At 59.5% G+C, this 115,343-nt stretch carries 102 protein-coding genes and 1 pseudogene (1 of these 103 only partly in view); 44 read left to right on the top strand and 59 right to left on the bottom strand.

Going from position 1 to position 115,343, the window contains the following annotated elements:
- Positions 1–77: 77 nt before the first annotated feature.
- From ACGJAX_RS18845 to ACGJAX_RS18835, 3 genes are all read right to left on the bottom strand, one after another.
- The gene (locus tag ACGJAX_RS18845) at positions 78–1,085 is read right to left on the bottom strand and encodes an Ldh family oxidoreductase (protein ID WP_390955697.1); all 1,008 of its coding nucleotides are present in this window, start codon (positions 1,083–1,085) and stop codon (positions 78–80) included.
- Between the two features lie 165 nt (positions 1,086–1,250).
- On the bottom strand, positions 1,251–2,231 hold the full coding sequence (locus tag ACGJAX_RS18840; RefSeq protein WP_090327378.1) for a GlxA family transcriptional regulator: 981 nt from the start codon (positions 2,229–2,231) through the stop codon (positions 1,251–1,253).
- Positions 2,232–2,314: 83 nt separating this feature from the next.
- Positions 2,315–2,641, bottom strand: coding sequence for a carboxymuconolactone decarboxylase family protein (locus ACGJAX_RS18835; RefSeq protein ID WP_390955696.1), 327 nt, complete (start codon positions 2,639–2,641; stop codon positions 2,315–2,317).
- A gap of 234 nt (positions 2,642–2,875) precedes the next feature.
- Here ACGJAX_RS18835 and ACGJAX_RS18830 point away from each other — a divergent pair, with 234 nt between their 5' ends.
- The 7 genes from ACGJAX_RS18830 (at position 2,876) to phnE (ending at position 10,368) form a co-directional block, all read left to right on the top strand.
- The gene (locus ACGJAX_RS18830) at positions 2,876–4,249 is read left to right on the top strand and encodes a glutamine synthetase family protein (RefSeq protein WP_390955695.1); all 1,374 of its coding nucleotides are present in this window, start codon (positions 2,876–2,878) and stop codon (positions 4,247–4,249) included.
- Positions 4,250–4,256: 7 nt separating this feature from the next.
- Positions 4,257–5,648 carry an aldehyde dehydrogenase family protein gene (locus ACGJAX_RS18825; RefSeq protein WP_390955694.1) on the top strand — a complete coding sequence of 464 codons (1,392 nt, stop codon included), beginning with the start codon at positions 4,257–4,259 and terminating at the stop codon, positions 5,646–5,648.
- A gap of 3 nt (positions 5,649–5,651) precedes the next feature.
- The gene (locus ACGJAX_RS18820; RefSeq protein WP_390955693.1) at positions 5,652–6,815 is read left to right on the top strand and encodes an iron-containing alcohol dehydrogenase; all 1,164 of its coding nucleotides are present in this window, start codon (positions 5,652–5,654) and stop codon (positions 6,813–6,815) included.
- Positions 6,816–7,137: 322 nt separating this feature from the next.
- On the top strand, positions 7,138–7,989 hold the full coding sequence (locus ACGJAX_RS18815) for a putative selenate ABC transporter substrate-binding protein (RefSeq protein ID WP_248915041.1): 852 nt from the start codon (positions 7,138–7,140) through the stop codon (positions 7,987–7,989).
- Positions 7,986–8,783, top strand: coding sequence for a phosphonate ABC transporter ATP-binding protein (locus tag ACGJAX_RS18810; RefSeq protein ID WP_090323059.1), 798 nt, complete (start codon positions 7,986–7,988; stop codon positions 8,781–8,783). Before ACGJAX_RS18815 ends, ACGJAX_RS18810 begins: the two co-directional genes overlap by 4 nt.
- Complete coding sequence (locus ACGJAX_RS18805) at positions 8,777–9,604, top strand: ABC transporter permease subunit (protein WP_390955692.1); 828 nt, start codon at positions 8,777–8,779, stop codon at positions 9,602–9,604. Before ACGJAX_RS18810 ends, ACGJAX_RS18805 begins: the two co-directional genes overlap by 7 nt.
- Entirely contained in the window at positions 9,601–10,368 is a 768-nt protein-coding gene (gene phnE, locus ACGJAX_RS18800; RefSeq protein WP_390955691.1) for a phosphonate ABC transporter, permease protein PhnE, read from the top strand. The genes ACGJAX_RS18805 and phnE overlap by 4 nt, the downstream gene beginning before the upstream one ends.
- A 2-nt stretch (positions 10,369–10,370) precedes the next feature.
- Here the strand turns inward: phnE and ACGJAX_RS18795 are convergent, their stop codons facing one another.
- The 12 genes and pseudogenes from ACGJAX_RS18795 to ACGJAX_RS18740 all read right to left on the bottom strand — a co-directional run bounded on the left by ACGJAX_RS18795 (position 10,371) and on the right by ACGJAX_RS18740 (position 21,159).
- Entirely contained in the window at positions 10,371–11,063 is a 693-nt protein-coding gene (locus ACGJAX_RS18795; protein ID WP_390955690.1) for an RES domain-containing protein, read from the bottom strand.
- Positions 11,057–11,461, bottom strand: a complete 405-nt coding sequence (locus ACGJAX_RS18790) for an antitoxin Xre-like helix-turn-helix domain-containing protein (RefSeq protein WP_090323065.1) — start codon at positions 11,459–11,461, stop codon at positions 11,057–11,059. The genes ACGJAX_RS18795 and ACGJAX_RS18790 overlap by 7 nt, the downstream gene beginning before the upstream one ends.
- A gap of 280 nt (positions 11,462–11,741) precedes the next feature.
- On the bottom strand, positions 11,742–12,503 hold the full coding sequence (locus tag ACGJAX_RS18785) for an NTP transferase domain-containing protein (RefSeq protein WP_248915043.1): 762 nt from the start codon (positions 12,501–12,503) through the stop codon (positions 11,742–11,744).
- 27 nt (positions 12,504–12,530) lie between these two features.
- Positions 12,531–14,039, bottom strand: a complete 1,509-nt coding sequence (locus tag ACGJAX_RS18780; protein WP_248915044.1) for an aldehyde dehydrogenase — start codon at positions 14,037–14,039, stop codon at positions 12,531–12,533.
- Positions 14,020–15,093 carry a phosphotransferase gene (locus ACGJAX_RS18775; RefSeq protein ID WP_390955689.1) on the bottom strand — a complete coding sequence of 358 codons (1,074 nt, stop codon included), beginning with the start codon at positions 15,091–15,093 and terminating at the stop codon, positions 14,020–14,022. Before ACGJAX_RS18775 ends, ACGJAX_RS18780 begins: the two co-directional genes overlap by 20 nt.
- Positions 15,094–15,098: 5 nt before the next feature.
- The gene (locus ACGJAX_RS18770) at positions 15,099–15,443 is read right to left on the bottom strand and encodes a cupin domain-containing protein (RefSeq protein WP_090462618.1); all 345 of its coding nucleotides are present in this window, start codon (positions 15,441–15,443) and stop codon (positions 15,099–15,101) included.
- 152 nt (positions 15,444–15,595) lie between these two features.
- On the bottom strand, positions 15,596–15,964 hold the full coding sequence (locus ACGJAX_RS18765; protein WP_248915046.1) for a cupin domain-containing protein: 369 nt from the start codon (positions 15,962–15,964) through the stop codon (positions 15,596–15,598).
- Complete coding sequence (locus ACGJAX_RS18760) at positions 15,957–17,240, bottom strand: nucleotide disphospho-sugar-binding domain-containing protein (RefSeq protein ID WP_390955688.1); 1,284 nt, start codon at positions 17,238–17,240, stop codon at positions 15,957–15,959. Before ACGJAX_RS18760 ends, ACGJAX_RS18765 begins: the two co-directional genes overlap by 8 nt.
- Positions 17,241–17,272: 32 nt before the next feature.
- Positions 17,273–18,350, bottom strand: a pseudogene (locus ACGJAX_RS18755) (ABC transporter ATP-binding protein).
- Complete coding sequence (locus tag ACGJAX_RS18750; RefSeq protein WP_047530223.1) at positions 18,343–19,149, bottom strand: ABC transporter permease; 807 nt, start codon at positions 19,147–19,149, stop codon at positions 18,343–18,345. Before ACGJAX_RS18750 ends, ACGJAX_RS18755 begins: the two are co-directional and overlap by 8 nt.
- Complete coding sequence (locus ACGJAX_RS18745; RefSeq protein ID WP_390955687.1) at positions 19,146–20,006, bottom strand: ABC transporter permease subunit; 861 nt, start codon at positions 20,004–20,006, stop codon at positions 19,146–19,148. The genes ACGJAX_RS18750 and ACGJAX_RS18745 overlap by 4 nt, the downstream gene beginning before the upstream one ends.
- Positions 20,007–20,103: 97 nt before the next feature.
- Entirely contained in the window at positions 20,104–21,159 is a 1,056-nt protein-coding gene (locus tag ACGJAX_RS18740; protein WP_390955686.1) for an extracellular solute-binding protein, read from the bottom strand.
- 196 nt (positions 21,160–21,355) lie between these two features.
- On the opposite strand from ACGJAX_RS18740, the gene ACGJAX_RS18735 reads away from it, so the two are divergent.
- The 4 genes from ACGJAX_RS18735 to ACGJAX_RS18720 all read left to right on the top strand — a co-directional run bounded on the left by ACGJAX_RS18735 (position 21,356) and on the right by ACGJAX_RS18720 (position 25,480).
- Positions 21,356–22,288 (top strand): FCD domain-containing protein, encoded by a 933-nt coding sequence (locus tag ACGJAX_RS18735; protein ID WP_390955685.1) that lies wholly within the window; start codon positions 21,356–21,358, stop codon positions 22,286–22,288.
- Positions 22,289–22,387: 99 nt separating this feature from the next.
- Positions 22,388–23,671 carry a nucleotide disphospho-sugar-binding domain-containing protein gene (locus tag ACGJAX_RS18730; protein ID WP_390955684.1) on the top strand — a complete coding sequence of 428 codons (1,284 nt, stop codon included), beginning with the start codon at positions 22,388–22,390 and terminating at the stop codon, positions 23,669–23,671.
- 35 nt (positions 23,672–23,706) lie between these two features.
- The gene (locus ACGJAX_RS18725) at positions 23,707–25,104 is read left to right on the top strand and encodes an FAD-dependent oxidoreductase (protein ID WP_390955683.1); all 1,398 of its coding nucleotides are present in this window, start codon (positions 23,707–23,709) and stop codon (positions 25,102–25,104) included.
- A 13-nt stretch (positions 25,105–25,117) separates the two neighbouring features.
- Entirely contained in the window at positions 25,118–25,480 is a 363-nt protein-coding gene (locus ACGJAX_RS18720) for a cupin domain-containing protein (protein WP_247256845.1), read from the top strand.
- A gap of 24 nt (positions 25,481–25,504) precedes the next feature.
- On the opposite strand, the gene ACGJAX_RS18715 is transcribed toward ACGJAX_RS18720, so the two are convergent.
- On the bottom strand, positions 25,505–26,632 hold the full coding sequence (locus tag ACGJAX_RS18715) for a diguanylate cyclase (protein WP_090323067.1): 1,128 nt from the start codon (positions 26,630–26,632) through the stop codon (positions 25,505–25,507).
- A gap of 398 nt (positions 26,633–27,030) precedes the next feature.
- On the opposite strand from ACGJAX_RS18715, the gene katG reads away from it, so the two are divergent.
- Positions 27,031–29,289 carry a catalase/peroxidase HPI gene (katG, locus tag ACGJAX_RS18710; RefSeq protein WP_390959926.1) on the top strand — a complete coding sequence of 753 codons (2,259 nt, stop codon included), beginning with the start codon at positions 27,031–27,033 and terminating at the stop codon, positions 29,287–29,289.
- 311 nt (positions 29,290–29,600) lie between these two features.
- On the opposite strand, the gene ACGJAX_RS18705 is transcribed toward katG, so the two are convergent.
- Positions 29,601–29,831, bottom strand: coding sequence for a hypothetical protein (locus ACGJAX_RS18705; protein ID WP_090323070.1), 231 nt, complete (start codon positions 29,829–29,831; stop codon positions 29,601–29,603).
- A gap of 174 nt (positions 29,832–30,005) precedes the next feature.
- Between ACGJAX_RS18705 and ACGJAX_RS18700 the strand changes: the two genes are divergently transcribed.
- Positions 30,006–31,667, top strand: a complete 1,662-nt coding sequence (locus ACGJAX_RS18700; protein WP_390955682.1) for a SulP family inorganic anion transporter — start codon at positions 30,006–30,008, stop codon at positions 31,665–31,667.
- 21 nt (positions 31,668–31,688) lie between these two features.
- On the opposite strand, the gene ACGJAX_RS18695 is transcribed toward ACGJAX_RS18700, so the two are convergent.
- Positions 31,689–31,877: a ribbon-helix-helix protein, CopG family gene (locus ACGJAX_RS18695; protein ID WP_047530236.1), complete on the bottom strand. Its 189-nt coding sequence runs from the start codon at positions 31,875–31,877 to the stop codon at positions 31,689–31,691.
- A gap of 192 nt (positions 31,878–32,069) precedes the next feature.
- On the bottom strand, positions 32,070–32,609 hold the full coding sequence (locus tag ACGJAX_RS18690) for a MarR family transcriptional regulator (protein ID WP_390955681.1): 540 nt from the start codon (positions 32,607–32,609) through the stop codon (positions 32,070–32,072).
- A gap of 106 nt (positions 32,610–32,715) precedes the next feature.
- On the opposite strand from ACGJAX_RS18690, the gene ACGJAX_RS18685 reads away from it, so the two are divergent.
- The 4 genes from ACGJAX_RS18685 to ACGJAX_RS18670 all read left to right on the top strand — a co-directional run bounded on the left by ACGJAX_RS18685 (position 32,716) and on the right by ACGJAX_RS18670 (position 36,479).
- Entirely contained in the window at positions 32,716–33,516 is an 801-nt protein-coding gene (locus ACGJAX_RS18685) for an SDR family NAD(P)-dependent oxidoreductase (RefSeq protein WP_390955680.1), read from the top strand.
- Positions 33,517–33,999: 483 nt separating this feature from the next.
- Complete coding sequence (locus ACGJAX_RS18680) at positions 34,000–34,431, top strand: hypothetical protein (RefSeq protein ID WP_390955679.1); 432 nt, start codon at positions 34,000–34,002, stop codon at positions 34,429–34,431.
- Positions 34,432–34,593: 162 nt separating this feature from the next.
- A complete protein-coding gene (locus tag ACGJAX_RS18675; protein WP_390955678.1) occupies positions 34,594–35,121 on the top strand; it encodes an aspartate carbamoyltransferase in 528 nt (175 codons plus the stop codon).
- 224 nt (positions 35,122–35,345) lie between these two features.
- The gene (locus tag ACGJAX_RS18670; protein ID WP_390955677.1) at positions 35,346–36,479 is read left to right on the top strand and encodes an alanine--glyoxylate aminotransferase family protein; all 1,134 of its coding nucleotides are present in this window, start codon (positions 35,346–35,348) and stop codon (positions 36,477–36,479) included.
- A gap of 38 nt (positions 36,480–36,517) precedes the next feature.
- Here ACGJAX_RS18670 and ACGJAX_RS18665 read toward each other — a convergent pair whose 3' ends face one another.
- The 4 genes from ACGJAX_RS18665 to ACGJAX_RS18650 all read right to left on the bottom strand — a co-directional run bounded on the left by ACGJAX_RS18665 (position 36,518) and on the right by ACGJAX_RS18650 (position 41,150).
- Positions 36,518–36,931 (bottom strand): hypothetical protein, encoded by a 414-nt coding sequence (locus ACGJAX_RS18665; protein WP_390955676.1) that lies wholly within the window; start codon positions 36,929–36,931, stop codon positions 36,518–36,520.
- Between the two features lie 183 nt (positions 36,932–37,114).
- Entirely contained in the window at positions 37,115–38,518 is a 1,404-nt protein-coding gene (locus tag ACGJAX_RS18660; RefSeq protein WP_390955675.1) for a DUF2252 family protein, read from the bottom strand.
- 203 nt (positions 38,519–38,721) lie between these two features.
- Positions 38,722–39,792: a calcium/proton exchanger gene (gene cax, locus ACGJAX_RS18655; protein ID WP_390955674.1), complete on the bottom strand. Its 1,071-nt coding sequence runs from the start codon at positions 39,790–39,792 to the stop codon at positions 38,722–38,724.
- A 419-nt stretch (positions 39,793–40,211) separates the two neighbouring features.
- Positions 40,212–41,150: a LysR substrate-binding domain-containing protein gene (locus ACGJAX_RS18650; protein ID WP_390955673.1), complete on the bottom strand. Its 939-nt coding sequence runs from the start codon at positions 41,148–41,150 to the stop codon at positions 40,212–40,214.
- Between the two features lie 127 nt (positions 41,151–41,277).
- On the opposite strand from ACGJAX_RS18650, the gene ACGJAX_RS18645 reads away from it, so the two are divergent.
- The gene (locus ACGJAX_RS18645; protein WP_390955672.1) at positions 41,278–41,667 is read left to right on the top strand and encodes a tautomerase family protein; all 390 of its coding nucleotides are present in this window, start codon (positions 41,278–41,280) and stop codon (positions 41,665–41,667) included.
- Positions 41,668–41,794: 127 nt separating this feature from the next.
- Here the strand turns inward: ACGJAX_RS18645 and ACGJAX_RS18640 are convergent, their stop codons facing one another.
- The 6 genes from ACGJAX_RS18640 to ACGJAX_RS18615 all read right to left on the bottom strand — a co-directional run bounded on the left by ACGJAX_RS18640 (position 41,795) and on the right by ACGJAX_RS18615 (position 48,892).
- On the bottom strand, positions 41,795–42,664 hold the full coding sequence (locus tag ACGJAX_RS18640; protein WP_390955671.1) for an enoyl-CoA hydratase: 870 nt from the start codon (positions 42,662–42,664) through the stop codon (positions 41,795–41,797).
- A 62-nt stretch (positions 42,665–42,726) separates the two neighbouring features.
- Entirely contained in the window at positions 42,727–43,968 is a 1,242-nt protein-coding gene (locus ACGJAX_RS18635) for a CoA transferase (protein ID WP_390955670.1), read from the bottom strand.
- 15 nt (positions 43,969–43,983) lie between these two features.
- On the bottom strand, positions 43,984–45,660 hold the full coding sequence (locus tag ACGJAX_RS18630; RefSeq protein WP_390955669.1) for a GMC family oxidoreductase N-terminal domain-containing protein: 1,677 nt from the start codon (positions 45,658–45,660) through the stop codon (positions 43,984–43,986).
- An 83-nt stretch (positions 45,661–45,743) separates the two neighbouring features.
- Positions 45,744–46,379, bottom strand: a complete 636-nt coding sequence (locus ACGJAX_RS18625) for a TetR family transcriptional regulator C-terminal domain-containing protein (protein WP_390959923.1) — start codon at positions 46,377–46,379, stop codon at positions 45,744–45,746.
- Between the two features lie 78 nt (positions 46,380–46,457).
- Positions 46,458–47,981 carry a CoA-acylating methylmalonate-semialdehyde dehydrogenase gene (locus ACGJAX_RS18620; RefSeq protein WP_390955668.1) on the bottom strand — a complete coding sequence of 508 codons (1,524 nt, stop codon included), beginning with the start codon at positions 47,979–47,981 and terminating at the stop codon, positions 46,458–46,460.
- A 323-nt stretch (positions 47,982–48,304) separates the two neighbouring features.
- The gene (locus tag ACGJAX_RS18615; RefSeq protein WP_390955667.1) at positions 48,305–48,892 is read right to left on the bottom strand and encodes a TetR family transcriptional regulator; all 588 of its coding nucleotides are present in this window, start codon (positions 48,890–48,892) and stop codon (positions 48,305–48,307) included.
- Positions 48,893–49,041: 149 nt separating this feature from the next.
- On the opposite strand from ACGJAX_RS18615, the gene ACGJAX_RS18610 reads away from it, so the two are divergent.
- The 5 genes from ACGJAX_RS18610 to ACGJAX_RS18590 all read left to right on the top strand — a co-directional run bounded on the left by ACGJAX_RS18610 (position 49,042) and on the right by ACGJAX_RS18590 (position 55,053).
- A complete protein-coding gene (locus ACGJAX_RS18610; RefSeq protein ID WP_390955666.1) occupies positions 49,042–50,142 on the top strand; it encodes an alkene reductase in 1,101 nt (366 codons plus the stop codon).
- A gap of 54 nt (positions 50,143–50,196) precedes the next feature.
- Positions 50,197–50,985, top strand: coding sequence for an SDR family NAD(P)-dependent oxidoreductase (locus ACGJAX_RS18605; protein ID WP_390955665.1), 789 nt, complete (start codon positions 50,197–50,199; stop codon positions 50,983–50,985).
- Positions 50,986–51,067: 82 nt separating this feature from the next.
- Entirely contained in the window at positions 51,068–51,937 is an 870-nt protein-coding gene (locus ACGJAX_RS18600; RefSeq protein WP_390955664.1) for an alpha/beta fold hydrolase, read from the top strand.
- A 69-nt stretch (positions 51,938–52,006) separates the two neighbouring features.
- Entirely contained in the window at positions 52,007–53,005 is a 999-nt protein-coding gene (locus tag ACGJAX_RS18595) for a zinc-binding dehydrogenase (RefSeq protein WP_390955663.1), read from the top strand.
- Positions 53,006–53,259: 254 nt separating this feature from the next.
- Positions 53,260–55,053: an alpha/beta fold hydrolase gene (locus tag ACGJAX_RS18590; protein ID WP_390955662.1), complete on the top strand. Its 1,794-nt coding sequence runs from the start codon at positions 53,260–53,262 to the stop codon at positions 55,051–55,053.
- Here the strand turns inward: ACGJAX_RS18590 and ACGJAX_RS18585 are convergent.
- Both ACGJAX_RS18585 and ACGJAX_RS18580 read right to left on the bottom strand, forming a co-directional pair.
- Complete coding sequence (locus tag ACGJAX_RS18585) at positions 55,040–55,582, bottom strand: ester cyclase (protein WP_390955661.1); 543 nt, start codon at positions 55,580–55,582, stop codon at positions 55,040–55,042. The two genes, ACGJAX_RS18590 and ACGJAX_RS18585, sit on opposite strands and share 14 nt — an antisense overlap.
- Entirely contained in the window at positions 55,570–56,694 is a 1,125-nt protein-coding gene (locus tag ACGJAX_RS18580; protein ID WP_390955660.1) for an alkene reductase, read from the bottom strand. The genes ACGJAX_RS18585 and ACGJAX_RS18580 overlap by 13 nt, the downstream gene beginning before the upstream one ends.
- Before the next feature lie 109 nt (positions 56,695–56,803).
- Between ACGJAX_RS18580 and ACGJAX_RS18575 the strand changes: the two genes are divergently transcribed.
- The gene (locus ACGJAX_RS18575; protein ID WP_390955659.1) at positions 56,804–57,715 is read left to right on the top strand and encodes a LysR substrate-binding domain-containing protein; all 912 of its coding nucleotides are present in this window, start codon (positions 56,804–56,806) and stop codon (positions 57,713–57,715) included.
- A gap of 304 nt (positions 57,716–58,019) precedes the next feature.
- On the opposite strand, the gene ACGJAX_RS18570 is transcribed toward ACGJAX_RS18575, so the two are convergent.
- The gene (locus tag ACGJAX_RS18570; RefSeq protein WP_247256834.1) at positions 58,020–59,258 is read right to left on the bottom strand and encodes a saccharopine dehydrogenase family protein; all 1,239 of its coding nucleotides are present in this window, start codon (positions 59,256–59,258) and stop codon (positions 58,020–58,022) included.
- 29 nt (positions 59,259–59,287) lie between these two features.
- Positions 59,288–60,385, bottom strand: a complete 1,098-nt coding sequence (locus ACGJAX_RS18565; RefSeq protein WP_090327389.1) for a carboxynorspermidine decarboxylase — start codon at positions 60,383–60,385, stop codon at positions 59,288–59,290.
- A 339-nt stretch (positions 60,386–60,724) separates the two neighbouring features.
- Between ACGJAX_RS18565 and ACGJAX_RS18560 the strand changes: the two genes are divergently transcribed.
- Positions 60,725–60,904: a hypothetical protein gene (locus tag ACGJAX_RS18560; RefSeq protein WP_090323087.1), complete on the top strand. Its 180-nt coding sequence runs from the start codon at positions 60,725–60,727 to the stop codon at positions 60,902–60,904.
- 273 nt (positions 60,905–61,177) lie between these two features.
- On the opposite strand, the gene ACGJAX_RS18555 is transcribed toward ACGJAX_RS18560, so the two are convergent.
- From ACGJAX_RS18555 to ACGJAX_RS18525, 7 genes are all read right to left on the bottom strand, one after another.
- A complete protein-coding gene (locus ACGJAX_RS18555) occupies positions 61,178–61,918 on the bottom strand; it encodes a hypothetical protein (protein WP_390959921.1) in 741 nt (246 codons plus the stop codon).
- A 540-nt stretch (positions 61,919–62,458) separates the two neighbouring features.
- Positions 62,459–63,880, bottom strand: coding sequence for an SGNH/GDSL hydrolase family protein (locus ACGJAX_RS18550; protein ID WP_390955658.1), 1,422 nt, complete (start codon positions 63,878–63,880; stop codon positions 62,459–62,461).
- A gap of 513 nt (positions 63,881–64,393) precedes the next feature.
- On the bottom strand, positions 64,394–65,392 hold the full coding sequence (locus ACGJAX_RS18545; RefSeq protein ID WP_390955657.1) for a 3-hydroxybutyryl-CoA dehydrogenase: 999 nt from the start codon (positions 65,390–65,392) through the stop codon (positions 64,394–64,396).
- Entirely contained in the window at positions 65,392–66,498 is a 1,107-nt protein-coding gene (locus tag ACGJAX_RS18540) for an NAD/NADP-dependent octopine/nopaline dehydrogenase family protein (RefSeq protein WP_248915081.1), read from the bottom strand. The genes ACGJAX_RS18545 and ACGJAX_RS18540 overlap by 1 nt, the downstream gene beginning before the upstream one ends.
- Before the next feature lie 95 nt (positions 66,499–66,593).
- Positions 66,594–67,568 (bottom strand): helix-turn-helix domain-containing protein, encoded by a 975-nt coding sequence (locus tag ACGJAX_RS18535; RefSeq protein ID WP_390955656.1) that lies wholly within the window; start codon positions 67,566–67,568, stop codon positions 66,594–66,596.
- A gap of 86 nt (positions 67,569–67,654) precedes the next feature.
- Positions 67,655–69,010: an MFS transporter gene (locus tag ACGJAX_RS18530; protein WP_390959919.1), complete on the bottom strand. Its 1,356-nt coding sequence runs from the start codon at positions 69,008–69,010 to the stop codon at positions 67,655–67,657.
- A gap of 160 nt (positions 69,011–69,170) precedes the next feature.
- Positions 69,171–70,421 carry an OprD family outer membrane porin gene (locus ACGJAX_RS18525; RefSeq protein ID WP_390955655.1) on the bottom strand — a complete coding sequence of 417 codons (1,251 nt, stop codon included), beginning with the start codon at positions 70,419–70,421 and terminating at the stop codon, positions 69,171–69,173.
- A gap of 683 nt (positions 70,422–71,104) precedes the next feature.
- On the opposite strand from ACGJAX_RS18525, the gene ACGJAX_RS18520 reads away from it, so the two are divergent.
- Both ACGJAX_RS18520 and ACGJAX_RS18515 read left to right on the top strand, forming a co-directional pair.
- The gene (locus tag ACGJAX_RS18520; RefSeq protein ID WP_390955654.1) at positions 71,105–71,548 is read left to right on the top strand and encodes an ion channel; all 444 of its coding nucleotides are present in this window, start codon (positions 71,105–71,107) and stop codon (positions 71,546–71,548) included.
- A gap of 198 nt (positions 71,549–71,746) precedes the next feature.
- Positions 71,747–73,444, top strand: coding sequence for a SulP family inorganic anion transporter (locus ACGJAX_RS18515; protein WP_390955653.1), 1,698 nt, complete (start codon positions 71,747–71,749; stop codon positions 73,442–73,444).
- 106 nt (positions 73,445–73,550) lie between these two features.
- Here ACGJAX_RS18515 and ACGJAX_RS18510 read toward each other — a convergent pair whose 3' ends face one another.
- Positions 73,551–74,960: a DUF2252 family protein gene (locus ACGJAX_RS18510; RefSeq protein ID WP_390955652.1), complete on the bottom strand. Its 1,410-nt coding sequence runs from the start codon at positions 74,958–74,960 to the stop codon at positions 73,551–73,553.
- Between the two features lie 816 nt (positions 74,961–75,776).
- Here ACGJAX_RS18510 and ACGJAX_RS18505 point away from each other — a divergent pair.
- Both ACGJAX_RS18505 and ACGJAX_RS18500 read left to right on the top strand, forming a co-directional pair.
- Entirely contained in the window at positions 75,777–76,637 is an 861-nt protein-coding gene (locus ACGJAX_RS18505) for a CAP domain-containing protein (protein WP_090323102.1), read from the top strand.
- Between the two features lie 220 nt (positions 76,638–76,857).
- Entirely contained in the window at positions 76,858–78,288 is a 1,431-nt protein-coding gene (locus ACGJAX_RS18500) for an IS1182 family transposase (protein WP_390955651.1), read from the top strand.
- A 594-nt stretch (positions 78,289–78,882) separates the two neighbouring features.
- Here the strand turns inward: ACGJAX_RS18500 and ACGJAX_RS18495 are convergent.
- The gene (locus ACGJAX_RS18495; protein WP_390955650.1) at positions 78,883–79,605 is read right to left on the bottom strand and encodes an SDR family NAD(P)-dependent oxidoreductase; all 723 of its coding nucleotides are present in this window, start codon (positions 79,603–79,605) and stop codon (positions 78,883–78,885) included.
- Positions 79,606–80,211: 606 nt separating this feature from the next.
- On the opposite strand from ACGJAX_RS18495, the gene ACGJAX_RS18490 reads away from it, so the two are divergent.
- Complete coding sequence (locus tag ACGJAX_RS18490; RefSeq protein ID WP_390955649.1) at positions 80,212–81,156, top strand: helix-turn-helix domain-containing protein; 945 nt, start codon at positions 80,212–80,214, stop codon at positions 81,154–81,156.
- A gap of 87 nt (positions 81,157–81,243) precedes the next feature.
- Here ACGJAX_RS18490 and ACGJAX_RS18485 read toward each other — a convergent pair whose 3' ends face one another.
- The 8 genes from ACGJAX_RS18485 to ACGJAX_RS18450 all read right to left on the bottom strand — a co-directional run bounded on the left by ACGJAX_RS18485 (position 81,244) and on the right by ACGJAX_RS18450 (position 89,177).
- Entirely contained in the window at positions 81,244–82,455 is a 1,212-nt protein-coding gene (locus ACGJAX_RS18485; protein ID WP_390955648.1) for an MFS transporter, read from the bottom strand.
- Positions 82,456–82,500: 45 nt separating this feature from the next.
- Entirely contained in the window at positions 82,501–83,610 is a 1,110-nt protein-coding gene (locus ACGJAX_RS18480; protein WP_390955647.1) for an alkene reductase, read from the bottom strand.
- Positions 83,611–83,701: 91 nt separating this feature from the next.
- Positions 83,702–84,421 carry a hypothetical protein gene (locus ACGJAX_RS18475; RefSeq protein ID WP_390955646.1) on the bottom strand — a complete coding sequence of 240 codons (720 nt, stop codon included), beginning with the start codon at positions 84,419–84,421 and terminating at the stop codon, positions 83,702–83,704.
- A gap of 75 nt (positions 84,422–84,496) precedes the next feature.
- Positions 84,497–85,330, bottom strand: a complete 834-nt coding sequence (locus ACGJAX_RS18470) for an alpha/beta fold hydrolase (RefSeq protein WP_390955645.1) — start codon at positions 85,328–85,330, stop codon at positions 84,497–84,499.
- 148 nt (positions 85,331–85,478) lie between these two features.
- Positions 85,479–85,817 (bottom strand): hypothetical protein, encoded by a 339-nt coding sequence (locus tag ACGJAX_RS18465; RefSeq protein WP_390955644.1) that lies wholly within the window; start codon positions 85,815–85,817, stop codon positions 85,479–85,481.
- A 238-nt stretch (positions 85,818–86,055) separates the two neighbouring features.
- Positions 86,056–86,820 (bottom strand): alpha/beta fold hydrolase, encoded by a 765-nt coding sequence (locus tag ACGJAX_RS18460; protein WP_390955643.1) that lies wholly within the window; start codon positions 86,818–86,820, stop codon positions 86,056–86,058.
- 259 nt (positions 86,821–87,079) lie between these two features.
- Positions 87,080–88,186: an alkene reductase gene (locus ACGJAX_RS18455; protein ID WP_390955642.1), complete on the bottom strand. Its 1,107-nt coding sequence runs from the start codon at positions 88,184–88,186 to the stop codon at positions 87,080–87,082.
- A gap of 235 nt (positions 88,187–88,421) precedes the next feature.
- On the bottom strand, positions 88,422–89,177 hold the full coding sequence (locus tag ACGJAX_RS18450) for an SDR family NAD(P)-dependent oxidoreductase (protein WP_390955641.1): 756 nt from the start codon (positions 89,175–89,177) through the stop codon (positions 88,422–88,424).
- A gap of 313 nt (positions 89,178–89,490) precedes the next feature.
- On the opposite strand from ACGJAX_RS18450, the gene ACGJAX_RS18445 reads away from it, so the two are divergent.
- Positions 89,491–90,378: a LysR substrate-binding domain-containing protein gene (locus tag ACGJAX_RS18445; RefSeq protein WP_390959917.1), complete on the top strand. Its 888-nt coding sequence runs from the start codon at positions 89,491–89,493 to the stop codon at positions 90,376–90,378.
- Between the two features lie 2 nt (positions 90,379–90,380).
- Here the strand turns inward: ACGJAX_RS18445 and ACGJAX_RS18440 are convergent, their stop codons facing one another.
- Positions 90,381–91,601 carry an MFS transporter gene (locus ACGJAX_RS18440; RefSeq protein WP_390955640.1) on the bottom strand — a complete coding sequence of 407 codons (1,221 nt, stop codon included), beginning with the start codon at positions 91,599–91,601 and terminating at the stop codon, positions 90,381–90,383.
- 224 nt (positions 91,602–91,825) lie between these two features.
- Here ACGJAX_RS18440 and ACGJAX_RS18435 point away from each other — a divergent pair, with 224 nt between their 5' ends.
- Positions 91,826–92,929 (top strand): Gfo/Idh/MocA family oxidoreductase, encoded by a 1,104-nt coding sequence (locus ACGJAX_RS18435; protein WP_390955639.1) that lies wholly within the window; start codon positions 91,826–91,828, stop codon positions 92,927–92,929.
- Positions 92,930–93,066: 137 nt separating this feature from the next.
- Here ACGJAX_RS18435 and ACGJAX_RS18430 read toward each other — a convergent pair whose 3' ends face one another.
- Complete coding sequence (locus tag ACGJAX_RS18430; protein ID WP_390955638.1) at positions 93,067–93,471, bottom strand: nuclear transport factor 2 family protein; 405 nt, start codon at positions 93,469–93,471, stop codon at positions 93,067–93,069.
- 346 nt (positions 93,472–93,817) lie between these two features.
- Here ACGJAX_RS18430 and tnpB point away from each other — a divergent pair, with 346 nt between their 5' ends.
- The 5 genes from tnpB to ACGJAX_RS18405 all read left to right on the top strand — a co-directional run bounded on the left by tnpB (position 93,818) and on the right by ACGJAX_RS18405 (position 101,028).
- Entirely contained in the window at positions 93,818–94,177 is a 360-nt protein-coding gene (gene tnpB / locus ACGJAX_RS18425) for an IS66 family insertion sequence element accessory protein TnpB (RefSeq protein WP_390955637.1), read from the top strand.
- A 16-nt stretch (positions 94,178–94,193) separates the two neighbouring features.
- Positions 94,194–95,738, top strand: coding sequence for an IS66 family transposase (gene tnpC, locus ACGJAX_RS18420; RefSeq protein ID WP_390955636.1), 1,545 nt, complete (start codon positions 94,194–94,196; stop codon positions 95,736–95,738).
- Between the two features lie 1,802 nt (positions 95,739–97,540).
- The gene (locus ACGJAX_RS18415; protein ID WP_090327402.1) at positions 97,541–98,200 is read left to right on the top strand and encodes a carbonic anhydrase; all 660 of its coding nucleotides are present in this window, start codon (positions 97,541–97,543) and stop codon (positions 98,198–98,200) included.
- Between the two features lie 575 nt (positions 98,201–98,775).
- On the top strand, positions 98,776–99,129 hold the full coding sequence (locus tag ACGJAX_RS18410; RefSeq protein WP_247256818.1) for a hypothetical protein: 354 nt from the start codon (positions 98,776–98,778) through the stop codon (positions 99,127–99,129).
- A gap of 219 nt (positions 99,130–99,348) precedes the next feature.
- The gene (locus ACGJAX_RS18405) at positions 99,349–101,028 is read left to right on the top strand and encodes a SulP family inorganic anion transporter (protein ID WP_390955635.1); all 1,680 of its coding nucleotides are present in this window, start codon (positions 99,349–99,351) and stop codon (positions 101,026–101,028) included.
- 26 nt (positions 101,029–101,054) lie between these two features.
- Here the strand turns inward: ACGJAX_RS18405 and ACGJAX_RS18400 are convergent, their stop codons facing one another.
- Positions 101,055–101,330, bottom strand: a complete 276-nt coding sequence (locus tag ACGJAX_RS18400) for an ion channel (protein WP_390959915.1) — start codon at positions 101,328–101,330, stop codon at positions 101,055–101,057.
- 452 nt (positions 101,331–101,782) lie between these two features.
- On the opposite strand from ACGJAX_RS18400, the gene ACGJAX_RS18395 reads away from it, so the two are divergent.
- Positions 101,783–102,184 (top strand): hypothetical protein, encoded by a 402-nt coding sequence (locus ACGJAX_RS18395; protein ID WP_247256815.1) that lies wholly within the window; start codon positions 101,783–101,785, stop codon positions 102,182–102,184.
- A gap of 96 nt (positions 102,185–102,280) precedes the next feature.
- Here the strand turns inward: ACGJAX_RS18395 and ACGJAX_RS18390 are convergent, their stop codons facing one another.
- Positions 102,281–104,563: a heavy metal translocating P-type ATPase gene (locus tag ACGJAX_RS18390; RefSeq protein WP_390955633.1), complete on the bottom strand. Its 2,283-nt coding sequence runs from the start codon at positions 104,561–104,563 to the stop codon at positions 102,281–102,283.
- Between the two features lie 247 nt (positions 104,564–104,810).
- On the opposite strand from ACGJAX_RS18390, the gene ACGJAX_RS18385 reads away from it, so the two are divergent.
- A complete protein-coding gene (locus tag ACGJAX_RS18385) occupies positions 104,811–105,632 on the top strand; it encodes a DeoR/GlpR family DNA-binding transcription regulator (protein WP_090323113.1) in 822 nt (273 codons plus the stop codon).
- 49 nt (positions 105,633–105,681) lie between these two features.
- Here ACGJAX_RS18385 and otnI read toward each other — a convergent pair whose 3' ends face one another.
- From otnI to ltnD, 5 genes are all read right to left on the bottom strand, one after another.
- On the bottom strand, positions 105,682–106,470 hold the full coding sequence (gene otnI / locus ACGJAX_RS18380) for a 2-oxo-tetronate isomerase (protein ID WP_390955632.1): 789 nt from the start codon (positions 106,468–106,470) through the stop codon (positions 105,682–105,684).
- 21 nt (positions 106,471–106,491) lie between these two features.
- Complete coding sequence (locus tag ACGJAX_RS18375) at positions 106,492–107,952, bottom strand: SLC13 family permease (protein WP_390955631.1); 1,461 nt, start codon at positions 107,950–107,952, stop codon at positions 106,492–106,494.
- 189 nt (positions 107,953–108,141) lie between these two features.
- Positions 108,142–108,780, bottom strand: coding sequence for an aldolase (locus tag ACGJAX_RS18370; protein ID WP_390959913.1), 639 nt, complete (start codon positions 108,778–108,780; stop codon positions 108,142–108,144).
- An 8-nt stretch (positions 108,781–108,788) separates the two neighbouring features.
- Positions 108,789–110,087 carry a 3-oxo-tetronate kinase gene (otnK, locus tag ACGJAX_RS18365; protein WP_390955630.1) on the bottom strand — a complete coding sequence of 433 codons (1,299 nt, stop codon included), beginning with the start codon at positions 110,085–110,087 and terminating at the stop codon, positions 108,789–108,791.
- Positions 110,088–110,096: 9 nt separating this feature from the next.
- Positions 110,097–111,002 carry an L-threonate dehydrogenase gene (ltnD, locus tag ACGJAX_RS18360; protein ID WP_390955628.1) on the bottom strand — a complete coding sequence of 302 codons (906 nt, stop codon included), beginning with the start codon at positions 111,000–111,002 and terminating at the stop codon, positions 110,097–110,099.
- 460 nt (positions 111,003–111,462) lie between these two features.
- Between ltnD and ACGJAX_RS18355 the strand changes: the two genes are divergently transcribed.
- The 5 genes from ACGJAX_RS18355 to ACGJAX_RS18335 all read left to right on the top strand — a co-directional run.
- Positions 111,463–112,239, top strand: coding sequence for a lysine/arginine/ornithine ABC transporter substrate-binding protein (locus ACGJAX_RS18355; protein WP_390955627.1), 777 nt, complete (start codon positions 111,463–111,465; stop codon positions 112,237–112,239).
- Between the two features lie 91 nt (positions 112,240–112,330).
- Positions 112,331–113,020: an ABC transporter permease gene (locus tag ACGJAX_RS18350; RefSeq protein ID WP_247256812.1), complete on the top strand. Its 690-nt coding sequence runs from the start codon at positions 112,331–112,333 to the stop codon at positions 113,018–113,020.
- Positions 113,021–113,033: 13 nt separating this feature from the next.
- Positions 113,034–113,732, top strand: coding sequence for an ABC transporter permease (locus ACGJAX_RS18345; protein WP_247256811.1), 699 nt, complete (start codon positions 113,034–113,036; stop codon positions 113,730–113,732).
- A gap of 9 nt (positions 113,733–113,741) precedes the next feature.
- Positions 113,742–114,854 carry a succinylglutamate desuccinylase/aspartoacylase family protein gene (locus ACGJAX_RS18340; RefSeq protein WP_390955626.1) on the top strand — a complete coding sequence of 371 codons (1,113 nt, stop codon included), beginning with the start codon at positions 113,742–113,744 and terminating at the stop codon, positions 114,852–114,854.
- Positions 114,855–114,872: 18 nt separating this feature from the next.
- Positions 114,873–115,343 carry the 5' portion of an ABC transporter ATP-binding protein gene (locus ACGJAX_RS18335; RefSeq protein WP_090323132.1) on the top strand. Its footprint extends 294 nt past the window's final position, so 471 of the gene's 765 nt are visible here — the first part of the coding sequence; the start codon lies at positions 114,873–114,875; the stop codon falls past the right edge of the window.

Here is a 115,343-nt window from a genome sequence, read left to right as displayed (position 1 = left end):
AATCAATGGCCCCCTATCGTCGGAGCGCCGCCCGGAACAAGCTCGCGCCTGGTGGGACAAGTGGCGTGCCGTTGCAATCAGGTCAGGAGTGCCTTCAGGTCGTTGTACAGGGCCTCGGGAATCTGCACCCCCTGCACCACACTGCGCGCTCGCGCCGCATAACGGCGCTGCGACGGCAAACGCGCGCCCTGCCCTTCAATGCCCTGAAACAACGCCTCGGCCCTGGCCAGATGCTCCTGCGTCGAGTCGCCCAGAAAGCGTCGGGGATCCAGTGCGATAATGAGTTCGCCATGGTACGGCGAAGACTTGCTGCCAGCGTCGTAAGCCAGCGATTCGGCGCTGGTCAGGTCACCGATCAACGGCCCGGCGATCAACTCGACCATGGCCGCCAGCGCCGAGCCCTTGTGCCCGCCAAACGTCAGCATCGCGCCGCTGTCGAGCACCACGTTGGCGTCGGTTGTCGGCTGGCCCTGCGCGTCCACGCCCCAACCTTCGGGGATCGCCTCGCCGGCGCGGCGGTGCAGTTCGATGTCGCCACGGGCGATGGCGCTGGTGGCAAAGTCGAACACAAAGGGATCCTGTTCCCTACGCGGCCAGCCAAAGGCAATGGGATTGGTGCCGAACACCGGCAAGCGCCCCCCGGCCGGCGCTACCCAGGCATGGCTCGGGTTGCACGCCAGCGCGACCAGCCCCTCTGCGGTCAGTTGCTCGATCTCCACCCATAGCGCGGAAAAATGCACGCAGTGGTTGATCGCCAGAGCGGCAATGCCATTGGCTCGGGTTTTCTGCGCGAGCAACGGCAACCCCGCCTGGAACGCCAATTGCGAGAAGCCCCCCCCGGCATCCACCCGCACGATCGACGGCGCCTGGTCGATCACCTGCGGCTCGGCCGTGGCCGACACCTTGCCGGCCCGCAGGGAATTCACACACCCCAGAACCCGGTACAAGCCATGGGTGGCGCAGCCATCTCGCTCGCCGGCGATCACCGTCGCCGCCACCGCTTGCGCATGGGCCAGATTAAAACCGTTGTGCAACAGGATCGATTCGGCCAGCTCTCGGGCTTCGATCAGGCTCAGTTGAATCATGGTCATCTCCTTGAACAGACCGCTCAGGATGGTCTGTTCAAGGCTGGCTGGCTTGATGGCTTTGGCCGCGGAGGATGACGAAATCGGCACAGCGCTGTTGCGCAAAATCGCGGGTATCGAAGCGCCGATTCGACAAGCTCGTTCGCGCTGATTCAGGAACGGGTTTTATTTGACGAGGCGCTTTTCCTTCGATGGCCGGTAACCGAAGTAGGCGCTGTAGCACTTGCTGAAATGGCTGGGTGAAACGAACCCGCAGGCCACCAGCACATCGACCTGGGACAGCTCGGTGTGCTGCAACAGCCGCCGCGCTTCCGTGATACGCAGCTCCATGTAGTAGCGTTGCGGCGTCGTGCCCAGTTGCTCGCGGAACAAACGCTCCAGCTGCCGCCGCGAACGTCCCGCGTAGACCGCCAGTTGTTCCAGCTCCAGCGGCTCTTCGAGGTTGGCATCCATCAACTTGACCACCTCACGCAATGGCGCGCTGACACAGATGTTCTCGGTGGGCTTGATGCGTCGGTAACGAGACTCCTCGAACGCCAGGATGTCCTCGATGCCCTCGACGAGCGCCTTGTCGTGCAGGCCTTTGATCCAGTCCAGCGCCATGTGGAACGCCCCGGAAGGACTGGACGCGGTGAGCCGGTCCCGATCGATGATATAGGGCTCACTGCTGACCTGCGTGGCCTTGCAGAACTCCGCGAGCGCCGGGCGATGCTCGGGGTGAATGGCGCAGCGGTAACCCTCGAGCAAACCGGCCTTGCCCAGGAACCATGCACCGTTCCACAAGCCAGCCAGACTGACGCCCTGCTCCGATGCGGTTCTGAGCAGGGTGACAAAACCGTCACTGGCCTTCAGTTCCGTCCGATAGCCACCGCAAATGACCAGCAGGTCGAGCGCTTTGATCTCTGCACAGTCGAGCCGGGCATCGGGCCGGATCACCAACCCCAGATCGCTGACCACTTCGCCGTCGTTCAGGCCAAAGGTTCGCGAAGCAAAAGCCCCCGGGCGCAACAGATTGGCCGTGACAAAGGTATCCAGCGCCTGGGTAAACGCAGGCAACGAGAAATGTTCAAGCAACAGGAATCCTGTTCGAACCGTTCGCAGGTCGCCTGTGTGCTCATTGAGATAGCGAAGGTTCTTGCCCTTCATGCCGCCGCTGAATTGCCGTCGTTCGATCAATGCCCGACCCACTCCGTAATCTGTTGGTGAAACGCAATGCCAGGCAGTTGGGACTAGGGTGCCACCTCGTCCATCACATCTTGCGCCCAACTGATGGCGGCCACGACAGTAGGGAAACCGATCGTGCTGGTCAATGCGATCAGCGCGTGGCGGATTTCCTCCTGCGTTGCCCCCGCTTGCGCGGCCCGCCGGGCATGACTGTGAACGGCGCCTTCGGAATGGATGGCCGCCGCGGCGCCAAGCTGGATCAACTGGACCGCTTTCTCCTCCAGCGGCCCCGCCTCACGCACGGCCGCACCCAACGCCTCCACGGCGTCCAGGTACTGCGGGTATTGCTGCTTGAGGTGACGGTAGGTGTTGTGCTCGTTCTTCTTTGCCATTTCCTTTCTCCTCGCGAACCCGCGCCGGCCTGCACCGAAGGGTCCATTCCCGGCAGTGTTCAAGCCAATTTATAAGGCTTTGATCAGCGAAACTTGCGAAAAGCGACAGTAGGCTAAGCTTAGTGCAGCTTATTGCTCACGATGCTCGCATCTGCAGGTTTTGGGTTTTTCTGGAGAGCGTCTGCAACAGCTAACTCAGACAGGCCCAACACCATTTGCGCAGGACTTGCCGTGATGACCGAGCCTCTCCTCAGCTTTGATGAACTCAAGCGTGCTGCCGCCTCTGGCGAAATCGATACCGTCCTGGTGTGCATGGTCGACATGCAGGGGCGACTGGTCGGCAAGCGCTTTCAGGTCGAGTTTTTCATCGACAGCGGCCACGAAGAAACCCACTGCTGCAATTACCTGCTGGCCGACGACATCGACATGGAGCCGGTTCCCGGTTATGCCGCCGCCAGCTGGAGCAAAGGCTACGGCGACTTTGTGCTCAAGCCTGACATGAGCACCCTGCGCAAGGTGCCCTGGCTTGAATGCACGGCGCTGGTGCTCTGCGATGTGCTTGACCATCACCATCGACGGGACCTGCCGCACAGCCCCCGGGCGATTCTGAAAAAACAGGTCGAGCGTCTGCGTGAGCGCGGCTACACCGGCATGTTCGCCTCGGAGCTGGAGTTCTACCTGTTCGACGAAAGTTACGAAGCCATCCACAAGCGCAATTACCACAAGCCGAAAACCGCGGGTCACTACATCGAGGACTACAACATCCTGCAGACCACCCGCGAAGAGCCGGTGCTGCGGGCGATTCGCAAGCACCTGCAGGCGTCAGGCATTCCCGTGGAGAACTCCAAGGGCGAATGGGGACCGGGCCAGGAAGAAATCAACATCCGTTACGCCGATGCCATGACCATGGCCGACCATCACGTCATCATCAAGCATGCCTGCAAGGAGATCGCGCAACTGCAAGGCAAGGCGATCACATTCATGGCCAAGTGGCGCTATGACGCCGCCGGTTCCAGCAGTCACATCCACAATTCGCTGTGGGACAAGAACGCCAGAAAACCTCTTTTTTACGACGCCAAGGCCGAGTTCGGCATGTCGAAACTGATGCGTTCCTGGGTGGCCGGGCAGCTTAAATACGCCAACGACATCACCTGTTTTCTCGCGCCCTACATCAACTCCTACAAGCGCTTTCAGGCCGGCACCTTTGCCCCGACCCGAGCGGTGTGGAGCCGCGACAACCGCACCGCCGGCTTTCGCCTGTGCGCCGAGGGCAGCAAATCCATCCGCATCGAATGTCGCATTGGCGGCGCCGACCTTAATCCCTACCTGGCCTTCGCCGCGTTGATCGCTGCCGGGCTGGCGGGGATCGACGAGAAACTCGACCTCGCCCCACCCTTCGAGGGTGATGCGTATCTCGACGAGCAACTGCCCGAAGTCTCCAAGACCTTGCGCGAGGCCAGTGCCGCCCTCCAGGGTTCGAGCATGTTGCGCGAAGCCTTCGGTGATGAAGTGGTCGACCACTACGTGCACACCGCCGAATGGGAACAGAAAGAGTACGACCGGCGAGTGACCGATTGGGAATTGCAGCGCGGCTTCGAGCGCTATTGAGACCGACATGTCTTCGACTATTCAGCTTATTTCGCCGGTGGATGGCCGGGTTTACGCCGAGCGCCAATATGCCGAGGCGGCACAGATCGAACAGGCCTTGGCGGCGGCCAAGGTCGCTCAGGCGCAATGGAAACGCCGGCCACTGAGCGAGCGCGCGGCTTTTTGCAGCGCGGCGGTGGACGCGATGCTGGCCATGAAAGACGAGATCGTCCCGGAGCTGGCCTGGCAAATGGGCCGTCCGGTGCGTTTTGGCGCGGGCGAGCTGCGGGGTTTCGAGGAACGCGCGCGTTACATGATCGCCATTGCGCCGCAGGCCCTGGCAGCGGTTGAACCCACGCCCATCGCCGGTTTTCGCCGGCTGATCAAACGTGAACCGCTGGGCACGGTGCTGGTGATTGCTCCGTGGAACTACCCCTACCTGACCGCCGTCAACACGATTATCCCGGCGTTGATGGCCGGCAACGCGGTGATCCTCAAACACGCTTCACAAACCCTGCTGGTGGGCGAACGGTTTGCCGCCGCCATGCATCGCGCCCAACTGCCGCCCGGGTTGTTCCAGAACCTGTTGCTCGACCATGACCAGACCGCCGCGATCATTGCCGGCGGACAGGTACAACAGGTCAATTTCACCGGGTCGGTGGACGCCGGCCGGGCCATGGAAAGCGCGGCCACGGGACGCTTCCTCGGCATGGGCCTGGAACTCGGCGGCAAAGACCCGGCCTACGTGCGGGCCGACGCCCACCTCGAACATGCGGTAGAAAACCTGGTGGACGGCAGCTTCTTCAATTCCGGGCAAAGCTGCTGCGCCGTCGAACGCATTTATGTCGATCAAAAAATCTATCTGCCCTTTATCGAGCGCTTCGCCAACCTGACCCGTCAGTACGTGCTGGGCAATCCACTGGACCCGGCCACCACGCTCGGGCCGCTGGTGACGCCTGGCGCGGCGGTCTTCGTGCGCGCCCAGATCGCCGAGGCCCTGGCCCAGGGCGCCAAGACGCTGATCGATCCGAAGGCCTTTCCCGTCGATGTGCCGGGCAGTGCTTATCTGGCGCCGCAGGTGCTGGTCGATGTCACCCATCACATGTCCGTCATGCGCGATGAAAGCTTCGGTCCGGTGGTCGGCATCATGCCGGTGAGCGGCGACGACGAGGCGCTCGCCTTGATCAACGACAGCGAGTTCGGGCTCAGCGCCTCCATTTGGACCCAGGACCTCGCCGCCGCCGAACGCCTGGGCGACGAGATCGACACCGGCACTCTGTTCATGAATCGCTGCGATTACCTGGACCCGGCCCTGGCCTGGACCGGCGTGAAGAACAGCGGGCGCGGCGTGACCTTGTCGCGGCTGGGCTATGAACACCTGACCCGTGCCAAATCCTTCCATCTGCGCCACGAGATCTGAACCATGAGCCTGACCGGAAACTGGAATTACCCCACGAGCATTCGCTTCGGTGTCGGCCGCATCACCGAGCTGGCCGAGGTCTGTCGCAGCCAGGGGATCCAGCGACCGTTACTGGTCACCGACAGTGGCCTGGCGCGGGCCCCGATCACCACGGCGGCCCTCGATGCCCTGCGCGCCGACGGTCTGGGCGTGGCGCTGTTCTGCGACCTCAAGCCCAACCCGGTCGAAGCCAACCTGGCCGGCGGACTCGACGCCTGGCGCGCCGGCCAACACGACGGGGTGATCGCCTTCGGCGGCGGCAGCGGCCTGGACATGGGCAAGCTCATTGCGTTCATGAGCGGCCAGACCCGCCCGGTCTGGGATTTCGAAGACATCGGCGACTACTGGACCCGCGCCGATGAAAGCCGCATCGCCCCGGTCATCGCAGTGCCGACCACGGCGGGCACGGGCTCTGAAGTGGGCCGTGCGGCGGTGATCATCGACGAGGCGAGCCACACCAAACGCATCATCTTCCATCCGAAAATGATGCCCCGCGTGGTCATCAGCGACCCGGCCCTGACCGTCGGCATGCCGGCCAAAATCACCGCCGGCACGGGCATGGATGCCTTGGCGCACTGCCTGGAGGCGTACTGTGCGCCGGGATTCCACCCCATGGCCGATGGCATTGCGGTCGAAGGCATGCGCCTGGTGACCAACGCACTGGTGCGGGCGGTGCACACCCCTTCGGACCTCGACGCGCGCGGGCAAATGCTCGCGGCCGCGGCGATGGGAGCCACCGCCTTCCAGAAAGGCCTGGGCGGCATGCACGCCCTCGCCCATCCGATTGGTGCGTTGTACGACACCCACCACGGCATGACCAACGCCACCCTGATGCCCTACGTGCTGAAATTCAATCGCCCGGCCATTGAAGAACGCGTCACCCGCCTGGCCGCTTATTTGCGCTTGCCCTCCCCGGGCTTCGACAGTTTTCTGGCCTTCGTCCTCAAATTGCGCAAGGACATCGGCGTGCCCCACACCCTGTTTGAACTGGGGGTGGACGACAAACAGGCCGGCCTGATCGCGGACATGGCCGTTGTCGATCCGTCGGCCGGCGGCAACCCGTTGCCGATCACCCGGGCCGGCGCGGCGGAAATTTTCGACGCGGCGTTCCACGGCCGTCTGCTGTAGGAACGCAATGCTGTTCGTTTAAGGACGAATACTGCATCTGTGGCGAGCGAGCTTGCTCGCGTTGGGGCGCGAAGCGCCCCCAAAAATGGGACTGCTGCGCAGTCCAGCGGGAGCAAGCTCCCTCGCCACAGGTTTTTGATCGCTCGCTCTATCTCTTAACTGAACAGTATTGCCTGTAGGAGCGGGCCTTGACCGAACGACCATCGCTCTGTACGTTCGCCCTCCTCTCGTTCCGATTCGTCTACCCTCACAAAGCGCCCGGCAGCAATTGGCTGGCAACGGGCGCATCGTCATTTTTCCGTAAATGCACCGGAGAACCTCCATGCTCAAGCGTACCCTGGCATTGGCCGTCGGCTTGACCCTGTCTGTTTGCACCCTGCTGACCCACGCCGCCGACACCTTGAAAGTCAGCGCGATTCCTGATGAAGCTCCGACCGAACTGCTGCGCAAGTTCAAGCCACTGGGCGCCTACCTGGAGCAGCAGCTGGGGATGAAGGTCGAGTTCGTACCGGTCAGCGACTATCCGGCGGTGGTCGAGGCGCTGGCCACCGACCGCATCGATCTGGCCTGGCTCGGAGGCTTTACGTTCGTGCAGGCACGCCTGAAAACCGGCAATGCCATCCCATTGGTACAGCGTGAACAGGACGCCCAGTTCACCAGCAAATTCATCACCGCCGACCCGGCCGTCAAATCCCTGGCCGATCTCAAGGGCAAAAGCTTTGCCTTCGGTTCGGTGTCCTCGACCTCGGGCAGCCTGATGCCGCGCTATTTCATGCTCAAGGATGGCATCAAGCCGGAAACGTATTTCAGTCGCGTCGGCTACTCCGGCGCCCATGACGCCACGGTGGCCTGGGTCCAGGCCGGCAAGGTCGACGCCGGGGTGTTGAACGCCAGCGTCTGGGAAAAACTGGTGGCGGCCGGCAAGGTCGACACCACCAAGGTCAAGGTGTTTGCCACCACCCCGGCCTACTTCGACTACAACTGGACCGTGCGCGGAACCCTGGATCCGGCCCTCGCGGCGAAGATCAAGGCCGCCTTCCTCGCCCTCGATCCGGCGAAACCGGCGGACAAGGAGATTCTGGACCTGCAAGCCGCCAGCCGCTTCATCGAAACCAACCCCGAGAACTACAAGGGTATCGAGGAAGCCGCGCGCGCCGCCGACCTGCTCAAATGACATTGCACTTGAATGGCGTCAGCCTCACCCACAGTAACGGTGTCCATGCGTTGCAGGGCCTGGACCTGCACATCGGCGCCAACGAACAGGTGGCCATCATCGGCCCGTCCGGTGCCGGCAAGTCGAGCCTGCTCAACCTGCTGGCCACCGCCCTGCGACCCAGCAGCGGTGAACTGCAGGTGCTGGGCGAGCGGGCCTGGCAGCTGTCTGCCCGGCAGCGTCAGCGCCTGCGCGCGCGGATCGGCCTGGTGCATCAGGCGCCACCGCTTCCGCCCCGCCAACGCGTGGTCACGGCGGTGCTGGCCGGGAAGATCGGTCAGTGGGGCCTGGGCAAAAGCCTGCTGAACCTGGTGCATCCGCTGGACATTCCCGGCGCTCGTGCGGCGTTGACCCGATTGGACCTGAGCGACAAGTTGTTCGCGCAGTGCCAGCAATTGTCCGGTGGTCAGTTACAGCGCGTGGGCATTGCCCGCGTGCTGTATCAAGCGCCCGAGGTGCTGCTGGCCGATGAGCCGGTGTCAGCCATGGACCCGGTGCTGGCCGAGCACACGCTGTCGGTTCTTTGCCACCACGCCCGCGAACACAACGTCACCCTGGTCGCCAGCCTGCATGCGGTGGAACTGGCGTTGGCGCATTTTTCGCGGATCATCGGCTTGCGCGACGGACAGATCCTGTTTGACCTGCCGGCCAGCCAGGTCGACCGCGACCTGCTCGACAAGCTCTACGCCAACGAGCAACTGCAATTCTCCCCGGTTGCTCCGCCGCCCTTGAGCGTGCAGATACCCCGATGCTGACGCGAGACAACCGCGACCCCGCCGCCCTGCCCCGCCTGCTGCTCAGCCTGCTGGCGATTGCCCTGTTGTGGCCAGGCATCCATTTCAGCGAGCTGGACCTGAGCGTGCTGCTGGCCGGTGACAGCCAGAGCGAGATAGGCCGTTTCGTCTCCGCCTTCTGGCCTCCGGCCCACGGCGAAGAATTCCTTCAACTGTTGGTGCAAGCGACCTTGCAGACCCTGGCCATCGCCACGGCGGGCATGGCCCTGGCGTTGTTGTTGGCCGTCCCCGCCAGCCTGCTGGCCAGCCGGGCGCTGTCGTTGTCGGCGGCGTCCCGTGCCGGACGCCCGAGTCCCTGGGCACAACTGCTGCGCTGGCCGGTGCGCGGGTTATTGATCTTCCTGCGCAGCGTGCCGGAAATCGTCTGGGCCCTGCTGTTCGTGCGTGCGGTCGGCCTCGGTCCGACGGCCGGGGTGCTGGCCATCGCCATCACCTACAGCGGCATGTTGGGCAAGGTCTATGCGGAGATTTTCGAGTCGGTCGACCAGCGCCCGACCCACGCATTGCTGCAAGCCGGCAGTGGCCGGCTCGCAGCATTTGCCTACGGAATCTTGCCCAATGTCGCGGCAGAGCTGCTGTCGTACACGGTGTATCGCTGGGAATGCGCGATTCGCGCCTCCGTGGTGATGGGGTTCGTCGGGGCCGGTGGCCTGGGCCAGCAGATGGACCTGTCGCTGCGCATGTTCGCCAGCGGTGAAGTCGCCAGCCTGTTGCTGACGTTCCTCGTGCTGGTCCTGCTCGCCGATCAACTCAGCCGCCTGCTGCGCTGGAGGCTGGCATGAATCGCCTGATCAATCTGGTGCTGCTGCTTGGCATCGGCGTCGCCATCGTCGCTTCATTCAGCTACCTGGGCATCGACCTCGGCGAATTGGGCGCCAGCGGCAATCTGAAACAGATGGGCGCCTATGCGCAGCGATTTCTCAGCCCGGACCTGAGCGCGGGTCATCTGCAAGCCATCGGCCGTGGCGCCCTGGAAACCATCGCCATGTCGGCCTTGGGTACTCTGCTCGCGGCAGTGTTCGGCCTGCTGTTGGCACTGCCCGCCTCCGGGCGTTTCGGCTGGCCATTCAAAAGCGCTTCGCGCCTGCTGCTCAATGCCCTGCGCGCGGTGCCGGAACTGGTATGGGCGGCGCTGATGGTGCTGGCCGCCGGGCTCGGCCCCAACGCCGGGACCCTGGCGTTGGCGCTGCACACCACCGGCGTGCTCGGCCGCCTGTTCGCCGAAGCCCTGGAAAACACCCCGCCGCAACCGGCCGAAGCGATTCGCCTGCAAGGCGGCAACGCGTTGTGGGCGTTCTGTTACGGCACCCTGCCCAACCTGCTGCCGCAACTGCTGGCTTACGTCCTGTACCGCTGGGAGAACAACATCCGCATGGCCAGTGTGCTGGGTTTCGTCGGTGCGGGCGGCCTGGGTCAGATGCTGTATGTCAGCCTCAGCCTGTTCCAGGAAGCGCAAGCCAGCACGGTGATTCTGGCCATGCTGTTGCTGGTGTTCGCCGTCGATTCGCTGAGCAGCTGGAGCCGCCAACGCTGGGTCAAGGCCTGAGTTCAGGCTTCGCTTATTTTGCTGACGCTGGTGATGTGCCGGTTCCAGACCATCTCGTAATGGGCGGTCTGGATAATCGATAGCACCGGCCTGGGGGTCATCAGCGCCCAGCAGTGACTGCCGGGCATCCGCACGGAATGGTAGCGAAGGCCCGGACAGCCCGCGTCCTTGATGGCCCTGCCAAAGCGATGGGAATCGGTGTAATCGTCCGGCGCATACAGCGGATCGGTCATCGGGATGGATGTTGCGTCTTTCATCGCCGCATCGACGAAAGAGCAGGACAAGCCACGAAATACAAAGCGCTCGTAGTTGAGGTTGTGCACCTTCGACCAGTACAGGCTCTGGTGATGCTGCACTTCGGCGAGCGCCGCGTCGATGGAATCGGCCAGGTACAACACGCCAAAACGGCCATCGCTGAAGCGCGAGCCCGCCGGATTCACATGGGTAAAGGGCGCTGTCGCGTAGGAACAGCCAGGGATGCCGAACGGTATTTCCGCCCTGGGTATCAACTCAAGGTGGCCCACCTCGTTTTTCAGCCGCGGATTGGTCAATGCCTGGATCTGGTACAGCACGTCAAACTCATCGGCGTCGGCGACGTCATCGAATATCGCAATCGGCGGAAACTTCGAATTGACCAGCCGCCAGGCTTGCAGTTGTTGGCCGGCAAACGCCGGCAACTGCTCCACCCTCACCATTGCGCGCCCCGCAACGCATCGATCCGCCGAAACGTCTCGTACAGCGAAATCATGTCGCCCTGGGACATCACATCGAGCGGGGTCCGGCCATTGAAGAACTCGTTATCGTTGGCCATCGCCGGGAAGCCATAGACGTTTTCCGGGTTATCAAAGATCAGCCGCAGCGCGGCGTGGATGTTGAGCACAAAACTGATGCGCTGCATCTGGTCGGCATCCAGCGCCACCGACCAATCCGGGTCACGCTGTTTGGCGCGAGTGTAGGTACTGCGGGAAATACGCAGGATGCGGCAGGCCTGCTCGCTGGACGCGGCCCATTTTTCCAGGATGCCGACAGCGGCCCGCAAACCGGTCACGCACTGGCTTTTGTCGAATCCCTGGGTCTGCACGGCGACGGACATGTCCGATACTCTTATTGACTCCATGGACTCGAAATTAGTCTTTATGCGTCCATAGATCAATGCCGTATCGACCAGTGGCAGCCATTGAAACCCGATCGGCTGGATGACGATGGCGATCTTTTGGGCACCTTCGCTGCGATGCGGCGACTCGACAAGCCAGCTCCTACAGTTGTTGCGTATGCCCTTGTAGGAGCTGGCTCACCAGCGAAGGTCGTCAACGATAAGGCGTGTGGTCTGGATAAACGCGGCGCCCTTGAGTCCATCGCCAGCAGGCTGGCTCCTACAAGTTTGCCTGGCGCTGCTGGTAAATCCGTTCGGCGGCAAGCAGTTGTTCGCGGTCATTGACCCCGCGCACATCGTCCTCCTCCACTGGCACCGCCGTCACCGGCAAACCGGCACTGTTGGCCACAGTCACGACATCGGTCAGGTAGTACTCACCCTGGGCATTGCGGTTGCCAATGCGCTCCAACAGCCAGAGACAGCTGTCGGCACGCAGCCCCATGACGCCACCGTTGCAGAAACTGACTTGCAACTCATCTGCACTGGCATCCTTGGCCTCGCGGATCGCCCGTAAATGACCGTCCTCCATCAGCAAGCGCCCGTAGGGTCCAGGCTGATCGGTGTGAAACCCGGCCACCGCCACCGCCGCACCATCGATCAACGCCTGGCGCAACCGCGAGAGTGTCTGCGCACTGATCAGCGGCGAGTCACCAAACAGCACCAGCACACAGCCCTGCTCATGGGCCTGCAATGCTCCGCGGGCGGCGAGTAGCGCGTGGGCGGTGCCCAGTTGCTCATGCTGAGTAAACAGTTGCGCGGTCGGTGCCGCCTGTTGCAGGTAGTCGGCCACGACCGGCCCACCCGCACCGAGCACCACCGCCACCTGCTCGATACCGGCGGCCTCGACCGCCGCCAGCACATGGCCGAGCAGCGGTCGATCACCTATCGGGTGCATGACTTTCGGCAGCAGCGAGCGCATGCGAGTGCCCTGCCCGGCGGCGAGGATCACCGCCAGGGTCGGCCAGCCAACATTGTCCCTCATGACAAATTCCCCCTGTGTGCCAAAGCCTCAAGCCGGATCGCGATAGAACACATCGTCGGCATAGGGATACCACCAGTCCTGGATCTTCGGCTGGTGATCGATGATCACCATTTTCGAGCGGCGGAACGCTTCCAGACCCTGGCGTCCCAACTCGCGCCCCAGCCCAGACATCTTCCAGCCACCAAACGGCAATGCGTCGTTGTCGATCAGCGGGTTGTTGACCCAGACCATCCCCGCCTCCAGGCGATCGGCGGCCTCCATCGCTTCGGCAAGGTCGGTGGAGAACAACGAAGCACCCAGGCCGAACGGCGAATCGTTGGCCAAGCGCACCGCTTCGTCGAAATCGCTGACGCGACAGATCGCCGCCACCGGGCCGAAACACTCCTCCTGAAGAATCGCCATGTCATCGGTGACGCCAGTCAGAATGGTCGGTTCATAGAACCAGCCGACGCTGTGCTGTGGCGGTATGCGTCCGCCACAAACCAGCGTCGCGCCCTTGGCCAGCGCGTCGTCGACCAGGCGCATGACCTTGTTGCGCGCCGCCTCGCTGACCATCGGCCCGATTTCCGAACGTTCCAGGCCGTGGCCGATGCGCAAGGCGCGGGTGCGCTCGGCAAACTTCGCGACAAACTCGTCGTGGACCTCATCGACCACGTAGAAGCGTTCCGCCGAGGTGCAGATCTGCCCGCTCAGATGGAACGCTGCGGTCACGGCGCCAGCAGCCGCCACCTCCAGCGGCGCGTGTCGGGAGATGATCAACGGGTCGCTGCCCCCGGCCTCGATCACACAGGGTTTCATCTGCTGCGCGCACGCCACCGCCACGGCTTGGCCGGCGGCGACGCTGCCGGTAAAGGCCACGGCGTGGGTCCCTGCTGACTTCACCAGTAACTGCGCGGTGGCCGCATCGCCCGGCACGCAAGACACCAGCCCCGGCAGCAGTGAGATGAAGTGCTCCATGAATTTGAGGGTGCACAGGGTCGTGGCTTCCGCCGGCTTGACGATGCAGGCGTTGCCCGCCGCCAGCGAGGCGGCGACCGTCCAGCACATCAGCAGGATCGGAAAATTGAACGGCATGATGTGCACGCTGACGCCGTAGGGCTCATAGCGCACATGCTGGAAAGAACCGATCTGCGTGGTGCCGGCGACCTTGCCCGCATCGTCCCGGGCCATTTCCGCGTAATAGCGAAAGATCGGTGCGCAGTTGGCCAACTCGCCCATGGCCTCGGGAAACGGCTTGCCCATTTCCAGGGTCATCAAACGTGCGACTTCACGGTTGCAGGCGATGTCCTGCTCAATCGCATTGGCCAGTTGATGCAGGCGTGCGGCGCGGCTTTTCGCATCGACCAGACGCCATTGTTTTTGCGCGGCGGTCGCCGCGTCGATGGCCGCCTGCACATCGGTTTCGTCACCCAGGCCGACCTGGCCGACCGGTTGCAGGGTCGCCGGGTCCAGCACTTGGCGCACGCGCTCGCTGGTCAGTGGCAGGTACTGGGCATTGATGAAGCGTAAGGCAATGTCAGTGTTGAACGTGGCCATGGGAGGATCCTTGAACCAATCGATATGGGGTTTCGCGCAACGCCGCCAGGGTCGTGTCGGGCAAAGGTTGGCGCCACAGCGGCAAGTGCCGGTCGAGCCACTGGCGAAGCGGCCCAAGGGCTTCGGTGTCCAGCGCTCGTACAAACAGGCCCAGGGTGCGCGGCAGGTGAGCCAGGTAGCCGTGCTTGCCGTCGCGTCCGGCCAGGCGCACAAAAATCCCCAGCACCTTGGCGTGACGCTGGGCGGCCAGGCGCCGGTAATCCTCAAGAAAACGCGGGGCATCCAGTTCCGGGCGCTGCACCAGGTAATGGCTGAGCAATGCGACACGCAGTCCTTCGGACATGTCGCGGCGAGCGTCTTCGAGCAGCGACATCAAGTCATAGGCCGCCGCGCCCACCCGCGCATCCTGAAAGTCCAGCAGGCCGCATGCCGCCACGCCTACGCGGCCTTGCAACAACATCAGGTTGTCGACGTGAAAGTCGCGCAGCACCAGCGCTTCGCGACGTTGCGCGACATCGGCAAAGGCATCGGCAAACTGCTGCAGATACGACTCGCGCAATGCCTGCGCGGCCTCCTTGCCAATCAACAACGGCGCATACCAGTCGATGAACAACGCGCACTCGTCGCTCAATTGCCGGGCGTCGTATGCCGCCAGCGCGGCGTCTGGCGCCGAGCCATGCAACGCCACCAATGCATCAACCGCCAGGCGATACAACTCGCGCTCCGGGTAGCCGGCCGCCAACAACCGGGTGTAGGTGTCGTGACCGAAATCCTCGATCAACGCCAGCCCCGCCACTTCGTCGACTTGCAACAAGGCCGGTGCCGACAATCCCAGCCGGTGCAATTGACGGGCAATCTGGACAAAAGGGCCAATCGGCTCGCTGTGGGGCGGTGAATCCATCAGCAACAAACCGGCCCCCTCCAGGCGAAAATATCGCCGGCTCGACGCATCGGCCGGCAACGCGACCAGCGACGTCCCGGCGTAACCGGCGCGCGCCAGAAAGGCTGCACGCTGGTGTTCACGGGTGGGCAGTGACGCAAGTGCATCTGTCATGGCATTCACCGGATCATGTAGACCTTTTTCACGGTCTCGTGGACGGTGCAGACGCCCTTCCAGTCCTTGCGGAAGAAAGCCGCCGTATCGGGTTTGATCTCGATCACTTCGCCGGACTCGTGCACGTAGGTGCAGCGGCCTTCGAGGAAATGGCAGAACTCGTCGCTGGTGACATGGCAAAACCACTTGCCCGGCGTGCAGATCCACACGCCGCATTCGGACTGGCCTTCGGGGCCTTTGTGCAGCACCACGCCGGAGACACGGGACTCGCCTTCGAGCATGGTCGGGATCACGCCCCAGTCTTTGACTTCGGTGATTTCCAGCGGGTTGTAGAGAAACGGGGTGGTCATAGTTCTTCTCCAATAAAAAAGGGGTTAACGCCTGGCAACTGCAGGAGCGAGCTTGCTCGCGAAGGACGCCAGGGCACCGCGTTTATCCAGGCAGCCCCTGGCATCGTTGACGTCCATTGCGAGCAGACTCGCTCCTACAGAGGGAACAGGTGTCAGGCCAGCATATAAACGTTGCGCAGGGTTTCCCGGACGTGGCATTCGCCGGTCCAGCCGGCCGGGAACAGCACCAGGGTGTCGGGGCGAACTTCGATCACTTCGCCATTGTCATGACGGTACGTGGCCGCGCCGGCGATGAAATGGCACAGCTCGTCACGGGGAATCGCCAGACGCCAGCGACCCGGCGTGCAGACCCACAGCCCGGTTTCCGGGCTGTTGTTCGGCCCCTTGAACAGCAGGCGGCCGCTGGAATGCGAGACGCCTTCGACGGCGTCGCTCTGCACGCCCCAGTCCACCAGGTCGGTACGGGTGCGGACGGCTTCGAGGTACGGCGTGAATCCGGCCGTGGTGGATGGATCAGGCATGGTTGAGCACCTTGTCGAGAATGGCGGCCGCGTCGGCCGGCCCCTTGCGTGATTGCATCTGTGCGCTGGTGCGCTGCAGGCGTTGGCGCATGGCCTCGTCGTTGAGGCATGCGGCGAGTTTTTCCGCCAATTGGTCTTCGGTCCATTGGTAACGGTCGAGCTTGAAGCCGTGGCCGCTTTCTTCGGCGCGCATGGCGTTGTCGTGACCATCCCAGACGTACGACATGACGATCGCCGGTTTGCCGAAAAACAGGCATTCGGTGAAGCTGTTGTTGCCGCCGTGGTGGATCACCGCATCGACCTGGGCAATCACCGAAGGCTGCGGGAACCAGTTGGATATCTGCACATTGTCCGGTAGGTCCGGGTACTCATCGAGGTGCTCGCCGACGTTGAACAGCGCGCGGTACGGCAACTGGCCCACCGCGTTAATCAAGCGTTTGAGCAAGTCGACATCACCGGAACCGAGGCTGCCGAAACTGACGTAGAGCAACGGCTTGTCGTTGTTGGCGCGGAACGTTGGAATTTCATAGTTTGTGTCGTGTCGCACACAACCTTGCAGGTAATGGAAACGCTCGGCCGGCAGCGGGTGGCGACGTTCGAACTTGACCGCGTCCGGGTACAGCAACAGGTTCATGTAAGGCGAGGCTTCGAAGAAGGTCCCCAGCGGATAGGGCTGCTCGCCATGGGCTTGCAGGAACCGGTTGAAGTCGTCATGGATCGGCCCGACCACCTCTTCGTAACGCCGGCGAAATTGCGCATGCCCAGCCTTGTCGTCGATGCTCATGCCCGACAGGTGCGGCGGGATATCCGGGTCTTCGATCTCGTTTTCCGAGCAGGAAATGATCCGCACCCACGGCTTGCCGTACTGCTTGATCGCCGGAAACAGGATCACGTTGTCGACGCAGATCAAGTCAGGCTTCACCTTGTCCAGCACCGCCGGCAGGTCCTTCTGCGCCCACTTGGCGGTCTCGACGATGGCGGCCCAGCACTCCTTCACGTAGTTGTCGATCTGCTCCAGCGGTGACTTGCGGAAGTTGGGAATGTGGCCGTTGATGAAGTCAACCCAGTAACGCGCCATGTCTTCGGGAGGCATCGGTGCCGACATGTTGACCATGTGCTCTTCAAACCCGTAACCGGCGTACACGCCGCTCATTCCGGGGTCGGTAAGGAACACCGCCTTGTGGCCCAAGGCTTCGCAGGCCTGGGCGATACCGACTGAGTTCAGCGCCGGGCCATAAGCGGCTTCCGGAAAGAAGGCGATCACTTTCTGTTTCATCGAGAGATACTCCTGCCTGGTCTTTTTATTGTTCAGCGCGTCAAAACACGGGCATGGCGAGGCTGCCAGCCCAAGCGGATGGTCGTACCGATTGCGAAACGGGCGAATTCGAATTGCGAGGACGACACGCGAACGATCAGGGCCTTGTCGCTGAGGCCCGTCTGCACATGCACGTTGGTGTCGAGGCCGTGGTAAGCGATTTCGACGATCTTGCCGCTGACCTGGTTGGCGCAAGTGCCACCCTCCTCGGTCAGTACTTGCAGGCGTTCCGGACGCACCACCAATGCCACCGATTGACCGGGCACCAGCGGTACGTCTGTCTCGACCACCAGCTCCTGGCCGTTGACCCGCACCGAACGTTCGCCCGACCGCACGCCTTCGAACAGGTTGCTGACCCCGATGAAGTTGGCGACGAAGCGGCTGTTGGGGTTCTCGTAGAGTTCGCTCGGGCTGCCGCACTGGCAGACCTTGCCGCCGTCGAGCACCGCCATGCGATCGGACATCACCAGCGCTTCTTCCTGATCGTGGGTGACGATGATGAAGGTGATGCCGCTTTCGAGTTGCAGGCGCTTGAGTTCCAGCTGCATTTTTTCCCGCAGCTTTTTATCCAGCGCGCCCAGTGGCTCATCGAGCAGCAGCACCCGAGGACGCTTGACCAATGCCCGCGCCAGGGCGACCCGTTGACGCTGACCACCGGACAACTGATCGGGCTTGCGCTCGGCCAGCTCCCCGAGTTGCGCGGTGCTCAGCACCTCATCGACCCGGCGGCGGATTTCCGCTTCCGGCAGACGTTCCATTTCCAGGCCATAGGCAATGTTCTTGCGCACGGTCATGTTGGGAAACAGCGCATAGGACTGGAACATCAGGTTCAACGGCCGCTTGTTGGCCGGCAGCGGTGAGATGTCCTTGCCGTCCAGGTAAATGCAGCCGCCGCTGGGCGTCTCGAAGCCGGCGAGCATGCGCAGCAGCGTGGTCTTGCCGCACCCGGACGGTCCGAGCAGCGAAGAACTCGTTCTCGCGGATGTTCAGCGACACCTCGTCGACGGCCAGGCCGTTGCCATAAGACTTGCTGACCTTGTCCAGGATCAGTACCGCAGATGAATTATTCATGGGTGCGAGGAGCCTTGTTGAGACGCTGCGAAGCCAGCAGCGCGGTGATGCTGACCAGCATCACCAGCGTCGCCAGAGCGTTGATTTCCGGAGTGACGCCAAAACGGATCATGGCGTAGATCTGCATCGGTAACGTGGTCGAGGCCTGGCCGGAACCGGAGTTGAAAAAGGCGATGATGAATTCGTCCACCGACAGGGTGAACGCGAGCAAACCACCGGCCAGCACGCCGGGAAAAATCGCCGGCAACAGCACCCGGCGAAAGGTGGTGAACCAGCTCGCGCCGAGGTCGATCGAGGCTTCGAGAATCGAGTAGTCGAAATGCTTGAGCCGCGTGCGCACCACGGCGCAGACGAAGGCGATGTTGAACACCGCGTGACTGATGATGATCGAGTGCAGCCCCAGCCCGACCTTGAGCAGGTTGAAAAAGCTCAGCAGCGCGATGGCCAGGACGATGTCGGGGATGATCATCGGCGCCATCAACAAGGTATCGACCACTTGACCCTTGTCATCGCCCTTGCGACGCATCTCGATGCCCAGCGCCAGCAAGGTACCGAGCACACAGGCAATGAAGGTCGCCGACAGCGCCACGATCAGGGTGTTGAGCGCCGCCGACAAAATCGCCGAGTTGTGCGCCAGCGCCGCGTACCACTTCAGCGACACCCCGCCCCAGGCCGTGGGCAAGCCGGACTTGTTGAACGAGAGCAGGATCAGCACCAGGATCGGCACATAGAGAAAGGCGTAGACCAACCCCAGATGCGCATTGAGGACGCTGCCGCCAACGGAAGGTGATCGACTCATGGGCGGCCCCCTTCGGCACGACGGACCACCAGTGCCTGGATGAACAACAGGACCAGCATGATCGCGATCAGGAAGAAGCTCAGCGCCGCGCCGAACGGCCAGTCCCGCGCGGTCAGGAACTGCGAGTAGATCAGGTTGCCGACCATCTGCACCTGCTTGCCTCCGAGCAAATCGGCGGTGATGAAATTGCCGATGCTGAGGACGAAGACAAACACCGCGCCCGCCGCAATACCGGGCACGCTCAGGGGCAGGATGATCCGGCGGAAGGTCATCCAGCCCGAGGCGCCGAGGTCTTTGGAGGCGTCCCAGAGTTCGTTGTTGATCCGCGACAGCGAGGAGAAAATCGCCAGGATCACAAACGGGATGTAGTTGTAGACCAGCCCCAGCACCACCGACGCTTCGGTGTACAGCAGGCTGATGGAATCACCGCTGTAGCCGCACAGTTGCAGCAGGCGGTTGATCAGGCCTTCACGGTTGAGCAGGACGATCCAGGCGTAGGTGCGGATCAGGTAATTGCTCCAGAACGGCAGCATCACCAAAAACAGGAATACCGCTTGCCGACGCCGTGGCGCACGGGCAATGGCGTAGGCCGCCGGGTAGCCGATCAACACCGCGAAGACCGTTGCCAGACCGGCGATTTTTGCCGATTTGAGCAGGATGCTCAGGTACAGCGGATCAAATGCGCGCTGGTAGTTTTCCCAGGTGAACAACCAATCGATACCGCCATAAGCACCGCGTTCGACGAAGCTATAGACCAGCACCAGCAAGCACGGAATCACCAGAAAAGTCAGCAGCCAGCCGAAGCCGGGCGCAAGAAGCCAGGCCGACAGACGCCTGTCAGCATGCAAAGCACTCATTACCCATATCCTCCCGCCTCAGGACCGAGGCGGCTTGCGAGCGTGGCGAGGCATGCATGACATGCCTCGGTTCGATGCGGCTTGCGTTGTGTGGGGCTTAGTTCTGGGCTGCCATGATTTCGGTGACAGCTCGGGTGTAGGCCTTCTGCGTGGTGCCGCCCAGGTCGCGCAATTGCTCCATCTTCACCAGTTCGCTCGGAGCGATGGTCAAGTTGGGGTATTGCTTGAGCAGGTCAGCGGACAAGCCGGCCATTGCGGCCTGGTTGGGGATTTTGTAGAGGATGTTTTCAGCGACCCAGACGTGGTTCTCCTTGGCCAGCATGAAGTTGACGAACTTGAACGCCTCGTCCTGATGCTTCGAGCTTTTCAGCACGACCATGGTGTCCACCCACAGGTCGGAACCTTCCTTGGGCACGACAAACTTGATCGCCGCGTTGGCTTGGGTGCCGTAGTTGCACCAGCCGTCCCAGGCGTGCGCCATCAGCGATTCGCCGGAAGCGAGCTTGGAATAGAAGGTGGTGTCGTCAAAGGCGAGGATGCGTTTTTTGGTGGCGATCAGTTGATCCCGTACCGCGGCGATCTGGCCGGGGTCGCTGTCGTTCACCGACCAGCCTTTGGCGAGGAAACCGGCCCCGAGCATCCAGCGGTCGGTGGCCAGCATCGTGACCTTGCCCTTGAGCGCATCGCTGGGGTTGAGCAGGTCGTTCCAGCTTTGCGGCGCCGGGGTCACCTTGTCGGTGCGATAACAGATGCCCGTCGTCCCCCAGGTGTAAGGCACCGAGAAATGGTTGCCGGGGTCGTATTCCAGGTGACTCGCTTCGGGGTAGAGGTTTTTGAGATTGGGGACCTTGACCGGATCGATGTCGGCCAGCAGGCCTTGCTTGTGCAGGACTTCGGCGAAGGGCGAGGAGACGAAGACCACGTCGTACCCTTCCCCGCCAGACGCCATGAGCTTGCCCATGATTTCTTCGTTGGTGGCGTGCAAGGCCTTGTCGACATCGACGCCACTGGCCGCCTTGAACTTGTCCAGCGCATCCGGGGCCATGTAGCCGTCCCAGATGGAAATCACCATGTCTTTCGCGCTTGCAGCCTGTGTAGCGATCGCCAGGGAAACGGCCAACCCCACGCACAGCACGTCTTTCAGCTTTCTCATGATACTCACCCGACGATTGTTTATTGTTTTTTCGAAGGCAGTACGGCAAAACGAGAAACGATTACATGTGTTTTTTTTTAGAAATTAGGACCAGTATCAGAAGATGTCAACGCTTTTTTTCTGCGCCTGACGATTAAGCGGCCCATGGCATAAGATGAGCACCTGAGTCCAAAGCGACCGAACCGAGATAAGACGCTTGAGCACAACAGCCGAAAAGAAACCCCGCACCAACCACCTGGAACTGGCCCGCAGGATCCTGGAGCACACCCAGGAAAGCGGGCTGGTGACCGGTGACCCGGTGGCCGAGCAAGCACTGGCGCGCACCTTTCAGGTCTCGCGCACCCTGATTCGTGGCGCCCTGAAAGTGCTGCTGGAAGAAAACCTGCTGAGCCATGAAGCCGGCAAAGGCTATCGCCTGATCGCCACCCCCGCCGGCCAGGCCTTCAACGCCGCCCTGCCCCAGGCCGAAGAAGAAGAGTTGGCCGCCTCGGTCCTGCGCGACCGCATGGCCGGGCGCCTGGGCGACAGCATCAGCATCAGCGAGTTGATGCGCCGGTACGACATCGGCCGGCCGGCGGCGCAGAAAGCCTTGCAGCAATTGACCGAGAGCCAGGCGATTGAACGCGGCCCCGGCCAGTCCTGGCTGTTTCGACCCTCACTGAACAGCCTCGCCGCGCTGGAAGAAAGCCTGAAGTTCCGCCTGATCCTTGAGCCCGAAGCTTTGCTCGGCGGGCAGTTCAACGCCGACCCGCAACGCCTGGCCTTGTTGCGCAGCGCCATGCAAGCCCTGCTGGCACGCCCGGTGGAAGACTTCGATATCCAGCAGTTCCGCGAGCTGGACATCAGCTTCCATGAGCTGCTGGCCCAGAGCTGCGGCAACCGCTTCATTGGCGACGCCCTGTTGCAGCACCAGAGTCTTCGACGCCTGCCGAACCTGCTGCCCTCGGTCAGCGTGCACCGCCTGCAGGAAGCCTTGCGCGAACACCTGCAAATCATCGCGCACATCGAGCGCGGGCAACTGGAGATCGCCGCCGACCTGCTGCGCCTGCACTTGCGCCTGAGCGCCGCGCAACGCCCGCAAACCGCCAACCGGGGCATCCCGCAGAGCCACCCGTTCGGGCGTCGTTGAAGCCCCTCAAAAAACATGATGATTTTTTTTATAAAATAAGACAGCATCAAATCATCTTCAGAAACGGCGGAACTTTCCCGCCTTGGATCTGGCGGCGCCATGCACACACAAAAATTAATCGCCCTGTTTCCAGAAGCCAGTTTCGGCGCAGCCTTGAACTGCATTGGTATCGCCCAATCGCTGCGTGAGCTGGGCGCCAAACCGGTGTTCATCTGCCACGAGCATTTCCAGGGAATCTTTGCCGAGTACGGCTTCGACGAGTACCCGATTCCGCAAGCCAGCCCATTGTCGGCTGCGGAGCACCAGCACTATTGGGAGCGCTTCATCGAGCGCAATATTCCCTATTTCAACCAGACCCCGCTGGCACAGATCGACAGCTACGTCGCACCGGCCTGGGACGCGATCATCGACACCGCGATCGAAGCGGAAAAACCCTTGCAGCAATTGCTCGGCCGGCTGAAACCGGACGTGATCGTCCTCGACAACGTGGTCATGTTCCCGGCCATCGCCAATGCCGGCTGCCCGTGGGTGCGGATGGTCTCCTGCGCCGAAACCGAACTGCCCGACGCCGCCGTGCCGCCCTACCTGTCCGGCTGCCTGGCCAGTGATGTCGACGCCCGCGAGCGCTTCACCGAGCATTACCTGAAAGCCGTCGCGCCGGCCCATGAACGCTTTTCGCAGTTTCTCGCCCACAACGGCACGGCACCCTGTCCGCCCGGCCAGTTCCTCGTCGATTCGCCGTGGCTCAACCTGCTGCTGTCGCCGACGCCGGTGCGCTACGGACGCCAACAACCTCTGGACCCGCAACGTTACGTCTACCTCGACGGCTGCGTGCGCCGCGAAGCGCCCTACATCGTTCCTGATTTTCCGCGGCACAACGAAGCGCCGCTGATCTACATCAGCTTCGGCAGCCTCGGCGCCGCCGACACCGAGATGATGAAGCGACTGATCGGCACGGTCGAAACCCTGCCCTATCGCTTCCTGATCAACGTCGGTGCCTACCGCGACATGTACACCACGGTGCCGGACAACGTGTACCTCGACAGTTGGTTTGCGCAGCCAGCGGTGCTCAAGGAATGCGAGCTGTTCATTCATCACGGCGGCAACAACAGCTTCTGTGAGGCGCTGTACTTCGGCTTGCCGTCGCTGATCATTCCTTACTGCTGGGACGGCCACGACAACGCCGCGCGCGCCGAAGAAGTCGGCGTCGGCCGCTACCTGCCACGCTTCGCCAACCCGCTGGCGGCGTTACCCGCCGCCCTCGAACAGTTGCTGACCGACCACGGCATGAAACAGCGCCTCAAAGCGTTCAGCGAGCGCATGCAGGCGATTCGCGGCACTGACCTGGCGGCACAGGCGATTCTGGCGTTGCCCGACAACTGACTGACCATTGCCCCCCATAACGCCGGAGTTGCTGAATGAAGTCCCCTACGCACCACGACTCGCTCGACAACGTACAACCCCGCCCGTTCTGGCAGGACACCGTCATACAGGCGCCAAGCGCATCGCCACTGGCCGGCAGCCTGCAATGCGACCTGGCCGTTGTCGGCGGCGGTTTCACCGGGTTGTGGACGGCGCTGTTGGCTCGTCAACGCCGGCCAACCTTGAACATCGCGATCATCGAAGCGCGGCGCTGCGGTGGTGAAGCCAGCGGACGCAACGGCGGTTTCTGCGCGCCAAGCATCTCCCACGGCGTCTCCAATGCGCTCAAGCGCTGGCCGCAGGAAGCCGAGCGATTGATCCGTCTGGGGCGGCAGAACCTCGACGAATTGGCCGCCGACGTGCAGCACTTTGGCCTAAAGGTCGAGTTCGAGCGCGAAGGCAAGTTGAACCTGGCGAGCCAACCCTGGCAGGTCGAGGGATTGCGCTCGATGCAACGCAACTACGCCCGGTTCGGCATTGAGTGCGAATGGCTTGAAGGCCGCGCGCTGGCGCAGCGCCTGGACTCACCACTCTACGGTGCCGGCGTGTTCGAGCCCAACTATGCCCTGCTCAACCCGGCGAAGATGGCCGCCGAGCTGCGCCGGGTCTGCCTTGAGCAGGGCATTCGGCTGTTCGAGCAAAGCCCGGTGCTGGAACTTCAAGACAGCACAGAGCGTTTGCGCTTGCGCACCGCGGGCGGCGAGATGGAAGCCGGACAGATCGCCCTCGCGACCAACATCGCCCCGCCATTGCTCGGGCACTTGGCCTCCAGTGTGATCCCGGTCTACGACTACAGCCTGGTCAGCGAGCCGTTGAGCGATAGGCAACTGCAGGCGATCGGCTGGACCGGCCGCTATGGCATCGCCGATTCAGGCAATCAGTTTCACTACCTGCGCAAGACCGCCGACAACCGCATTCTCTGGGCCGGTTACGACGCCATCTATCACTTCGGTGGCCGTCGCGATGAAGCGCTGACGCAACGACCGGCAAGCTTCAAGCGCCTCGCCGAGCAATTTCACCAGGCGTTCCCGCCCTTACACGACGTACGCTTCAGCCATGCCTGGGGCGGCATCATCGACACCTCTGCACGCACCACGATGTTTACCGGCTGCGACATGCAGGGTCGCGTGGCCTACGCCCTCGGTTTCACCGGGCAAGGCGTCTCGGCCAGCCGTTTTGCCGCGCTGAACATGCTCGACCTGCTGGCCGGCGAAGCCACGGAACGAACAGATCTGATGATGACGTCCAGGGCGCCCTTCCGTTTTCCACCAGAGCCACTGCGCTACGCCGGAGTGAAGCTGGCCCAGCGCTCACTGGCACGGGAAGACCGCGACGGCCATCGCGACCTGTTGCTCAAAACCTTCGATGCCTTTGGTATCGGTTTCGATTCCTGAACCGGAGATCCGCATGTCCAGCGCCCTGCCCCGACACGTCATCAACTTCGCCAATCCAGAACTGACGCCCAAAGAGCTCGAAGTCAACGACCCGGCCATTGTCGACGCGCCCTATCGCAGCAGCAGCTGGCGGCATTTCGTGGCGCCGCAGAAAAACGCCGTCGCCGGCATCTGGGAGGCCGGTCCGCACCTGGAACGCTGCCAGTGCGATTACGACGAGTTGTGCCACATTCTCGAAGGCACGGTGCGCCTGACCGATGTGCAGGGTGTCAGCTGCACATTTGGCCCCGGTGCTTCGTTCGTGGTTGCCGCGGGATTTCAAGGCACCTGGGAAAACCTCACGGCAGTGCGCAAGGTGTATTTCATTCTGGGATGAGCGCCCGGCCGGTGCTACCGGGCGCTACTCGGCCACCGCGACCTGGTTGCGCCCACGGGCCTTGGCGCGGTACAGGGCTTTATCGGCGTTGCACATCAAGCTGTGCAAATCATTGTCGCCGGGCGCCATGGCCGCGACACCGACACTGGCCGTTATGCAGTGAACCGGGCCGGTCATCAGCCCGGAAATGGACTGGATAAGGTCCTCGGCAATGGCCTGGGCGGTCTCGATGGAGGTATTGGGCAGCAAGACCGCGAACTCCTCCCCGCCCAATCGACCGTGGACGTCGCTCTCGCGAAAGGATTGACCGATCACCACGCCCATTTGCCGCAGGACCTGGTCGCCGATCTGATGCCCGTAGGTGTCGTTGATGTGTTTGAAGTGATCCATGTCCAGCATCACCGCGCAAAGCGGCAACTGGTAGTTTCGGCAATGGCTGTAGAGATGCTGGGCATGTTCGAAAAAAGCCCGCCGGTTTTTCAGGCCAGTGAGTTCATCGGTTTGCGCCGCGCGCGTGGAAATGCTGTGGGCCAGTTCCATTTCCCGGGTCAGCCGAAAGGCGGTTTCCACCGCATTGGCCAGGCTGCTGGTGGCCCTGAACACGAATGAGGCGAACACCATGACCGCCACGGCCACCCCGGTTTGCAGGGTTGACGGCTGGAACAGCAGCCACAGGGTGCAAGGCATCAGCACCAGGGAAATCGACACCACCGTCATGTAGCGGTAGGCCGAGTAGCAGGACACCGCACTGACTGACATACCGACGGTAAACAGCATGACCAGCACTTGGGCCAACAGGTCATCCCTGGGCATGACCGCCAGGGCTCCAGCGCCCCAGATGCTGGCGGACAATATCAGCGTCAGCCAGTACCTGCGTTCCCAGCGCTGCGGCGTGCGCTGCGCTGGCGGGCTGTGAAAATAGACTGCGAACATCAGCAGGCGTAATAACGTCGCCCCCGTCAGCAGGGCTATCCACCAGAAAACCACGTTGTGATCAAACCGCTCCCAACACAGCCAGCACAACATGATCACGGCCAGAAAACTGCCGAAAACCGCTGAAACCGATTGGCGAAACAGCTGATGCAATCGATCCGTTTGCACCTGCTGTGCAATGTAGCGATCCTGCTCGTGCCGAAAACCAAGGCCGTCCATTCATTCCGCCTGATCGTGATGCCGTAACGAACAACTATTGTGGCACATTGCCCGGCGGCGCCTGCAACAGTCTGTGAAGGGCTGAGAGATTGCGCCTATCACCTGCCAATACTGCGACTATTAGCTGACTCGCCAACGGGCGACTAGCATTAGCTTCTGCCGGTGCACTCTGGCCGGCCGAGACCTGTATCGAGACAAGAATGAGTCAGAAACCGACCAGGCGTACCGTGGGTGATCTGTTGGCATATCGACTGCCGCTGTCATGAATCCCCGCGTAGCCCCGACGATCCGTTGATCGACCTGCCGGGCCCGCCGCCTGAGTCATTGATTTCACTTGCCGTTTTCCCGCCCGCACCGGGCCGGATGGCGGCATGGACACGACCGAGGGTAGCGCACACATGGCAACTGAATCGAAATGCCCGTTCAATCATGCCGCCGGCGGTGGCACAACGAACCGCGACTGGTGGCCCAACCAACTGAACCTGAGGATCCTGCACCAGCACTCGCCCCTGTCCGACCCCATGGGCGAGGGTTTCAACTACGCCGAAGCCTTCAAGAGCCTGGACTTTGTGGCCCTCAAGCATGACTTGAACGCGCTGATGACGGACTCGCAGGACTGGTGGCCGGCCGACTTCGGCCACTATGGCCCCCTGTTCATTCGCATGGCCTGGCACGCCGCCGGTACTTACCGCACCGGTGACGGTCGAGGCGGCGCCGGCTCCGGCCAGCAGCGCTTTGCCCCACTCAACAGTTGGCCGGACAACGTCAGCCTGGACAAGGCGCGCCGGCTGCTCTGGCCGATCAAGCAAAAATATGGCCGCAATATTTCCTGGGCCGATCTGATCGTACTGACTGGCAACGTCGCCCTGGAATCCATGGGCTTCAAGACCTTCGGTTTTTCCGGCGGCCGTGCGGACGTCTGGGAACCGGATGAAGACGTCTACTGGGGCTCGGAAAACAAATGGCTGGGCGGCGACACGCGCTACGGCAAAGATGACAACAAGCCGGTACAAGCACCCGGCGATGTGCCACTCGTCGCAGAACCGGGAAAAAACGAAGCCAGCCGTACCGAGGACGGGCGTCATCTGGAGAATCCCCTCGCCGCCGTGCAAATGGGCCTGATCTACGTCAACCCGGAAGGCCCGGAAGGCCAACCGGACCCGGTCGCTTCAGCGCTGGACATCCGTGAAACCTTTGGCCGCATGGCCATGAATGACGAAGAAACCGTGGCGCTGATAGCGGGTGGCCACGCCTTCGGCAAAACCCACGGCGCCGGCCCTGCCGACAACGTCGGGCCCGAGCCCGAGGCGGCCGGCCTGGAGCAACAGGGCCTGGGCTGGAAAAACAGCTTCGGCACCGGCAAAGGGGCCGACACCATCACCAGCGGCCTGGAAGTCACCTGGACCACCACCCCGACGAAATGGAGCAATAACTACCTGGAGAACCTGTTCGGCTTCGAGTGGGAACTGACTAAGAGTCCCGCTGGCGCGCATCAGTGGAAACCGAAAAACGGCGCGGGGGCCGGCATCATTCCCGATGCCCATGACCCGTCCAAGCGGCGTGATCCGACCATGCTCACCTCGGACCTGGCCCTGCGCTTCGATCCGATCTACGAACCGATTGCCCGTCGCTTCCTGGCCAATCCCGACCAGTTGGCCGACGCCTTCGCCCGCGCCTGGTACAAGCTGATCCACCGCGACATGGGGCCGCTTTCGCGCTACCTCGGCCCGGAAATGCCGGACGAAGAGCTGCTCTGGCAAGACCCGATCCCAGCGCTCGACCATGCATTGATCAACGACGGCGACATCGCCGCGCTCAAGAGCAAGGTGCTGGCCTCGGGCCTGACCGTGTCAGAGCTGGTCTCCACGGCCTGGGCGGCGGCTTCTACCTTCCGCGGCTCCGACAAACGCGGCGGTGCCAACGGCGGGCGCCTGCGCCTGGAGCCACAGAAGTCCTGGCAGGCCAATCAGCCGGAACAACTGGCGAAGGTGCTGGCGAAACTCGAAAGCATCCAGAAGGAGTTCAACACCGGTGGCAAGAAAGTGTCGCTGGCCGACCTGATCGTGCTGGCCGGCGGTGCCGGTGTCGAACAAGCCGCGCGAACCGCCGGGCACAACGTCACGGTGCCTTTCAGGCCGGGGCGCATGGACGCCAGCCAGGAACAGACCGATGTCGAGTCGTTCGGCTTCCTCGAACCGATTGCCGACGGTTTCCGTAACTTTCTCAAGACCCGCTACCGCGTACCGGCCGAGCAGTTGCTGATCGACAAGGCGCAACTGCTGACCCTCACTGCACCGGAAATGACCGCGCTGATCGGTGGCCTGCGCGTGCTCAACACCAACGTCGGAAAAACCGCCCACGGCGTCTTCACCACGCGGCCGGAAGCGCTGACCAACGACTTCTTCACCCACCTGCTGGACATGGGGGTGGAATGGAAACCGGTCTCGGAGGCCAATGAGGAGTTCGAAGGTCGCGACCGCAAGACCGGCCAGCCGAAGTGGACCGCCACTCGTGTCGATCTGGTATTTGGTTCCAACGCGCAGCTGCGGGCGCTGGCAGAGGTCTATGCCACCGCCGGGGCGCAAGAGAAGTTCGTCCATGACTTCGTGGCGGCGTGGACCAAGGTGATGAACCTGGATCGCTTCGACCTGAAGTGAAACGCAGGTAGAGGATGGGTTGCTTCGGCCCGTGCCGCAGTGGCCCGTCGCTTGAACAGGGGCGGCGCAATGCCGCCCCTGCCGTTTTGACTCTCGCGTGACCTGGGGGCTCTACTCACGCGGATCGATCTGATCCAGCACCCGGTCAGGGTTTCGGCCGTGGCCTTGGGGTCGACGCTGAACAGGGTGCAGGGTGTGCGCGGCGTGGCCTTGATGTCGGCCATCGAGGGGACGTGAAGGTCGAGGGTAAACATGCGTTGCCTCGATTCTCTCCTTGAACCTGGCAGCGTCGCCAAGTCGTCATCCAAAGGTCAAAAATGGATTTCAGCGGTCTTGAGGCCCAAGTCTCGAAGCTCGGCAATCAAGTCATCCAGATGTCCGAAAGACTCGACCTCTTCATTGTCATCAACCAAAAAATAACTCCTCCCGGCGTCCTTTTTGAAGAACACGATCCACTCCTTGGGATTGGTCGGGTTTGCGATCAAATGGGTGTCAAAGGTCACGCCTTCGGCATGCTTGCTTTTCACATCTTTGCGATTCATGTCTGTCACCACGCTAAGCGCGTTCTCAAAATTCTCTATATGCAGTGTATGCCCACTCAGTTCCGTCCGAGCTTTACAGGCAATATCTCCAGCCGTACGAAGCAGTGGTTCCAAGGTATTTAAATTATCACTGCATGTTAATATTATGCACATGCATGCACTGAGGAGCTAGCCGTGATTGCGATAGGTGAGGCATGGAAGGCGGGGTTGTTGGGTCGAAAGCACTGGCTGCGCAATCTGGTGTCTGGCGTGATCGTCGGGATCGTGGCGCTCCCCTTAGCCATGGCGTTTGCCATTGCATCTGGCGTCAAGCCTGAGCAAGGCATCTACACCGCAATCATTGGCGGCCTGCTGGTTTCGCTCTTTGGGGGGAGCCGCTTACAGATTGCAGGGCCAACAGGCGCGTTCATCGTGATTCTGGCGGGCGTCACGGCCAAGCATGGGGTTGACGGCCTGCAAATCGCTACGATGATGGCGGGCGCCATGCTGTTATTGCTCGGGGTCGCCCGGCTTGGTGCAATCATCAAGTTTATCCCCGATCCAGTGATCGTCGGATTTACCGCCGGCATCGGCGTGATCATCTGGGTCGGGCAATGGAGAGACTTTTTCGGCTTACCGACGATCAGTGGAGAGCACTTCCATGAAAAGCTCTGGCATTTGCTACAGGCGCTCCCGGATCTTCATATCGCCACCACCCTGCTGGCTGTACTCAGTCTTTTCCTGGTAATCACCGCGTCCAAAATACCCGGCCTCAAACGGGTGCCTGGCCCGTTGGTCGCAATGACGGTAGCTACGGCGATACAGGCAACCTTTCATTTCGAGGGGGTAGCCACGATTGGCAGCGCATTTGGTGGCATACCTCAAGGTCTTCCAGCGTTTGGCCTGCCTGAAATCACGCTGTCTCGGATCATCGATTTGATTGGTCCGGCTTTCACTATCGCCATGCTTGGAGCAATCGAATCGCTTCTGTCTGCAATGGTGGCCGATGGCATGGCGGGCACCAAGCATGACTCCAATCAGGAGCTGATCGGTCAGGGAGTGGCTAATCTGGTCACGCCACTGTTTGGCGGCTTCGCCGCTACCGGAGCCATTGCCCGCACTGCAACCAATATCCGTAACGGCGGCACAAGCCCGCTGGCCGGCATTACGCACGCGATCACCTTGGTGCTTATTATTCTGTTTCTGGCACCTTTAGCCTCGAACATCCCACTGTGCGCCCTGGCCGCCATTCTATTCGTGGTCGCGTACAACATGAGCGAGGTGAGACACTTCAAGCGCATGGTCCAGCGAGCCCCGCGCGCAGACGTGTCGATTCTGCTCATCACCTTCAGCCTCACAGTGTTCAGTGACTTGGTTATCGCCGTGAATATCGGTGTCATTCTTGCCATGTTGCAGTTCATGCGTCGCATGGCTTCATCCGTGGAGGTGCAACAGGTCGTCGAGCACGAGCTTGAAGAAGAGCTGAGAGCCAATGGCCATGCGCACTTGCCGCCGGGGATACTGATTTATACGATTGAAGGGCCACTGTTCTTTGGCGCGGCCGAGACTTTCGAGCGTGTCCTGGCACAGACCCATACAGACCCACGTCTCCTGATCATCCGCCTGAAACGCGTACCGTTTATGGATATCACGGGCCTGCAAGTGCTGGAGGAGGTCATTCAGCAGCTGCACAAGCGCAATATCGTGGTAAAGCTCTGCGAAGCGAATAAGAAGGTGCTCAGCAAGCTAGACAGGGTGGGTATCCTGCAAGAAATTGGCCCGGAGCATTACCACGCCGACTTCAACACCGCACTGGCCAAAGCTGTCAGTCACGTAGAAGGTACATCGACCCTCTAGAGACTAACGGCCAGTGTTGGCTCATGACTTGGTGCTGACGGCATGCTTGCTCTTGGTCGTATAGCTGGCGCCGTGAGTGGCCAGATAGTCACGAATCAGTTGCCGGACAACCTGCGAAGACGTCAGGTCTTGTGCTGCACAGAGTTCCTCGAACGCTTTTTTCTTGACGGGATCTATGAGCACCGTGAGGCGCGCAGTCTTGCTTTCCATGGGGTATTCAATCGCTCAAGTCGCGGGATGTTAATCAAATTGTAATTGCCTTGTTCTGTGCTGTCACGGTACTGGCTGGCTGTTGCCTGGCACCTCGACGTTACTCACAAGAAAAAACTGGTTCTCACGGTCGTTTGCTGCCCTTCACTTGAACAGGGGCGGCGCAATGCCGCCCCTGTCTTACACCGGAATTCACGCCTGATCATCTCCAAGATAGGCCGAGAGGAATTCGTCTGAAGCCACGTAATCAGCTGCGGCCCGGAGTGAAGCAGCCGAATCACGGCCGAGTACCTCCTCCACGCGGTCATTGGCGGTGGCCCAATACACAATTGCCTCGTGCAAAAGCTCGAGTCCTGATGGCGTCAACACTGCACGTTTTGCACGCTTATCTTGCTCATCAATCCTCAGCTCAACCAAACCGTCTCGCACTAGAGGCTTAAGGGCGTGGGTAAGCGCTGAAATCTGGATTGCAAGCTTGAGCGCCAGATCCTGCAGCGTGGGCGCCTGGCCCTCGTTTGCGGACGCCATCCTGGTGATTTCCGTCAAAAGCGAAACCTGTGTTGATTTCAGTCCCAAGGGCGCCAGAGCGTCGTCGTACAGATTCCCCAAGCGTCGGGCTGCACGCCTGAGCGCGGTGTTGGTGCACACGAGGTCCACAAAGGCCAGTTTTTCTTCGGCCCTGTTATCTGGGGCGGTAGTCATTGCGGTTGATTTACTGGAGATTTTTTTCATCCCCAAATAATGGTTGAGCACAACACTATTGACAAGCCCCGCCCTCCCCAACATAAACTTGAGCCCTCAATCAATTGCTTGAGCACTCAACGTTAGAGGTTAAAATATGTCTTCGTCTAAAAAAACTGCTGTTGTAACAGGCGCATCTTCTGGCATTGGCGCCGTCTACGCCGACCGCCTGGCTGCTCGCGGTTACGACCTTGTTCTGGTCGCCCGGCGTGCTGATCGCTTGGCAGCCTTGGCTGAAAAACTGTCCAAAAAGCACGGCGTCAGCGTCCAGAGCCTGGTTGCCGACCTGGAAAAAGAAGCCGACGTGGCCAAGGTGGAAAAAGTACTTGGCAGCGATGACAGCGTACGACTGCTCGTCAACAATGCTGGTGTCGCACGTTTCAGCACTCTGGCGGATACGCCGGTTGAGGTTTCGCTGTCGCAGATTGCACTGAACATCATTTCGCTGACACGGCTGACTCAAGCTGTGCTGCCGGCTTTCAAAGCGCGTAATCAAGGGACCATCATCAACGTAGCATCGGTATTGTCGGTCCACTCCTGGGAAGTCAGCTCTGTTTACAGTGGCACCAAGTCTTTCGTGCTGGCCTTCAGCAGGGGCATTCAGGATGAGCTGGCCAAAGCCAAGTCGAACGTCAGGCTCCAGGTCGTTCTGCCAGCATCGACTGCTACGGAAATCTGGACTGAAGGCGTCTCGGGCATTCCACTGTCCGCCCTTGGACAAGACACCATCATGAGTGCAGAGGATTGCGTGGATGCTGCACTGGCGGGCCTGGATAAAGGCGAGGCCATCACCTTCCCGTCCGTCGAAGACGCGTCCCTGTGGAGCACCTACGACACTGCTCGCGGTGCACTTTTCGCGGCGACCCAAACAGGTACACCTGCCTCCCGCTACCGTTAGGCCCATCTCCCGGCAAGAACGGATACAAGCTTGAGAGTCTTGAACAGATTGTCTGAGTACTCATCACAGTGCATCCAGGCCCATGGCTCTACACACCCTCAGCAAGTCAAGTCGGCTTGCGGGGGGTTGTAAGGGGTGAGCTGGATTTTCAGTCAGGCAGGATTCGATGTTTCAGGAGCGGTCGGATCGGTGGCCGGGGGATTGGGTGAAGGCTTTATCGTATTCAGTCTCCGAAAACGTGGAGCCTTCAGCACTCGCACTAGACCCGTTCACTGATGGGCAGTGACGCGAATCAAATTACCGAGCAGCCCCGAGGCGCACAAGCCGGCGAATTCTGGCGCAACCGTAGGCCCCCGATATGCGGTCGCGATTGACCATCCATCCCCTTGTTCGCCCGTCTATCCGTTTACTGATATGGATCAGATTCTCCACCCTGCCGGCTCCTATGCTCAAATTGACCCCTCGGTGTCGAGATGAACTCAAATGAACAAATCAAGCCTGATCGCCCGATGTGTGTTGGCAGGCATCATCCTGCTGGCGACCAGTCTCGCCTTGCCGACCAATGCCGAGTCCCATGGCGGTGGACATGGCGGTCACGGCGGGGATGCCGGATGGTGGGGTCTGGGCATTGGTTTGGGCTTGGGCTGGGAAGCCGCGCACGTCTTCAACCCGTATTACTACCCCGCCTATCCGGTTTATTACTATCCGGCCCCGCCGGTTTACTACTACCAGGCCAGCCCACCTCCAGTGATGGTTGCCCCACCTCCCGGGACGACGGCTTCAGCGCCAACCGCCCCTCCTCCCGCCGCCAATTGGTACTACTGCGATTCCGCCCGAGGCTACTACCCGAATGTGCGCCAGTGCCCCGAAGGGTGGCGCATGATTCCAGCAGTGCCGCCTGGGCCGATACGCTGATTGATCCGTTAAGCGGGTGTGCAAGGGTCCCATCGAACCCTTTGCATGGCTGATCAATAAGTCGCTGGTGGTCACCGACACCCAAGTCCCGCTGTTGCGAGCGTGACAGCGGGACTGAAGCGCCGGCATCGCTCGACGCCCTGCCCCTGTTGGAGAAAGACCATGCTAAAAACCGCCATCGCCTCAACAGTGCTCTGGGCGCTTGCCGCAAACCTTCACGCTCAGCCCGTGGAGCATTCGGACGCCGACGCACAACGGCAAGCCGAGGTGGCGGGGCGCAGCCAGGATGTCATGCCGTTCAGCCTCGCAGCGACAACCCATGTCTTCACCAAGACCGCTGAAGGCGGCATTCAGCAAGTGGTCGCCAAGCAGCCCGGAGATGCTGCCCAAGTGCAGTTGATTCGCCAGCATCTCCAGGCAATTCACGAGCGTTTTCTCAAGGGAGACTTTTCAGGCCCGGCGCACATCCATGGCCAGGACATGCCGGGCCTGGCTGACTTGAAAGCCGTCAAGCCTGGACAGATTGCGATCGAGTACACAGACATCGAAGGCGGCGCCCAATTGCTCTTCAAGACCTCGGATCCAGCCTTGATAACGGCGCTTCACCAGTGGTTTGACGCCCAGCTTTCCGACCATGGCAAGGACGCGATGGAGGGCGATATGCATCATGGCGAGATGATGAACAGGTGAGGGATGAATGGCGGGTAGCAATTGACCGGGAGCGTTCGTAGCAGACCCTAATCGGCTAATTTCAGCCAATGCTGACCGCCAGCTTCGGTTCGGCTGCCCCCCTTCTTAACGGATGATGCCAACCGCTCGACAGAAGTCGCCATTCAATCACGAGCAATCTTGTCATTTGCCAAGGCTTGGGGCAGGGTCAATACCACTGAGATTTCTGCCAAAGGAGTTACTCCATGTCAAAGCTATATCCCAGTATCGATCCCGAGGGGCTGGTCGAGTACTCAGTGGTCTACACCGACCGCTCGCTCAACCACATGTCGCAGTCATTTCAAGGCGTGATGAAGAACATTTCCAGGACCCTGAAACAGGTCTACAACGCCCAGGCTGTTGCGGTGGTCCCGGGCAGCGGCACGTTCGGCATGGAAGCGGTGGCGCGACAGTTTGCCACCGACCAGCAATGCCTGGTGATACGCAATGGCTGGTTCAGTTATCGCTGGAGCCAGATCCTTGAGATGGGCAACATCCCGGCGGCCACCACGGTGCTGAAAGCCCGACCGGTCGACACGGGTCGCCAGGCTGCCTATGCCCCACCCCCTCTGGACGAAGTGCTCGCAGCCATTGAGGCGCAGAAGCCGCAGATTGTCTTCGCCCCCCACGTTGAAACCTCATCAGGGATCATGCTGCCCGACGACTACCTGCGAGCCGTCGGCGACGCCGTGCATGCGGTAGGTGGCCTGTTCGTGCTGGACTGCATCGCCTCCGGCACGATTTGGGTTGATATGCACAAATGCGCAGTCGACCTGCTGATCAGCGCACCGCAGAAAGGCTGGAGCGCTTCCCCTTGCTGCGCCCTGGTGATGTTCAGTGCTTTGGCCCTCAAGCGCATCGAACAGACGCAAAGCAGCAGCTTCGCCTGCGACCTGAAAAAGTGGCTTCAGATCATGCAGGCCTACGAACAGGGTGGACATGCCTACCATGCGACCATGCCCAGCGATTCCCTCGCGCGGTTCAACGAAGTGATGAAAGAGACGCAAGCCTACGGTTTCGACAAAGTCCGCGGCGAACAACAGGCGCTGGGCGATCGGGTGCGCGCCATGTTGACTGGTAAAGGCATCAAAAGCGTGGCCGCAGCCGGCTTTCAGGCCCCTGGCGTCGTGGTGAGCTACACCGACGATGCCGACATCAAGAACGGCAAGAAATTTGCCGACCACGGCCTGCAGATCGCCGCCGGAGTGCCGTTGCAATGCGACGAGCCAGCCGACTTCCAGACGTTCCGTATCGGTCTGTTCGGACTCGAAAAGCTGCGCAATATCGAGCGCACGGTCAGCATCCTCGGGCAGGCACTGGACGAGGTGATGGTTAACTAAAGGAAAAAGGGGACAGATTTATTATCTGGAAGATAAATCTATCCCCTTTTTTCTGTGACCGGACGGTTGTGCTGTTTGGGAGAGAAGTAGCGTGTGAACTGATGGCGGCCGTCGAACACGCCGCGAATCGCACCGCGTTTCATCATGTCAGAAGGCAGACCGGACTCCTTGATATTCGCCGCGTACCCCGGCTTCAGCAAATCGCGGGCCTTTTCCAGGACTTCGCCGTCCAGTGTGGCGAACGTGTTGAAGCAGAAGAGCGGTCCATCGCGCACCGCATAAGGACCAGCCTTCTCGGGTTCAGCAAGATTCGAAGAGAAGTCCTTGCCCGGCAACTCCTTGGCGATCGCCGCCTTCTTTTCCGAACTTGCGTTCGTGAAGGATAAAAGCCACTTCTGCCACATTGCTCGCAAGTGTGCTGGGACCCTGTGCTCGGGCAGTTGCACCGACATTATCTAAACCGACGTGATCAGTACCCACCTCGTAGAGCATCAACCCACGGGCCAGCACGGTCCCGCGCAGATTTATTTTCATGTTGTATATCCTGGGTGTTATCTGATGGATGACAACCTTCGGGAGATGCATTACTTATCCCCAGACCCAATGCAGTTTTTGGGCCTGGTTGCGCTTGATGGCTATTCCTCTTCGATCAGTGCCTCCAAATGCCCGGCCCTGACCGCCCGGGCCAAAGTCCTGTGATCTTTCACCGTCTGCCTGGCATAGGCTACGGCGAAGTCCCCCAGCGCCTTATCGAAAACGTCGCCCTTGCCCAGATACCCGGAAATGGTTGCTGCATCCCCTGATTTGGCATGTGCCCTGGCCAGGGTCTCGCCGCACAATCCGGCGTAGCGTTTGATTTGCGACAGGGTTACGCCTTCGACCGGTACCGAGAACTTCATGTCGCGCAGTTGCCGTACGAAAAAATCGCGTCCAGCGCGTCCACGCGCCCAGCCCAGGAAGATATCGCTGGAGGACTGCATCAGCCGTTGCCCCATGACAATCCGCTCGCCCTGGTTCTTGTAGATGCTCTTGCCCGCGTAAGGCGCCAGCACCGAGCGGCTGGACTCCTTGATCTGCAGAATCAGCGGGTGGTTTTCTTCGGAAAACATCAGGGCGATGAAGCAGCGCGTGCCAACACTGCCGATCCCCACCACTTTCAGTGCGGCGTCCACCAGTCGATAACGGTCCAGCAGCACACGACGCTCGTCTGAAAGCGTCCCACGGTATACATCCAGGCCCTCCTGGATCTTCTCCATGAATTTTGGATCATCCAAGTGCATGAGTACTGGCGGCTGGTCGACGATGCGTTGTTGCCCGGCAACACTGCCGACGATTTTCGGGAAGATGTTTTCGACCACGCGTTCACGGGCTCTATCGGCGGCCTCTTGACGCAACTTCTTTGTCTTTGGATCGGGAGCGGTATCAATCAACGATTGCATATCCATCCGCGAGTACCAGACTTCCAGCGGGTTCATCTTCGAGTATTTGCGCAGGTTCTCCCGATAGCTCCGTACACAGGCAATAGCGCCCTCGCGAGCCTCCTCGTCGCCGTACCGGTTATCCATAGCGACCAGAGCGAAGCTCCCGGCAAGTCGCTTGACGTCCCATTCCCAGGGAGCCGGGAGGGTTTCATCGAAGTCATTGAGGTCAAAGATCAGATTGCGCTCCGGGGAGGCGAACAAGCCGAAATTCAGCAGATGGCAATCGCCACAGGCCTGCACCTGGACGCCGATGTTCGGTGTACTGGACAAGTCATAAGCCATCAGCGCCGCCGAGCCGCGGTAAAACGTGAAAGGGCTTCGCAGCATGCGCCCGTAGCGAATGGGTACCAGCTCCTGAAGGCGCTCCTTGTTGGACGCCTGCAGTATGGCGATGACGTCGCGGCCCTTGCCGGGCGACTTCCAGATCCCGTGGCTTTCCCGTGGCACTTTTTCGCGTAGCAGGCGACCGGCTTCGATGCGCTCTTCGCGGGAGCGGAACTCCCGGGTCTGTTTCGCCTTATGGACTTTCTTGCGGGAGGTTTTCTTGTCGGAGGTCATGACTCTTTTGTCACCCCTGCACTGTATTCGAGATGTGGAATTTGCTGACTCGTCATTGCACCAACAGCATCTTTTTTTAAAAGTTAGAATAGTTTCGTGTGAGCTTGTTGATCTGCATCAGCGCCCCATGATTTTCATGCTTTCGGCCCGTAGATCATGGCGCCTCTGGCCAATGCACCGGCGTTGGCCCGATCTGTTCAAGTTCATCCTGCCGGGGCGCCGCTGAGGAAAAGGAACGCCATCCCGAGGGATATATAGACTGCCAGTAACTGCACGCCCTTGAACCAGTCAGAGCGACCATCGTCGGCGACCTCGCTGGTGATCAATACCGCCAGCAGCACCGCCAGCACGAGGCCGGGCCGGAAGGCCAGGTCCATGGCAACCGGACCGATGAACAGACTGGCCAATACAAGCGTCGGGGCGACGAACAGCGCCACCTGCACGCTCGAACCGATAGCGATGGACAGCGATAGGTCCATGCGATTTTTGAGTGCTGCGGAGATAGCAGTCGCGTGCTCCGCTGCGTTGCCGAGGATGGCCACCACAAAGACACCGACGAAGATGTTGTTCAGGCCCAGCGCCTGGGTACTGGGCTCTATGGTGCCAATCAGGATCTCGCTCACCCAAGCCACCATCACCGTCGACAGGCAAAGGACCAGTAGCGCCTTGCCAACCGACCAGGACGCTGCGTTTTCTTCAATGCTCTCCAGCTCTTCGCTGCTGAATTCCTTCTTGTGGGTCATCAGGGAATAGATAAGGAACAGCGCATAGACGACCAGCAGTAGCACAGCAATGGACACGCTGAGGTAGTGGGAGCCCAGATTCATCTTGCCCTCCGTGGCGATCTTGTTCGCGGCGGGGATGATCAAGGCGATGGCGGCCAGGGTCAGCAGTGTGGACTGCGAGCGCGCTCCTATCGCGTTGAAGTGCTGCTCTGAATGGCGCAGACCACCTGCCAGCATGGCGCAGCCCATCACTAACAGGATATTGCCGATGATCGAGCCGGCGATGGAGGCCTTGACCACGTCGTAGAGCCCGGCCTGCAGGGCGGCAATGCAGATGATTAGCTCGGTAGCATTACCGAAGGTGGCATTGAGTAACCCACCCACGCTCTCACCCAGATGTGCGGCCAGCTGCTCGGTGGCGCGCCCCAGCCAGCCTGCAAGCGGCAGGATGGCGAGCGCGGCTGTGATGAAAACGAACAGAAAGTGCGCCGGAGCGAAGTATTCCAGGACAATCGACAGAGGAACGAACAGCAGCAACCAGTTAATCATGGTGGAACTCCTCGTATGCCGCTGGCGCCAGTCACGCTGCACCGGTTACGCTCAAACCATCAGCCGTTCTGCTGGTTACATCGCGTACTCGAAGTAAAGCACCTGTTCAGAAAATGATCCGAGCTTTCCATTTTCAGAACGCCCGTGGACTAACGGATATGGCGGGTCATCCCGCCCCCATCTCGCCGCCGCTAATCGCTGAGCCCTGGACGGCCGTGAAGAGTCAATTGCATTCGTCGAATAGTGGCCGGTCTCGGTGTTGTACTCAGTGGTTTATGCAGCACAACATTCATGTTTGATCCGGGACGCTTTCGCGTCGGTTTTGAAGATGACTTTCTGACTGTACGGAGTACCAGATGCAGTTGATACCCGCGAAAGCTCGTATCAGTAACGGGCAATAAAAGGCCAGTTTTATGCTGTTAACTAAAACCAGCCACAAACCGCCCTCGCAGGTAGTCGACAAAAACAGTGACGGCTCTCGGTACATGTGTGGAATAAGGACGCACCAGATAAATGTCCTCCGGAAAGGCTCCTACTAATCTCCACGCTGGCAGCACCTGCACCAATCGTCCGCTCTTCAGCCCGGCTTGAGCGCTGAAATCGGGCAAGAGCGCGATGCCCAAATCAGTCAAAGCCGCATCGCGCAATGCTTCGCTGTTGTTGGTTGCGAATGTGCCTTTGATAGGAACCGTCAGCCGTTTCTCCTCCACTGGCGAGGGACCGGTGGTTTCGAATGCCCAGGCAGGCGTGTCGTTGCCTCGCGGGTAATATAGACAGTTGTGTCCTATGAGATCCTCTGGATGTTGAGGTTCGCCGAATCTATCCAGATAGCTGCGGGTCGCAACAAGTACGGAATGTGTCGCGCACAACTTCCAGGCGACATGGGTATCCGGGATCTGATTGCTGTGCCGAACAGCCAGATCAAATCCCTCCGTAGCGATCGAGGAAATCTGATCGGAAACGTCAAGTTGCACTCGGACTTCGGGATGTTCGTTGAGGAAACCAGCCAGTACCGGAACCAACTGTTGGCGGGCAAATGCTACCGGAGCAGTCAGCCGCAGAAGTCCCCGTGCTACACCTGCAGAGTCTCGAACATCGGAAAAACTACGGGCAATCTGCTCATAAGCACTGCGCACGTCACGTACCAAAGCGTTTCCCGCATCGGTCAGTCGCACACTGCGAGTCGTGCGCTGCACCAGACTCAGTCCCGTGGCCTTTTCCAGCTCGACAATTCGGTGGCTCACCGCTGATTTACTCACCCCTAGCCTAATCGCTGTCGCGGTATAGGTGCCCTGCTCTGCAAGGATCGCCAGCCAGTGCACATGGGTCCAGAGTCTTTCGACTTCCACTTTAGGCATGATTTGATTGTCCTTGTATGGAAACAATTAATTCGATTTTTGCGTCTCGTCATGAACAAAGCAAACACTTAGTGTGGGCGTCAAGACCTGCAATGCAGACACCCCGTCAATACTCGAGATTACCCACATGCCTTTGATGAAATTCGATGTCGTACAAGGTCGTGATGACGCGCAGCTCAAAGCATTACTGGATGCTGCGCATCGTGCGATGGTGGTTGCCTTTGAAGTGCCCGAACGTGATCGCTATCAGATCGTCAACGAACACCACCCCAGCCGTATGATCGTCGAAGATACCGGTCTGGATATCCCAAGAACGAAAGACGTGATCATTGTTAGCGTCACTAGCAGACCGCGCAGTGAAGCATCGAAGAAAAAATTCTACGAGCTACTCACGCACGAGCTACTGACTTATTGCAATATTCAACCAAGCGACGTGATGGTTTCCATTGTGATCAACGACGATGCCGACTGGAGTTTCGGCAATGGACGGGCACAGTTTCTGACAGGCGAACTCTGACGTTCACCCGCCACGGGCCTCTCTCCCGGTACTGGGCTCGGCATCCACTCATTTTCTGATTTGATCAGAGAAAGGGTGGACTGCTTGGCCCGCTCTCCTCCTGCGCAAAGCCCTTTATCAGCACCCTTCAACGATGCCGAAAAACCGGGGCTCGCTTGGCGAGAAACGCCTGCATGCCTTCCTTCTGGCCATCGGTTGCGAATGCTGCCTGGAACAGTCTCCGTTCGTGCAATATGCCTTCGGCCAGGCTCACTTCCTGAGCGCGATTTACCGCTTCTTTGGCCATTCGCACTGCGGGGGCGTTGTAGCCGGCGATGGTGTGTGCTGCCTCCAGCGCGGTTTGCAGCAGGTCAGCTGAAGGCACGACTCGGGCCACCAGCCCGGCAGCCCTGGCTTCGGTGGCGTTGATGGTGCGTCCGGTGAGGATCATGTCCATCGCCAGTGCCTTGCCAACCGATCGGGTGAGACGTTGCGAGCCGCCAATCCCGGGGAGGATGCCCAGCTTGATTTCCGGTTGGCCGAACTGCGCGTCTTCTGAAGCGATAATAAAGTCGCACATCATCGCCAGTTCGCAACCGCCACCCAGCGCATAGCCGCTAACGGCCGCGATGATTGGTTTGCTGACGGTATGCAATTGCGACCAGGCGGCGAAGACATCATGTTGCTGCAGTTCGACGAAGGTCTTCTCAGCCATTTCTTCGATGTCCGCGCCCGCGGCAAAAGCCCGTGGACTGCCAGCGATGACGATAGCGCCGATGTTGTCATCGGTGTCGAAGTTGCGCAGTGCTGCGACTACTTCGCGGGACATGGCCACGCTCAGTGCATTGAGGCTCTTGGGTCTGTGCAAAGTGATCAGCCCGACACGCTCGCGCCGTTCGACCAGGATCGATTCGTAGCGAGGCGCCGATGCGCCATGGGTCTCTGTCTCGTTGCTGAGTTTGACGCTGGTGGTTGCCGATTTCTTGTCTTGGGTGGCTGGAGCGGTTGCGGCTGTCATGGAGACTTCTCCTGGGTAAATTGGCAGGCTTGAAAAGCACGTGTAAAAAGGCAGGCGCTGTTCTAGATAACGTCTGAAAGCAGCGATTCGTCGAAGGTGCCGGTGGCTGGCGCGTAGTCCCCTGTGTGTGACATCAACTGCGAGAGGATGCGTTCACGATGCTCATCCAGACCGGGTGCGCGCACCGGCGTGGTGACATCGATGTCGGCATAGGCATTGAGCTTGATCGGGTTGCCGGCGGTACGGAAAGCGTGCCCGCCTTCGCCCTGCACCTGGATGATCATGTTGCGTGCTGTCAGCTGCGGATGCTCGAACAGCTTGTCGATGGTGTTGATCGGCGAGCACGGCACGCCTGCTTCATTGAGCCGGTCAATCCAGTGCGCTGCGGGGGCGGTCAGCGTGATTGCCTGGATCGCCTCAATCAACGCCGGGCGATTGCGGCAACGCTGGGCATTGCTGAGGAACTGCGGCTCCAGCGCCATTTGCGGGTTGCCCAGCGCCTCGGCCATGAGCATGAATAGCTGGTCGTTACCGGCGGCAATGATGAAGCGCCCGTCTTGCGCGTCATACGCTTCAAACGGCGAGAGCGAGGGATGGGCGTCGCCCGTGCGTGTGGGCACCTTCCCTTCCACGTCGTAAGTCGCCAATGCGGTTTCCATCAGTGCCGCCTGGCAGTCCAGCATTGCGATATCCACGCGAGAGCCCTGTGCGTCCCGGGTTCGTTTGTACAGCGACGAGAGGATGCCGATCACCGCAAACAGCCCGGCGCTGAGATCGCCAAAACTGGTGCCTACGCGGGCTGGCGGCGCATCGGGCCAGCCGGTCAGGCTCATGATGCCGCCCATGGCCTGAACCACCATGTCGTAGCCCGGCAGGTCACTCATGGGGCCGGTTTGGCCAAAGCCCGAAATGGACGCATACACCAGATGCGGATGAGTGCTCGCAAGCCGTTCGGCGCCGTAGCCCAGGCGGTCCATCACGCCGGGTCGAAAGTTTTCTACCAGAACGTCGGCCTCGGTGAGCATACGTTCGATCAGCTCTCGGTCTCGCGGGCTTTTGAGGTCAAGCGCAATGCTTTCCTTGCCTCGATTGAAGCAGGTGAAATACGCGGAGTGATCCTCGACAAAGGGACCGAAGGCACGCGTGTCGTCGCCAGTGGCAAGTCGTTCGACCTTGATCACGCGGGCGCCGAGGTCGGCGAGCACCATCGTGCAATATGGGCCGGACAGAACGCGTGAGAAGTCCAGAACGGTGATGCCGTCCAAAGGCCCCTTCTTGGCAGGCAGGCCTTGCAACATATCCATAGTGTTATTACCTCTTTAGATGGATGTTTTTTCAGCAATGATCCAACGCGCGGCTTTCTCCGCGATCATCAGCGTCGGGCTGTTGGTGTTGCCGCCCGTGATGGTCGGCATGATGCTCGCGTCGACGACGCGCAGGCCCTGGATGCCGTGTACACGCAGATGACTGTCTACAACGGCCATCGGATCGGACGCCTTGCCCATTTTGGCCGTGCCCACGGGATGGAAAATGGTCGAGCCAATGTCGCCAGCCAGACGCGCCAGTTGCTCATCGGTCTGGTACTGAATGCCCGGTTTGTATTCCTCCGGGCTAAAGCCTGCCATCGCCGGTTGTGACGCGATGCGACGGGTCAAACGCAGCGAATCAGCGGCCACGCGACGGTCTTCCTCGGTGCTCAGGTAGTCGGGTGCAATGATCGGGGCGTCGTGGAAATCTGCGCTGCGAATCGACACCGTGCCGCGACTGGTCGGGTGGATGTTGCATACGCTGGCGGTAATGGCGGGGAATTGGTGCAGGGGTTGTCCAAACGCTTCCAGACTCAACGGTTGTACGTGGAACTGAAGATTGGGCTGGATGTAGGACTCATCACTGCTGGTGAAGATGCCCAGTTGCGAAGGCGCCATACTCATCGGTCCACTGCGTTTGAGCGCGTACTCGAGGGCGATGGCGGCCTTGCCCAGGAGAGTGGTCGCCTTCGTGTTGAGGGTAGACGCACCTTGCACTTTGTAGACCGAACGGATCTGCAAATGGTCTTGCAGGTTTGCACCCACACCCGGCGAGTGCCGCACCACTGGAATCTGGTGATCATTCAACAAGGCAGCGTCGCCAATACCTGAAAGCTGCAACAATTGCGGGCTTCCAATGGCGCCGGCGCTTAGCACCACTTCACGAACGGCCCGGACTTTACGGGGTTGGCCCAGGTGCACCAACTCGACGCCGCAACACACTGGCTGCCCGTCTTCACGCTGTTCAAATCGTAGGCGTGAGACTTGCGCACCAGTCCAGACAGTCAGGTTCGGGCGTTGCTTGAGAATTGGTCTGAGAAACGCTTTGGATGCATTCCAGCGCCAGCCGCTGCGCTGATTGACGTCAAAGTAACCCACACCGCGGTTGTCCCCGCCATTGAAGTCATCGGTCGCAGCAATCCCTGCCTGCTCTGCTGCCTTGGCAAAGGCATCAAGGATGTCCCAGCGCAGGCGTTGTTTTTCAACGCGCCACTCACCACCGCTGCTGTGCAAGGTTCTGAAGCGTGCAGCCTGGCTGTTTTCGCCCTCGGCTACCGCGGCATCGAGGCGATAGTGGTCCTCGTGAGCACGGAAGTCCCTCAGGCAGGTTTCCCATTTCCACTCATCATCGCCGGTGACGTTTGCCCAGTGATCGTAATCCTGTGCCTGACCACGCATGTAGATCATGCCGTTGATGCTTGAGCTTCCGCCCAGTGACTTGCCCCGTGGATATAGCAACTCACGGCCGTTGAGCCCAGCCGAGGGTGCGGTTCGGAAACGCCAATCGGTGCGCGGATTATCGATGCAATACAGATAACCCACGGGGATGTGAATCCACGGATAGTTGTCCGGGCCGCCGGCTTCGAGGAGCAGCACCCGATGGTTTGGATCGGCGCTGAGCCGGTTGGCCAGCAAGCAGCCGGCTGTGCCGGCGCCGATGATGATGTAGTCGAAAGTTGGCTCACTCATTGGGACGCCTCACTTCTAACGAACGATTCAAAGGCTTCCATATTAATTAGACCGATCGTATATAAAAGGTGAAAAAAAAGAGCCTAAGACCTCAGGCTCATCAAAAACAGGTCTGCGAATACTCGCAATGGCTCGCCGTTACGCTCGAGCTTGGCGCGCAAAACAGCACCTTCCCAGCCAATCCAGAAAAACGCCGCCAGACGCGCGCTATCCGCCTGTGTGGATATTTCGCCAGCAGCCTTGGCTTCGTCCAGGCAGCGCTCGAACCGGGCCTGCCAGTCCAACAGGACATCGGTCAGTTGCACGCGAAAAGATTCCGGCAGCGCTCCCATCTCTTGCCCCAAATTACCGACGAGGCAGCCTCGGCGGAAATCGAATCGCTGCATGCCCCGCTCCGCTTCCTCGCAAAAGGCTTCGATGCGCTTGAGCGGTGCCAGGCTCTCATCGAGCAGAAACCGATCAAGCTTGCGCACGAAATAACGGGCGTACAGCGTTATCAGCTCACTGCCATAGGCTTCCTTGCTCGCAAAGAAATGATAGAAAGAGCCTTTGGGTACGCCAACAGACTTGAGTATTTCGTCAATGCCGGTGGCCGAAAAACCCTTCTCAGTCAAGGCGGCAACCCCTGCCCGGCACAGGGATTCACGTGTTTCTCGGAAGTCGCCTGCGGCTTTCGCCGGACGACCACGCTTACGAGGGGTAGTAACTATATTGGTCATGCGTCGATTATTAGACTGATCGTCTTCATTAATCAACGAAATTCTCACGTGCCTATCCCCTTTGTTGAAACAGTGGTTTTATTTCGCGGTCGGCATCGCAAACTCGGCGCCTTTACCGATGCTTTCTGGCCAGCGCTGCATGATGGATTTCTGCTTGGTGTAGAACCGCACGCCTTCCTCTCCGTAAGCATGCATGTCACCAAACAGGCTCTTTTTCCAGCCACCAAAGCCGTGCCAGGCCATTGGTACCGGGATCGGAACGTTGATGCCTACCATGCCGACCTGGATGCGACGGCTGAATTCGCGCGCCACGTTGCCATCGCGGGTGAAGCAGGCCACACCGTTGCCGAATTCATGGTCATTGACCAATTGCACCGCAGTGGCGAAATCAGCCAGGCGCATGCAGGCAAGCACCGGGCCAAAGATTTCTTCTCTATAGATACGCATTTCCGGGGTGACGTGGTCGAACAGTGTGCCGCCCATCCAGAAGCCTTCCTCGCACCCTTCGCCAGCATCCGCGCCATTGAAATGGCGACCATCAACCAGTAATTGAGCGCCTTCTTTGATGCCTTGTTCGATGTAGCCAGTGATACGGGCGTGGGCGGCCGGTGTGACAATCGGGCCCATTTCAGCAGCCAGGTTGTTGCCGTTGAGCACCTTCAACGCCTTGGTACGCTCCAGCAGTCTTGGCATGACTTTGTCAGCCACGTCACCGACCAGCACTGCAACCGAAATTGCCATGCAGCGTTCGCCTGCCGAGCCATAGCCAGCGCCGATCAGTGCGTCGACCACCTGATCGACGTCAGCGTCAGGCATGACCACCATGTGGTTCTTCGCACCGCCCAGGGCCTGCACGCGTTTGCCGTGGCGAGCACCGGTCTCGTAGATGTAATTGGCGATTGGTGTGGAGCCGACGAAGGACACCGCTTTCACATCCGGGTGCACCAGCAGTGCATCAACGGCCTCTTTGTCGCCTTGCACCACGTTGAAAACGCCGTCAGGTAGACCGGCCTGTTTCAACAAATCAGCCATAAACAGGCTGGCGCTAGGATCGGTTGGGCTTGGCTTGAGAATGAAGGTGTTACCCGCCGCGATCGCCACCGGGAACATCCACATCGGTACCATCACCGGAAAATTGAACGGCGTGATGCCAGCGACGACACCCAATGGCTGACGCAATGTCCAGTTGTCCATGTTGGTGGACACCTGATCGGAGAAGTCGCCTTTGAGTAACTGCGGAATGCCACAAGAGAACTCAACGATGTCGATACCACGGGCCACTTCACCCTGGGCATCGGTGAAGACCTTGCCATGTTCGGCAGTGATCAGGTGCGCCAGTGCGTCTTTGTTCTGGTTCAACAGCTCCAGAAATTTGAACAGTACCCGGGCGCGGCGAATAGGCGGCGTGTTCGACCAGGCGGGAAAAGCAGCCTGGGCAGAGGCCACTGCGGCGTCTACGTCCTGTGGCGTGCCCAGGCGTACATGACGACTGACGGCGCCGGTGGCCGGATTGTAAATGGGTTGAGTACGGACACCGCTGCCGACGACGTGGGCGCCGTGGATGTACTGGGCAATTTCTTTGTTGTCGCTAACGTGAGTCATGACAGGTCTCGCTACTGGGAGTGAATTTAAACTTCACCCGCAGAGTAGATAGCGGTTATCGCCCTGACTACGGCAAAAACTTGAATTGATTGTTCACTGTAACGAACAATCAATTCGCAGGACCCCATGGACGTCGGTTTAACAGGAAGGCCGCAATGGATCTGAAGTTCAGTCACGTAGATGTACTGGTCAATAATCTCGAAACAGAAACCGACCAACAGTAGCCATTCATGAACCGCAGCTTTTAACCCAAACTTGAGCTTCTGCTCCGAGCATAAAAACCGAAGCTCCACCGAAAACCACACTTTGAATGAACTGCCCGTCTACACCGCTTCCACTTCATCGACCGGCAACGACGCAAACATTTCAGCGCGGCACACCTCAAGGATCTCATCCGCCAGCGCGGAATCATCCGGGCAGGCACGCGACAAAATGATCGCGCCGACAGCACGAGACAGCAGGTCGATCATTTTCTTTCTCCCCTCACCCGTCTCGGCATCCGGCTTCGTCGGATATTTGTCGCCCAGTGTTTGCAGGGTGTGTTCGATCCCTTCGGCAAACGTCGCTTTCAAATCATCGGACTGACGCGCCGCGTCGCTACACAACGCGGCCATGGTGCAACCGCTGCCCCGTCCGTCCCGATGTTCCCTCGTCACATAGGCGTCGATGAAGCCCGGAACATCGAGCGATTCAGCACCTTTGAGCGATTTGGAAAGGCTGCTGGCCGAGGCTTCGGCCATCAGGTCGGCCTTCGAACCGAAATGCTTGTAGAAACCTCCGTGGGTGAAACCGGCAGCCGCCATGAGATCCGACACACCGACGCCGTCGAAGCCGCGCTCACGGAACAACTCAGAGGCCGTCTCAACGATGTGCTCCCGATTGGCTTGCGCCTGGGCTTTGGTCACTCTCACGTGCAATACCTCGTGTCCACTGGGAAATCATGCGCCCAATGATACATAGATGTTGGTCATAATCAAAAATGTTGACAGTTTAGATTACGAACATCATCCTAATTGCACGCATAACCGATCTCCATCAACGGGCACGGAAGAAATACCCAATGACCGACCACAATCTGTTCACCCCTTACACGCTTGGCGCCCTCACGCTGTCGAACCGTGTCGTCCTCGCGCCACTGACACGAAACCGCGCAGGCCAGGGTTTTGTGCCAAGTGAGTTCGCGGCCACCTATTACAGCCAACGGGCCAGCGCAGGCTTGTTGATCAGCGAAGCCACGCAGATTTCCCGACAGGGCCAGGGCTATCAGGACACCCCCGGGATCTACACGCAGGCGCAGATAGATGGCTGGCGCACAGTGACCGATGCCGTCCATGCCAAAGGCGGAAAAATCTTCCTGCAACTGTGGCATGTCGGCCGGGTGTCGCACGTTGATCTGCAAGAAAACGGTGCCGCGCCCGTGGCCCCTTCCGCGTTGCGCGCCGCCACAAAAGTGTTCGTCAACAACCGCTTTGAAGACGTCTCCGAGCCGCGCGCACTGGATATCAACGAATTACCGGGGATCGTCTCCGACTTCCGCCAGGCCGCGGCAAACGCGGTCTCCGCCGGGTTCGATGGCGTGGAGATTCACGGCGCGAACGGCTATTTGCTGGATCAATTCCTCAGGGACAGTGCCAATTTGCGCACCGATGCTTACGGCGGTTCGATTGAAAATCGGGCGCGTCTGTTGCTCGAGGTGACGGCGGCCGTCGTCAATGAAATCGGCGCGGATCGCACTGGCGTGCGCTTGTCGCCGGTGTCGCCGGCCAATGGGGTTTCCAGCAGCGATCCGCAGGCGCAATTCAATTACGTCGTCGATCAACTCAACGCCCTCGGCGTCGTTTATCTGCACGTGGTTGAAGGCGCGACCGGTGGCCCGCGTGACGTGGCGCCATTCGATTTCGGCGCCCTGCGCCAGCGTTTCAACAACACCTACATCGCCAACAACGGCTACGACCTGGATCTAGCGATTTCGCGTGTCGCCGAAGACCAGGCCGACCTGATCGCGTTCGGTCGCCCGTTCATTGGCAACCCGGATCTGGTGGAGCGCCTGAAGACTGGCGCCGCCTTGTCCGCCTTCGATCCCGCCACCCTCTATGGCGGAGGTGCTGCAGGTTACATCGACTACCCGACGTTGGCTGAATCAAGCGCCACCGCAAGCTGAGCAATCCGTGACCGCGCTTGCTGTTTCCACATATCCTGAAAGAGAGATGACCCCATGAGCACTCGCCCTACCGTTCTCATCACTGGCGCCTCCACTGGCATTGGCGCCGTCTACGCCGAGCGCTTCGCGCAACGCGGCCACGATCTGGTCGTGGTCGCCCGGGACCAGGCACGCCTGGACGCACTTGCAGCCCGATTGCGCAGCGAGCACGGCGTCGCCGTCGAAGTGATTCCGGCGGATCTGACCCAACTCAGCGATCTGGCAACCGTTGAAGCACGCCTGCGCGACGACGCCCGTATCGGCATTCTCGTCAATAACGCCGGCGCCGCTCTCTCCGGTAACTTCGTCGACCAAAGCACCGACAAAGTGGCGCAACTGGTCGCCCTCAACACCACAGCGCTGGTGCGGCTCGCCAGCGCCATCGCCCCACGCCTGGCCAAAGCCGGCGACGGCGCGATCATCAACATCGGTTCGGTGGTGGGCCTGGCGCCGGAGTTCGGCATGTCGGTCTACGGTGCGACCAAGGCATTTGTGCTGTTCCTTTCCCAAGGCCTGAGCCTGGAACTTTCACCTCAGGGCGTCTATGTGCAGGCCGTGCTGCCGGCCGCCACGCGCACGGAGATCTGGGATCGCTCCGGCGTCGACATCAATACCTTGAACGAAATCATGGAAGTGGACGATCTGGTGGATGCCGCACTGGTCGGTTTTGATCGTCGTGAGCCGGTGACGATCCCGCCACTGCAGGAAGCTGAACGCTGGGATGACTTGCAGATTGCACGCCAGGGTTTGCTGCAACAAATTCGCCAGTCTGCGGTTGCCCAGCGCTACCAGACCCAACAGTGATCTTTTGGTAGCGAGCACCCGCGCCGGATTCGATGCAGGCGCAAGGCACTGCATCGAATCCGGCGCGCTGTCCGGAGTAGCAATGAACCCAACGAAAACAAATGACCACGCAGGGTCGCACGCGTCGTTCATTAACGCGGCGAATCAGTCGATCACGGTCAACGGCATTCCCTTCGCCTATCGCGACATCGGCCCCAAGACCGGCGTGCCCCTCGTACTGTTCAACCATTGGGGCGCTGTGCTGGACAATTTCGACCCCGGGATCATCGATCGCCTGGCACAAACAAGGCGCATCATTGCCACCGACTATCGCGGGATCGGTGGCTCTGGTGGAACCGCGCCACTGACGGTTGGCGAAATGGCTGACGATGCCATCCAACTGATACAGGCACTGGGGTTTGAGACCGTTGACGTGCTCGGTTTCTCACTCGGCGGCTTCGTCGCCCAGGACATCGCCCTGAAGGCGCCGAACCTGGTGCGCCGCTTGATTCTCACCGGCACCGGGCCGGCCGGCGGAACCGGTATCGACAAGGTCGGTTCGGTGACGTGGCCATTGATGATCAAAGCCTTGCTGACCTTGCGCGACCCCAAGTTCTACCTGTTCTTTACTTCGACGCCCAATGGCCGTCGAGCCGCATCGCAGTATTTGCGACGCCTGAAGGAGCGCAGAAAAAATCGCGACAAAGGACCGACGCTCAGCGCTTTTCTACGGCAGTTGAAAGCCATCACCGCGTGGGGCCAACAGGCCCCCCAAGACCTCAAGCGCTTGCAGATGCCGACGCTTATCGTCAACGGCGACAACGACATCATGGTGCCCAGCATTAACTCGATTGCACTGGCCAATCGTATCCCCAACGCACAACTTGTGATTTATGAGGATGCCGGCCATGGCGGCATCTTCCAGCACTGCGCTGACTTTGTGACCAAGGCACTGGCATTCCTTGATGCCTGATCAACGCGACGCAGCAATGCCGAAAAAGCACCGTCTACCCTCATTCCAACCGACAAGAGCCGCACAACGATGAAGGCATTTTTAATTGATCGCTACGGCAAGAATCCCGGGCACATTGGCGAAGTGCCCAGCCCTGCGGTGGGTGCCCACGACGTCTTGATCGAGGTACACGCCAGCAGCGTCAACGTGCTGGATTCAAAGATCAGCAAAGGCGAATTCAAACTGATCCTGCCCTACTCATTTCCTCTGGTACTGGGCAATGACCTGGCGGGCGTCGTGGTTGAGGTTGGCTCGCAAGTGAAACGTTTCAAACCGGGTGACGAAGTCTATGCTCGCCCGCCCGAAACCCGGATCGGAACGTTCGCCCAATTGATCGCCGTGAACGAAAACGCGATCGCACTGAAACCTGCCAATACCAACATGGCTCAAGCCGCGTCCATCCCTTTGGTCGCGCTGACCGCCTGGCAAGTGCTGGTCGAAACCGCCCGACTGAAAAAGGGTCAAAAAGTGCTGATCCACGCAGGCTCCGGCGGTGTCGGCACCCTGGCCATCCAACTCGCCAAACACCTCGGCGCCTTTGTCGCGACCACCACCAGCACCGCCAATGTCGAACGGGTGAAAGCGCTGGGGGCCGATCTGGTGATCGACTACACACGGCAAAACTTCGAAAGTGTCGTGCACGACTACGACGTGGTGTTGAACAGCCTCGGCGCGGACGTACTTGAGAAGTCACTCAAGGTCCTCAAGCCCGGTGGCCAACTCATTTCCATCTCAGGACCACCCACTGCGCAGTTCGCGCAGGAGCAAGGACTGTCCTGGCCATTGAAGCAAGTCATGCGCCTGCTGAGCCTCGGCATTCGGCGCAAGGCACGCAAGCACGACGTCAGCTACGGGTTCGTGTTCATGCGGGCCAATGGCGCCCAACTTCAACAAATCACCGCGCTCATTGAGGCCGGAATCATTCAACCTGTGATTGACCGTTCCTTCGCCTTTGAATCAACGGCAGAGGCCTTAAAGTACGTCGAGCAGGGACGAGCCAAGGGCAAGGTCGTTGTTACGATCAAATAACTACGCTGCCTGTCGATGAGTCGACCGCAGAGGCTGAGCAACGTTTGCCGCTTCAATATCCGCAGCGTTCACCAAGAAAACAGCCGCAGTCCTCGAATTTCGCATGTCAGCAACCACTCCCGACCCGGTCATTCAGCGCTCCCGCGATCGCCCTTGTCATGAAATGAAAATTCGCTGTCGTGCGATGCGAAATGACCACCCCCGTTGCCCCCTAGAGTCGGTGCAAAACAACAAGACCTGACACGAGGGCCGCCATGAGCAGATCCACCCGAACGAGCGAGACCGCTCCCCCCTCCCAGCGCCCTCCGGCGACCGGCCGAAAGCGTCACGCGCGCAAGGATAGCGATCTCCCGGACGACACCCGGCAACAAGAGCTGATCGGCTCGGCAGCCAACCAGACCCTGGCAGGCAATCCGCTGGTCAGCGTACGCGCGGCGGATCTGGCCGGCTCGGCCGGTTACCTGCTCAAGGCCGTGGCCAAGTCGCCGCTCAAGGCTGGCGCGCATCTGGGTGGCTACCTGAAGGAACTGCGCGGCATCGTCGGCGGCCATTCCAGCATCGCGCCGGACCCGAAGGACAAGCGCTTCGCCGATCCGGCCTGGCAATCCAACGCCTTCCTGCGCGCACTGCTGCAGAGTTACCTGGCCGGTCAAAGTGAGCTGAACCGCTTCATCGAGTCCACCGACCTGGCCCCGCTGGAAAAGAGCCAGGCCCGGTTCGTGGCAGCGCTCCTGGCCGATGCAGTGGCACCGAGCAACTCGCCGCTGACCAATCCGGTGGCGCTGCGCAAGCTGGTGGACACCGGAGGCATGAGCCTGGCCAGGGGCATCCGCCAGTTCGGCGAGGATATGCTGACCAACCGCGGGCTTCCGAGACAGGTGGACAGTACGCCGTTCAAGGTGGGGGAAAACATTGCCACGGCCAAGGGCGCCGTGGTGTTTCGCAACGAGATGTTCGAGCTGCTGCAGTTCGCGCCCACCACCGAAAATATCTACGCCCGGCCCCTGGTGATGTCGCCGCCGCAGATCAACAAGTACTACGCCATCGACCTGTCGCCGGAGAAAAGCCTGATCCAGTGGATCCAGGACAGCGGTGTGAACCTCTTCATCATCAGCTGGCGCAATCCCACCCGTGAGCACCGTGACTGGGGCTTGTCCGATTACGCGCTGTGCCTCGACCAGGCGGTGGACGTGGCGCGCAGGATCACCGGTAGCCCGGATGTGAACATGTGGGGCTCCTGCTCGGGCGGCATCACCCTGGCGGCCTACCTGGGCTGGCTGGCGGCCCGTGGCGAAGGCCACAAGGTGGCCAACACCAACTGGGCAGTGTGCGTGCTCGACATGCCCTCGGCGCTGGACGACACCACCCTGGGGCTGTTCACCACCCCGTCCGCCCTGCGCGCGGCCAAAGCCAGCTCCCGGCGCAAGGGCGTGCTGAGCGGCCAGGGCATGGCCCGCATGTTCGCCTGGATGCGGCCCAACGACCTGATCTGGAACTACTGGGTCAACAACTACTTGCTGGGCAATAAGCCACCGGCCTTCGACATCCTCGCCTGGAACAACGACACCACGCGCCTGCCCGCCCAACTGCACGCGGACTACCTCGACCTGATCCAGCAGAACCCTTACAGCAATCCGGGCACCCTGGAGATTGCCGGCGAGTCGATCGACATGACCCAGGTGCAGGTGGGCGCCTACGTGGTGGGCGGTACCACCGATCACATCACCCCCTGGCAGGGCTGCTACGGCACTGCCCGGCTGTTTGGCGAGGACACAATCTACGTGCTGTCCAACGCCGGCCACCTGCAAAGCCTGGTAAACCCGCCGGGCAACCCCAAGTCGTTCTACTACGCCGCGCCTGCCGCCGCCCAGACCCCGGAAACCTGGCTGCAGAACGCCGGGGAGCGCCAGCCAGGCAGCTGGTGGCCGCACTGGCGCGAATGGATCGGGCAGCGCTCGGGCGACAGCCGGCCGGCGCCGAAGAAGCTCGGCTCGCGCAAGTACCCGCCCCTCTGCCCTGCACCCGGCACCTATGTCATGGAGCGATAACGCCTATCTGCTGCAGGAACGTCAGGTTGTCCTCAAGGTGCCAGTTTTCGGCGATCCTGCCGTCGGCGATGCGGTAGATGTCGGTGGCAATGAAATTCACCGCCTGACCCTGGCCTTTCACGCCGTTGAACGTGCCGGTGAAGTGCCCGGTGAAGCGCAGGAACGACACCACTCGATCGCCGCTGACGATCATCTGCCGGACTTCGCAGTTCAGGTCGGGCACCGCCGCGTGGAACGCGGTAGACGCCGCCAGCGGCCCGGCGATGCCCTGTGCCCGTCCCGGCGGCAAGGTGCGATCCATGAAGTCGGGCGCCAGTGCCTGGCGGGCCAGCGCCGGATCGCCGGACGACCAGAACGTGGCGTAACGCCGTGCCGCGAGGGTCTGCGCCTGGACCTGTTCAGGATTGGCGCCGGGATCGGCAATCAGCACCTCGGGGGTGACCAGCGTGGGTTCTGCGGCGACTGCCTGTTGGCCCAGAACCGAAGCAGTGACAGCGGCGGCCAACAGGCCATTGATCAGCAAGCGCATGGGGTTTCTTCCGTGGTGATGGCGGGGTAATCGCTGTAGCCCTTGGCCGTGCCGCCGAACAGCGTGGCGGGATCAAGCGGGGCCAAAGGCAGGTCCTGCGCCAGCCGCAGGGGCAAATCCGGATTGGCCACAAAGGGTCTGCCGAACGCCACGAGGTCTGCATAGCCCTTGCCGATGACCCACTCGGCGCGAGCCCGGTCGTAGTTGCCGGCGACGATGATCGGGCGAGTGAAGCGCTGGCGAATCGTCTGACGAAACGACTCGGTGAACACCGGTGCATCGTCCCAGTCCGCTTCGACCAGATGCAGATAGCCGATGCCCTTGGCCTGCAGGTACTCGGCCGCTTCAAATATGGTCGGGAGGATGTCCGGGCAAGCCATGCCACGGGCGGTCAAAAAGGGGGCCAGGCGGATCGCCGTGCGTTCGGCCCCGACTTCATCGCTGACCGCGTCGACCACTTCCTTGAGAAAACGCAGGCGGTTGCTGCGCGAGCCGCCGTATTCATCGGTCCGCGTATTGGACGTGGTGCGCAGGAATTGATCCACCAGATAACCATTGGCGCCATGGATCTCCACGCCATCGAAACCGGCCCGTATCGCCCGGCGCGCGGCCTGACGGAAGTCGTCGACGATCTGTGCGATCTCAGCCTTGGTCAGCGCGCGAGGCGTCGGGCTATCGAACATGCCGCCCTCCCCCGTGACCGGATCGACTTTCCAGATCTGTCCTTCAAAGGGTTCGGCGGACGGCGCCACTGGCAGTGCGCCCTGATGGAAGTCCGGATGGGACAAGCGCCCCACGTGCCACAGCTGCAGGAAGATGCGACCGCCCTCGGCATGCACCGCCTCGGTCACGCCCTGCCAGCCTTGCACCTGCGCTTCGGTGTGGATGCCGGGGGTAAAGGAATAACCCTTGCCCTGCGGGGATATCTGCGCCGCCTCGGTCACGATCAAGGCCGCCGATGCACGCTGGGCGTAGTACTGCGCGTTGAGGCTGTTGGGGATGTCACCGGGCTGGCTGCTGCGCGCCCGGGTCATGGGTGCCATCACGACCCGGTGAGGGGCATTGAGGCCGGCGAAGGCGATGGGTTCAAACAACGTTGAAGGGGTCGTCATGGTGAGCATTCCTGAGCCAAACGAAGTGGATGGACTCAGTCTGCGACTACTGATCGGATTTGATAATTAGGCTAGTCTTTGATGGATTTTCAAAAATACTGGAACAATGATGGACAACCTCGAAGCCATCCGCCTGTTTGTCGAAGCGGCCCAACTGGGCGGGCTCTCAGCTGCGGGGCGCAAGCTGGGGCTGTCGCCAGCGGCCGCCAGCGCCCGTTTGCTCAAGCTCGAAGCTTCGCTGGCCACTCGCCTGTTCGAGCGCACAACCCGCCAGCTGCGGCTGACCGATGAGGGGCGGATTTACCTGCAACATTGCCGCCAGGCGTTGCAGGCGCTGGACGATGCGCGAGCGGCGCTGTCGGCGGAGAAAAAGGAAATCCGCGGCAAGATCCGGGTGTCCGCCACCTCGGATTTCGGCCGACATGTGCTGAATCCCTGGCTCGATGAATTCACCACCCGCTATCCCCAGGTCGTGCCGGCGCTGCTGCTGTCCGACTCGCTGTCGCACCTGATCGCGGACGATGTCGACCTGGTGATCCGCTTTGGCGTGCCGCCGGACAGCTCATTGATCGCCCGCCCCCTGGCCACCAATCGCCGCATCCTGTGCGCCGCGCCGAGCTATCTGCAACGCAAGGGCACGCCTGAGCATCCGCAGCAGTTGGCCGAGTTCGATCACATTGTCGCCGGCCAGTCGGGCTGGTCCAGCGAATGGCGCCTGCACCGTGGCGAGGAAGTGATGCTGTTCAAGGTGCCTCTGGAAGCTGCGCGCGAGACCAACGACGGCGCGTTGGCCCGCCAATGGGCGATCGACGGCCACGGCATCGTCCTCAAATCAATCTGGGACGTGAGCGCGGACCTGGCGGCGGGACGCTTGAGTCTGGTGCTGCCGCAATGGCAATCGGACGAAGCCCCCGTGTACGCGCTCTACCCCCGCAGCCGCTACCTGGCGCCACGGGTACGGGCATTGCTGGATTTCTTGTGCGAACGGTTCGAACAAGCCGCGCGTGCGACTGCTTTGTAAAGGACTGGGATTGTGTCCGTGGATATTTCCCCCAGTTCATTTCTTCGGTCACGGTTCCCATGCCTGCCGCCTGGGCCACTGTGGAAAGACCGCTGTTGTCTGCCTCGACCTGGTCGACGACCGACAATTTAAAAGCCAGCGTGTAATTTCGCTGACTGCGCTTCGTGCCAGGATCTATTGCACCTTCCTGAAAAGAAGTCAGAAGGTGTAAACCTTATTCGGGGCGGGACAAAAAACGAAAAAAGCCGCTCAGTGAGCGGCTTTTTTTTGGAGCGGGCAATGAGGCTCACAGGCTAAGTGAACTTCAGGCGTTCCAGGGACGGTCTCCATTCTCGTCCTTGATGCGGGTCGGGAGGCCCATCATGTCCAGTGCCGTGAGGAACGGCTCAGCCGACAGCTCCTCGACGTTGACCATACGTTGCACGTCCCACTCGCCTCGGGCGACCAGCAGCGCTGCGGCCACCGGCGGCACGCCAGCCGTATAGGAAATGCCCTGGCTGTCGGTTTCCGCAAAGGCGTCTTCATGATCGGCCACGTTGTAGATGAACACCTCGCGCGGTTGTCCATCCTTGGTGCCCTTGACCAGATCGCCGATGCAGGTCTTGCCGGTGTAGCCGGGTGCCAGCGAGCTCGGGTCAGGCAGCACGGCCTTGACCACTTTGAGCGGCACAACTTCCAGGCCTTCGGCGGTCTTGACCGGTTGCTCCGAGAGCAGGCCGAGGTTCCTGAGCACGGTGAACACATTGATGTAGTGCTCGCCGAAACTCATCCAGAAACGCACGTTGGGCACGTCGAGGTTTTTCGACAGCGAGTGCACTTCATCGTGGCCGGTCAGGTACAGGTTCTGCGCCCCTACGACCGGCAGGTCGTCGGTGCGTTTGACTTCGAACATGGTGTTGCTGGTCCACTGGCTGTTCTGCCAGCTCCAGACCTGTCCGGTGAATTCGCGGAAATTGATTTCCGGGTCGAAATTGGTGGCGAAATACTTGCCGTGGGAACCGGCATTGACGTCGAGAATGTCGATCGAATCAATGCGGTCGAAATACTGTTGTTGCGCCAGCGCGGCGTATGCGTTGACCACACCCGGGTCGAACCCCACACCCAGAATGGCGGTGATGTTCTTCTGCTTGCACTCTTCGAGGTGGTTCCACTCGTAGTTGCCATACCAGGGCGGCGTCTCGCAGACCTTGCCCGGCTCTTCGTGAATGGCGGTGTCCAGGTAGGCCACGCCGGTATCGATGCAGGCACGCAGCACCGACATGTTGAGGAACGCGGAACCGACGTTGATGACGATTTGCGATCCGGTTTCGCGGATCAGCGACTTGGTCGCTTCGACATCCAGGGCGTTCAGCGCGAAAGCCTTGATGTCAGCAGGCTGTTTGAGGCTGCCCTTTGCCTTGATGCTGTCGATGATGGCCTGGCATTTGGAGATGTTGCGCGACGCGATGGCAATACGACCGAGTTCGTCGTTGTGCTGCGCGCACTTGTGGGCCACCACCTTGGCGACACCTCCTGCACCAATGATAAGAACGTTCTTTTTCAATTGCGTTATCTCTCCTTTATCTGTCCGATTTACGAAAGGCTGGACAGGTAGTCTTCATAACCAAATTCGCGAACCACTTCGACTGTACCGTCGAGTTGTTTCACAACGATGGATGGCATTTTCAGGCCGTTGAACCAGTTCTTCTTGACCATGGTGTAACCCGCAGTGTCGATGAACGACAGTCGATCGCCGATGGCCAGCGGACGATCAAATTGGTACTCGCCGAAGATGTCCCCGGCCAGGCACGACTTGCCGCACACCATGTAGGTGTGATCACCCTCGCTCGGCGCCAGCTTGGCGTTGAGGCGATAAATCAGCAGGTCAAGCAGATGGGCTTCGATGGAGCTGTCCACCACCGCCAGGTGCTTGCCGTTGTAGAGGGTGTCGAGCACAGTCACTTCCAGCGAGGCGCTGTTGGTGATCGCCGCTTCGCCCGGCTCCAGGTAGACCTGCACGCCGTACTTTTGCGAGAACGCCTTGAGCCGCGCGCAGAACGCGTCCAGCGCATAGCCTTCACCGGTGAAGTGAATGCCGCCGCCCAGACTGACCCAGTCGACCTTGTGCAGCAGCTCGCCGAAGCGCTCTTCGATGGTGCACAGCATTTGGTCGAACAGACCGAAGTCGCTGTTCTCGCAGTTGTTGTGGAACATGAAACCGGAGATCTGGTCGATGACGCCTTCGATCTTCACCGGGTCCCACTCGCCCAGACGGCTGAACGGGCGCGCCGGGTCGGCCAGCAGATAATCGGAGCTGCTCACTTGCGGGTTGACCCGCAGACCGCGGATTTTGCCTTCTGAACGCTTGGCAAAACGTTGCAGCTGGCTGATGGAATTGAAGATGATCTTGTCGCAGTTCTCGAGCATCTCCTCAATCTCGTCGTCGGCCCAGGCCACGCTGTAGGCATGGGTCTCGCCTTCGAACTTCTGCCGACCGAGTTTGAGCTCGTACAGCGAAGACGACGTGGTGCCGTCCATGTATTGCTGCATCAAGTCGAACACTGACCAGGTCGCGAAGCACTTGAGCGCCAGCAAGGCCTTGGCTCCGGACTGTTCGCGCACGTAGGCGATCTTCTGCATGTTGACCAGAAGCTTCTGCTTATCGATGAGGTAATAGGGTGTTTTGATCATTTTCAGAGCCTCCGGCGGGGCCTGCCAAAAAAGGACACGCATTGTGCCTTCACCGACCACATATCGAAAGAGCGAAAAGTGCAGTTCACGCACTGAGTCATTTTAGAGGCATGCACTCATTCAGTCTTTCAATGCCCGCCCATCCGTGCGCGTTGCAGTCACGGTAGAGATATCGGATTGAGCAGCCGTATTAGTTTGCCCCTTCCAGAACGTTCAAGAGCTCAACGAACCGGCCCGTATCAAATCACCTTGAAACGCCCGATATAGAGCCTCCGATACATTTTGAATCATCTAAAAAGTGCGCTAACCTCCGCCACTTCGACAGCAAAGGGTTTGCAAATGAAAATCACTATTGAGACCAATGAGCAAGGAAGCGCCTGCAAAGTCTGGCTTGGCGAGACGGCTGTTTCATTCCCCAGCCTGGAGGACGCCAAAGCCTACATTGCCCAACTCGAAGAACGGATAGAGGCGGCCGCACATACTTTTGCCCTGGATGCTGGAAATCCACAGGTCAGATAAGCCTTTCATCAGCGGTCGCTGATGATCCGACAAGCTGAGCCCTCACCGTCGCCGTTTTGAAGTGAGGCACCAAACGCCCCCGTCAGTCACTTCAACTCGACGTTGCGCTCGGTCCTCGCAGCAGATTTTCTTCTGCAACGTAATCGTCCTGGCACGCCCGCAGCCATGTAACCTGGAAAGCAGAAAGCCCGCGTAAGCGGGCTTTCTGGTCAACTGCCAAGGTCCAGCTATCGCTATCACCTCACACCGGTAACGGCCTACGCCTATCAGGCGTTAACCGTACACTGCTTCCACTCGGCGGGCTTTTGCGGCGAAGGCCACCAGGACTACCAAGACCGCGGCAAGTACCAACGAGGATCCTACGGTGCCAAAGTCCAGACCACCTTTTTCATGGGGCTTGGTCAGGAAGTCGCCAAGGGTTGCACCGAAGGGCCGAGTGAGAACAAACGCCACCCAGAACAACAGCACGCCGGAAATACGGGTGTAAAACTTCGCCAGCACGACGGCGATAATCGCCGAGCCGATCAACAGTGCACCACCGGCAAAGCCCAGGCCCGAGTCATCCGCCAGATAGTCACCCAGCGCCGTACCCAAGGTGTTGGAAATCAGAATGGCCGTCCAGTAGAACAGCTCACCCTTGGTGGTGTGGATGCTGTCCACTGACAGGCTTTTTTCGCTCAGGCGCCAGACGGCAAAAATCGTGATCAGCAGGCTGATGAGAATCAGCGAGCCCGAGGCATAGCCCAAGCCGAGGGTGCGGTCCATAAAGTCCGACATTGTCGTACCCGCGGTACTGGTGGAAAGAATCACGATCCAGTACAGCACCGGATTATGACGCCTGGAAAACAGCTGCAAGCCAAGCGTCACCACAAAGGCGCTGATCAGGATCAGCGAACTCATGGCGTAGCCCACATTCAGGGTCATGGACAGCAGGTCACCGGCGGTTTCGCCGAGGGTGGTGGCACAGATTTTCATAACCCAGAAAGCCAGGGTTATTTCCGGCAGCTTGTTCAGATTGATATGGGTACTCATTAAGAAAACACGTTCCTGATCAGATAAGGGTATATGGGTATCACGCTGAAGAAACAGCCATGAGTCATGTAGGGAGACAACCCGCAGCAGTACCGCAATGTTGGGCGGGCGCAGGTTGCACAGCGAAAGGTCAAAAAACAGTTAAACCAAAATAAAAACTCTATTTAGCAGGAGTCGCTCCTGGAGCCGGGTTCACACGCTCGTTGAATTGAAGTTTGAGCATAAAAACGCATAGCCTTTTACTCATCGCATCACTTCGTCATGGAACCATGCGTTGTCCCCCGGTTTTTTGATCGGGACAAGCGATGCTGAACTTGCGCGAAAGAAAAGATACAAGGCAATACTTAGCTGAGACTGAGGAATACCGACGTATCTGCCCAAGGTGCCATTTCGGGGACAACTGCGAAGTTGCAATCCACATGACCACCTGTTTGCTTCGCCCCAGTCATCTACATTCTTTATGACCACCGGCTGCATCGGAAGCTGTATGCACGGACGCTTCTCGTCCGAGCGGCGTGATTTTCAGTCAACAAGCGGTGGCCGATAAGCGCGCAATTCCGAAATCGCTGGCGTATCAGAAGGAACCGTTAACTCGATAACGTGATGTGTATTGGGAAGACCGGTTGCCAGTACATGACGCTGCTGCACCGAGCCATTTGCCAGAGTCGTCGGCAGCTCGTCTGCGCAGACGAAGCGTCGCTCCCATTGAAAACTTTGTTCCTCCTCGAGACCTTTACCGGATATCGCCTTGGCATAGGAAAGGTTCCAGGCACCCGGCTGTATGGTGACGTTTCCCGAGCGCGACGTGAAAACGTCTTTACCCGAGCCGCTTCCCTCTTCCCCTGTACGAGCGCTCTGGACGTCAAAGTCGAAATTTTCTTGCGAACTGTCGAGATTCCGTACCCGAAGCGTCCAGATATCCGCTTCTCGATAAGACAGGCGGACGTCGACTTTTGTCAGGGCCGGCCAATCAGGAACATTCGTCAAACGCGTCACGCGGCTGGTCTGCCAGCAGCCGTCCAGATCGCGCGGGTCCTTTCCGTCGATTGTGAGACTCACTTTTCCGTCCAGGGGCCCCGCGGCGATGAGTTCGGCGCGGTTCCCAAAAAACTCATAACAGGTCTTTTCGCCAGGGACCGGCGGATTAAAACTCCGAACCTGGCCGGAAGTGCTCCTGCCATAGTTTTGAAAACGATCCCCGAGTTCCTCGACCCAAGAGGTGAACAGGTTAGCCATGAGGGTCCACCCCTCGGCGTTGGGGTGCGGGGGATCGGCGAGAAGATCGGCTATTTGAAGATTATGTTCCTGCAAATAGCTATTCCAGCGCTGTCGGCGCGGTTCCAGTGCAAGGTCATATTTCGCCGCCAGGGCGGGTTCCCAGACACCCGACATGAACTCCTCCCAGTTCCTTTGCTTGAACCAGAAATGGCCCACACAGCCCTCGGGCGGCGACCATTGAAGATGAAAGCCAGCGTCACACACGGGTTCAAGCGGATTTACGACGTGGTCGGTTTGAATGATGATGTCGGCCGCCGTCTTTGAGCGAAGGGTCCGTATGATTCTTTCGTAGGCCCGGTGATCGCCGTAAGCGTGGAAAACGATCAGATCGGGATAGACTTCCTCCACATCGCGAGCAACCGCCTGCTCCAAGAGAACGGCGCCCCATCCCCCCAGAGCGAGGTTGCGGTAATCGAAGGCCACGTCGGGATATTTGGCTCGCAACGTCGCAATGGCCTGGTCGGTCCATTTCGGCGTACTGATCGACTGCCCGTAGAAAAGTATTTTCAGGACCTGCGGCTGCTCTGGTGTTGCTGAACGAATAATTGACAACGAACGGCCAATCGCCTGACCAGGATCGGGAGGCGCCGGCTGTGCGGATACGGGTAGAAAGCAGCTTGTAAGCATTAGACTTAAAATGACGACACGATCAACTTTCCGCCACATCAAAACCCCACATGTAAATAGCTAATCGGACGCACAACCTGGGTTCTGTAAGAAATGCTGTCACAGGAGTGTATCGGACATTACTGCTAGCGCCATGTAGCGGTGAGTGAAAGGTGTGTTGGCTGGACGCCTACGAAAGCTTGTCCCTCATAAATGAACTAAAGCGCCTACACTCAGGGCGCCAGCCTTTCTTGTGGTTGAATCTGAACCTGATCAAGGAAGCTTGACGAGTGCATATATGGATCTTCTTGAAAGAGGGCTTTCGGCCGATTGCGTTGAAAAAGCCGGTCCTTCCAGGCTGCCCTCGTACTGACTGCTGACAATGCCTTTTTTGCGTGCAGCTACGCGAAATCCGAGCCTGGAATCCAATTAGCAGGTACTAACTTTCCCCATGCATGGGTTCCTCGAATTGCCCTTGGTTCTGAAGACCAACTGACCGGCAGTCATGGGTCGATCCCTGCCCTCCCCTAACAGGCAAAAATCGACCCCTTGCATCCCTCCGCCCCCTGATGCTCAAGCCTGCCCCAAGGCGCCATCGAATGCTGGCGTCAGCCCTGACAACGCCAGCTGGCGGACAAAGGCGCCAAGACGCTGCTGTTTGTAGGCGTCCACGTCCAGGTCATGGTAATCGTAGAAACCCTGGCCATCGCGCAAGCCATTGCGGCCGTTTTGCATATTGTCCGCAATCACCTGTGGCGACTCGAAGCGCGGTGCCAGCGCTCCACTCAGGTAACGCGAGGCGTAGTAGAGAATGTCGCCTCCCCCCCAGTCGATGAACTCAAGCAGGCCCAGCACCGAGAAGCGCAAACCGAAGCCGACGCGTACCGCCGTGTCGATATCTTCGGCGCTGGCCACGCCCTCTTCCACCATCCGGGCGGCTTCGTTCATCGCCAGTGCCTGGATGCGCGGCACTATGTAGCCCGCCACCGGGTTGCACACCACGGGCACTTTGCCGATCCGCTTGAGCAATTGCAGTAGCCGTTCGACCACCTGTGGGCAGGTCGCTTCGCTGCGGCTGACTTCCACCAGCGGCATGAGGTACGCGGGATTGAGCCAGTGCGCGTTCACGAAACGCTGCGGTTCGCTGACCATTTCGCTCAACTCGGTGACCAGAAAGGTCGAGGTGGTCGACGCGATGATGGTCGACGCCGGTACATGCTCGCTGACCCAGGCGAAAGTCTGCTGCTTGACTTCGACGACTTCCGGCACCGCTTCGAACACCAGATCGCACAGGCGCAATGCCTCTGCGGCCCCGGATCGCGATTGCAGCGACAATCGGGATATCGCGATGTCCGCCTGATCCCTCTGGAGCATACCGAGGCGTACCAGCATCTGCAGTTCACTGCGGATGTTGTCGCGCACACGCTCGAAGTAGCCGTGCCGCTCATCCTCGGCGCGATCCTTGATGTCGATGAGGGTGACCGGCAGGCCTGCATGGATGAAGGCCAGGGCGATGCCCTCGCCCATCCGGCCAGCGCCGACCACGCTGACATGGGGCAACACAGCGTTCATCAGTTGTAGCCCCTGGTCAGAAGCTCGGTCATTTGCACCCGGTCAAGCCTGGCCAGCCCGAGGTTTTCCAGGGTGCGGCCCTCGGCGTACAGATCACGACCGGCGACGACCGAGGCAATGCTCAGCAGGCCCTGCGCCACCGGCGTCGGCACACCGGCCCAACGGCCGACGGAAACCAGGAAGGACAGGCCCAGGCGTGTGTCTTCGAGCATGTAGCGATGTGTGCGCAGGTCGATTTCTTCGCGCCAGTCGCCGCTGTCGGTCAACTTGCCATGAGCACCGCGCCCGTACATCCACTCGTCGCCTTCGGTGGTGTTGTAGTGATCGGCCAGGGGAAAGTGCGGCGCGCCGTAGGTCAGCGCTTCGCGCACGGCCATGCGCTCGGCATCGAGCTGGTTGGTCACACGACGAATCGACGGTTGGGTGCCTTCGTTGTGAATGTCCCAGGCCTCGAAATGTTCCAGGGGACCGGCGTTCATCATGATCAGCGGCGGGTGAATGACGGGACCGGCGTTCATCAGCGCACCGCTCAGGGCGTCCTCAATCGGTTCGACACTCGGGTAGGCCTGGCGCAACACCGAGAAGGCGTGCCCGGACAGCTTGCTGGGGAATACGCCAGTCGGCAGGCGTGTGGCGTAGCCGCTGATCACCAGGTCACTGGCGCCATGCTTGCGCACCAGGTACGGCAGCGTACCGGTTTCAGCGAACGCGACCTTGCTCTGGTTGCCGGCATCGGCCATGGCCTTGGCGAATACATAGCTGCCGAAAGTACCCGGTGGCAGGAACACCACCTGACCGTCGTGCAGGTGCGGTGCCACGTGTCTGGCCAAATCTTCGTGGGAGGTCGACGGCAACGGGATGATGACCAGTTGCGCGTCGCCCAGGGCTTCGGCCAGGTTGTCGGTCAGCGACAGCTTGTCACCTGGCTTGCCGACGGACAGTTGGCGAGTACCTTGGTAGTCCTTGATGGTCAGGCTACCGATGGTCAACAGTTCCTTGAGCGCTGCGCCGTCACGACGCCACAGGCGGGTCTGATGCCCCTTTTCAGCCATTTCAACAGCAGCGGCGTAACAGCCGTGTCCACCACCCAGCACCGTAATATTCATGGAGTCACTCCTCTTGTAAGAGACTCGATGCTATCGGGCTGTACCGACTCAGACTTATCGGATTGCGCAACCGATCGACGGATTGCGCAGAAGTCTCAATGCTTCTGCCGGCGCAGGGTGTCCGACGGCAGGCAGCCGTAGCGTTGCCGATACGCACTGGAAAAGTGCCCGAAGCTGTTGATGCCGTGACGCAACAGAATGTCGGTGACGGTTTCCCCTGCGCGGCCCTGCTTCAGCGACTCATGGATCACCGCCAGGCGACGCTCACGGATGTACTCGACGGGTGCCTGCTGGAGAAACTGGTTGAAGCCGTTCTGCAAGGTGCGGACCGACACACCGCATAACTCGCTCAGCGTCGCCAGGCTGATCGGCTCGTCGAGGTGCTCCTCGATGTAGTCGCGGGCTTTTTTCACGTGGTGCGGCAGCGGCGCGCGCGAGTCGATCAACAGATCGGCGGAGTAGTTATGCGGCAGTTGAGTGAGCAGCAGTTGCATCAGGTATTCGGACAGGCCGATGGCCAGACGCGAACCGTCGACACCGCTGCCGTAGAGCCGGCAGATGTAGTCCAGGGTGTGATAGAGACTGACAGCGCCGGCGCTCATGTGGTCGACGCTGACATCAAAGATCACCGACTGCCGCAGGCTGCGGCCGAGCAAGCGTTGCAGTTGCGTCTCCAGGGCATCACGGTCGACGCGCAGGATCAGGTTGCGGCATTTGCCATCGGTCACGATGCGGCTTTGCGCGAACGGCGAGGAAACACTCAGGTAACCCGTCTGCATCGCCGCGCTACGGCGCCCGTGGGCCACCTCGCAATGCCCCTGCAAGGTAATGCGAAACAGATACTGATCGGCAATATCGCCGATGCTGATCTCCACCGGCGCGCCATAGCACAAGTCGAGCAGCGCCGATTCGCCGAAGAATACGCCGTTGAGCCGGGTGTGGATCGGCTCGTCACGCAGTACGTTGAAGCTGTGCGGGCACAGATAATGGCTGACCTTGTCCTTGATCTCACGGTAATCGGCCGAGCTGAGCAGGCTGTGCCGTTCCAGCAGGTGTACGTCATTCAACATCAAGGGTTCTCCCGATCCGGAGCGTAGCGGCCTCGCTCCCTATAGAAAGGAGCGAGGCCGAAGTGCCGATCATGGACTATGACCAATCAAGCCCCGGCCGGATACTCCCGGGCATAACTTTCTCGAAAGCGGCGGCAACCACGCCAGAGCAGCAGCACGGTCAATGCCGACGCGCCGGCGATCACCAGCGACATCGACGACCCCACTGCCGCGGGCGATCCGAAGTAGCGGTCGGTCAACAGCGCCACCAGCGTCGTGCCCAGGCCCAACCCCAGCAGATTGCTGATCAGCAGAAACACGGCCGAGACCTGTGCGCGCACCTGGTTCGGCGCGAGGATCTGCATCGCCGCCGTGGAGGCCGGCATCGGGAACGAAGCGAAGAACATCGCCGGCACCAACAGACTCACCGACAGCCACAGTTGGTCCACTTGCGGGAACAGGACGGCTGGCACCACCATGCCGAGGGCACCGATGACGCCGGTGCGCATGGCGGCGTCCTGATGACCTTTTTTGGACAGGTTATCGGTGAGCCATCCACCGAACAACACCCCGGCGGTGTTGGCCAGCAACAGCACGGTGCCGAGCATGTAGCCCGCCTCCATTGGCGACAGGCCGAACTTGCGGATATACAGCGCCGGGCTCCAGCTCATCATGCAGAACAGCACCATGGCGTAAAACGAAAAGCCCAGGTAATGGCAGGCGAAGGTGGCACGGTGGCGGCCGAGAAAACGCAAGCCATCGCTCAGCGCGACCTTCTTCGCCCGACCCTGCGCATCGACCTGCAAGCCCTTGCGTGCCGGGTCGCGCACGGTGAGCCAGATCAACAAGCCAACCACCATGCCGGGCAGCCCGACGATGAAGAACGCCAGTTGCCAGGCCTTCATCGCGCCGAGAAAGGCGACCTCGATGGTGTTCATGTCCTTGAGCATGGCGATCACATAGCCGCCGACCAGGAAGGCCAGGCCACCCCCCACGAACGAACCGATCGAGTAGATGCCCACGGCACGACCCAGCTTCTCCTTGGGGAACATGTCGCTGAACATCGAGTAGGCCGAAGGCGACAGGGCCGCTTCGCCGACGCCGACACCAATGCGGGCGAGGAACATGTGCAGGAAGTTCTTGCTCGTACCGCAGGCGGCAGTCGCCAGGCTCCAGAACACTATGCCGACGGCGATGATCTTCGGACGCGAGAAGCGGTCGGCCAGATAAGCGATGGGCATGCCCATGAAGGCGTAGAACAACGAAAAGGCCAGCCCGTGAAGCAGGCTGAACTGGGTGTCGCTGATCTGCAGGTCGGCTTTGATCGGCTCGATCATCAGTGCCAGGATCTGCCGATCCACAAATGAAAAGATGTAGGCGACCATGCACAGGCCCACCACGTACCACTCATAGATGTAGGTTTTCTTCTGTTGCAGGACGGCGTTATCGACCTGGATATTCATCAGCATTTGCTCCTCTTGGAATCCGCTCATGGGCGCAGCGCGGCGGGTGACGGTGCACAGGACACCGACCGGAAAGTTGCAGGGCAGATGCAAAGGACAATGGGTTCGAACATGGTCAGGCCTCTTATTGTTATGGGGTCGATCGCCGGTTGTTCCGGGCTTACCAGAACTTCCAGGTGTAGGTCGTGGCGACACGGAACTCGTTGTAGTCGTAGCCGTACTTCTGTTTCACATCGATGTTGCGCAGGTCCAGCCCGAGGCCTTGCAACGCCCCGCTCTGCACCACGTAGTTGAGCCCCAGGTAGCGCTCGCTTTCCTGGTTGTCGCTCAGGTTGCCGCCGCGATCCCAATGAGTGCCCTTGATGTAGCGGGTGTAGAACTTCAGGCCCGGCATGCCCATCCCGGCAAAGTCATAGCTGTAGCGCGCCCCCCAGGACCTTTCCTCCGGTCGGACGAACCCGAGGGACGACCAGTGCACCAGATAGGGTTGCGGGATATAACCATTCATGGTCGGGAATACGCTGTCACCCAGCATGCGCTGGTAACTGACACCCAACATGTGAGCGCCTTTGAGCAAGGTGAACAAGGCACCGTAGGAGCGGTTATCGATCGCCCCATCTAACGCACGACCATCTTCATTGTTATTGAAGTAACGCAAGTCGGTTTTAAGTTTGTAGCCATTACCCAACTCAGCCATGTGCATCAGGCCAAAATAGTGCTGCTTATAAATATCGTGCAAGACGCCATAGAAATAACTGACTTGCAGGTTCCTGGTAATGTCGTAAGTGGCCCCGCCAAAGTCCAGGCCGTCACTGTCGAGATTATCGGTGGAGCCAAACTTATACAGTTTCTCGTGATTGGAAGATTCCCGTGTCACGGCCGACCAGAAACGGCCGCCGGTCAGCGCCAACCCCTCGACTTCCCTGGACTCGACCACGGCTCCCTGGTAGATGGTGTCCAGCTGCCGACTGGTGTCATCGAACGCCACCGGCAACTGCGGGCGCAGATCGCCGACCTTCAACTCGGTCTTGCTGTAGCGCATTTTGAAGGTCGCACCGGCGCGACTGTAGTCATCGGCCGTCTGCTGGTCACTGACGCTGTAGGGCAGCGAACCGTCGTTGCCCGATGAGTCCAGGCGCAAGGCGTATTGCGCATCCACATCAAGACCGATGGCCAGGGCCGTGTCGGTGTAACCGGAGGTAAACTGCGCATCGAAACCCTGAGACCAACTATCCACTTCAGAAACCGGCGCATTGGTATTGGTGTAGTTGCGATACAGGTAGAAGTTACGGGCATCTACTTTTAAGTGACTGTCATCAATAACATCGGCATGGGCTGCCAATGGCGAACAGATAATTCCCAACACGCAGACAATACCGAGCCCACAGCAAGATTGCTTCACCTGATACATCTGACATCTCCACATCTGTATGTGCCTGGGCACTGTATTTATAGGAGCAGGATCAAACTAAAAACGAAAAACATTGGCTTTTTGTTATGGGGTAAAACGCCAGGCGAGATCCATGGAACAGTCCGCTGCGAGGACACGACACTTGGGTACGCAAGGTAAGCCAGCAGGCGTCGCGCCGATATCAAGACGAACAGCATCCACCGGGGGGAAATCTTCAACCTGGCTAAAGGTTTCCCTTAGTCGACTCTGAGGCGGTGGCCCTCAGGCCGGCGCGGCGGGCCGGGTTCGGGCAGTGGAGCAACCTGGGCGAGAGCAACCGCCACTGGCTGGATTGCACGGAGCACACAGAGGGGGTCAGCAAGCCTGTGTTGCATAAGCCTTCCTATAGCAAGGTCTTGTTTTTGGATGTGCCCTAAACTAGCGATTGCACCGCCCGCCAACCTCCCCGATTGCGCAAGCGACTCTCAAATTGCGCAGCCTGATGCAAACAACCGAGCAACGCCGTCAGGTGCATGGGTCACCGAGGAAACAGCAGGGATTCTCAGTGCACTATGCTCAAGAGCGTCAGCCCAACAGTTGGTCAGTCAAGGTCTCTCGCGTTGACCCGCCAATTGGATGCTCTTCGCCGGAGTATCTGCGAGGGCTGTAATCGATCCATGTCACAGCCTCCATGAGGAACGCCGATGCCTTCAATTATCTTCTTCGCATGGGCGCTGGCGGCCATCACCGTGGTGGTGCATGCAATCGGCCTGGCTTTGATACTGAAGGCTCTGGCGCGGTTGGAAACGCTGCATATACACCGCCTCTGGGCCATCATTAATAGACTGGTATGGGTGGCCTGCTACCTGATTCTGCTCCATATGTCAGAGATCTCGATCTGGGGGATGTTCTATCTGTGGCAAAAATGCCTGCCCGATATTGAAACGGCGTTCTACTTCTCTGGGGTGACTTACGCGACGATTGGTTACGGCGACGTGACGCTCGCGAAACCGTGGCGGTTGTTCGGGCCGACCGAGGGCTTGATCGGCATACTCATGTGCGGCTTATCCACGGGCTTCTTCTTCGCGGTTGTTAATCACATTTATCAGATAGTTCACTCGAAAGCTGACAACGATCACAAGTCCTGATGCACACTCATCCTGCAGGGCGAAGGCACTGGACCCGAGGTCGGGTGGAACTCAGGCAGGGAGCTTATTGCGGGTCACCGCCTGGCTGGTCGTGCAATTCAGCGGGTGAGCTTGTTTGTGCATGTTTCAGAACCGCCTAGACTGACATTCGGGGACTAGAAAGCCAGCAATTCCTGAACCGGGAATATGGATCGCAAAATGGCAGACGCTGATAAACACAAAAGCTTTCACCTACCCGTCCTCCAAGGTCTGCTGCCATTGAGCCTGAAGCAGATTCCCGCTGAAGTTATCGCCGGTCTCACCTTGGCCGCGCTCGCCATTCCCGAAGTGATGGGGTATACGAAAATCGCCGGCACCCCAGTGGTGACCGGGCTCTATACCCTGCTCATCCCCACGATATTGTTCGCCCTCTTCGGGTCATCGCGACATCTGGTGGTTGGCGCCGACTCGGCGACAGCCGCCATTCTTTCAGCGGCTCTGGTGGGGCTCGCGGCTACCGGATCGGACGAATACCTGGCCCTTGCCGAATTGCTCGCGCTGATGGCTGCCGGGCTGCTGATTCTCGCCCGCCTGGCGGGCTTGGGTTTCATGGCGGACTTCCTCTCACGCACCGTGCTTGTCGGCTTTCTCACCGGCGTGGGGATTCAAGTGGCACTGGGGCAGCTGGATGGCATGCTCGGTTTGCCGGGAGATGGCCATGGCGTGCTCGGTAAGCTCTGGTCGACGTTGCAGCGACTGAATCAGGTCAACGGGTATGCCTTGGGTGTGGCTCTATTGGTGCTGATTGTGATCGTCGGAAGCCGGAAGCTGTCGCACAAGATTCCGGGAGCCCTCATTGCCGTGGTGGGTGCAATCGCTCTGAGCTGGGCGCTTGATTTTGGCGCATACATGCAGGTTCTCGGTTCTGTGCCGAGCGGGTTGCCCCACTTCGCTCTGCCCAACGTGCAATGGAGCCCGGAATTGCTCAGCCGGTTAATGCCAACGGCCTTTGCCATGTTCGTGGTGATTCTCGCCCAGAGTGCCGCCACCTCTCGCGCCTACGCCAGTCGCTACAACGAGTCCTTCAGTGAAAATACCGATCTGATCGGCTTGGCAATCGCCAATGTCGGTGCCGCGCTGTCGGGGACTTTCGTGGTCAATGGCAGTCCGACCAAGACCCAGATGGTCGATAGTGCCGGGGGGCGAAGCCAACTGTCACTGCTGGTGACTGCGCTGATCGTGCTGATCGTGCTGCTGTTCCTCACCGCCCCCCTGGCTTACATGCCGGAGGCCGTTCTGGCTGCCGTCGTGTTCATGATCGGTATCGAACTGACGGATTTCACAAGCCTGAAGAGCATTTACGTGCAGCGCCGAAACGAGTTCTGGGTCGCACTGATCACCCTGTTGACCGTGGTGTTCGTGGGGGTAAAGGAAGGCATCATTCTGGCGATGGTACTGTCGATCATCGACCATCTGCGCAGAGGCTATCACCCGAAGAACGTTCTGCTGGCCTTTTCCGAGTCAGGCAAGTTGCATCCAGTAGTACTGACCAGTGGTGCCCAGGCAAGACCCGGCCTGCTGATTTACCGCTTCACCCACAGCATGTACTACGCCAACTCCCGCCAGTTGAGCGAAGAAGTCAACCATCTGGTCGAGCAGGCCATGCCCGGCTTGCGGTGGTTCTGTATCGACTGTTCGGCGATCGATGATGTCGATTACTCGGCCGCGGAAACCATCCGCAACCTGGCCACCACCTTGAAGGCCCGGGGCGTACGCCTGCTGATAGTCAACGTCATGCCGGATGTGGCGGCTCATTCGCGTTACAACTTCAAGCAGTTGCTGGGCGAGAGCGCGATTTTCCCGGTGCTAGACGATCTGTTCAGCGCCTATGAACGCCAGGCCAAGGAGCCCCGGTAAGGCGGCTGGCGTGACGTCGGCGTGGAGGTATCAGGGCTGCGGGTTCTGTTGGCGCATCGACCGCCCGCTCTCTCTCCAGCAAGCGGGTTCCATTGACCAGAACGGGTTACTCATTGATCTGCGCTTGAATCCGTCCGGCGCGTACAGCTTCGACCAGGGCCGCATGATCGCGCTCGGTCTGATCCGCATAGGATTGGGCAAACGTCGCCAGAGCCAGGTCAAATGCATCGCCCCCACCCAGATATCCGCTGATGCTCGCTGCGTCTCCGGACTTGGCATGTGCCCGGGCCAGTGTCCATCCGCACACCTGCGCGTAGCGTTTGAGCTGCACGGCCGAGAATTTTTCCACTGGAGCGGTGTACTTCATGTCGCGCAACTGGCGTACGAAAAAATCATGCTGCTGCCGACCGCGCACCCACCCCAGAAAGATGTCGCTGGCGGACTGCATCAGCCGCTGGCCGACGACGATTCTCTGGCCCTGCAGTTGATACTGGCTCTTGCCGCAATAAGGCTCCAGGACGGAGCGGCAGGCTTCCTTGAATTGCAGCAACAGCGGATGACCGTCCTTGTCCACGAGCAGCACGATATAGCACCGGGTTCCGACGCTGCCAATGCCTACCACCTTCATGGCGAAGTCTTCCAGGCGGTAACGATCCAACAGCACCCGACGTTCATCGGGCAGCGATTGCCGGTAGTCGGCAAGCCCATCATGAACGTGCGCTTCGAATTGCGCTTCAGCGACATGGACAAGGGTCGGTCGATGTTCAATGAAGCGATAGTGACCACTTTCCTCGCAGACAATTTTCGGAAACAGATGCTCTGCTACATGTGCGTGGGCCTTTTCGGCGATCTCCTCGCGATTCTTTCTGGTTTGTCCTTTTGGAGCCATGGCCGTGATGGTTTCCACGTCCTGGCGGGCGTACCAGACCTCCATAGGACTCATCCGGGAGTATTCGCGCAGGCGTTGCCGATAGGCGCAAACGCATTCGAGCACACAGTCCCTGGCCTCGGCGGCGGACAGGTGAATATCGCGTGCAGCCAAGACAAAGCTGACGGCCAGTCGTTTGCAATCCCACTCCCAGGGCCCGGGCAAGGTTTCGTCGAAGTCGTTGATGTCAAAGACCAGGTTGCGCTCGGGGGTGGCGAACAAGCCGAAGTTCAGCAGGTGACAGTCGCCACAGGCCTGGACCCGGATGCCGGTGCTGGGCGTGCTCGCGAGGTCGTGGGCCATGAGTGCCGCCGAGCCCCTCATAAAGGTAAACGGACTGTGCAGCATGCGGCCATAGCGAATGGGCAGCAGCTCTGGCAAGCGACCCTTGCTCGATTGTTCGAGTATCGCGATGGGGTCGCGGCGTTTGGCCGGTTGCAACCAGGAGGCATGACTGCTTCGCGGCACGCGTTCGCGCAGCGATTGGCCTTCTGCGACTCGCTCGGCCCGTGATCGAAGCTCGGGAAGCATGCCGACATCGGTGTCGCTCGACTTGGCTGTCAAAGGTTTCCTGGTCAGCGCCACCATAATTTTCACCCTGTTTTCGCCATTCCCGAGAAGGGAAGAAAACGCCAGCAAACGCCGGGAGATGCCCGCCCCGGAAGCACAGCGCGTGCAGCGAAAGTGAACACGGAATATCTTCGATGACGTGCTTCGCTCTAGCATAGTCGGACTATCGACGCGTCTTGTGCAAATCAGCTTGATTCGGATCAAACGCGCCTCAGCCCGCAGCCGCGTTTGCGCAATCCCCGTCAATCCGCAGACGGCAGTTGATGAAGCCGACTCTCGACACGGCAGCTAATGGACATCTGACACTCAATTTCAACGAGTTGTCAGATACTTATTGGCTAGCGTTAGCTGACAACCTGATCAAACTCAGAGGGTTCAAACCATTGGGTTCACCTGTCATAGGCGTTGATGAAAAAATTCACCATCATTTCCAATGTGCTGAGTTCAGCAGCCGGCTGGGACAATTGGTCTGGGCATTACTTGCTTTCAGACTCAGTGCCGAGCGATGTTTTTCTACAAAAGCTATTCGACCCGCTCCGATCCTGACAGGCGACTCAGGTCATTTGCTCTGCTGTCTGGGAATTCGAGCCCAGGCGTTCGTGAATGACTGCAATGGGTCGACTCACCCTTCACAGCAGGCAGAAAACGGCACGGAGCTGACGCACGACTCCAACAATCAAATTCCCCCCTTTGCTCGTGAAACTTGTGTTGAGGCCCACAGTCTTAGCCCAGCTTTGGAATCCATTTGCGAGCCAATACAGCGAAACGCTCTTCGGTCATTCCTCAGCCCACTATCGCCATTACCGTCGTCATCCCATCAGAGCTGCCCGCCTCATGCACCAGACCGTTCGCACCTCCTGCGTTTTCTCGCTCTGCCTTATTCCTTTGCTCCCCCTGTTCGCCAGTCCCGCCCATGCCGGTGAGGAAAGGCAACTGGTGGAGGACATCAACGACTACCGCGCCGAACCGCAGCGCTGCGCGGGGCGCACGGTCCAAGCCTTGACGCCGCTGGCTCTGAAGTCGAGCCTGGCCTTGCCGATCGGCTATGGAGGCGTTACGCGGGAAACGTTGAAGGATTCCGGCTATCAGGCGGTGTCTGTGCGGACGATCCGTCTGGAAGACGCTGAAGATGCCGAGGAGGCCTTTGACATGCTCCAGAGCCGCTACTGTGGGGCCCTGCTCGATACCCGGTTCACCGATATTGGCGTGCATCGCGACGAGAGTGAATGGCAGGTGGTGCTGGCGCAGCCCTTGCTCGATGGGCAAGTGGACGACCCGCGAGCGGCGGGCAAGACGTTGCTGGCACAAGTCAACGCGGCACGGGCGAAACCGCGCCTGTGTGGCCGTCAGCGCTTCGCCGCTGCACCGCCGCTGACCTGGAATGCCGCCCTGGGGACAGCGGCGCAGGGGCACAGCCGGGCGATGGCCAACGACAATTACTTCGCGCACCAGGACCCCAACGGTGATATGCCGTGGGACCGAGCGAAGGCCGCCGGCTACGGTGGCCGGCAGATCGGAGAGAACATCGCCGCCGGGCAGCGTTCGCCGGGCAAGGCTATGGAAGGCTGGCTGGCCAGCCCCGGGCATTGCGCCATTCTGATGAACCCGATGTTTACCCAGGTTGGCGCGGCCTATGCCGCGAACTCGCGTAGCGACAACGGCATCTATTGGACGATGCTGTTCGGCGCGAAATGAGGAAATGGGGGACTCCCGTTAGCCGGTCCTGCGTCAAGATCCAAAGCCTGCCCACGAAGACTACGCTGCTGAAGTGGCCTAGGATGCAGCTTTGCGGACGAAGGGCCGTTCCGGGTCGTTTTCAGCCGGTCGCCACAGGCAGAAATCGGCCCAGAGTGTGTAAAAACGCCTCCGCGAACCCTTGCTATGATTTCTGAGGATTTCATCGCAGGGATCGCCCATGAAGCGCTTTATCCAAGGTGAACATCGAGGCCAAGGCACCTTACTTCCCGAGAGCCTCGACGACTACGTCAGCGATACCAATCCGGTGCGGGTAGTCGACGTCTTCGTCGACGAACTCGACCTGGTCACACTAGGATTTGAAGGTGCCATTCCAGCCGATACTGGTCGGCCTGCTTACCACCCCGCGATCTTGTTGAAGATCTACATCTACGGTTATCTCAACCGCATCCAGTCGAGCCGACGTTTGGAGCGAGAAGCCCAACGCAACGTCGAACTGATGTGGTTGACCGGGCGTTTGATGCCGGATTTCAAGACCATCGCCAACTTCCGAAAAGACAACAGCAAGGCCATCCGAGGCGTCTGTCGCCAGTTCGTTGTGCTGTGTCAGCAGTTGGGACTGTTTGGAGAAAATCTGGTCGCCATTGATGGCAGTAAATTCAAAGCAGTCAACAACCGCGACCGCAATTTCACCAGCGCCAAACTGAAGCGGCGCATGGAAGAAATTGAATCGAGTATCAACCGTTACCTGGCGGCACTCGATGCTGCCGATAGGCAAGAACCCACGGCTTCCGAGCCCAGTGCCGGGCGGCTGGAAGAGAAAATTGCCAAGCTCAAAACTCAAATGAAGGAGCTTCAGGCGATCGAAATCCAGCTCAATGAATCGCCGGATAAACAGGTCTCACTGACCGATCCAGACGCCCGTTCCATGATGACGCGCGGCACAGGAATCGTCGGCTACAACGTGCAGACAGCAGTCGATACGCAGCACCATTTGATCGTTGCACATGAGGTGACCAACGTCGGTTCCGACCGCGATCAACTCAGTTCAATGGCCAAGCAGGCCCGCGAGGCGATAGCGTCAGAAACGTTGTCGGTGGTGGCGGACCGAGGTTATTTCAAAAGCGAACAAATCCTGGCTTGTCACGATGCCGGCATCACCGCCTATGTGCCCAAACCGATGACCTCTGGAGCCAAGGCTGACGGGCGTTTCAATAACGATGCCTTCGTCTATGACGCGGCAAAAAACGAATACATTTGCCCGGCTGGAGAGGCGCTGATCTGGCACTACTCCTACGTTGAAAAAGGCCTGAAGTTGCATCGTTACTGGAGTTCGAAATGCCAGGGTTGCGCGTTGAAATTGCAGTGCACACCGAGCACGGAACGACGAGTTCGACGCTGGGAGCATGAAGACGTATTGGAGGAGATGCAGCTTCGGCTGAGCAAAGCACCCGAGATGATGCGAGTCCGAAAACGGACTGTTGAGCATCCCTTCGGGACGCTCAAACAATGGATGGGTGCGACGCACTTCCTGACGCGAAAACTGGCCGGGGTGAGTGCGGAGATGAGCTTGAATGTGCTCGCCTACAACTTGAAACGGGTCATGAAAATCATCGGTGCCAACAGTTTGATGAAGGCGCTCTCAGCCTAAAAAGGCGGATTTTGAACCATCCCAGAAGCTAAATAAGCAGCGTTGACGTGTTCCAGGTCGCGACTAATGCGACCCGTGGAATTGACTGCGCAAAAGCCCAGTCAACGAACGTCGATGATCGAAAGCGATGAGGTTATGAGCGTTTTTACACACTCTGGGCCAATAGCAGCCTGTCGTCACCAGCCGAAATCGCCCCATAGCGGCCGTTTGCGGAGAGTGGCTCACAGTCATGAGCAGTCTATCCGGCAGAAGCGACCCTGGGATTTTCATCATTAGCAAACCAGGATAGGTGAGCCGCGTCCAACAGCGTGGTTAATAGAATGACCTATTTCGTGCCCAAAGGTCCTGCCAGCATCGCCGCCAGCAACCTCGCAGGAGGTTCCGACCTGTTATCGAGCGAGGCGATCACGCTAACCGTCTTGCCGAAGTCAAGGAAGGAATTTTCCGCTAACGCATACTGTGCATGTAAACGTTAAACAATCGGTCGAAGCAAACGATCAACAGGAAACCCAACACATAGACTCACAGGTTGTGGGTTTCACACGCAGGGGGAAGCCGCTTGCGGGGAGACACGCATTCGCTACCCACCGCAGGTCAATGGAGCAGACGTGCAGGTGAGACGATATTGGGCGCCCCTGCTACCCGACTGAGCAATTCCAGCCGGGCAACCTCGAATTTATTCCATATCACCCGATCGGCAAACTTGGGTAGCGAGATGGCTTCTCCAGAATCAAAATCCTCTAGCGCGGCATCCACAATGGCCACTGCGCTTTGATATTGGGTCTGCTGTGAACCTGCATACAAAATTGCTTGAACACGTACTGTGACTTTATTGAAATGCTGCCTTAGCGCGTGGGATAGCGAGAGCAAAAAAGCGCTATTCGCCGACTCAATGGCAGCACCGGAACTCGCCTCGAACACGGGCACCAGATTGATAACCGTTCCGGCGCCCCTCTTTACGAAACCAGTTGCCAACGCGTAAGACAAACGTACTGGAGCAGTGATCCCCAAGGCGATTGTGGCCCCTATCTCATTTTCCTCAGTGATGTCGTGATGGTTGATGAGCAATGTGATACTGGCGTCCTGGCTTAACAAGGCCTCGATGCGGACAACTTCGGCGGACACTGCCAAATCGGCATTCAGCACTTCCACCGATCGTCCGCTGGAGTCAGTCAGCGCTGCAGCGAGCGTCATTAATTGCGGCCGATCCACCGCAATTAAAATCAAGTCGTAGCCCCGCTGAGTCAGTCGGTGGGCGAAAGCTGTGCCTATTGCTGTACCAGCGCCGGTTATAACGGCCGTGCCTTTATGAGTCATGCGGTTTGCTCCAAAGGCGGGTGCATGAAATAGGGCCAGAGTAGTGAACGCCCGTATGTCGGTAAAGGCCGTAAAACCATCATTTTCGGCCTTGGGTTGGTCAAGTTTATGGCCGGAAATGTTGGTATTGCGACCTATTGACGGAGTTCAAGCTGCTTAATCTGTCTTCATTGCGTCGGGCCGCAAGACGCCGCGCCCGACACCACCGATAGCGGCAGGACCAACTTGATGACCACCACCGATAATGATCAGTACTGTGACCACTCCAGCGCACTGGAATCTGCAGCCAGTCACCAGATGGTCATTAGGTTGCGACCTGGCCATGACACGTTTTTTTTCGAGCCGATTAACGCGCTCAACTAATGCGTGCCAGCAAGGGGCCCGACGAACTGGAGTTCGTAATGCAGTTCAATGATGCACTGGCTGCGGGTTGAAGTTTCTCGTACCTCAATATCGGCCTTACTGAATTTATCCGGCGCAAAACGCTAGCCCCCTCGAAATCGCGGTTCTGCTTGCAGTCCCGCGATTTTCGCGCATGCTTGCGTTTCGCATGTCAGCAGAATCCATACCTCAAACCAGCGTTCAACTGGGCGAACGGGAGTCTTTATGCAAAGTGTGGCGTTAATCGTACGGCCCGATTTTCAGGTGATGAGCCTGGCTGCGCTTTCCGCTTTCGAGTTTGCCAACCTGGCTGCGGGTGAAAAACTCTATGACATCAGCGTGCTCTCCGAGCATGGCGGCCTGGTCGCCAGCTCGCTGTTCACCTCGGTTGATACGCAGCAGTTCAACAAGACTGAGTTCGATACCGTCTTGATCAGCGGTGCAATGGATCGCAGTTCGGCGTCGAGCGGTATTCACGCCTTTCTGGTTGAAGCCAATGCCGATTCGCGGCGAGTAGGCGCTTTGTGCGTCGGCGCTTTCGCGCTTGCCGAGTCGGGGTTGCTCGATGGGCGGCGAGCCACAGTGCACTGGGCTCGCGCCAAGGAAATGCGCGACAGATTCCCTGCAATCAAGGTCGAAGAAGATCGCATCTTCATCATCGATGGCAAGATCTGGACCTCGGCGGGCATGACCGCTGCGCTCGATTTAACCATCGGTATGGTCGAGAAGGATTACGGTGCCGCGCTGGCCCGGACCGTCTCGCAGCGGCTGGTGCTTTACCATCGCCGCGCAGGTGGGCAGTCTCAGCATTCGGCGATGCTGGAACTGAGTCCGAGCTCCGACCGCATTCAGCAGTCGCTGGATTTCGCTCGAAAAAACCTGCGTCGCGACCTTTCCGTAGAAGACCTGGCGGATGCGGCGTGCCTGAGCCCTCGGCAGTTCAGTCGAAGCTTTCGCGAGCAGACCGGAAGCTCCCCCGCCAAGGCCATCGAAAATCTGCGTCTGGAGGCCGCCCGATTGATGATCGAACAGGGGCGCCTGACGCTTGAAGCGGTGGCCTCGGAGACCGGATTTGGCGACCGCGAACGTATGCGCCGGGCGTTCTTGCGCGTATATGGCCAATCCCCGCAATCGTTGCGCCGGACCTTCGGTTCTAACGCCGACGTATAAGCTTCTATTTTTTCGCAGCAGAATAACGGCGGCCATTGGTCGCCGTTATTCATTCTTGGAACGCTACTTTTTGAGCGTGCAGATTAGTTAATTTGAAGGTTGAAGTTGCGGTGCAGGTCGGCGACCGGATGTGTAGGCCAGGATCAAGGCCGTTGCTGTGCAGAGGGCGCTGACAAAGCCAAGGTTGGCCAACGAGCTGTAGTGCAATGTCAGGGAGCCAAGACCCGCGCCCATTGAGAAACCGAGGTACATGAAGGAGGCGTTGAGCGACAACACCACCGGCGCACTCGCAACGCCAGCCACGCCGACCAGCCTCGTTTGCTGGGCAGGATAAAAAGCCCAGTGCGCCACGCCCCAGGCAGCGATGGCGAGGACAACCGGCACAATTACAAACTGTTTGTCGATAAAGTGCGGCGCCAGCGACAGGACGACGAACGCGGTAGTGGATGTCGCCAACGCTGGCAGGATCACTGCGCGCGGACCGCTGCGGTCTACCGTTCGGCCGCTGATGGCCAGGCCGATTGCGGCTGAAACACCCCAGCCAAATAGCACGAAACCTATCGCCGGGCCATTTATGAGAGTAGTGGCCTCCAAAAGCGGCGCGAGGTAGGTGTAAGTGGTGTAGCTCGCCATCGCCCACAACGTAGTGATCAGCAGCGTATGTAAAACCGCTGGCTGAGCCGCAGTTGAAATGCGCTGGCGCAGGCTGGCGGTAGCGAGTCCGGTTCCTATCTCGCGTGGAAGGCCTATCAGCAAACCGGCAACGGCCAGCGCGGCAATGATCGCGACGCTGCCGAACGTGGTGCGCCAACCCATTGCCGCTCCCAACACGGTGCCCGCCGGAACACCCAGGGCAATGGCGAGCGACAGGCCACCGTTGACGATAGCTATCGCGCGGCCACGCTGTTCAGGCGGCACGACCACGCTGGCCAGTGCGTTCGCACCGGGTACATACACTGCCGCTGTGAGCGCCAGCACCAGTCTCGCGGCCATCAACGACCAATAGCCACTGGCCGTGAAGGCCAGCAGATTGGCCACCGAAAATAACGCCATGGCACCAATCAGCAGCCTGCGCCGGTTCAGGTTCCCGGTCAGCGTAGCCAGCACTGGAGAACTTAGTGCATAGGCCAGGGCAAATACAGTGACCAACTGGCCCGCCTTGGCAACGCTGACGTCGAGATCCTTCGCCATGCCGGGAAGCAGGCCCGCAATCATGAAGCTTTCGGTACCGACGGCAAACGTACCTAAGGCCAGCCAATACAGCGGCCGATTGCTTTTGATGAATTGGGTTGAGTTCATGGTATTCCAGCTGTGGAAATGTGAGTTAAGCCATCCGGGTCTCAATCAAGCCGAGGCTAGTGTCGGATAGTCCGTGTAGCCCACTTCGGCGCCGCCGTAAAAAGTGTTGCGGTCGTACGCGTTCAATTCAGCACCGGATTTGAAACGAGCGGCCAGATCCGGGTTGGCAATGAACATGCGCCCGTAAGCGATGGCATCGGCATCCCCGGCAGCAATCGCTTCGCTGCCACTCTGCGCGGTGTAGCCTCCCGCCGAGATCACCGGTCCTTTAAAAAGACGGCGGAATAATCGTGCGTTGTTCGCGACATCCAAACTCAGGTCATCACCCAGGCCTACCGACGAAGCGCGAGGCTCGATCAAGTGCAGATAAGCGATGCCACGCTCGCTCAATGCCTGGATGACATAGCTGAACAGGTCCGTGGGGTTGCTTTCTTTCATGTCATTGAAATTGCCCGACGGCGACAGACGTACACCCACTTTGTCCGCGCCGATGGTGTGGGCGATCGCATCGACCACATTCAGAAGCAGGCGAGCGCGGCCTGCTATCGAACCGCCGTAGGCATCTTCACGCAGGTTGCTGTTGTCCTGAAGAAATTGGTCGAGGAGGTAACCGTTGGCACTGTGAATTTCAACCCCATCAAAGCCTGCGGCCATCGCATTTTCAGCGGCCTGGCGAAAGTCATTGACGATGCCGGGCAGTTCATCAATGTCCAGAGCGCGTGGGATTTCGAAAGGTACCAGTGAAAATTCGGGAGTAAACGCCTGGCCGTCGACCGGAGCCAATGCAGATGGCGCCACCGGCAAAGCGCCCTCGGGGCTATAGGAAGAATGTGAAGTCCGCCCGCCATGCACGATTTGCGCAATGATGCGCCCGCCTTGAGCGTGCACTGCCTTGGTCACTGCGGACCATCCGACCACTTGCTCGGCCGAGTACAGCCCCGGCATATTCGGATAACCCATGCCCTGCACACTGACGCCCGTGGCTTCGGTAATGATTAACGCGGCTGAAGCACGTTGAGCGTAATACTCGGCGCTCAGGGCAGTCGGTACACCACCGGCAGCTGAACGCATGCGCGTCAGGGGGGCCATGACGATGCGATGAGGCAGTTGCAGCGAACCCAATTGCAGGGGGGCATAAAGATTTTCGATGGACATGAGCAAGTACTCCGCAATAACTGAAGTCAAAAAGGGGTAATGAATTGCAGACGCCGGACTTGGGTTTCGCCCAGCGTGGCGGACGAGCCGATTAGCTGAAAATGAGCTTGCTGAAGTCCAGCGACACAAGCAGAGGCTCGGGGATTTTTTGCCCAGCTTCGTCGTAGGCGTAGATACGGCGTTTTGTCGGCATCATCAGCCCCTGTACCTCGCAGTAATCACTGACGTAGTTAGCGCCGGTAGCTCCGCCAAGAATGTCGACGGTGTAATCATGGCGGCGCATCAGGCCATCCGGCCCGAAGTGGGTGATCTGCTTGCGGGTATGGCTCTCGATATGATCAGGAAAGGTGACTTCCAGACGCCGCCATACTTCGCCGTTTTCCTTCCATGGCTCGATCTCCCTGGATTCGAAGCCGGGGTAGGTGTAGAGAAAAGGCGAAGTCAGGTAGGTCCAAAGCGCTTCGCTGGCAAAATAGGCCACATGCAGCAGGTCCCAAGGGCTTTCCAGGGTATGACCAACGAAGGAGTCGGCGGGCTGGTCGCGTTGTTCGACGATGATTCCATCGAGGGTTTCCAGGGTCAGTTGACCTGGTAGGAACACGCTGCGTTGGTTCGGTCCGGCGAAGGGGGTGATGCTCAGGCGCTGGGTCTGGGTCTCGATATCCAATTCTTTATCGAACAGCTGACCCGGCTGCTGCTTAAGGTGCCAGATGGCACCATCGATCGAAACGTTGGCTCGCAGTCTTGCGAAGCTATTCCAGCGATCCAGGCCACCGTGGGCCTCAACGGCGAAAGCGAGTAGATCATTCATCAGGCGTGCTCCGAAAAGAGGTTTTATATCGATGCAATAGGGTTCGGTAGTGATTCACCGAGTCGGACCGGCGACTCAGAGTGCGGCGCGAAGCACCAGTTCAGCGACTGCGCCAGGCCGGGAGATCATCGAGCAATGCCCAGCGTCCACCGTGGCATGCACGGCTCCGATCCTGGTCACAAACATTGATTGAAGTTCAGGCGGGATGGCGTTGTCTTGTGTCGCGAGCAGATACCAGCTCGGCTTGCTGTGCCAGGCGGCCTCGGTGACCGTGGTGGATAAAGCCTCGGCAGAGGTTGGCCGCTGGTTCTTGAACAGGGCAACTTTCTCCTGTTCAGAGACGTCCTGGGCAAAGCCTTCAAAGACACCCGTGTGGGTCAAACTGAGGAAACCTTTTTCGTCCGGGCGCAATTCCGCACTCATTGGTGATGGCGCAACAAGGGCTGTCAGGCCAAGTGCCGACTCGCCGACATCAGGAACGAATGCATTGATGTAGACCAATCCCGCGACGTTCTTGTGGACACCCGCCTGGGTAATCACCGCGCCACCGTAGGAGTGACCAACCAGCAACACTGAGCCGCTTTCTGCTTCGAGTGCCTCTGCGACCGCAGCCACATCTTCGCTGAACCTTGTCAGGGGAAGATGCACCACGCTGGTCGCGACACCACCGGCTTCGATCAACGCCCGGGCTTTGTCCCAGCAGTCACTGTCAGCCCAGGCGCCGTGGACAAAAATGGCTTTCTTGATATCGGTCATATTGAACTCCCAACGGGATAGCGATGTTGAAATGGGTGGTGAAGTACCGCAGGAAAGAAGCAGTAACTTCTGGCCGAGGCTCACCGTGAGTAGTGCGGAACTCCAACTGCTCTGCGCTGCTGAAGTATCTTGGGCTGTATCGGTTTGGGACATCAGTCGAAAAACCGTCATTTCAAGCCATTGTGCGTTGACCGAAAAAGTCGCTTTTTTTGGGCGCGAGCCAAAGCGCCGCAGCGACCACAAGTGTCGCTGAAACGAGAGGGAAGGAAGGGATGGAGACTAACGCCACTGTGACGCGGCTTCAGACGGTAAGGCCCTGACAGCTGAATTCCATCCGGTAGACAAACGATGAACGCAGATAATCGATCAGCGCCTGCAAGAGGGCCGATTCAAAGTGCTCGGCCATCGCCAGAGGACAACTCCAATCACCCTGAATCAGCAGGGTGTGACGATCGGTGGGATGCGGAGCGAGCGCATAACGAAAGCAGTTTGGTAGTGCAGCCATGCTGTCGACAAAACCGCTGATCTGTTGGGCGAGGTCGGACGGGCGTTCGCGCCGCAACTCAACAACGATGAGGTTACTCGCTTGGGTCTGCTGACCAGCGTGTAGGGCGTCGTTATTCTGAAGATGAGTGATCACCGGTTAGCTCCTGCTGGTTGTTGTCCATGATCGGTATCGGCACCTGACTTCCCCGGCGAATTTACCGGTGTCGGCGGCGCCATTTCCCTACCCTCCTCTTCCCAGTGCCTCGCAGGAGCCTGATGTCTTGCAAGAGTGCCGGGGGGCAAGAGGGCCAGCGGTCTGCCGCACGGCAATAATGCCCTGCTGCGTTTGCAACAAGGCCTTGAAGAGTCATGCCGGGAGTGACGTGGGACTGTTACTTTGGCAGGGCTGCCAACGCCGCTTTTTCGATCACCGCAGCCACTTCCTTCGGGTGCGAGATATACACTGCGTGGCTGGATTTGACTTCTGTCACCTGAGCCGCGGCACGGGTGTACATGAAGCGTTCCAGATCAGGATTTATCGCCCGGTCCTGGGTGGCGACGATGGCCCAGCTCGGCTTCGACTTCCAAGCCGGCGAGGTAATCTTCTGGCCGAAGTTGGCGCCGTTGGTCAGCACCTGAGACAACGCCATAAAGTGGGTGAGCTTTTCCGGCAGGTCGGCGGCAAAGTCGGCGCGAAACTTGTCCGGCGCCAGGTAAACGAAACCGTCCGCCGTCGGGGTAATCGCCGTCGAGGCCGCCGGCATTTTGTGCAGCAATTCGCCCGCCGCTTCACCCGTGTCTGGGGCGATACCCGCGACGTATACCAACGAGGCAACCTTCGGATCGGCACCGGCCTGGGTGATCACCACACCGCCATAACTGTGTCCGACCAATACCGCCGGACCATCCTGCAAGGCCAGCGTACGCTGGACCGCTTTTACGTCGTCATCCAGCGAGGTTTCCGGCTCTTGTACGACCGATACATGAAAGCCGTCCTTTTCCAAAATTTGCGTGACATCGCGCCACCCGGAGCCGTCGGCGAAGGAGCCGTGTACCAGCACAACGTTGTGCATCGCGGTAGCCGGCGTAGCCGCCATGGCGTAGCAAGACGCAACGGTGGAAGTTGCCATTAACAGTGCAGCGGATAGAAACTTCATCGATGATTCCTTTTATCAAGTGTGGGTTAAAGATGTAGCGTGCTTGTTCACGCAGGCGCGTCGAGCGATGACGCTGAATGTGCCATGGGTCCATATTAGGGAGCGGCAGCAAGGCTCACAGGACGAAATACCGGCATTTCGAGCCATGTTTTGTCCTTTTTTGCCGGGCTCATCAGAGCTCGTGTACAAACCAAAAAGCCCCCATGAGGGGGCTTCGTTTGGTCTCTACGCTACAGTCGTTCGCGCTCGGCGAAAGACGTTACGCAGTCGCTTCTTCTTTATAGAACTCGTAGTCGGTGTAACCCACTTCGGTACCTCCAAAGAAGGTCGGACGGTCATACGCGTTCAGCGGCAGGTTGTGGCGCAGGCGCTCCGGCAAGTCCGGGTTGGCGATGAAGTGGCGACCGAAGGCCACCAGATCGGCGTCGCCAGCCTGAAGGATGGCCTCGGCGGATTCGCCGTCAAAGCCACCGGCAGCAATGATCACGCCTTTGTAGTGTTTGCGCATCAGTTGGGCAGCGACCGGCGCCGGGTCGGCATTCTCGTCCTCGATGTTGCCCAGGATGCGCGGCTCGATCAGGTGCAGGTAAGCCAGGTTCAGCGGCGCCAGTTGTTGCGCGACGTAGGTGAACAGGCCTTCTGGATCGCTGTCGCCCATGTCACCCCAGGTGCCGCTCGGGCCGACACGTACTGCCACCCGATCACTGCCCCACACCGAAATCAGCGCGTTGGTCACTTCCAGCAGAAAGCGTGCGCGGTTTTCGAACGAGCCGCCGTACATGTCGGTGCGCTTGTTGCTGTTGTCCTGCAGGAACTGGTCGATCAAATAACCGTTGGCACCATGCAGTTCCACGCCGTCAAAACCGGCTTTCACGCCACGTTCGGCAGCAGTGCGGAAGTTTTCTACCAGGCCTGCGATGTCTTCGATGGTCAGGGCGCGGTTCGGGGTATTGGGTACCCAACCTTCGGTGGTGTAAGCAACGCCGCCGTGCAGGACTTCCGATGGGCCGACAGGGATGCTGCCTGCAGGCTGCACGTCGACATTGGATTGGCGACCGGCATGATAAAGCTGCAGAAAGATCTTGCCGCCTTTAGCGTGCACGGCGTCAGTAACGTGTTTCCAGCCCGCGATCTGGCTGTCGTCGAACAGGCCAGGTGCGCCGAGATAGCCGTTGCCGTTTGGCGCGGCGATGGTGGCTTCACCGATCAGCAAACCGCCTTCGGAAGTGCGCTGGGCGTAGTACTCGGCCATCAGGGCGCCAGGACGAGCGCCCTCTTCGGCACGCATGCGGGTCAGCGGTGCCAATACAATGCGGTGGGCGAAGGTGAACCGCCCGACTTTAACTGGGGAATGAAGTTTGGACATGGTTGCCTCGATTGAAGTGTATGTGTAGAGCGATTGGATATCTGCCCGGGTCGATAGCCATGTGGGCTTTCGGGGTTGGGGCGCTTGGCATCAGTAAAGGTGATTTTCCGGAGTGAATAAATGGGCCGTGTTTCCCAACACTTCGGACTTTTTGGCTGTAATGCTGGCGATCATGGAGATCGAACTGTCGATGTTCGGATAACGGCGCCCGCACTCATGCAAGCGCCGCAGGTCCTCACTGGGCGTAGAGTTCCAACACCTGCGTGTTGAACTCAGTGACAAAGGCGTGTTCATCCGCCCCGGCATTAGCGCGCATTGGCTTGGCCCGCTCGACCAGAACTTCCACCGCGTCCGTGCCCAGCACCGCTATCGTCTCGGCAATAAACTCATCTAATGGCATCGCCAGTTCGACTTCGGAGCTATTCATCAACTCGGTACGTACCCATGGCGGCGCGATTTCCAGCACCTTGACCGAGGTATCGCGCAGCATGAAGCGCTGAGACAGTGCATAAGAATGCAGCGCCGCCTTGGTGGCGCTGTACACCGCCGTCAGCGCCATGGGCACGAAACCGAGCACTGAGGAGGTGTATGCCACATAGGCGTCATCGGCTTTTTTGAGGTGCTCGATCAGCGCCGAAGTCATTCGAATGGGGCCCATCAGATTGGTGGTAACGGTCGACACCAGCAATTCGTCATCCACTTGGCCGGCCGCAGTGTCCGGCAACATGATCCCGGCGTTATTGATCAGCACATTGAGCTGCGGGAATTCGTTGATCAACTGTTTCGCGACCGCGGTAATACTGGCTGGATCGGTAATATCCAGTTCGACCGCGTGCATGCCCGGGTTGGCCGCAACGACGGCTTCCAGATGGCCCTTGCGCCGACCTGAGATAATCACGTGGTTTCCCAGTTTGTGCAGTGCTTCGGCCAGCCCACGGCCGATACCAGAGCCGCCGCCGGTAATGAAGATGGTGTTTTGAGTGAGTTTCATGGGTGAGTCCTCTGAGATTGCGCAAATGCAAAGCGTGAATGATTGAGAAAAAGGGCGGGTTGCCCGTGCTGTGAATTCAGGGTCTATGCTAGGCACGAACAAAAAAGCACATGGGTCGAAATACCGACGTTTCAGGCCATTCGCTGGCTGCACGATTGGCAAACTCAAATGCAGAGCGTGCAGCCAGACTGGGCCGTCACTTCAGGTTCATGAAAGTTACCGGCCCCCATGAATAGCCGGTGTCCCTTCCCAATTCCCCCGCCCGCCTCTACTCTGCATTGACCTTCCCTGCGCACCGAGCACACCTCAAATGATGGACAGCCTCAGCGGCATTACTGCCTTCATTCATGTGGCCGAAACCCGCAGCTTTACCGAAGCCGGTCGACTGTTGGAAATCTCCTCATCCGCAGTGGGCAAGAGCGTGGCGCGGATGGAAGAACGCCTGGGTGTGCGGCTGTTCCATCGCAGCACCCGCAGCGTCACCCTGACCACCGAAGGCGAGCTGTTCCTGGACCGCTGCAAGCGTATCCTCAGCGAAGTGGAAGCGGCAGAAATGGAATTGCTGGAACTGTCCGCCACCCCGCGCGGCAAGGTGCGCATCAGCGTGCCGATCCAGAACGTATTGATCATGCCGGTACTGGCCGGATTCATGCGTGCCTACCCGGACATCGAGCTGGACGTGGACATGTCCGACCGCATGGTGGACGTGATCGAGGAAGGATTCGACGCGGTGATCCGCACGGGCGCGCCGCAGGATTCGCGGCTGATGGCGCGCAAGCTGGGGGGTTATCAATTGCAGTTGGTGGCATCGCCAGCGTATCTGGAGCGCCATGGCGATCCGACACACCCGGACGATTTGATCCGCCACGTGTGCCTGCTGCACAAGTTTCCGGCCACCGGGATGATCGAGCGTTGGCCGCTGCGCGTCGACGATACGCACATCGAGCCGAACCTGACGCGGGCGTTGACCTGCACCACGATGGACCCGCTGACGTACCTGGCGATCGATGGGGTGGGGATTGCCTGCCTGCCGGATTTTTCAATCCGTCAGCCGTTGGCCGACGGCAGGCTGAAAGTGGTGCTGGAGGACTACACCGACCACACCGGCAACCTGTGGATGCTCTGGCCTGCGTCGAAGCAGACGGCACCGAGGTTGCGAGTGTTGATCGACTACTTCAAGGACAACATTCTCAAAGCCTGAACTCAGCGTTGCAGCGCCTCGGCAATCGGCGCTTTGCCGAGACCGAAACTGAGCATCACCGCCAAACCGAGCACACCGATGGCGGCGCCCAGCCACAACGCCGAAGACACGCCGGCGTGATCAACCATCAAGCCGCCAAACAGTGAACCCGAAGCAATCGCCACCTGAAACGTGGTCACCAACATGGCGGAACTGGCTTCCGGCAATTGCGGCGACGTCAGTTGCATCCAACTGCTCACGCCCAGCGGAATTGCGCCGTAGGCAACACCCCACACCAGCACCGCCAACGTCACGCCCCAACCCTGCAACCCGGGCAAGGCCAATTGCGCGATCACCATCAGCAACACCACGGCGCCCAGTGACGCACGCAGGTGCGTGGTGATGCTCCCGGCCATGGCGAAGTTCGCCAGCATGCCGACCAAGCCAAAGCCCAACAGAATCGCAGTGATCGCACTCGGCGAGAAACCCGCGTCATGCCCAAGGAACGGCGCAATGTAGGTGTACGCCGTGAAATGCGCCGCCACCACCGTGCCCAGCAACAACATGCTGCGCCGGGCATTGCTGCGGGACAGAAACGCCAACAGCGCACGCGCCTGCAAGCCCTCGCGGGAAGGCAGCGAGGGTAGCGTCAGCCATTGAGCAACCAGCGCCAGCAACGCCAATCCAGCGGTCACGGCAAACGATATCCGCCACGAAAACAGCGTGCTGACAAACGTACCAAACGGCACACCGAACACCGTCGCCAAGGTAATCCCGGCAAATATCAGTGCCGTCGCTTTCGCCGCTTTTGACTCGCTGACCAACCGCCCGGCAGCCGCAATCGCCACCGCCCAGAAACCACCCAGCGCCACCCCCAACAAGCCGCGCCCCAACAACATGATCGGCAATGACGGTGCCACCGCCGAAACGACGTTGGACGCCACCAGCAACAAGGTCAACAGCAGCAACAGGTGTTGCCGATTCATGCGCCCCGCGCCCAGCATGATCGCCGGCGCCGACACGGCCGCTACCATGCCCGGCACGGTCACCATCAACCCGGCCACACCATCGGTGATGCCCAGGCTATTGGCAATTTGCGGCAGGACGCCGACCGGCAGGTATTCGGTGGTGACAAAGGCAAAAGCGCCCAGGGCCACCGCGTACACCGACAGCCAGTCGCGCCAGGAGGACGGCTGCGCTGGCGCGAGCGCAGCGGTGGCCGGTGATGCAGACAGATCGTTCATGGCAAAGCTCCACAATAATGAGTGGCGCCATACTAGGTATCCGAGCCCTGCGGAAAAATGGTGCGCGGCTCCGATCACTGCGGATCAATCGTTCCGTAATTGAACCGGCGCACAGGCCATTAGCGCCTTTCCTGTCCGCAGTGTTCGGCCCTTTGGCCGGTTTTTCCGCGGGGCTGCGCTCCCTAGACTTCACCTCGTCAGCCAAACCCTACGAGGACATTCCCATGACAACTGCACACTCCCCTATTCGCGTCGGCATCATCGGCGTCGGTAACTGGGCTCGCCACGGCCACCTGCGCGTGCTCACTCTGCTGCCGCAATATCACCTGCAAGCGGTTTACAGCGAACGCCGCGAACGCGCCGAATCCGCGGCCAGTGAATACGCCATCAGCCAGGTCGCCGACTCGGTCGACGCGTTGGTCAACAACCCTGAAGTCGACTTGGTCGTGGTGCTCAACACCGCCCCGCAACACGAAAAAACCGTGCGCGCCGCCATCGCTGCCGGCAAAGACGTTTACTGCGAATGGCCGCTGACCACCACCACTGCAGACTCCGAACAGTTGCTGCACCTGGCCAAGGACGCCGGCGTGCGCCACATCGTCGGCTTGCAACGCCGCCACGCGCCAAACAACCGCTACCTGCAAGACCTGATGCAACAAGGCTACGTCGGCAAGGTGCGCTCCGTGCGGATGCACGTCAGCATGAATTACTTCCAGGCCCTGCGCCCCAATGCCCTGCGCTGGACTGCCCCCGAGGAAAACTTCTCCAGCGTCATCGCCATCTATGCCGGACACTTCCTCGACATGCTTTTCACTGCTATTGGCTGGCCAGTAAGCGTCTCGGGGTTGATGGTCAACCAGTTCCCGAAAGTGACGATCAAGGAAACCGGCGAAGTGCTCGACAGCACCGCCCCCGACCAACTCGTGCTCAGCGGCATGCTCGAAGACGGCGGCGTCATTTCGATCCACATCGAAGGCGGCAAACGCAACGGCTCGGGTGTGCAGATCGACATCACCGGCGACCGGGGTGACCTGAAAATCACCAACCGTTCGGCGTTTGGCGATGTCGGCGACGACTATGTCGTCGAGGGCGCGCATGGCGATAACCTGACGCTGGAAGTGTTGCCCGTGCCTGAGAATTATCAGCGCCTGCCGGCCTCGTCATTGCCGTCAGCCGTGCTTGAACTGGCAGAGCTCTATCACGTGTATGCACAGGATGTTGCCGAAGGCACCCATGCGGCGACGACGTTCAACGATGCATTGCGCCTGCATCAGTTGCTGGATGCGACAAAGAGCGGGACTCAAACTCCCCTGAAATGGATCGTGTGACGACTCATGCTTGTGAAATCCCTCGATATTGAACTATCGAGTATGAAACCTCGTTGGCGCAGCCGGGGCAGACACATACCCGCCCCGAAGCGCCATTTAATCTCAGGGGCCATTGTTGGATCGTCGCAGCCCCCCTTTTACTCAATTGAATCCGGGAAACGTACGCCGAACATCGGTAAGCCGCTGGCAGAACTGACTGTGGTGGCCTCGTCCTGGAGCACGTCCCAGTGTTCGACCAGAATGCCATTTTCGAGACGCACGATGTCTACTGCGATGAGCGCAGTCGGACTACCGTTTCCAGAGAAACGGCCATGAACCATCACTTTGTCATCCTCTGCCATTATTACGCTGGGTTCATAAGTCAGTGTATTGGGCAGACTTTTGATCAAGTCAAATAAACCCTGCCGTCCTGGAGGGATAAGCGCACTGTGCTGAATATAGTCCGCAGACCAATACTCCTCGGCTGCATCGTAGTCACGTTGATTGAATAAAGCATCGAAAGCTTTAAGTACGATAGATTTGTTTCTTACTTCAATATTCATAGTTGCTCCTGATCGTATGTTGAGACTTGGGGAAATAGAACGCAGACCATTCGAGTCCTAATGGGCAGTTACAACGACAGGGTTGGTCTCTCGAGCGCTTTCAAATTCCGACAAGTCCGGTTGTGAAAGGGCGAACAAAGGACAACGCATCAGAGTTCCGCGCGCTGTAGGCAATACATCCTAACCCTGAGGTTTTAAGCGTATAAGCCGAAAAACCGACATTTCATGCCAAACCGTTCACCCTGACCGAGGACTTTCCATGGTATCCGCTCCATGAACCCCACATTCCAAGCGGATAGCTGACAGCTGATGCTGTGCTCCCGATTTCCATCAGGAGCCCGTCACCATGATGCGTCCCAATTCCAGCGTTGAAAAAGTGTACCTCTACCCAAAGCCGGTAGATTTTCGAAAATCCATCGATGGCCTGGCAGCGCTGGTCGAACTGGATATCAAGGTCGCGGTGTTCGACCCCGTGCTCTTTGTTTTTCTGAATCGCTACCGTAACCGCGTCAAAGTGTTGTACTGGGAGCGCAACGGCTTCTGCCTTTGGCTCAAGCGCCTGGAGTCCGAGCGTTTCAAAACTTCACCCGATGAGGTGGACGAGGCTATCGTGCTGACCGTCCAAGAACTGAACTGGCTACTGGATGGATTTGATCTCTGGCGCAACCGTCCGCATAAGGTTTTAACTCCAAGATTCGTCGCCTGACGGGTATAATCCGGGCATGAATTTGATGCCCGAAGACCTCCCTGATGACCCTGTTCTGCTCAAGCAAATGTTGCTTGAGGCGCTCAGTCGTCAGCAGGTAACTGCTGAGGCATACCAAACTCATATCTTCGATTTGAAAGAACAGATCAAACTGCTGCGCGACCGTTTGTTCGGTCGCAAATCCGAGCAGACCGTTGAACCCAATACCCCTCAACTGGCGTTGTTCAACGAGCCCGAAAGCGAGCCGATGTCTTCAATCGGCGACGCTGACGAAGAAGTTGTTGCTCCGACTTCGCGTCGTGGCAAGCGCAAGCCCCTGTCTGCTGATCTGCCGCGCATCGAAGTCATCCACGAACTTCCCGAGCACGAACTGACGTGTGCCTGTGGTTGCCGCAAGCATGTCGTCAGCGAAGAAACTAGCGAGCAGCTGGATATCGTGCCGATGCAAATCCGCGTGATCAAACACATCCGCAAAGTCTACGGGTGTCGTGGTTGTGAAGCGGCGCCGGTCACTGCTGACAAACCGGCTCAGTTAATCGAAAAGAGCATGGCCAGTCCGAGTGTCTTGGCGATGTTGTTGACCACTAAATACGTCGACGGCCTGCCGCTACACCGTTTCGAAACCGTGCTTGCCCGGCATGGTGTGGACATCCCTCGCCAAACCTTGGCGCGGTGGGTCATCCAGTGCGGCGAGCATTTGCAGCCGTTATTGAATCTAATGCGAGATCGGCTGCTGGAAAGTCGGGTCATCCACTGTGATGAAACTCGCGTCCAGGTACTTAAAGAACCGGATCGAGACCCAACCAGCCAATCCTGGATGTGGGTGCAAGCCAGCGGGTCGCCGGATCGCAAAGTTGTGTTGTTCGACTACACCTCCAGCCGTGCGCAGGAGGTTCCGTTGCGTCTGCTGGAAAGTTATCGCGGCTATGTGATGACCGATGATTACGCGGGCTATAACGCCTTGGCGTTGCAACCGGGGGTTGAACGGCTGACCTGCATGGCCCATGCGCGCCGCAAGTTTGTCGAGGCTCAGAAAGTGCAGCCGAAGGGCAAGACAGGACGTGCCGATATCGCCCTAACAATGATCAACAAGCTGTATGGCCTCGAGCGTGAGCTCAAGGACAGCGATGATGAACAGCGTTTAATCGGCCGTCAGCAAAAGAGCGTACCGATCCTGGCTCAGTTGAAAAGCTGGCTGGAGAAAACGCAGCCCCAAGTCACGCCACAAAGTGTGCTGGGTAAGGCTGTTAACTATCTTGCCAGCAACTGGAGCCGGCTGGAGCGGTACGTGGAAGCCGGTTTTTTACCGATCGACAACAATACGGCCGAAAGAGCGATAAAACCGTTTGTTATCGGTCGCAAGGCGTGGCTGTTCAGCGACACGCCCAAAGGCGCCACCGCCAGTGCTCAGATCTACAGCCTGGTGGAGACCGCCAAAGTCAACGGCCAAGAGCCTTATACGTGGCTGCGCCACGTACTGGAGCAGTTACCACATGCGCAGTCGGTGGCGGATTATGAAGCGCTGCTGCCGTGGAACTGCTCGCCAGAGATACGACGTTAAGCCTGAACCCTACCATGGGGTGTATGGATCGTATCGTAGGCTAGGACCTTTCGACGTCCTTCGATGTACCGCCAAGTTCTCCAGGCACGTGATGAATCAGGTGGAGGATGCCGCCTCTCGTGATGGCAGACACACGAAACTGTTCCGCAAAGTTCTCGGACAGCTCAGCTATCTTCGGAAGGAGCCGAGCAGGCTTCCCTCCGGCAACACCCTTCTTGGCAGTTTGGGTGCTTTGGGTGCGCTCTCTGCCCCGACCTGCACCGTCACCACTCCATATAAACCCGAGAACGCCCCGCACCACACTCACCCAACCCTTATAAGCACTCAACAAGCCCTGATCCGCACCTAAAAACGCCGCTTATTTCTCGACGACTTTCAACTGAAAGCACCGTAGACGCACCTACGCCACACCCTCTCAACCCGGATGCCCACCCTAACGCCCCGACACAAACCAGATCAGCACTCATATCGCACCGAGGGCGATATTGCCGTGGCGCACATGGACCCAATTCAGGTTCATTCACGCCTGCACCGGTCAAACCAGCATGGGGCTCCAGTTTCCTGGTCACGAAATGGGGGCCAAGCCAAAGCTAAAACATGGCCAATATAATTATGCGGAGCTTGATAAGACGCACAGCCGATTGGGATTTCAGAAACAAGGCCCGCGCGATGCCGGTATTGATCACTCGTGCAATATCGCGAGAACAAGTCGAGAGCATTTCGGCGCATAAATCCGCCCGCCTCACCCGATGGCGTGGCAAACCGATGGAGGGAGGCTGAAAACACACTCGAATCAGTGCCAAATTGGGGGGACGGAAACCAGTTAAAACACCGTCTAATGTAATTATACGAACTGACCTACGTGTCCCTCTGTTTTCCTGCTCTCCAGGGTGCAAGACGGGATGCCCGGACGAATACAAATTTTGGCAATTTTGTGCCACAAGTAGAGAAGTCGGGAGCATAGCTTCGGGCATCAGATGGCGGCTTGGAATGCGGGGTTCATGGAGCGGATACCATGGAGCGCTTACGAATATTTCGCCGCACTTGCTTTCACCGATCAAAAACGTACAAGCGGGGACAGTGGTGGATATCAAGCCACAAAAAATGAAGTAGCTGCGCCGCGAATGGCCTCCGCGCCAGCATGATTTGATTCCTCCCCGCCTTAGACGCCACCTGTTTGGATAGGTGGGGTTTATGGATCAGTTACTTTCCATGCGTAAGTCGTCGTTGTTAAGCATGAGGAGCAACCGCAGATCTGAGTCCACGGCGGGCGCTAAGCCGCCTTTCATAATTTACGAGTATTGGTTAAAGGCTTCCTCGTGATCCTGCGCGTGTACGAAACGACAAACGCATTTTTCAATAAAGCCTGAAATCTCGATGATTTGCAGAAACAATAACGGGGGAGATCACACTTCGACATTTCCGCGTTCATAGCCGGCTATCGGACGATCTTTGCTGCCAGCCAAGGGTCGATTTTTCAGGACTTCGCGACAAGCAGGAAATCGGCCATAAGCAGCCATTCGCGAAGGGCCACAATGGGCCGTTTTCAGCCGGTCACAACAGTCACCTACCGGCCAGATGCGGTCATAGGGTGTTTATAAATACCGCGGCAATTCACCACCTTTCCGGCCAGTGAAAGATAAATGGCAGCTGCCAAGGTGCTTCGCACATCCTCCGCGTGAGTCTTGGCTCGGAGTCCACCGTTGATCGAGTGCAGCAAATTGCGCTTGAGGTCTGCGATACTAATGGCCACGGTGGCACGAGTACGTGCCTTCATTCGGCACTTGGGTTTGGAGATTTCCATGCGTGACATTATTGACGGCTTTCTGCGTTTTCAGCGCGATGTCTATCCGCAACGCGTCGAGCTTTTTAAACAGCTCGCGACGACACAAAATCCGAAAGCGTTATTCGTCACCTGCTCGGACAGTCGTGTTGTGCCTGAGCTCCTTACGCAGCGCGAACCGGGTGAGCTGTTCGTGATTCGCAACGCCGGTAACATCGTGCCGTCGTATGGTCCCGAACCGGGCGGCGTATCGGCTACCGTCGAATATGCGGTCGCAGTGCTCGGCGTACAGGACATCGTGATCTGTGGCCACTCGGACTGCGGAGCGATGGGCGCGATTTCACGCTGCACGTGTCTGGACCATCTTCCGGCTGTCGCTAACTGGCTACGTCACTCGGACGCCGCGAAGGCGATTAACGCGGCGCATCAGTTCGACTCGCCTCGCGCGAAGCTCGATGGCCTCGTGCGCGAAAACGTCATCGCGCAACTGGCGAATCTGCGTACCCACCCATCGGTGGCACTCGCGCTTGAGCAGGGTCGAATGAATCTGCACGGCTGGGTCTACGACATTGAGGCAGGTTGCATCGATGCGCTTGATGGCGCGACACGACAATTCGTTTCACTTGCTGATTCCCCGACCACCGTGGCGGTTGCTGCGCGCAACGACAGACAGATGTAATGGCGAAAGGCATGTCAGGGAGGTCGCATTACTCCCTGAACATTTCCCCCCCCCGCTAAAGCCAGTGAAGTTGCATTGTCTATCGACCAGGTCCGAGGAGTACGCACTTCGATTTTTGGGCGGTGTTTTTAAACCGCCTGGCCCCAAAGCGGTCGGTCACGAATGCAGCAACGGCAAAACTCGCATCGTCGCATCTGTCCAGCGTCAGCAGGATTCGGTCATCGATGACATAAATGGATGTGTATATGGAAAGCATGCCGACTGGAAATTGAACGCGTTGCGTATCAAGAGTTTTTAATTCTTTGGGAACGCATCGATGCGTTTATTGGGAATGTTTGATTTTACTCAAGTCTATGGCACGAATTCGGCACAGACTCCGATGCATGACGATGCCATCCTGCACAACGATCCTCCCAAACAAGTTGACCCAGTTAGCTGAGGAGCACCGGATTAACCGGGTGCTTTTTCATATGTTGGTAGCAGCGATTGGGGAACTCATGTTTGCTGGCTTTGAATATGCGCAGGATGCTTGAACCTACCACTCTGAAGTCACAGCCTGGAGGAGAGGAAAAATCATGCGGATTTCAATAGGGTGTGTGGTGTTGATGCTGTTGGCGGGGTGTATGGCGCCGACAGTGAATGAGGTGCGTAACGAAGGTCCGCGCAAGGTTCTGTATTCAAAAAAGACCGATGAAGTCCTCGCAAAATGCGTCGAGTCCAAATGGCAAAGCCAAAAGGAAATCGGAGGAGAGCCGGGAGCGTCGCAGCAACCAGGCAAGGATAGGGGCTACACGGTGTTCACCGCTCACTCGGCGTACTTTGTCGATATTCAGCCAGAGGCATCAGGTTCGGTCGCCAAGTACTACGCCCTGGTGGACAACAACTGGTTTTACGAAAAACACCTGAACGCGTTACAGAGCTGTCTGTAATTTTTAGCAGTATCGAAGCTCACTTCGGCGTGAAGTTTTTTGTTTCCGCAAAAGGCGTTTCCGAGGAGAGAGAACGTGAAGGTTCACCAAGAGCATGAGCTGATCAAAGGTCCGCGTTGCACCGGCCTTTCAAACAAGCTTGCGAGTCAGTCCCGCCTCAGCGCGAATGCCAAGCGTCTTTGGGCGTTCTAGGCAACAGAACTCATCAGGAGCGGCCGTGTGAAACTGCATCCGAATGCCTCAAACACAGCTCGCTCTGACACGGCGTCACTTCGCCTCAACGTCGTATCAGGTCTCACGGCCGCGGCTGTCGTACTGCCCAAGGCAATGGCCTACGCGACTGTCGCCGGCTTGCCTGTTGCCGTCGGTCTGTATACGGCCCTCGTCCCGATGTTGATTTACGCATTCCTGGGCTCGTCGCGGGTGCTCAGCGTCAGCTCCACCGCCACGCTGGGGATTCTGGCTGGTGCACAGATCGGCCTGGCGGTCCCCGATGGGGACCCCGGGAAACTGATCACGGCCACGGCAACACTGACCGCACTGGTGGGCGCCATGCTGCTGTTGGCGCGGCTGATACGCCTGGGATTTCTCGCGAACTTCATTTCCTCCCCGGTGTTGAGCGGCTTCAAAGCAGGTGTCGGCCTTGTGATCGTCCTGGATCAGGTACCGAAACTCCTCGGCATCCACATTGCCAAACAAGGTTTTTTTCTCGATCTCCTCAACATTGTGCATCACGTGCCCGGGAGCTCTCTGATCACGCTCGTGGTTACTGCAGCGGCGTTCCTGATCCTCATTGCAATGGGACGCCTGTGGTCACATTCGCCAGCACCGCTTGTTGTGGTGGCAGGGAGTATCGCCGCCTCATGGTACTTCGGCCTGCAGGCTCTCGGCGTTTCGACAGTCGGCTTGATTCCCCAAGGGTTACCCCCATTCACGCTGCCCGATCTCACATTGGTTGAACAAATGGCACCGGGTGCGCTCGGGATCGCGCTGATGAGCTTTACCGAAACGATTGCGGCAGGTCGTGCCTTTGTCCGGCCAGGCGACCCCCCGATCAATGCGAACCGCGAGTTGATCGCTACCGGACTGGGTAACCTCGGGGGCGCACTGCTGGGCGCGATGCCCGCTGGGGGAGGTACTTCGCAGACGGCGGTTGTACGCGCCACGGGAGGACAGTCTCAACTGGTCTCGATTGTCACTGCCGGCATGGCTTTCGCCACGATGCTGCTGCTTTCCGGAATTCTCGGGTATCTGCCTCACGCCACATTGGCGGCTATCGTCATCTACTACTCGGTCGGGCTGATTCAACCACGAGAATTCCTGGCTATTCGCAAGGTGCGCCCGATGGAGTTCCACTGGGCGCTCGTCGCCACGTTGGGTGTGCTGTTGTTTGGCACGCTGCAGGGCATCACGGTGGCAATCGTCGTATCACTGGTCAGTTTGGCCTATCAGACTGCGCGTCCGCATGTGTACGTCCTTGGTCGCAAACGTGGCACCGACGTGCTGCGGCCGTTATCGGATGAACACCCCGATGACGAGACTTTCCCGGGGCTGCTGATCGTGCGACCGGAGGGACGTCTGTTTTTTCTTAACGCGGACTATGTGAGGGAGCAGGTCATCGCGCTGGAGGCGCAGTATCATCCACATGTGGTTGTCTGGGACATGAGCGCCGTTCCCGACATCGAATACTCGGCACTGCAGGCACTGATTGAAGGCGAAAAAAACCTGGGCGAACTCGGTGCCAGTCTCTGGCTGGCGGGATTGAACCCTGGCGTACTTGAAATGGTACGACGTGCCGGGCTCGACGAAAAACTTGGAGGTGAGCGTATGTTGTTCACCGCCCATGCAGCGATCGAGCGCTATCAAGCTAATGAGCCAACCCTGATCAGGGCCACATAGTAGTCACGCCCTGGGTCCGCAGTACCCTAGGTTTTTTCGCCACCGTCGTTGTTTGTATGAATCAATTGGTAAATATGATTGACCTCGGCGAAAAACACACCCGTGGATAAGCCGCACATGATGATGCCCGTCAACCCCTCCATCAGCCCAAACAGACGCCAGGGCTTAACCAGCACCACATCACCGTAGCCGATGGTCGCGTAGGTCACTCCAGAGAAGTAAAACGCCGTTTCGAAATCAGGCAGAGATCCCTGCCACACATAGAATGTCCCCCAGATCGAGATGGCGATCACATGCAGCATGATCAAGTAGCAGACAATCCATACCAACCGCTAGGCGGACTTGATAAATATCAAGTACCCCCTTCGTACCTGCCGGGGGTGCGTCCACCCATTAACTGTCCTTATGAGGTGCATTGAAACTTGACGGTATGAACACGGGATTGAAATCCACGTCTTCTCGCGGCGGAGGGATGGCGCGTCAAGCGCACTGGAATCCAGTGCTAATCCCATCCGGCTACTGCATGTTGATCGATGGGACGTTCCCTACCAGGAAAACAAGACGCTTAGGTTGCTGTCGTAAAATCGGTCGACGGCTCCCCTTCCAGACAGGCTCAAATCGGCCAGAAACGGACAGCCTCCCCCGCCGCTTCTCGTCGTGATGAATGAACACAGATAGCAAAAGATCAGAAACCCGCTATTACGTTAGTAATTGCCACTTCATTCATCGCAGGTCGTCACAGGTGCGCCCCACCATGGGAAATCCACTTAAGCATTCGAGCGTTCGTTTTGGCTTTTTACTGGGTGTTATCTCAATGGGACTGACCGCTTGCAGCAGTCACGAGACCGCATCTACCAAGGAAGTGACTCGACCACCTATCGATGACAGCGCGACTTCGTCCGTGCGAGTCACTACCAGTTGGCTACAACACTCACTTAGCCAAACGGGATGCCTGGAACACGCCACGGCGGCTCTTACAAAGGCGAGATATTTTGTTGAGGCAGGAGACCGATCCGTCTATGGGTTGCGCGAAGGCATGACTTTTGCGATTCGCTGCGACTACGAAGGCGTTGCTTTTTTCGCAGTCGCTTATCGCCACAGGCCAGATACTCAAACCCAGGATCGGGTCTTGAATGAAATCACCAGGCTATTTTAAGAACTACGGGTGAGAGATATAGGGGCTCGCCCGCAGATAAGCCAATGCCGGTCCTCTTCTCTCCCGGCGATGACGCCAAAATGTCCGCCCTGCCCTTCAGCGCCTGTCCAGATAGCGGAACAGTTCCTCCTCCTGGTCGAAGTGCAACTGCACCAGGGTATCCAGGCGAATTAACTGATGCTGAATCTCTTCGGCGGGCACAGTGGTCGGGTCGGCGCTGAAGTCGTTGCTCATGCGCGTCAGCAAATGGATGCAGCGAAAAATCTCGCGGTGTCCGTAGCTCAGTGCCGACAAGGGGTCTTCGCCCGGCATGCTCAGGGTCAGCAGCGGGTATAGCGTGTTTTCATCGTCCCGTTCATGGCTGGCGAGCGAGGCTTGCAGTTTGTCGACCAGTTCCAGCAGATCGGTCTGCGCTTGCTCAAGCGGTCGCCGGGCGAAATCGCCGGCCAGTTGGTGCAGATCACTCAGCACTTTGTTGAGTTGGCGGTGTTCATCCTGCAGTCGATCAATGTGTTCGCCAGCCAGTCGCCGCAGGCCCGGTCCTGGCGACGCCCCCAATGCACGCAAAGCATTGAAGATGATGACCATGTCTATGACTTCCTGAACCACGGCGCCGGCAAGTGGCGGAAGGTAACCGAGAGCGGCCACCGTCATGGCCAGCAGCGACAGTCCCATGCCGGCCAGCACGCCTTGCACAGCGATATGGCGTGTACGGCGGGCAATCTGCAGTGCCTCGACCAGACGATCCAGACGATCCACCAGCAGCACAACCCCCGCCGCTTCCGCGGAGGCCGTGGCACCACTGGCCCCCATGGCCACGCCGACGGTGGCCGCCGCCAGCGCGGGTGCGTCATTGATGCCGTCGCCGACCATCAGCGTGCTGGCCCGCGTGCAGCCCTCCTGTACGGCACGCACCTTTTCTTCCGGGGTTAACCCGGCACGCAGTTCGTCGATGCCGGCGGACAGCGCAATCATTTCGGCCGTTTCCAGGCGATCCCCCGTGAGCATGACGATCCGCTCGATGCCGTTGTTGCGCAGCCGGCGGAGGGTTTGTGGGGTTTCCCGACGCAGGCTGTCCGAGAACACCAGCAGGCCGGCAAGGGCCCCATCCACTTCAACGAAGCTGCCACCGCAGGCCAGGTAGTCCATATGGCGCAACATGGCTGTGGCCCAATCGCTGACCGACGCCTCGGTTTGAGCAAAAGACAGCGTGCCGAGACGCACTCGCTGGCCCTCTATCAATCCGCAAAGACCGGAACCCGGGCTTTCTGCCACCTCTTGCGGGGCGCTGAGTGGCAATCGGCGCTGGCGCGCGGCTTCGACGATGGCCTGGGAGATGGGGTGCACCGAGGCCTGCGCCAGCGAAGCGGCCAGGCCCAGCAGATGCAGTGGATCGACCTGGCCATTGACCTCAACCGACTGCAGGCGGGCGTGGCCACTGGTCAGGGTGCCGGTCTTGTCGAGAAACAGCTGTTTGGCTCCTGCCAGCGCTTCCAGGGTGGCGCCGTCCTTGATGAGGATGCCGCGCCGCGCCGCCCTGGAGATACCGGACATGATCGCGATCGGCACTGCCAGGATCAAAGGACAAGGCGTGGCCACCACCAGCACCGCCAGCGCCCGCAAAGGATCGCCACTCCAAAGCCAGGCCAGTCCGGCCATCAGCAGCGTCAGCGGAACGAAGAGCAAGGCATAACGGTCGGCCAGGCGCACGAAAGGCGCGCGCGAGCGTCGCGCGGCCTCGGCCAGCCGCACGACCCCGGCGTAAGTACTCTGCGCTGCCGTCTGCGTCGCCATTAACTGGATCGGCGCGCCGGCATTGGCAACGCCACTGCGCAACGGCTCGCCTTCCCGACGGGTGACCGGCAACGACTCACCAGTGAGCGCAGACTCGTCCAGCGTTGCCGTGGGGCTCAGTAGACGGCCGTCGACGGGGACCACCTCGCCCAGACGTACAAGCAGCGTCTGACCCGGCTGGATCTGCTCGACCGGTATCTGGCGCAAGTCGTTCAGCTCCTGCAACCAGGCAAAGCGTGGCGCCCGATCGACCAGTGCACGTAGCTCACGCTCGGCGCGTTGCGCAGTGAAGAATTCCAGGGTACGCCCGGAAGCCAGCATCAACGCAATGACCGCCGCCACCAGCATCTGCTCAAACACCAGGGCCGCACCGATCGACAGCAGAGCGATCAAGTCCACACCGGCCTCGCGCCGGGCCAGGCGCCTGACGATCTCCACCAGCAGCACCAGGGCCATGACCAGGCTTCCCGAGAGCCAGCACATCGCCGCCCACTCAGGCCTCTGAGCAAATTGCGCAATGCCACCCGCCAGCAGTGACAGGGTAGTCAGCAGCAATAGCGCCGGATCCAGCCACTTGTTGAACATCGTTTTGGGTTCCTCAAAAGGGATCGCGCGTTGCAAAGAACCTGCCGTACGTCGGCGTGCCTGGTCACTGCGTCCCCTTGATTCTAGTGACTTCGCAGCAATCGTTTTTTTTAATGCCGTCGCCATGAGTCACCCGCCACCGCTGAGCAAGGTGCCATCCCCTCGTCGCGCTACTGATACGGTCGCAGATTCGCTACTATGTTTGCCCGCCTTACCCGTCTGCGGATTTCTTCATTCTGGAGCCCGAATGCCAAGTCAAAAGGACATCGCCGCTGAAAGCGCCGCACCGATGATCCCTGAACAGCGTCGTGAATCGATGCTGCGACAGTTGCGCAAGCATCAGGTGCTGAGCGTTCATCAATTGATGGAAATGTTCGACTGTTCGCACATGACCATACGCCGCGACATTGCGTTGCTGGAGCAGGAAGGTCGTGCTTATTCGGTAACGGGTGGCGTGCGGATCGCCAGCCAGCTCCACAGCGAGCCCAGCCATCAGCTCAAGGCGGTGGTGGAATTACCGCAGAAGCAGGCCATGGCCAGACTGGCCTCGCGCCTGTTGCACGCCGACATGGCGATTTACCTGGATGCGGGCACCAGCACGCTGGAAATTGTCCCTTACATCAAGGCGCTGTCCGGCATGACGGTGGTGACCAACGATTTCGGCATTGTCCAGGCACTGATCGATGCGCCCCATGTCACGGTGATTCATACCGGCGGGCAACTGGATCACTCCAATCAATCGTGCGTGGGTAGCCTGGCGGTTGCCACATTGCGTCAGGTCGTCACCGACATCGCGTTCATCTCGACCAGCTCATGGGATTTGCGTCGCGGACTGACCACACCTTCGGCGCTGAAGGTGGAGGTCAAACAAGCCGCGATGCAATCGGCTTCGCAAGTGGTGCTGGTGGCCAGCAGCTCGAAATACGGCACCTTCAGCATGTACAAGATCGCCGGGCTCGAGCAGTTCGACATGATCATCAGCGATGACGCATTGACCCCTGCGGCGGCCGATGGCATTCGCAAGCAGGGTGTCGAACTGCTACTGCCGTCCGAGAATATTTCGGCTTAAAAAAAAACGGGCTCTTGCATCCGCCAGAGCCCGTGATCGATCTTCGCTGTTACGCCTGGCGCGCCTTCCAGTCGCGCAACCACTGCAAGCCGGCAGACGTGTTGCCACGCGGCCGGTACTCGCACCCTACCCAACCGTCATAACCCAGCTGATCGATCAGCTCGAACAGATAGGGATAGTTGACTTCCCCCAGGTCCGGTTCATGCCGGTCCGGCACGCCGGCGATCTGGATGTGACCGATACCCTCGAAGTCACGACGCAACTTGGTGGCCAGGTCGCCCTCGACGATTTGGCAGTGGTAGCAGTCGAACTGAACCTTCAGGTTACTGGCCCCCACTTCCTTGCAGATGGCCTGGGCCTGATCTTGCCGATTCAGAAAAAAACCCGGCATGTCCCGCGTATTGATCGGTTCGAGTAATACGGTGACGCCGGCCTTGGCGGCCTGGGCGGCGGCGTAGGCAAGGTTTTCCAGGTACACGCCGTGATGCCGCGCCCGGTCACTCTCGGAGGGCAATAGCCCCGCCATGACATGGATGCGTGAATTGCCCAGCACGCTGGCGTAATCCAGGGCGCGATCAAAACCGCTACGAAATTCAACCTCCCGGCCCGGCAACGACACCGTGCCCCGCTCCCCCGCCGCCCAGTCACCGGGCGGTGCATTGAACAGCGCCTGTACCAGGCCGTTATCGCTCAAGCGTTGCTTGAGTTCTTCAGCACTGTAGTCGTACGGGAACAGGTATTCCACCGCTTCGAAGCCATCGGCAGCCGCGGCGGCGAAGCGATCCAGAAACTCATGTTCCGGGTAGAGCATGCTGAGGTTGGCAGCAAAACGAGGCATGGTAGCTCCTGAAATTAAGCGTCAGACAAAAGGCCAGATCAGCAGGGTAATACAGAAACCCAGGGTGCCGAGCAACGTGGTCAGTACCGTCCAGGTGCGCAGGCCGTCGCCCACGTTCAGCCCGGAAAGCTTGGTGAAGATCCAGTAACCGGCATCGTTGATATGGGACATGGCCAACCCGCCACCGCCCATGGCCAGGCACAGCAGGGCCATGTGGTTCGGGGTGAGGTTGAGGGTCACAATCAGCGGGCTGATGATACCGGCCGTGGTCACCAGCGCCACCGTGGTCGAACCCTGTACCGCACGCAACAGCATGGTCAGCAAAAAGCCCAGCGCCAGCACCGGCAGACCGGTAGTGCGCAGCAAATCGGAAACCACGGCGCCGATACCGGTGTCCACCAATACCTTGCCGAACACACCACCGGCACCGGCAATCAGAATCACCATGGCAACACCGGGCAAGGCCGAACCGATCACGTCAGACACTTGGGTACGGCTCCAGCCCCGACGCGAACCCAGCAGCCAGGCACAGAGCAAAGTGTCGATCAGCAGCGCTACCAGCGGAGCGCCGAGCACCGTCATGATGCCGCGCAACGTCGATTCGGCAGGCAGCAACGAGGTGGACAGCGTCCCCAGCAGAATCAGAATGATGGGCAGCAGGATCAGGCTGACGATCAGACCAAAACCCGGTGCGGGGGCCGGCGGCAATCTGGAAACGATGCTGCTGGTCGACTCTTCCAGGCCCATGTGCGATACGGCTTCAGCCGCTCGCTCAGGGTTCCTGTCGTTGCCATTGGTCCAGGCGGCCAGGTCTTCGTTGGTGACATGCGGGCCATAGACCTCGGCACGAATATCGTCGGTCATCGGGTACACCCGGCGGGTCATGCGCCCGGCCACGCGGTAGCCGACATAGCAAAGCAGCGCGGTGATCGGCAACCCGAACATCAGCACGCGACCCAGGTCCGCGCCCAACTGACTGGCAGCGGCCACGGCACCGGGGTGCGGTGGCAGAAAAGCGTGTACGGTCAACAAGGCCGCGCACATCGGCAGCGCAAACATCAACAGCGGCTTGCGCGCGCGCCGGGCAATGCCATAGGCCAGCGGCATGAGGATGATCACGCCAACCTCGAAGAACACCGGCACCCCGACCATGAAGCCGGCAATCGTCAACGCCAGTGGCGTGCGCCGGTTGCCGAATCGGGTAATCAGTGTCTTGGCCAACGCTTCGGCGCCACCGGAGAGTTCGATGATCCGCCCGATCATCGCGCCCAGGGCAATGATGATCGCGATATGCCCCAGGGTCTTGCCCATGCCGCCTTCGATGGTGGCGACCAGATCGGCCGGTTTCACCCCGGCCACCAGCGCCACCAGAATGCTCACCAGCATCAGGGCGACGAAGGGCTGGAACTTGTACTTGAGGACCAGGAACAACAACAGCGCAATGCCTGCCCCTGCGGTCATCATCAGGATTAACGGGCTCATTTCACCCACCCTCCCCGCCGGGTCAATGAAACGCTACTGCCAATGGGTCTGGACTTGTCGCAGTGAAGGTGAGTCATGCTTGGATTTCCTGTTGTTATTGTTTTTTCAGGCAAGCCGGGGCCGTCAGGAGTCGCTGTACGTCTCCCGGGCGGAGCCTGCGTTATCGATCTATCGTGTCAAGCCAGCGCTTTACCAGCGCGCACCAAAGGTTGCTTGCAGCTCATCCAGCGCCGCCTGATCGAGCGGTTCGGGCTTGGGATGGCTCATCAACCAGAGCCGCGCGGTTTCCTCGAGTTCTTCCAGGGCGTAGCTGGCCTTGGATACCGAACTCTCCCAGACCACCGGGCCCAACCGTTCGAGCATCACGCCGCGAACGCTGTTGGCCAGCCGCGCGACCTGCTCGGCCACCTTCGGCGAACCGGGGCGCTGGTAGCCAATCAACGGGATATGCCCGACTTTCATGACCTGATACGGCGTCAGAGGCGGCAGAATATCGTCCGCCTGCCAGACACCGGCCAGCGTCAACGCCACCAGATGGGTGGAGTGGGTATGCACCACGCCGCCGACATTCGGGTTGCGGTCGTAGACCTGGCGATGCAACGCCAGGGTCTTTGAAGGCTTGTCACCGGACACCCATTCGCCTGCCAGGTTGACCTTGGCGATGGTGGCCGGATCGAGGCGTCCGAGGCAGACGTCGGTCGGCGTGATCAACCAGCCATCGTCCAGGCGCGCGCTGATGTTGCCGGCGCTGCCGACGGTGTAACCGCGCTGGTAGAGGCTGCGGCCCACTTCGCAGATTTCGTCGCGCAGGGCGTTTTCGTGACTCACTGCACCACTCATTGCGAACCTCCGGCCTGGGCGAGTTGGTTCAAGGCTTTGCTGAAGAAGTCGCGGCCACCGAAGTTGCCCGATTTAAGTGCCAGCGCCAAAGGTTCGTCGGTACTGCTGACGGTCGCCGGTACACCCGGATCAATCTGCGCGCCGATCTGCAGCAACTGCACACCCAGTGCCTGGACCACGGCACCCGAGGTTTCGCCACCGGCGATCACGAAACGGCGTACGCCGCTCTGGCGCAGACCCTGGGCAATTTCACCAAAGGCGTTTTCCACCAGGCTACCGGCCTGCTCGACGCCCAGTTGTTGCTGTACCGACTTGACGTCTTCCGGTGAGCTGGTGGCGTAGATCAATACGGTTTGATCGTGATCCCGGGCAAAGCTCAAGGCTTGCGCCACCACCGGTTCACCCGCCGCCAGGGCTAATGGGTCAATCCGCAAAGCGGGACGACCGGCTTCAAGCCAGGCCGCCACTTGTCCATTGGTGGCGATCGAAGCACTGCCGGCCAGGACCACTTCCCCGCCGGGCACGGCCGGCAGCTTCGAGGCGTCGAGGTCGCGCAACTTGCCGGCACGACGGAAGTTTTCCGGCAGCCCCAAGGCCAGCCCCGAACCACCGGTCAACAATGGCAAGTCAGCACAGGCGGTACCCAGGGTGTACAGATCGCTGTCCGACAACGCATCGGCGATGGCCATGCCGACACCTTGAGCCCTCAGCTCGGCGATGCGCGCCCGCACCTGTTCAGCGCCACGGGCAACGGTGTCGTAGCGCAACAGGCCGACATTCAGACGGGTCTGCGATTGCAGGACCCGAACCAGGTTGGCATCGGTCATCGGCGTCAGCGGGTGATTCTGCATGCCCGACTCGTTGAGCAGTTGATCCTGCACAAACAAATGACCGCGAAAGATCGTCCGGCCATTTTCCGGGAACGCCGGGCAGGCCAGGGTAAAGTCGCTACCCAGTGCGGCCAGCAGCGCTTCGCTGACCTGGCCGATATTGCCGGCCGTGGTGGAGTCGAACGTCGAGCAATACTTGAAAAAGATCTGCTCGCAGCCTTGCTCGCGTAGCCAGGCCAGCGCCGCGAGGGATTGCTCGACGGCTTCGGCGACCGGCGTCGTACGCGATTTCAGGGCAATGACGATCGCATCGGCGTCAAGCCCGGCGGCCACTTCCGCGCTCGGGATGCCGATACTTTGTACGGTGCGCATGCCGCCGCGTACCAGCATATTGGCCAGGTCCGTGGCACCGGTGAAATCGTCGGCGATGCAGCCCAGCAACGGGCGTGCGGTGGAGTTAGTCATGGGTGTTCCTCAAACGGACTCAGGCTTGGCAGTCGGCAATTCGATGCCCGGGAAAATCTTGATCACCGCCGAGTCGTCCTCACGGCCGAAACCGGCACTGGATGCCTGCATGAACATCTGGTGAGCGGTGGCCGACAGCGGCAGCGGGAATTTGCTGGCCCGGGCGGTATCGAGCACCAGGCCCAGGTCCTTGACGAAAATATCCACCGCGGACAATGGCGTGTAATCGGCCTTGAGAATGTGCGGCACGCGGTTTTCAAACATCCAGGAGTTACCGGCGCTGTGGGTGATCACTTCATACAAGGCGTCGGCATCGACCCCTTCACGCAGGCCCAGCGCCATGGCTTCGGCAGAAGCGGCAATATGCACCCCGGCGAGGAGCTGGTTGATGATCTTGACCTTTGAACCCAGGCCGTGGACGTCACCCAGGCGATACACCTTGCCGGCCATGCCCGCCAGGATCGACTCAGCCTTGGCATAGGCGTCGGCCGGGCCCGAGGTCATCATGGTCATCTCGCCAGCGGCGGCCTTGGCCGCGCCGCCGGAAATCGGCGCATCCAGGTACAGCAAGCCCAACGCAGCCAGACGCTGCCCCAGATCCACGGCGTAAGTCGGAGCGACCGTGGCGCAGCCGATCACCAGGCTGCCCGGCCGCAGAGAGGCCACGGCACCACCCTCACCAAACAATACGGTCTCGGTCTGCTCGGCGTTGACCACCACGGTAATGATCACATCACACCCAGCGGCCATGTGCGACGGCGACGGACACGCCACGCCGCCCTCCCCGGCAAACTGCTCGGTTACGGCAGTACGCACATCACAGGCATGCACATTGAAACCGCTGCGCAACAACGAGCGGGCAATGCCCAGCCCCATCGCGCCCAGACCGACAACACCGACATTCTTGTTATTCATGGGGTACTCCAGAGGAAAGCAGCGACTGCATTAACGCCTGCAAGGCGCAGACGTTGGCCGCGTTGCAGACAGGGCTTAGGCAGACAGGATCAGCACCAGTCGAATAGGTCAGATAATCCACCAATGAACAGATTATGTGAAGTATTTTTTCAAAATAACATTTATTAACATCGACCTCCGGTCGGAGCACTTCAATGTCGGTGGTCCCCGGCTTCCTGAATCGGGCTTGAAAATCGATAAACCGTTACGCGCTGGCAAGCATCGCCCTGGTCCATGACTGCCCGGCCAGCTCCGCCGGGGTGGTTTTGTCACACCTCAAACTGATATGTTTTTTTTCAGTTGTGTTGATTTAGGATTTTTAATATGTCATTTATAGCCTCGCCGATCACAGGACTGATCCACCGCGCCAACCCGGATGGCGGGCACCCGTCCCCCAAATGCCCTCCAAGGAGTCAACAAGATGAACAAGACAGAACTTCTAGGTGCTCTGGCGCTGTGCGCTTTCAGCTTCCTGGCACATGCCGACGAAAACAGCCTGCGCATCGGTATCGAAGCCGCCTACCCGCCCTTCTCCTTCAAGACACCAGAGGGCAACGTCAGCGGATTCGACTACGACATCGGCAACGCTCTGTGCGAAGAAATGAAGGTCAAATGCGAGTGGGTCATTCAGGAGTTCGACGGCATGATCCCGTCGCTCAAAGTGCGCAAGATCGATGCCGTGCTGTCGTCGATGTCGATCACCGAAGACCGGATGAAGTCGGTCGACTTCAGCAAGAAGTACTACCACACGCCGGGCAAGTTCGCGATGAAGGCCGGCAATGTGATCAATGACCCTTTGGTGGACCTCAAGGGCAAGAAAGTCGGCGTGCAACGTTCCTCGACCTACGACCGGTTCGCCACCGAGCAACTGGAAAAAGCCGGCGTCGTCGTGGTGCGTTACGGCTCACAGAATGAGGCATTCCTCGACCTGGCCTCGGGCCGTCTGGACGCCACCCTCGCCGACATCGTCGCCACCGACGAGAGCTTCATCAAGACACCGGCGGGCCAGGGCTTCGCGCTGGTCGGGCCGGACATCAACGACCCCAAATACTTCGGCCGAGGCGCCGGGATCGCCGTGCGCAAGGGCGACACCACCAACGTTGCGCGCCTGAGCGCCGCGATTGATGCCATTCGCGCCAATGGCAAGTACCAGCAAGTGATGGCCAGGTACTTCGCGTTCGATATCTACGGCGAATAAGCCTTACCCCCAGCCCCGGCGCCTGCACATTGCGGGCGTTTTTCGGGGCATGTCTTGCGCGCCTCGCGGCGCTCGCTTGAGGAATTTCATCATGCTCCACGGCTATGGATCGAGCATTCTCGATGGCGCCTGGCTGACCATAAACCTGGCCTTGACGTCCATGTCCCTGGCGATTGCCCTGGGCCTGATCGGCGCGGCCTTTCGCCTGTCACCGCTCAAATGGCTGGCCATGCTCGGGGAAAGCTACACCACCCTGATTCGCGGTATTCCTGACCTGGTGTTGATCCTGCTGATCTTCTATGGCGGCCAGGATCTGGTGAACCGCATGGCATTGGGATTGGGTTACACCCGCTACATCGACATCAACCCTTTCATCGCGGGCGTTTGCACCATGGGTTTCATCTTTGGTGCCTACCTCTCGGAAACCTTTCGCGGTGCCTTCATGGCAATTCCCAAGGGTCAGGCCGAAGCCGGCCTGGCCTACGGCATGAGCGGCGTGCAGGTGTTCTGGCGGATTCAGGTGCCGCAGATGATCCGTTTCGCGATTCCCGGCTTCACCAATAATTGGCTGGTGCTGACCAAATCCACCGCCCTGATCTCGGTGATCGGCTTGCAGGACATGATGTTCAAAGCCAAGAACGCCGCAGACGCCACCCATGAGCCGTTCACGTTTTTTATCGTCGTCGCGGCGTTGTATCTCATGCTCACCAGCCTGTCCTTGCTGGGACTGCGCTCACTGGAAAAACACTACTCGGCCGGCTTCAAAGCCGCCGAATTGTGAGGGGAACCGGCCCATGCTGCTCGACTACAACCTGATCTGGGAAAACCTGCCGCTGTATTTCAACGGCGCCTTGTTGACCCTCAAAGTCCTGCTGATTTCCCTGGCCCTGGGCCTGGTCCTGGCAGTCCCACTGGCGCTGATGCGGGTGTCGCGTTCACCGCTGATCAACTTCCCGGCCTGGCTCTACACCTACGTGATTCGCGGCACGCCGATGCTGGTGCAATTGTTCCTGATCTATTACGGCCTGGCGCAATTCGAAGCCGTGCGTCAAAGCGCGCTCTGGCCTTACCTCTCCAGCGCGACCTTTTGCGCCTGCCTGGCCTTCGCGATCAACACCAGCGCGTACAGCGCAGAGCTGCTGGCCGGCAGTTTGAAATCCACCCCGCAGGGCGAGATCGAAGCCGCCCGGGCCATGGGCATGTCACGCCTGACCCTGTATCGGCGCATTCTCCTGCCGTCGGCCTTGCGCCGGGCATTGCCGCAATACAGCAACGAAGTGTTGATGATGCTGCAAACCACCAGCCTGGCTTCCATCGTCACCCTCGTGGACATCACCGGCGCCGCCCGCACGGTCAGCTCACGTTTCTATCTGCCCTTTGAGGCGTTTATCACCGCCGGGCTTATCTACCTCGCCCTGACCTTCATTCTGGTGCGTCTGTTCAAGCTGGCCGAGCGCCGCTGGCTGGCGTATCTGGCACCGCGCAAGCACTAAGGAGCTGCTATGGAGCACATTCAATACCTGTTGCCGTGGAGTGCCTCGGGCACCGAACGAACGCTGTCGCTGTTGCGCTTCGGCAGCGGACCGCGCAAGGCCTACATCCAGGCCTCGCTGCATGCCGATGAACTGCCGGGCATGCGCGTCGCCGTCGAACTCAAGCGCCGCCTGCTGGAGCTGGAAGCACAGGGCCGCCTGACCGGGGTGATCGAACTGGTGCCAATGGCCAACCCCATCGGTATCGCCCAGATGTTCCAGGCCACCCATCAGGGGCGCTTTGAGTTCTCCAGCGGCAAGAACTTCAATCGCGACTTCCCGGAGTTGGTCGATGCCGTTGCACCGCTGCTCGAAGGCCGATTGGGCGACGATGCCGACGCCAACGTCGCCTTGATCCGCCGCGCCATGACGGATGTCCTCTACGACCTGCCGGCAGCGACCTCGGAACTCGACGGTCTGCGGCGAGTGTTGCTGCAACACGCCTGTGATGCCGATGTGGTGCTGGACCTGCACTGCGATTTCGAGTCGATCATGCTGCTTTACACCATGCCGCAACACTGGCCGCGCTTGCAGTCACTGGCTGCGCGGCTGGGAGCCGGGGTCACGCTGCTGGCCGAGGGTGCGGGTGGCAATGCTTTCGACGAGGCGTGCGCGATTCCGTGGTTACGCCTGAGCGAACGGTTTCCTGATGCCAACATTCCCCTGGCGTGTGCCGCCACCACTATTGAATTGCGTGGCATGGCGGACACCGAACGCGAGCAATGCGTCGAGAATGCCGAGGCCATTCTCGGTTATCTCGCCGAGCACGGCCTGATCAGTGGTGAATGGCCCGCAGCGCCACCGTCCCGGTGTGAGGCGATGCCCTTCGCCGGCGCGCAGTACGCCTACGCGCCACATCCGGGCGTGGTGAGTTTCCTGCAACCGCTGGGCGCGCGGGTCAAGGTCGGCGATCCACTGTTCGAAGTCATCGATCCGCTGAACGACCGCCATAGCGTGGTGCGTGCCAGCACCGACGGCATCCTCTATGCCCGCGAGCGCCTGCGTTTTGCCCAGCCCGGTTTGTGGCTGGCCAAGGTCGCCGGTTCCACCCCTATTCGCCAAGGCCGCTTGCTCAGCGACTGATGCCAGAGAGTTCCAACCATGTACAAACTTGAAATTCAGGACCTGCACAAAAGCTACGGCGCCCACCAGGTGCTCAAGGGTGTGTCCCTGCAAGCCCGGGCCGGAGACGTGACCAGCATCATCGGCTCCAGCGGCTCGGGAAAAAGCACCTTCCTGCGCTGCATCAACCTGCTGGAGCAACCCGACGCCGGCAACATTGTGCTCGATGGCGAACCGCTGAAACTGGTGACCAACAAGCTCGGCGGCCTCAAGGCGGCCGAACCCAGGCAATTGCAACGCATGCGTTCCCGGCTGTCGATGGTGTTTCAACACTTCAACCTGTGGTCACACATGAGCGCCCTGGAAAACGTCATGGAAGCCCCGGTGCACGTGCTCGGCCTGGGCAAGAAAGAGGCACGGGAAAAGGCCGAGCACTACCTGAACAAAGTCGGCGTGGCCCACCGCAGCAACGCCTGGCCGGCGCATATGTCCGGTGGCGAGCAGCAGCGC

Source organism: Pseudomonas moorei (assembly GCF_042846945.1).
Lineage (GTDB): Bacteria > Pseudomonadota > Gammaproteobacteria > Pseudomonadales > Pseudomonadaceae > Aquipseudomonas > Aquipseudomonas moorei.
The sequence above is the reverse complement of the archived record's forward strand: the minus strand, read 5'-3'. Positions and strand labels throughout refer to the sequence as shown.

Coding starts and splice junctions, on each gene's coding strand:
- phnE (WP_390955691.1), top strand. CDS start 9,601: ATGAATCGCCTGATCAATCTGGTGCTGCTGCTTGGCATCGGCGTCGCC.
- ACGJAX_RS18440 (WP_390955640.1), bottom strand. CDS start 91,601: ATGAACGATCTGTCTGCATCACCGGCCACCGCTGCGCTCGCGCCAGCG.
- ACGJAX_RS18605 (WP_390955665.1), top strand. CDS start 50,197: ATGAGCACTCGCCCTACCGTTCTCATCACTGGCGCCTCCACTGGCATT.
- ACGJAX_RS18785 (WP_248915043.1), bottom strand. CDS start 12,503: ATGAGGGACAATGTTGGCTGGCCGACCCTGGCGGTGATCCTCGCCGCC.
- ACGJAX_RS18835 (WP_390955696.1), bottom strand. CDS start 2,641: ATGGCAAAGAAGAACGAGCACAACACCTACCGTCACCTCAAGCAGCAA.
- ACGJAX_RS18400 (WP_390959915.1), bottom strand. CDS start 101,330: ATGCTGCATGTGATCGCCATCTCGATCTGGGGGACATTCTATGTGTGG.
- ACGJAX_RS18525 (WP_390955655.1), bottom strand. CDS start 70,421: ATGTATCAGGTGAAGCAATCTTGCTGTGGGCTCGGTATTGTCTGCGTG.
- ACGJAX_RS18600 (WP_390955664.1), top strand. CDS start 51,068: ATGAACCCAACGAAAACAAATGACCACGCAGGGTCGCACGCGTCGTTC.
- ACGJAX_RS18770 (WP_090462618.1), bottom strand. CDS start 15,443: ATGACCACCCCGTTTCTCTACAACCCGCTGGAAATCACCGAAGTCAAA.
- ACGJAX_RS18520 (WP_390955654.1), top strand. CDS start 71,105: ATGCCTTCAATTATCTTCTTCGCATGGGCGCTGGCGGCCATCACCGTG.
- ACGJAX_RS18675 (WP_390955678.1), top strand. CDS start 34,594: ATGCTAAAAACCGCCATCGCCTCAACAGTGCTCTGGGCGCTTGCCGCA.
- ACGJAX_RS18540 (WP_248915081.1), bottom strand. CDS start 66,498: ATGAATATTACGGTGCTGGGTGGTGGACACGGCTGTTACGCCGCTGCT.
- otnI (WP_390955632.1), bottom strand. CDS start 106,470: ATGCCTCGTTTTGCTGCCAACCTCAGCATGCTCTACCCGGAACATGAG.
- ACGJAX_RS18450 (WP_390955641.1), bottom strand. CDS start 89,177: ATGAAACTCACTCAAAACACCATCTTCATTACCGGCGGCGGCTCTGGT.
- otnK (WP_390955630.1), bottom strand. CDS start 110,087: ATGACTAACTCCACCGCACGCCCGTTGCTGGGCTGCATCGCCGACGAT.
- ACGJAX_RS18730 (WP_390955684.1), top strand. CDS start 22,388: ATGCACACACAAAAATTAATCGCCCTGTTTCCAGAAGCCAGTTTCGGC.
- ACGJAX_RS18815 (WP_248915041.1), top strand. CDS start 7,138: ATGCTCAAGCGTACCCTGGCATTGGCCGTCGGCTTGACCCTGTCTGTT.
- ACGJAX_RS18590 (WP_390955662.1), top strand. CDS start 53,260: ATGAGCAGATCCACCCGAACGAGCGAGACCGCTCCCCCCTCCCAGCGC.
- ACGJAX_RS18635 (WP_390955670.1), bottom strand. CDS start 43,968: ATGGATATGTTGCAAGGCCTGCCTGCCAAGAAGGGGCCTTTGGACGGC.
- ACGJAX_RS18460 (WP_390955643.1), bottom strand. CDS start 86,820: ATGAAGTTTCTATCCGCTGCACTGTTAATGGCAACTTCCACCGTTGCG.
- tnpC (WP_390955636.1), top strand. CDS start 94,194: ATGAATTTGATGCCCGAAGACCTCCCTGATGACCCTGTTCTGCTCAAG.
- ACGJAX_RS18505 (WP_090323102.1), top strand. CDS start 75,777: ATGCACCAGACCGTTCGCACCTCCTGCGTTTTCTCGCTCTGCCTTATT.
- ACGJAX_RS18410 (WP_247256818.1), top strand. CDS start 98,776: ATGCGGATTTCAATAGGGTGTGTGGTGTTGATGCTGTTGGCGGGGTGT.
- ltnD (WP_390955628.1), bottom strand. CDS start 111,002: ATGAATAACAAGAATGTCGGTGTTGTCGGTCTGGGCGCGATGGGGCTG.
- ACGJAX_RS18720 (WP_247256845.1), top strand. CDS start 25,118: ATGTCCAGCGCCCTGCCCCGACACGTCATCAACTTCGCCAATCCAGAA.
- ACGJAX_RS18500 (WP_390955651.1), top strand. CDS start 76,858: ATGAAGCGCTTTATCCAAGGTGAACATCGAGGCCAAGGCACCTTACTT.
- ACGJAX_RS18495 (WP_390955650.1), bottom strand. CDS start 79,605: ATGACTCATAAAGGCACGGCCGTTATAACCGGCGCTGGTACAGCAATA.
- ACGJAX_RS18670 (WP_390955677.1), top strand. CDS start 35,346: ATGTCAAAGCTATATCCCAGTATCGATCCCGAGGGGCTGGTCGAGTAC.
- ACGJAX_RS18480 (WP_390955647.1), bottom strand. CDS start 83,610: ATGTCCATCGAAAATCTTTATGCCCCCCTGCAATTGGGTTCGCTGCAA.
- ACGJAX_RS18340 (WP_390955626.1), top strand. CDS start 113,742: ATGGAGCACATTCAATACCTGTTGCCGTGGAGTGCCTCGGGCACCGAA.
- ACGJAX_RS18775 (WP_390955689.1), bottom strand. CDS start 15,093: ATGACAGATGCACTTGCGTCACTGCCCACCCGTGAACACCAGCGTGCA.
- ACGJAX_RS18790 (WP_090323065.1), bottom strand. CDS start 11,461: ATGTCCGTCGCCGTGCAGACCCAGGGATTCGACAAAAGCCAGTGCGTG.
- ACGJAX_RS18760 (WP_390955688.1), bottom strand. CDS start 17,240: ATGAAACAGAAAGTGATCGCCTTCTTTCCGGAAGCCGCTTATGGCCCG.
- ACGJAX_RS18840 (WP_090327378.1), bottom strand. CDS start 2,231: ATGAAGGGCAAGAACCTTCGCTATCTCAATGAGCACACAGGCGACCTG.
- ACGJAX_RS18610 (WP_390955666.1), top strand. CDS start 49,042: ATGACCGACCACAATCTGTTCACCCCTTACACGCTTGGCGCCCTCACG.
- ACGJAX_RS18695 (WP_047530236.1), bottom strand. CDS start 31,877: ATGGAAAGCAAGACTGCGCGCCTCACGGTGCTCATAGATCCCGTCAAG.
- ACGJAX_RS18805 (WP_390955692.1), top strand. CDS start 8,777: ATGCTGACGCGAGACAACCGCGACCCCGCCGCCCTGCCCCGCCTGCTG.
- ACGJAX_RS18585 (WP_390955661.1), bottom strand. CDS start 55,582: ATGCGCTTGCTGATCAATGGCCTGTTGGCCGCCGCTGTCACTGCTTCG.
- ACGJAX_RS18575 (WP_390955659.1), top strand. CDS start 56,804: ATGGACAACCTCGAAGCCATCCGCCTGTTTGTCGAAGCGGCCCAACTG.
- ACGJAX_RS18530 (WP_390959919.1), bottom strand. CDS start 69,010: ATGAATATCCAGGTCGATAACGCCGTCCTGCAACAGAAGAAAACCTAC.
- ACGJAX_RS18345 (WP_247256811.1), top strand. CDS start 113,034: ATGCTGCTCGACTACAACCTGATCTGGGAAAACCTGCCGCTGTATTTC.
- ACGJAX_RS18550 (WP_390955658.1), bottom strand. CDS start 63,880: ATGTGGCGGAAAGTTGATCGTGTCGTCATTTTAAGTCTAATGCTTACA.
- ACGJAX_RS18830 (WP_390955695.1), top strand. CDS start 2,876: ATGACCGAGCCTCTCCTCAGCTTTGATGAACTCAAGCGTGCTGCCGCC.
- ACGJAX_RS18820 (WP_390955693.1), top strand. CDS start 5,652: ATGAGCCTGACCGGAAACTGGAATTACCCCACGAGCATTCGCTTCGGT.
- ACGJAX_RS18390 (WP_390955633.1), bottom strand. CDS start 104,563: ATGTTCAACAAGTGGCTGGATCCGGCGCTATTGCTGCTGACTACCCTG.
- ACGJAX_RS18515 (WP_390955653.1), top strand. CDS start 71,747: ATGGCAGACGCTGATAAACACAAAAGCTTTCACCTACCCGTCCTCCAA.
- ACGJAX_RS18430 (WP_390955638.1), bottom strand. CDS start 93,471: ATGAATATTGAAGTAAGAAACAAATCTATCGTACTTAAAGCTTTCGAT.
- ACGJAX_RS18645 (WP_390955672.1), top strand. CDS start 41,278: ATGCCTTTGATGAAATTCGATGTCGTACAAGGTCGTGATGACGCGCAG.
- ACGJAX_RS18385 (WP_090323113.1), top strand. CDS start 104,811: ATGCCAAGTCAAAAGGACATCGCCGCTGAAAGCGCCGCACCGATGATC.
- ACGJAX_RS18665 (WP_390955676.1), bottom strand. CDS start 36,931: ATGTCGGTGCAACTGCCCGAGCACAGGGTCCCAGCACACTTGCGAGCA.
- ACGJAX_RS18470 (WP_390955645.1), bottom strand. CDS start 85,330: ATGTCCCAAACCGATACAGCCCAAGATACTTCAGCAGCGCAGAGCAGT.
- ACGJAX_RS18415 (WP_090327402.1), top strand. CDS start 97,541: ATGCGTGACATTATTGACGGCTTTCTGCGTTTTCAGCGCGATGTCTAT.
- ACGJAX_RS18485 (WP_390955648.1), bottom strand. CDS start 82,455: ATGAACTCAACCCAATTCATCAAAAGCAATCGGCCGCTGTATTGGCTG.
- katG (WP_390959926.1), top strand. CDS start 27,031: ATGGCAACTGAATCGAAATGCCCGTTCAATCATGCCGCCGGCGGTGGC.
- ACGJAX_RS18680 (WP_390955679.1), top strand. CDS start 34,000: ATGAACAAATCAAGCCTGATCGCCCGATGTGTGTTGGCAGGCATCATC.
- ACGJAX_RS18715 (WP_090323067.1), bottom strand. CDS start 26,632: ATGGACGGCCTTGGTTTTCGGCACGAGCAGGATCGCTACATTGCACAG.
- ACGJAX_RS18620 (WP_390955668.1), bottom strand. CDS start 47,981: ATGACTCACGTTAGCGACAACAAAGAAATTGCCCAGTACATCCACGGC.
- ACGJAX_RS18395 (WP_247256815.1), top strand. CDS start 101,783: ATGGGAAATCCACTTAAGCATTCGAGCGTTCGTTTTGGCTTTTTACTG.
- ACGJAX_RS18475 (WP_390955646.1), bottom strand. CDS start 84,421: ATGAATGATCTACTCGCTTTCGCCGTTGAGGCCCACGGTGGCCTGGAT.
- ACGJAX_RS18595 (WP_390955663.1), top strand. CDS start 52,007: ATGAAGGCATTTTTAATTGATCGCTACGGCAAGAATCCCGGGCACATT.
- ACGJAX_RS18780 (WP_248915044.1), bottom strand. CDS start 14,039: ATGGCCACGTTCAACACTGACATTGCCTTACGCTTCATCAATGCCCAG.
- ACGJAX_RS18725 (WP_390955683.1), top strand. CDS start 23,707: ATGAAGTCCCCTACGCACCACGACTCGCTCGACAACGTACAACCCCGC.
- ACGJAX_RS18510 (WP_390955652.1), bottom strand. CDS start 74,960: ATGGTGGCGCTGACCAGGAAACCTTTGACAGCCAAGTCGAGCGACACC.
- ACGJAX_RS18350 (WP_247256812.1), top strand. CDS start 112,331: ATGCTCCACGGCTATGGATCGAGCATTCTCGATGGCGCCTGGCTGACC.
- ACGJAX_RS18545 (WP_390955657.1), bottom strand. CDS start 65,392: ATGAACGCTGTGTTGCCCCATGTCAGCGTGGTCGGCGCTGGCCGGATG.
- ACGJAX_RS18640 (WP_390955671.1), bottom strand. CDS start 42,664: ATGACAGCCGCAACCGCTCCAGCCACCCAAGACAAGAAATCGGCAACC.
- tnpB (WP_390955637.1), top strand. CDS start 93,818: ATGATGCGTCCCAATTCCAGCGTTGAAAAAGTGTACCTCTACCCAAAG.
- ACGJAX_RS18795 (WP_390955690.1), bottom strand. CDS start 11,063: ATGGTGAGGGTGGAGCAGTTGCCGGCGTTTGCCGGCCAACAACTGCAA.
- ACGJAX_RS18745 (WP_390955687.1), bottom strand. CDS start 20,006: ATGAGTGCTTTGCATGCTGACAGGCGTCTGTCGGCCTGGCTTCTTGCG.
- ACGJAX_RS18650 (WP_390955673.1), bottom strand. CDS start 41,150: ATGCCTAAAGTGGAAGTCGAAAGACTCTGGACCCATGTGCACTGGCTG.
- ACGJAX_RS18580 (WP_390955660.1), bottom strand. CDS start 56,694: ATGACGACCCCTTCAACGTTGTTTGAACCCATCGCCTTCGCCGGCCTC.
- cax (WP_390955674.1), bottom strand. CDS start 39,792: ATGATTAACTGGTTGCTGCTGTTCGTTCCTCTGTCGATTGTCCTGGAA.
- ACGJAX_RS18810 (WP_090323059.1), top strand. CDS start 7,986: ATGACATTGCACTTGAATGGCGTCAGCCTCACCCACAGTAACGGTGTC.
- ACGJAX_RS18535 (WP_390955656.1), bottom strand. CDS start 67,568: ATGTTGAATGACGTACACCTGCTGGAACGGCACAGCCTGCTCAGCTCG.
- ACGJAX_RS18565 (WP_090327389.1), bottom strand. CDS start 60,385: ATGATCAAAACACCCTATTACCTCATCGATAAGCAGAAGCTTCTGGTC.
- ACGJAX_RS18630 (WP_390955669.1), bottom strand. CDS start 45,660: ATGAGTGAGCCAACTTTCGACTACATCATCATCGGCGCCGGCACAGCC.
- ACGJAX_RS18355 (WP_390955627.1), top strand. CDS start 111,463: ATGAACAAGACAGAACTTCTAGGTGCTCTGGCGCTGTGCGCTTTCAGC.
- ACGJAX_RS18435 (WP_390955639.1), top strand. CDS start 91,826: ATGACAACTGCACACTCCCCTATTCGCGTCGGCATCATCGGCGTCGGT.
- ACGJAX_RS18690 (WP_390955681.1), bottom strand. CDS start 32,609: ATGAAAAAAATCTCCAGTAAATCAACCGCAATGACTACCGCCCCAGAT.
- ACGJAX_RS18825 (WP_390955694.1), top strand. CDS start 4,257: ATGTCTTCGACTATTCAGCTTATTTCGCCGGTGGATGGCCGGGTTTAC.
- ACGJAX_RS18375 (WP_390955631.1), bottom strand. CDS start 107,952: ATGAGCCCGTTAATCCTGATGATGACCGCAGGGGCAGGCATTGCGCTG.
- ACGJAX_RS18490 (WP_390955649.1), top strand. CDS start 80,212: ATGCAAAGTGTGGCGTTAATCGTACGGCCCGATTTTCAGGTGATGAGC.
- ACGJAX_RS18625 (WP_390959923.1), bottom strand. CDS start 46,379: ATGACCAATATAGTTACTACCCCTCGTAAGCGTGGTCGTCCGGCGAAA.
- ACGJAX_RS18455 (WP_390955642.1), bottom strand. CDS start 88,186: ATGTCCAAACTTCATTCCCCAGTTAAAGTCGGGCGGTTCACCTTCGCC.
- ACGJAX_RS18705 (WP_090323070.1), bottom strand. CDS start 29,831: ATGAATCGCAAAGATGTGAAAAGCAAGCATGCCGAAGGCGTGACCTTT.
- ACGJAX_RS18765 (WP_248915046.1), bottom strand. CDS start 15,964: ATGCCTGATCCATCCACCACGGCCGGATTCACGCCGTACCTCGAAGCC.
- ACGJAX_RS18445 (WP_390959917.1), top strand. CDS start 89,491: ATGGACAGCCTCAGCGGCATTACTGCCTTCATTCATGTGGCCGAAACC.
- ACGJAX_RS18740 (WP_390955686.1), bottom strand. CDS start 21,159: ATGAGAAAGCTGAAAGACGTGCTGTGCGTGGGGTTGGCCGTTTCCCTG.
- ACGJAX_RS18685 (WP_390955680.1), top strand. CDS start 32,716: ATGTCTTCGTCTAAAAAAACTGCTGTTGTAACAGGCGCATCTTCTGGC.
- ACGJAX_RS18750 (WP_047530223.1), bottom strand. CDS start 19,149: ATGAGTCGATCACCTTCCGTTGGCGGCAGCGTCCTCAATGCGCATCTG.
- ACGJAX_RS18660 (WP_390955675.1), bottom strand. CDS start 38,518: ATGACCTCCGACAAGAAAACCTCCCGCAAGAAAGTCCATAAGGCGAAA.
- ACGJAX_RS18560 (WP_090323087.1), top strand. CDS start 60,725: ATGAAAATCACTATTGAGACCAATGAGCAAGGAAGCGCCTGCAAAGTC.
- ACGJAX_RS18845 (WP_390955697.1), bottom strand. CDS start 1,085: ATGATTCAACTGAGCCTGATCGAAGCCCGAGAGCTGGCCGAATCGATC.